This is a genomic window from Microbacterium aurum, assembly GCF_016907815.1.
Classification (GTDB): Bacteria; Actinomycetota; Actinomycetes; order Actinomycetales; family Microbacteriaceae; genus Microbacterium; species Microbacterium aurum.
The window spans coordinates 1,017,620-1,128,692 of record NZ_JAFBCQ010000001.1 but is presented as its reverse complement, the minus strand read 5'-3'; the positions used below and the strand labels follow the sequence as shown (position 1 = coordinate 1,128,692).

111 protein-coding genes, 2 tRNA genes, 6 pseudogenes and 1 other annotated feature (2 of these 120 cut by a window edge) are annotated in these 111,073 nt (G+C 67.5%); of the genes and pseudogenes, 46 read left to right on the top strand and 73 right to left on the bottom strand.

The window, feature by feature from the left end:
• The 4 genes and pseudogenes from JOD60_RS05630 to JOD60_RS05615 all read right to left on the bottom strand — a co-directional run.
• Window positions 1-139, bottom strand: the 5' end (the start) of a protein-coding gene (locus tag JOD60_RS05630) for a MarR family winged helix-turn-helix transcriptional regulator (protein ID WP_076689332.1). Its footprint begins 341 nt before the window's first position; 139 of the gene's 480 nt are visible here — the first part of the coding sequence; the start codon lies at window positions 137-139; the stop codon falls past the left edge of the window.
• A gap of 74 nt (window positions 140-213) precedes the next feature.
• Window positions 214-1,227: pseudogene (locus JOD60_RS05625) on the bottom strand (MMPL family transporter); the annotation flags it as partial.
• An 86-nt stretch (window positions 1,228-1,313) separates the two neighbouring features.
• A complete protein-coding gene (locus JOD60_RS05620; protein ID WP_076689330.1) occupies window positions 1,314-1,751 on the bottom strand; it encodes a type II toxin-antitoxin system VapC family toxin in 438 nt (145 codons plus the stop codon).
• On the bottom strand, window positions 1,748-1,996 hold the full coding sequence (locus tag JOD60_RS05615) for a hypothetical protein (RefSeq protein WP_076689328.1): 249 nt from the start codon (window positions 1,994-1,996) through the stop codon (window positions 1,748-1,750). The genes JOD60_RS05620 and JOD60_RS05615 overlap by 4 nt, the downstream gene beginning before the upstream one ends.
• 99 nt (window positions 1,997-2,095) lie before the next feature.
• On the opposite strand from JOD60_RS05615, the gene JOD60_RS05610 reads away from it, so the two are divergent.
• The 4 genes from JOD60_RS05610 (at window position 2,096) to JOD60_RS16660 (ending at window position 3,378) form a co-directional block, all read left to right on the top strand.
• Window positions 2,096-2,233, top strand: a complete 138-nt coding sequence (locus JOD60_RS05610; RefSeq protein WP_232321704.1) for a hypothetical protein — start codon at window positions 2,096-2,098, stop codon at window positions 2,231-2,233.
• A gap of 80 nt (window positions 2,234-2,313) precedes the next feature.
• Window positions 2,314-2,649, top strand: a complete 336-nt coding sequence (locus JOD60_RS05605) for a DUF7882 family protein (protein ID WP_076689326.1) — start codon at window positions 2,314-2,316, stop codon at window positions 2,647-2,649.
• Complete coding sequence (locus JOD60_RS05600) at window positions 2,646-2,783, top strand: hypothetical protein (protein ID WP_157127868.1); 138 nt, start codon at window positions 2,646-2,648, stop codon at window positions 2,781-2,783. Before JOD60_RS05605 ends, JOD60_RS05600 begins: the two co-directional genes overlap by 4 nt.
• Before the next feature lie 427 nt (window positions 2,784-3,210).
• The gene (locus tag JOD60_RS16660; RefSeq protein ID WP_232321703.1) at window positions 3,211-3,378 is read left to right on the top strand and encodes a hypothetical protein; all 168 of its coding nucleotides are present in this window, start codon (window positions 3,211-3,213) and stop codon (window positions 3,376-3,378) included.
• On the opposite strand, the gene JOD60_RS05590 is transcribed toward JOD60_RS16660, so the two are convergent.
• Window positions 3,371-3,673 carry a hypothetical protein gene (locus tag JOD60_RS05590; RefSeq protein ID WP_157127867.1) on the bottom strand — a complete coding sequence of 101 codons (303 nt, stop codon included), beginning with the start codon at window positions 3,671-3,673 and terminating at the stop codon, window positions 3,371-3,373. The genes JOD60_RS16660 and JOD60_RS05590 overlap by 8 nt on opposite strands.
• On the opposite strand from JOD60_RS05590, the gene JOD60_RS05585 reads away from it, so the two are divergent.
• From JOD60_RS05585 to JOD60_RS05575, 3 genes are all read left to right on the top strand, one after another.
• Window positions 3,672-3,899: an RNA-binding S4 domain-containing protein gene (locus JOD60_RS05585; RefSeq protein ID WP_076689322.1), complete on the top strand. Its 228-nt coding sequence runs from the start codon at window positions 3,672-3,674 to the stop codon at window positions 3,897-3,899. The genes JOD60_RS05590 and JOD60_RS05585 overlap by 2 nt on opposite strands.
• A 67-nt stretch (window positions 3,900-3,966) precedes the next feature.
• Window positions 3,967-4,533 carry a hypothetical protein gene (locus JOD60_RS05580; protein WP_157127866.1) on the top strand — a complete coding sequence of 189 codons (567 nt, stop codon included), beginning with the start codon at window positions 3,967-3,969 and terminating at the stop codon, window positions 4,531-4,533.
• Between the two features lie 47 nt (window positions 4,534-4,580).
• Window positions 4,581-4,970, top strand: coding sequence for an MmcQ/YjbR family DNA-binding protein (locus JOD60_RS05575; RefSeq protein WP_076689317.1), 390 nt, complete (start codon window positions 4,581-4,583; stop codon window positions 4,968-4,970).
• 152 nt (window positions 4,971-5,122) lie between these two features.
• Here the strand turns inward: JOD60_RS05575 and JOD60_RS05570 are convergent, their stop codons facing one another.
• Window positions 5,123-5,773: a DEAD/DEAH box helicase gene (locus tag JOD60_RS05570; RefSeq protein ID WP_076689315.1), complete on the bottom strand. Its 651-nt coding sequence runs from the start codon at window positions 5,771-5,773 to the stop codon at window positions 5,123-5,125.
• A gap of 457 nt (window positions 5,774-6,230) precedes the next feature.
• Between JOD60_RS05570 and JOD60_RS05565 the strand changes: the two genes are divergently transcribed.
• Window positions 6,231-6,542, top strand: a complete 312-nt coding sequence (locus JOD60_RS05565) for a type II toxin-antitoxin system RelE/ParE family toxin (RefSeq protein WP_076689313.1) — start codon at window positions 6,231-6,233, stop codon at window positions 6,540-6,542.
• Complete coding sequence (locus JOD60_RS05560; RefSeq protein WP_076689311.1) at window positions 6,526-6,825, top strand: addiction module antidote protein; 300 nt, start codon at window positions 6,526-6,528, stop codon at window positions 6,823-6,825. Before JOD60_RS05565 ends, JOD60_RS05560 begins: the two co-directional genes overlap by 17 nt.
• Before the next feature lie 365 nt (window positions 6,826-7,190).
• Here the strand turns inward: JOD60_RS05560 and JOD60_RS05555 are convergent, their stop codons facing one another.
• The 7 genes from JOD60_RS05555 to JOD60_RS05525 all read right to left on the bottom strand — a co-directional run bounded on the left by JOD60_RS05555 (window position 7,191) and on the right by JOD60_RS05525 (window position 15,606).
• Window positions 7,191-7,775, bottom strand: coding sequence for a PIN domain-containing protein (locus tag JOD60_RS05555; RefSeq protein ID WP_076689308.1), 585 nt, complete (start codon window positions 7,773-7,775; stop codon window positions 7,191-7,193).
• Window positions 7,776-7,800: 25 nt separating this feature from the next.
• On the bottom strand, window positions 7,801-8,325 hold the full coding sequence (locus JOD60_RS05550; protein ID WP_076692068.1) for a helix-turn-helix domain-containing protein: 525 nt from the start codon (window positions 8,323-8,325) through the stop codon (window positions 7,801-7,803).
• A gap of 115 nt (window positions 8,326-8,440) precedes the next feature.
• Window positions 8,441-9,562, bottom strand: a complete 1,122-nt coding sequence (locus tag JOD60_RS05545; protein ID WP_076689306.1) for a DUF3322 domain-containing protein — start codon at window positions 9,560-9,562, stop codon at window positions 8,441-8,443.
• Complete coding sequence (locus JOD60_RS05540) at window positions 9,559-12,912, bottom strand: ATP-binding protein (RefSeq protein ID WP_084201910.1); 3,354 nt, start codon at window positions 12,910-12,912, stop codon at window positions 9,559-9,561. Before JOD60_RS05540 ends, JOD60_RS05545 begins: the two co-directional genes overlap by 4 nt.
• Window positions 12,909-13,568, bottom strand: a complete 660-nt coding sequence (locus JOD60_RS05535; protein ID WP_076689304.1) for a DUF4194 domain-containing protein — start codon at window positions 13,566-13,568, stop codon at window positions 12,909-12,911. The genes JOD60_RS05540 and JOD60_RS05535 overlap by 4 nt, the downstream gene beginning before the upstream one ends.
• Complete coding sequence (locus JOD60_RS05530; RefSeq protein WP_076689301.1) at window positions 13,565-15,016, bottom strand: DUF3375 domain-containing protein; 1,452 nt, start codon at window positions 15,014-15,016, stop codon at window positions 13,565-13,567. The genes JOD60_RS05535 and JOD60_RS05530 overlap by 4 nt, the downstream gene beginning before the upstream one ends.
• Before the next feature lie 68 nt (window positions 15,017-15,084).
• Entirely contained in the window at window positions 15,085-15,606 is a 522-nt protein-coding gene (locus JOD60_RS05525; RefSeq protein WP_076689299.1) for a DUF1877 family protein, read from the bottom strand.
• Window positions 15,607-15,817: 211 nt separating this feature from the next.
• Between JOD60_RS05525 and JOD60_RS05520 the strand changes: the two genes are divergently transcribed.
• Both JOD60_RS05520 and JOD60_RS05515 read left to right on the top strand, forming a co-directional pair.
• A complete protein-coding gene (locus JOD60_RS05520; protein ID WP_157127865.1) occupies window positions 15,818-15,973 on the top strand; it encodes a hypothetical protein in 156 nt (51 codons plus the stop codon).
• A gap of 408 nt (window positions 15,974-16,381) precedes the next feature.
• Window positions 16,382-17,374, top strand: coding sequence for a Fic family protein (locus JOD60_RS05515; RefSeq protein WP_232321702.1), 993 nt, complete (start codon window positions 16,382-16,384; stop codon window positions 17,372-17,374).
• Between the two features lie 173 nt (window positions 17,375-17,547).
• Here JOD60_RS05515 and JOD60_RS05510 read toward each other — a convergent pair whose 3' ends face one another.
• The 3 genes from JOD60_RS05510 to JOD60_RS05500 all read right to left on the bottom strand — a co-directional run bounded on the left by JOD60_RS05510 (window position 17,548) and on the right by JOD60_RS05500 (window position 20,484).
• On the bottom strand, window positions 17,548-18,639 hold the full coding sequence (locus JOD60_RS05510; RefSeq protein WP_157127864.1) for a CU044_5270 family protein: 1,092 nt from the start codon (window positions 18,637-18,639) through the stop codon (window positions 17,548-17,550).
• A complete protein-coding gene (locus tag JOD60_RS05505; protein WP_232321701.1) occupies window positions 18,605-19,198 on the bottom strand; it encodes an RNA polymerase sigma factor in 594 nt (197 codons plus the stop codon). The genes JOD60_RS05510 and JOD60_RS05505 overlap by 35 nt, the downstream gene beginning before the upstream one ends.
• Before the next feature lie 653 nt (window positions 19,199-19,851).
• Window positions 19,852-20,484, bottom strand: coding sequence for a hypothetical protein (locus JOD60_RS05500; protein WP_157127863.1), 633 nt, complete (start codon window positions 20,482-20,484; stop codon window positions 19,852-19,854).
• Window positions 20,485-20,726: 242 nt separating this feature from the next.
• Between JOD60_RS05500 and JOD60_RS05495 the strand changes: the two genes are divergently transcribed.
• Together JOD60_RS05495 and JOD60_RS05490 are read left to right on the top strand one after the other, a co-directional pair.
• On the top strand, window positions 20,727-21,119 hold the full coding sequence (locus JOD60_RS05495; RefSeq protein ID WP_076689288.1) for a YciI family protein: 393 nt from the start codon (window positions 20,727-20,729) through the stop codon (window positions 21,117-21,119).
• A complete protein-coding gene (locus tag JOD60_RS05490; RefSeq protein ID WP_076689286.1) occupies window positions 21,116-22,372 on the top strand; it encodes an RNA polymerase sigma factor in 1,257 nt (418 codons plus the stop codon). The genes JOD60_RS05495 and JOD60_RS05490 overlap by 4 nt, the downstream gene beginning before the upstream one ends.
• Here JOD60_RS05490 and JOD60_RS05485 read toward each other — a convergent pair.
• The 3 genes from JOD60_RS05485 to JOD60_RS05475 are packed head-to-tail and all read right to left on the bottom strand — an operon-like array spanning window position 22,369 to window position 24,876.
• A complete protein-coding gene (locus JOD60_RS05485) occupies window positions 22,369-23,046 on the bottom strand; it encodes a response regulator (protein ID WP_076689284.1) in 678 nt (225 codons plus the stop codon). The two genes, JOD60_RS05490 and JOD60_RS05485, sit on opposite strands and share 4 nt — an antisense overlap.
• Window positions 23,043-24,158, bottom strand: coding sequence for a sensor histidine kinase (locus JOD60_RS05480; protein ID WP_076689282.1), 1,116 nt, complete (start codon window positions 24,156-24,158; stop codon window positions 23,043-23,045). Before JOD60_RS05480 ends, JOD60_RS05485 begins: the two co-directional genes overlap by 4 nt.
• Before the next feature lie 31 nt (window positions 24,159-24,189).
• Window positions 24,190-24,876 carry a DUF2306 domain-containing protein gene (locus JOD60_RS05475; RefSeq protein WP_076689280.1) on the bottom strand — a complete coding sequence of 229 codons (687 nt, stop codon included), beginning with the start codon at window positions 24,874-24,876 and terminating at the stop codon, window positions 24,190-24,192.
• Between the two features lie 133 nt (window positions 24,877-25,009).
• Between JOD60_RS05475 and JOD60_RS05470 the strand changes: the two genes are divergently transcribed.
• From JOD60_RS05470 to JOD60_RS05460, 3 genes are all read left to right on the top strand, one after another.
• A complete protein-coding gene (locus JOD60_RS05470) occupies window positions 25,010-26,002 on the top strand; it encodes an NAD(P)-dependent alcohol dehydrogenase (RefSeq protein WP_230403788.1) in 993 nt (330 codons plus the stop codon).
• A 67-nt stretch (window positions 26,003-26,069) separates the two neighbouring features.
• Window positions 26,070-26,540, top strand: coding sequence for a DUF6326 family protein (locus JOD60_RS05465; RefSeq protein ID WP_076689277.1), 471 nt, complete (start codon window positions 26,070-26,072; stop codon window positions 26,538-26,540).
• A 14-nt stretch (window positions 26,541-26,554) separates the two neighbouring features.
• Window positions 26,555-27,277, top strand: coding sequence for a head GIN domain-containing protein (locus tag JOD60_RS05460; protein WP_196382799.1), 723 nt, complete (start codon window positions 26,555-26,557; stop codon window positions 27,275-27,277).
• A gap of 177 nt (window positions 27,278-27,454) precedes the next feature.
• Here the strand turns inward: JOD60_RS05460 and JOD60_RS05455 are convergent, their stop codons facing one another.
• Window positions 27,455-28,096 (bottom strand): hypothetical protein, encoded by a 642-nt coding sequence (locus JOD60_RS05455; RefSeq protein ID WP_157127861.1) that lies wholly within the window; start codon window positions 28,094-28,096, stop codon window positions 27,455-27,457.
• A 563-nt stretch (window positions 28,097-28,659) separates the two neighbouring features.
• On the opposite strand from JOD60_RS05455, the gene JOD60_RS05450 reads away from it, so the two are divergent.
• Window positions 28,660-29,310 carry a hypothetical protein gene (locus JOD60_RS05450; RefSeq protein ID WP_157127860.1) on the top strand — a complete coding sequence of 217 codons (651 nt, stop codon included), beginning with the start codon at window positions 28,660-28,662 and terminating at the stop codon, window positions 29,308-29,310.
• A 20-nt stretch (window positions 29,311-29,330) separates the two neighbouring features.
• Here JOD60_RS05450 and JOD60_RS05445 read toward each other — a convergent pair whose 3' ends face one another.
• Window positions 29,331-30,641 (bottom strand): ISL3 family transposase, encoded by a 1,311-nt coding sequence (locus tag JOD60_RS05445; RefSeq protein ID WP_076689269.1) that lies wholly within the window; start codon window positions 30,639-30,641, stop codon window positions 29,331-29,333.
• A gap of 226 nt (window positions 30,642-30,867) precedes the next feature.
• On the opposite strand from JOD60_RS05445, the gene lgt reads away from it, so the two are divergent.
• Entirely contained in the window at window positions 30,868-31,815 is a 948-nt protein-coding gene (gene lgt / locus JOD60_RS05440; RefSeq protein ID WP_076692065.1) for a prolipoprotein diacylglyceryl transferase, read from the top strand.
• A gap of 17 nt (window positions 31,816-31,832) precedes the next feature.
• Here lgt and JOD60_RS05435 read toward each other — a convergent pair whose 3' ends face one another.
• The 9 genes from JOD60_RS05435 to JOD60_RS05400 all read right to left on the bottom strand — a co-directional run bounded on the left by JOD60_RS05435 (window position 31,833) and on the right by JOD60_RS05400 (window position 36,778).
• Entirely contained in the window at window positions 31,833-32,018 is a 186-nt protein-coding gene (locus JOD60_RS05435) for a DUF8730 family Cys-rich protein (RefSeq protein WP_076689267.1), read from the bottom strand.
• Between the two features lie 2 nt (window positions 32,019-32,020).
• Window positions 32,021-32,143: a DUF8730 family Cys-rich protein gene (locus tag JOD60_RS17370; RefSeq protein WP_504739192.1), complete on the bottom strand. Its 123-nt coding sequence runs from the start codon at window positions 32,141-32,143 to the stop codon at window positions 32,021-32,023.
• A 38-nt stretch (window positions 32,144-32,181) separates the two neighbouring features.
• The gene (locus JOD60_RS05430) at window positions 32,182-32,457 is read right to left on the bottom strand and encodes a metal-sensitive transcriptional regulator (protein WP_076689265.1); all 276 of its coding nucleotides are present in this window, start codon (window positions 32,455-32,457) and stop codon (window positions 32,182-32,184) included.
• Between the two features lie 26 nt (window positions 32,458-32,483).
• Complete coding sequence (locus JOD60_RS05425) at window positions 32,484-32,756, bottom strand: YgaP family membrane protein (RefSeq protein ID WP_157127859.1); 273 nt, start codon at window positions 32,754-32,756, stop codon at window positions 32,484-32,486.
• Complete coding sequence (locus tag JOD60_RS05420) at window positions 32,749-34,440, bottom strand: FAD-dependent oxidoreductase (RefSeq protein ID WP_076689261.1); 1,692 nt, start codon at window positions 34,438-34,440, stop codon at window positions 32,749-32,751. Before JOD60_RS05420 ends, JOD60_RS05425 begins: the two co-directional genes overlap by 8 nt.
• The gene (locus JOD60_RS05415) at window positions 34,437-34,823 is read right to left on the bottom strand and encodes a thioredoxin family protein (RefSeq protein ID WP_076689258.1); all 387 of its coding nucleotides are present in this window, start codon (window positions 34,821-34,823) and stop codon (window positions 34,437-34,439) included. Before JOD60_RS05415 ends, JOD60_RS05420 begins: the two co-directional genes overlap by 4 nt.
• 61 nt (window positions 34,824-34,884) lie before the next feature.
• The gene (locus JOD60_RS05410) at window positions 34,885-35,247 is read right to left on the bottom strand and encodes a rhodanese-like domain-containing protein (RefSeq protein WP_076689256.1); all 363 of its coding nucleotides are present in this window, start codon (window positions 35,245-35,247) and stop codon (window positions 34,885-34,887) included.
• A gap of 26 nt (window positions 35,248-35,273) precedes the next feature.
• Entirely contained in the window at window positions 35,274-35,498 is a 225-nt protein-coding gene (locus JOD60_RS05405; RefSeq protein ID WP_076689254.1) for a YgaP-like transmembrane domain, read from the bottom strand.
• Window positions 35,495-36,778 (bottom strand): MFS transporter, encoded by a 1,284-nt coding sequence (locus JOD60_RS05400; protein WP_157127858.1) that lies wholly within the window; start codon window positions 36,776-36,778, stop codon window positions 35,495-35,497. Before JOD60_RS05400 ends, JOD60_RS05405 begins: the two co-directional genes overlap by 4 nt.
• Window positions 36,779-36,883: 105 nt before the next feature.
• Here JOD60_RS05400 and JOD60_RS05395 point away from each other — a divergent pair, with 105 nt between their 5' ends.
• From JOD60_RS05395 to JOD60_RS05380, 4 genes are all read left to right on the top strand, one after another.
• Window positions 36,884-37,585 (top strand): hypothetical protein, encoded by a 702-nt coding sequence (locus JOD60_RS05395; protein ID WP_157127857.1) that lies wholly within the window; start codon window positions 36,884-36,886, stop codon window positions 37,583-37,585.
• A gap of 167 nt (window positions 37,586-37,752) precedes the next feature.
• On the top strand, window positions 37,753-38,358 hold the full coding sequence (locus JOD60_RS05390; protein ID WP_157127856.1) for a copper resistance CopC family protein: 606 nt from the start codon (window positions 37,753-37,755) through the stop codon (window positions 38,356-38,358).
• A 41-nt stretch (window positions 38,359-38,399) separates the two neighbouring features.
• Complete coding sequence (locus tag JOD60_RS05385) at window positions 38,400-38,936, top strand: copper chaperone PCu(A)C (RefSeq protein WP_076689247.1); 537 nt, start codon at window positions 38,400-38,402, stop codon at window positions 38,934-38,936.
• Window positions 38,936-40,165, top strand: coding sequence for a Dyp-type peroxidase (locus JOD60_RS05380; RefSeq protein ID WP_076689245.1), 1,230 nt, complete (start codon window positions 38,936-38,938; stop codon window positions 40,163-40,165). Before JOD60_RS05385 ends, JOD60_RS05380 begins: the two co-directional genes overlap by 1 nt.
• Window positions 40,166-40,365: 200 nt before the next feature.
• On the opposite strand, the gene JOD60_RS05375 is transcribed toward JOD60_RS05380, so the two are convergent.
• The gene (locus JOD60_RS05375) at window positions 40,366-41,076 is read right to left on the bottom strand and encodes a hypothetical protein (protein ID WP_076689242.1); all 711 of its coding nucleotides are present in this window, start codon (window positions 41,074-41,076) and stop codon (window positions 40,366-40,368) included.
• Window positions 41,077-41,183: 107 nt separating this feature from the next.
• Here JOD60_RS05375 and JOD60_RS05370 point away from each other — a divergent pair, with 107 nt between their 5' ends.
• Window positions 41,184-41,396: a helix-turn-helix transcriptional regulator gene (locus JOD60_RS05370; RefSeq protein WP_076689240.1), complete on the top strand. Its 213-nt coding sequence runs from the start codon at window positions 41,184-41,186 to the stop codon at window positions 41,394-41,396.
• Window positions 41,393-42,511, top strand: coding sequence for a tyrosine-type recombinase/integrase (locus tag JOD60_RS17170; protein ID WP_076689238.1), 1,119 nt, complete (start codon window positions 41,393-41,395; stop codon window positions 42,509-42,511). Before JOD60_RS05370 ends, JOD60_RS17170 begins: the two co-directional genes overlap by 4 nt.
• A 49-nt stretch (window positions 42,512-42,560) precedes the next feature.
• On the opposite strand, the gene JOD60_RS05360 is transcribed toward JOD60_RS17170, so the two are convergent.
• The 3 genes from JOD60_RS05360 to JOD60_RS05350 all read right to left on the bottom strand — a co-directional run bounded on the left by JOD60_RS05360 (window position 42,561) and on the right by JOD60_RS05350 (window position 43,383).
• Window positions 42,561-42,649: transfer RNA gene (locus JOD60_RS05360), tRNA-Ser, on the bottom strand.
• A gap of 177 nt (window positions 42,650-42,826) precedes the next feature.
• Entirely contained in the window at window positions 42,827-43,147 is a 321-nt protein-coding gene (locus JOD60_RS05355; RefSeq protein ID WP_076689235.1) for a hypothetical protein, read from the bottom strand.
• Complete coding sequence (locus JOD60_RS05350) at window positions 43,144-43,383, bottom strand: addiction module protein (protein WP_076689233.1); 240 nt, start codon at window positions 43,381-43,383, stop codon at window positions 43,144-43,146. The genes JOD60_RS05355 and JOD60_RS05350 overlap by 4 nt, the downstream gene beginning before the upstream one ends.
• A 105-nt stretch (window positions 43,384-43,488) precedes the next feature.
• Here JOD60_RS05350 and JOD60_RS17165 point away from each other — a divergent pair, with 105 nt between their 5' ends.
• The 4 genes from JOD60_RS17165 (at window position 43,489) to JOD60_RS05330 (ending at window position 46,717) form a co-directional block, all read left to right on the top strand.
• Entirely contained in the window at window positions 43,489-43,983 is a 495-nt protein-coding gene (locus JOD60_RS17165) for a PadR family transcriptional regulator (RefSeq protein ID WP_232321700.1), read from the top strand.
• 724 nt (window positions 43,984-44,707) lie between these two features.
• A complete protein-coding gene (locus JOD60_RS17160) occupies window positions 44,708-45,646 on the top strand; it encodes a DUF2599 domain-containing protein (protein WP_198159129.1) in 939 nt (312 codons plus the stop codon).
• A gap of 57 nt (window positions 45,647-45,703) precedes the next feature.
• A complete protein-coding gene (locus tag JOD60_RS05335; RefSeq protein ID WP_076689224.1) occupies window positions 45,704-46,015 on the top strand; it encodes a hypothetical protein in 312 nt (103 codons plus the stop codon).
• 78 nt (window positions 46,016-46,093) lie between these two features.
• On the top strand, window positions 46,094-46,717 hold the full coding sequence (locus tag JOD60_RS05330; RefSeq protein ID WP_076689222.1) for a hypothetical protein: 624 nt from the start codon (window positions 46,094-46,096) through the stop codon (window positions 46,715-46,717).
• A 32-nt stretch (window positions 46,718-46,749) separates the two neighbouring features.
• Here the strand turns inward: JOD60_RS05330 and JOD60_RS05325 are convergent, their stop codons facing one another.
• Both JOD60_RS05325 and mobF (JOD60_RS05320) read right to left on the bottom strand, forming a co-directional pair.
• A complete protein-coding gene (locus tag JOD60_RS05325) occupies window positions 46,750-47,238 on the bottom strand; it encodes a hypothetical protein (RefSeq protein WP_157127854.1) in 489 nt (162 codons plus the stop codon).
• A gap of 224 nt (window positions 47,239-47,462) precedes the next feature.
• Window positions 47,463-50,909: a MobF family relaxase gene (gene mobF, locus JOD60_RS05320; RefSeq protein WP_076689217.1), complete on the bottom strand. Its 3,447-nt coding sequence runs from the start codon at window positions 50,907-50,909 to the stop codon at window positions 47,463-47,465.
• Between the two features lie 209 nt (window positions 50,910-51,118).
• On the opposite strand from mobF (JOD60_RS05320), the gene JOD60_RS05315 reads away from it, so the two are divergent.
• On the top strand, window positions 51,119-51,505 hold the full coding sequence (locus JOD60_RS05315; RefSeq protein ID WP_076689215.1) for a hypothetical protein: 387 nt from the start codon (window positions 51,119-51,121) through the stop codon (window positions 51,503-51,505).
• Window positions 51,506-51,573: 68 nt separating this feature from the next.
• Here JOD60_RS05315 and secA2 read toward each other — a convergent pair whose 3' ends face one another.
• The 3 genes from secA2 to JOD60_RS05300 all read right to left on the bottom strand — a co-directional run bounded on the left by secA2 (window position 51,574) and on the right by JOD60_RS05300 (window position 55,202).
• Window positions 51,574-53,874 carry an accessory Sec system translocase SecA2 gene (gene secA2, locus JOD60_RS05310; RefSeq protein WP_198159128.1) on the bottom strand — a complete coding sequence of 767 codons (2,301 nt, stop codon included), beginning with the start codon at window positions 53,872-53,874 and terminating at the stop codon, window positions 51,574-51,576.
• A 20-nt stretch (window positions 53,875-53,894) separates the two neighbouring features.
• Window positions 53,895-54,422: an ArsR/SmtB family transcription factor gene (locus JOD60_RS05305; RefSeq protein ID WP_198159127.1), complete on the bottom strand. Its 528-nt coding sequence runs from the start codon at window positions 54,420-54,422 to the stop codon at window positions 53,895-53,897.
• 69 nt (window positions 54,423-54,491) lie between these two features.
• On the bottom strand, window positions 54,492-55,202 hold the full coding sequence (locus JOD60_RS05300; RefSeq protein ID WP_076689211.1) for a hypothetical protein: 711 nt from the start codon (window positions 55,200-55,202) through the stop codon (window positions 54,492-54,494).
• A gap of 106 nt (window positions 55,203-55,308) precedes the next feature.
• Here JOD60_RS05300 and JOD60_RS05295 point away from each other — a divergent pair, with 106 nt between their 5' ends.
• Together JOD60_RS05295 and JOD60_RS05290 are read left to right on the top strand one after the other, a co-directional pair.
• On the top strand, window positions 55,309-55,521 hold the full coding sequence (locus JOD60_RS05295) for a helix-turn-helix transcriptional regulator (RefSeq protein ID WP_076689209.1): 213 nt from the start codon (window positions 55,309-55,311) through the stop codon (window positions 55,519-55,521).
• Window positions 55,518-56,633: a tyrosine-type recombinase/integrase gene (locus JOD60_RS05290; RefSeq protein ID WP_076689207.1), complete on the top strand. Its 1,116-nt coding sequence runs from the start codon at window positions 55,518-55,520 to the stop codon at window positions 56,631-56,633. The genes JOD60_RS05295 and JOD60_RS05290 overlap by 4 nt, the downstream gene beginning before the upstream one ends.
• A gap of 52 nt (window positions 56,634-56,685) precedes the next feature.
• On the opposite strand, the gene JOD60_RS05285 is transcribed toward JOD60_RS05290, so the two are convergent.
• Window positions 56,686-56,792, bottom strand: a tRNA-OTHER gene (locus JOD60_RS05285).
• Between the two features lie 266 nt (window positions 56,793-57,058).
• Here JOD60_RS05285 and JOD60_RS05280 point away from each other — a divergent pair.
• On the top strand, window positions 57,059-57,499 hold the full coding sequence (locus tag JOD60_RS05280) for a carbohydrate ABC transporter permease (protein ID WP_198159126.1): 441 nt from the start codon (window positions 57,059-57,061) through the stop codon (window positions 57,497-57,499).
• Between the two features lie 226 nt (window positions 57,500-57,725).
• Here JOD60_RS05280 and JOD60_RS05275 read toward each other — a convergent pair whose 3' ends face one another.
• Genes JOD60_RS05275 through JOD60_RS05255 form a run of 5 tightly spaced genes read right to left on the bottom strand, consistent with a single transcriptional unit; the run spans window position 57,726 to window position 64,104 of the window.
• Entirely contained in the window at window positions 57,726-59,462 is a 1,737-nt protein-coding gene (locus JOD60_RS05275; RefSeq protein ID WP_076689205.1) for a glycoside hydrolase family 13 protein, read from the bottom strand.
• Entirely contained in the window at window positions 59,449-61,041 is a 1,593-nt protein-coding gene (locus JOD60_RS05270; RefSeq protein WP_076689203.1) for a glycoside hydrolase family 66 protein, read from the bottom strand. The genes JOD60_RS05275 and JOD60_RS05270 overlap by 14 nt, the downstream gene beginning before the upstream one ends.
• A gap of 2 nt (window positions 61,042-61,043) precedes the next feature.
• Window positions 61,044-61,886 carry a carbohydrate ABC transporter permease gene (locus JOD60_RS05265; RefSeq protein WP_076689200.1) on the bottom strand — a complete coding sequence of 281 codons (843 nt, stop codon included), beginning with the start codon at window positions 61,884-61,886 and terminating at the stop codon, window positions 61,044-61,046.
• Window positions 61,883-62,833 (bottom strand): carbohydrate ABC transporter permease, encoded by a 951-nt coding sequence (locus tag JOD60_RS05260; protein WP_157127853.1) that lies wholly within the window; start codon window positions 62,831-62,833, stop codon window positions 61,883-61,885. The genes JOD60_RS05265 and JOD60_RS05260 overlap by 4 nt, the downstream gene beginning before the upstream one ends.
• Window positions 62,833-64,104, bottom strand: a complete 1,272-nt coding sequence (locus JOD60_RS05255; RefSeq protein WP_076689196.1) for an extracellular solute-binding protein — start codon at window positions 64,102-64,104, stop codon at window positions 62,833-62,835. The genes JOD60_RS05260 and JOD60_RS05255 overlap by 1 nt, the downstream gene beginning before the upstream one ends.
• A 77-nt stretch (window positions 64,105-64,181) precedes the next feature.
• On the opposite strand from JOD60_RS05255, the gene JOD60_RS05250 reads away from it, so the two are divergent.
• Window positions 64,182-65,384: an ROK family transcriptional regulator gene (locus JOD60_RS05250; RefSeq protein ID WP_198159125.1), complete on the top strand. Its 1,203-nt coding sequence runs from the start codon at window positions 64,182-64,184 to the stop codon at window positions 65,382-65,384.
• A 541-nt stretch (window positions 65,385-65,925) separates the two neighbouring features.
• On the opposite strand, the gene JOD60_RS05245 is transcribed toward JOD60_RS05250, so the two are convergent.
• Window positions 65,926-68,493 carry a glycoside hydrolase family 97 N-terminal domain-containing protein gene (locus tag JOD60_RS05245; RefSeq protein ID WP_076689191.1) on the bottom strand — a complete coding sequence of 856 codons (2,568 nt, stop codon included), beginning with the start codon at window positions 68,491-68,493 and terminating at the stop codon, window positions 65,926-65,928.
• A gap of 269 nt (window positions 68,494-68,762) precedes the next feature.
• Between JOD60_RS05245 and JOD60_RS05240 the strand changes: the two genes are divergently transcribed.
• Window positions 68,763-69,653, top strand: a complete 891-nt coding sequence (locus tag JOD60_RS05240) for an AraC family transcriptional regulator (protein WP_076689189.1) — start codon at window positions 68,763-68,765, stop codon at window positions 69,651-69,653.
• Here the strand turns inward: JOD60_RS05240 and JOD60_RS05235 are convergent.
• The 6 genes from JOD60_RS05235 to JOD60_RS05210 are packed head-to-tail and all read right to left on the bottom strand — an operon-like array spanning window position 69,604 to window position 78,377.
• Window positions 69,604-70,548 carry an aldose epimerase family protein gene (locus JOD60_RS05235; protein ID WP_157127852.1) on the bottom strand — a complete coding sequence of 315 codons (945 nt, stop codon included), beginning with the start codon at window positions 70,546-70,548 and terminating at the stop codon, window positions 69,604-69,606. The genes JOD60_RS05240 and JOD60_RS05235 overlap by 50 nt on opposite strands.
• On the bottom strand, window positions 70,545-72,674 hold the full coding sequence (locus JOD60_RS05230) for an alpha-galactosidase (protein WP_076689187.1): 2,130 nt from the start codon (window positions 72,672-72,674) through the stop codon (window positions 70,545-70,547). Before JOD60_RS05230 ends, JOD60_RS05235 begins: the two co-directional genes overlap by 4 nt.
• Entirely contained in the window at window positions 72,671-73,540 is an 870-nt protein-coding gene (locus tag JOD60_RS05225; RefSeq protein ID WP_076689185.1) for a carbohydrate ABC transporter permease, read from the bottom strand. The genes JOD60_RS05230 and JOD60_RS05225 overlap by 4 nt, the downstream gene beginning before the upstream one ends.
• Window positions 73,533-74,483 carry a carbohydrate ABC transporter permease gene (locus JOD60_RS05220; RefSeq protein ID WP_084201903.1) on the bottom strand — a complete coding sequence of 317 codons (951 nt, stop codon included), beginning with the start codon at window positions 74,481-74,483 and terminating at the stop codon, window positions 73,533-73,535. Before JOD60_RS05220 ends, JOD60_RS05225 begins: the two co-directional genes overlap by 8 nt.
• Complete coding sequence (locus JOD60_RS05215; RefSeq protein ID WP_076689181.1) at window positions 74,483-75,748, bottom strand: ABC transporter substrate-binding protein; 1,266 nt, start codon at window positions 75,746-75,748, stop codon at window positions 74,483-74,485. Before JOD60_RS05215 ends, JOD60_RS05220 begins: the two co-directional genes overlap by 1 nt.
• A gap of 37 nt (window positions 75,749-75,785) precedes the next feature.
• A complete protein-coding gene (locus JOD60_RS05210; protein WP_084201902.1) occupies window positions 75,786-78,377 on the bottom strand; it encodes a glycoside hydrolase family 97 catalytic domain-containing protein in 2,592 nt (863 codons plus the stop codon).
• 169 nt (window positions 78,378-78,546) lie between these two features.
• Here JOD60_RS05210 and JOD60_RS05205 point away from each other — a divergent pair, with 169 nt between their 5' ends.
• From JOD60_RS05205 to JOD60_RS05195, 3 genes are all read left to right on the top strand, one after another.
• On the top strand, window positions 78,547-81,504 hold the full coding sequence (locus tag JOD60_RS05205) for a tetratricopeptide repeat protein (RefSeq protein ID WP_076689176.1): 2,958 nt from the start codon (window positions 78,547-78,549) through the stop codon (window positions 81,502-81,504).
• A 198-nt stretch (window positions 81,505-81,702) separates the two neighbouring features.
• Window positions 81,703-82,008, top strand: coding sequence for a transposase (locus JOD60_RS05200; RefSeq protein ID WP_076689174.1), 306 nt, complete (start codon window positions 81,703-81,705; stop codon window positions 82,006-82,008).
• Window positions 81,975-82,091, top strand: a sequence feature (AL1L pseudoknot). (Overlaps the previous gene by 34 nt.)
• Entirely contained in the window at window positions 82,014-82,313 is a 300-nt protein-coding gene (locus JOD60_RS05195) for a hypothetical protein (RefSeq protein ID WP_157127851.1), read from the top strand. It overlaps the preceding feature by 78 nt.
• Before the next feature lie 228 nt (window positions 82,314-82,541).
• Here JOD60_RS05195 and JOD60_RS17305 read toward each other — a convergent pair whose 3' ends face one another.
• Window positions 82,542-82,829, bottom strand: a complete 288-nt coding sequence (locus JOD60_RS17305; protein WP_076689170.1) for a hypothetical protein — start codon at window positions 82,827-82,829, stop codon at window positions 82,542-82,544.
• The gene (locus tag JOD60_RS17300; RefSeq protein ID WP_198159124.1) at window positions 82,826-83,194 is read right to left on the bottom strand and encodes a hypothetical protein; all 369 of its coding nucleotides are present in this window, start codon (window positions 83,192-83,194) and stop codon (window positions 82,826-82,828) included. Before JOD60_RS17300 ends, JOD60_RS17305 begins: the two co-directional genes overlap by 4 nt.
• A gap of 241 nt (window positions 83,195-83,435) precedes the next feature.
• On the opposite strand from JOD60_RS17300, the gene JOD60_RS05180 reads away from it, so the two are divergent.
• Entirely contained in the window at window positions 83,436-85,787 is a 2,352-nt protein-coding gene (locus tag JOD60_RS05180) for a carbohydrate-binding protein (protein WP_084201900.1), read from the top strand.
• A gap of 63 nt (window positions 85,788-85,850) precedes the next feature.
• Here the strand turns inward: JOD60_RS05180 and JOD60_RS05175 are convergent, their stop codons facing one another.
• The 7 genes from JOD60_RS05175 to JOD60_RS05145 all read right to left on the bottom strand — a co-directional run bounded on the left by JOD60_RS05175 (window position 85,851) and on the right by JOD60_RS05145 (window position 93,060).
• Window positions 85,851-86,798 (bottom strand): Gfo/Idh/MocA family oxidoreductase, encoded by a 948-nt coding sequence (locus tag JOD60_RS05175; RefSeq protein WP_076689163.1) that lies wholly within the window; start codon window positions 86,796-86,798, stop codon window positions 85,851-85,853.
• Complete coding sequence (locus JOD60_RS05170) at window positions 86,795-87,802, bottom strand: hydroxyacid dehydrogenase (RefSeq protein WP_232321699.1); 1,008 nt, start codon at window positions 87,800-87,802, stop codon at window positions 86,795-86,797. Before JOD60_RS05170 ends, JOD60_RS05175 begins: the two co-directional genes overlap by 4 nt.
• Window positions 87,799-88,860 carry a dihydrodipicolinate synthase family protein gene (locus tag JOD60_RS05165; protein WP_076689160.1) on the bottom strand — a complete coding sequence of 354 codons (1,062 nt, stop codon included), beginning with the start codon at window positions 88,858-88,860 and terminating at the stop codon, window positions 87,799-87,801. The genes JOD60_RS05170 and JOD60_RS05165 overlap by 4 nt, the downstream gene beginning before the upstream one ends.
• Entirely contained in the window at window positions 88,860-89,894 is a 1,035-nt protein-coding gene (locus tag JOD60_RS05160; RefSeq protein ID WP_076689158.1) for an NAD-dependent epimerase/dehydratase family protein, read from the bottom strand. Before JOD60_RS05160 ends, JOD60_RS05165 begins: the two co-directional genes overlap by 1 nt.
• Window positions 89,895-89,935: 41 nt before the next feature.
• The gene (locus JOD60_RS05155) at window positions 89,936-90,817 is read right to left on the bottom strand and encodes a carbohydrate ABC transporter permease (protein ID WP_076689156.1); all 882 of its coding nucleotides are present in this window, start codon (window positions 90,815-90,817) and stop codon (window positions 89,936-89,938) included.
• Complete coding sequence (locus JOD60_RS05150; protein ID WP_084201899.1) at window positions 90,814-91,728, bottom strand: carbohydrate ABC transporter permease; 915 nt, start codon at window positions 91,726-91,728, stop codon at window positions 90,814-90,816. The genes JOD60_RS05155 and JOD60_RS05150 overlap by 4 nt, the downstream gene beginning before the upstream one ends.
• 84 nt (window positions 91,729-91,812) lie before the next feature.
• The gene (locus JOD60_RS05145; protein ID WP_076689154.1) at window positions 91,813-93,060 is read right to left on the bottom strand and encodes an ABC transporter substrate-binding protein; all 1,248 of its coding nucleotides are present in this window, start codon (window positions 93,058-93,060) and stop codon (window positions 91,813-91,815) included.
• Window positions 93,061-93,240: 180 nt separating this feature from the next.
• Here JOD60_RS05145 and JOD60_RS05140 point away from each other — a divergent pair, with 180 nt between their 5' ends.
• From JOD60_RS05140 to JOD60_RS05125, 4 genes are read left to right on the top strand one after another with little or no spacing between them, the layout of a single operon-like run.
• Window positions 93,241-94,404, top strand: coding sequence for an ROK family transcriptional regulator (locus tag JOD60_RS05140; protein WP_076689152.1), 1,164 nt, complete (start codon window positions 93,241-93,243; stop codon window positions 94,402-94,404).
• Window positions 94,401-95,591 carry an aminotransferase class III-fold pyridoxal phosphate-dependent enzyme gene (locus JOD60_RS05135; protein WP_076689150.1) on the top strand — a complete coding sequence of 397 codons (1,191 nt, stop codon included), beginning with the start codon at window positions 94,401-94,403 and terminating at the stop codon, window positions 95,589-95,591. The genes JOD60_RS05140 and JOD60_RS05135 overlap by 4 nt, the downstream gene beginning before the upstream one ends.
• Entirely contained in the window at window positions 95,588-96,337 is a 750-nt protein-coding gene (locus tag JOD60_RS05130) for an amidohydrolase family protein (protein WP_076689148.1), read from the top strand. The genes JOD60_RS05135 and JOD60_RS05130 overlap by 4 nt, the downstream gene beginning before the upstream one ends.
• Complete coding sequence (locus JOD60_RS05125; RefSeq protein WP_076689146.1) at window positions 96,334-97,152, top strand: amidohydrolase family protein; 819 nt, start codon at window positions 96,334-96,336, stop codon at window positions 97,150-97,152. The genes JOD60_RS05130 and JOD60_RS05125 overlap by 4 nt, the downstream gene beginning before the upstream one ends.
• Window positions 97,153-97,213: 61 nt before the next feature.
• Here the strand turns inward: JOD60_RS05125 and JOD60_RS05120 are convergent, their stop codons facing one another.
• The 4 genes from JOD60_RS05120 to JOD60_RS05105 are packed head-to-tail and all read right to left on the bottom strand — an operon-like array spanning window position 97,214 to window position 100,876.
• Window positions 97,214-98,119: an N-acetylglucosamine kinase gene (locus tag JOD60_RS05120; RefSeq protein ID WP_076689144.1), complete on the bottom strand. Its 906-nt coding sequence runs from the start codon at window positions 98,117-98,119 to the stop codon at window positions 97,214-97,216.
• Window positions 98,116-99,897, bottom strand: a complete 1,782-nt coding sequence (locus tag JOD60_RS05115; RefSeq protein ID WP_076689141.1) for a class I mannose-6-phosphate isomerase — start codon at window positions 99,895-99,897, stop codon at window positions 98,116-98,118. Before JOD60_RS05115 ends, JOD60_RS05120 begins: the two co-directional genes overlap by 4 nt.
• On the bottom strand, window positions 99,894-100,289 hold the full coding sequence (locus JOD60_RS05110; protein WP_076689139.1) for a phosphomannose isomerase type II C-terminal cupin domain: 396 nt from the start codon (window positions 100,287-100,289) through the stop codon (window positions 99,894-99,896). The genes JOD60_RS05115 and JOD60_RS05110 overlap by 4 nt, the downstream gene beginning before the upstream one ends.
• 2 nt (window positions 100,290-100,291) lie before the next feature.
• Window positions 100,292-100,876 carry a glucose-6-phosphate isomerase family protein gene (locus JOD60_RS05105; protein WP_076689137.1) on the bottom strand — a complete coding sequence of 195 codons (585 nt, stop codon included), beginning with the start codon at window positions 100,874-100,876 and terminating at the stop codon, window positions 100,292-100,294.
• Window positions 100,877-100,965: 89 nt separating this feature from the next.
• On the opposite strand from JOD60_RS05105, the gene JOD60_RS05100 reads away from it, so the two are divergent.
• Window positions 100,966-101,736 (top strand): DeoR/GlpR family DNA-binding transcription regulator, encoded by a 771-nt coding sequence (locus JOD60_RS05100; protein ID WP_076689135.1) that lies wholly within the window; start codon window positions 100,966-100,968, stop codon window positions 101,734-101,736.
• A gap of 284 nt (window positions 101,737-102,020) precedes the next feature.
• On the opposite strand, the gene JOD60_RS17155 is transcribed toward JOD60_RS05100, so the two are convergent.
• Window positions 102,021-102,392 carry a DUF6596 domain-containing protein gene (locus tag JOD60_RS17155; protein WP_307823846.1) on the bottom strand — a complete coding sequence of 124 codons (372 nt, stop codon included), beginning with the start codon at window positions 102,390-102,392 and terminating at the stop codon, window positions 102,021-102,023.
• 461 nt (window positions 102,393-102,853) lie between these two features.
• Window positions 102,854-103,018, bottom strand: a pseudogene (locus JOD60_RS17150) (RNA polymerase subunit sigma-70); the annotation flags it as partial.
• Between JOD60_RS17150 and JOD60_RS16640 the strand changes: the two are divergent.
• Window positions 103,001-104,075: pseudogene (locus JOD60_RS16640) on the top strand (putative type IV secretion/conjugal transfer ATPase); the annotation flags it as partial. The pseudogenes JOD60_RS17150 and JOD60_RS16640 sit on opposite strands and share 18 nt — an antisense overlap.
• Here the strand turns inward: JOD60_RS16640 and mobF (JOD60_RS05085) are convergent.
• A pseudogene (gene mobF, locus JOD60_RS05085) lies at window positions 104,067-104,930 on the bottom strand (MobF family relaxase); the annotation flags it as partial. The pseudogenes JOD60_RS16640 and mobF (JOD60_RS05085) overlap by 9 nt on opposite strands.
• 262 nt (window positions 104,931-105,192) lie before the next feature.
• Here mobF (JOD60_RS05085) and JOD60_RS05080 point away from each other — a divergent pair.
• A complete protein-coding gene (locus JOD60_RS05080; protein WP_084201897.1) occupies window positions 105,193-105,777 on the top strand; it encodes a DNA cytosine methyltransferase in 585 nt (194 codons plus the stop codon).
• 272 nt (window positions 105,778-106,049) lie between these two features.
• Here JOD60_RS05080 and JOD60_RS05075 read toward each other — a convergent pair whose 3' ends face one another.
• From JOD60_RS05075 to JOD60_RS05065, 3 genes and pseudogenes are all read right to left on the bottom strand, one after another.
• Window positions 106,050-106,514 (bottom strand): DUF5946 family protein, encoded by a 465-nt coding sequence (locus tag JOD60_RS05075; protein WP_157127850.1) that lies wholly within the window; start codon window positions 106,512-106,514, stop codon window positions 106,050-106,052.
• Window positions 106,515-106,516: 2 nt separating this feature from the next.
• Window positions 106,517-106,798: pseudogene (locus JOD60_RS05070) on the bottom strand (GyrI-like domain-containing protein); the annotation flags it as partial.
• Window positions 106,799-107,320: 522 nt separating this feature from the next.
• Window positions 107,321-107,773, bottom strand: a complete 453-nt coding sequence (locus JOD60_RS05065; protein ID WP_076689129.1) for a hypothetical protein — start codon at window positions 107,771-107,773, stop codon at window positions 107,321-107,323.
• 534 nt (window positions 107,774-108,307) lie between these two features.
• Here JOD60_RS05065 and trpS point away from each other — a divergent pair.
• Window positions 108,308-109,357 (top strand): tryptophan--tRNA ligase, encoded by a 1,050-nt coding sequence (trpS, locus tag JOD60_RS05060; protein WP_076692059.1) that lies wholly within the window; start codon window positions 108,308-108,310, stop codon window positions 109,355-109,357.
• Window positions 109,358-109,379: 22 nt separating this feature from the next.
• On the opposite strand, the pseudogene istB reads toward trpS, so the two are convergent.
• A pseudogene (gene istB / locus JOD60_RS05055) lies at window positions 109,380-110,185 on the bottom strand (IS21-like element helper ATPase IstB).
• A protein-coding gene (istA, locus tag JOD60_RS05050) for an IS21 family transposase (RefSeq protein WP_076689127.1) crosses the window boundary here: on the bottom strand, window positions 110,182-111,073 show its 3' portion. The gene runs 803 nt beyond the window's last position; only the last 892 of its 1,695 coding nucleotides appear in the window; the start codon falls outside the window, past its right edge — the gene reads right to left on this strand; the stop codon is at window positions 110,182-110,184. The pseudogene istB and the gene istA overlap by 4 nt, the downstream one beginning before the upstream one ends.

Genomic DNA, 111,073 nt, shown 5'->3' with positions numbered 1-111,073 from the left:
GCAGCGACAGGAGCGCCTCGTACTGCGCCGTCGTCAGGTCGGCTTCGCGCTTGAGGGTCGCGACCAAGCGCAGCAGCATCGACCGCTGCCCGCGCAGCAGCCCGCGCCAGATCTCCAGTTCAGGCGACAGTCGCGGCACGGCGACCTCCCGGGGAACAGCGGCGATCTATCTGTAGTCCGACGCCCCGCCACACGCCGCGGCGAGCGTGACACTCAGTGCGGCAGCGGGTGGGTGCACTCGAGCGCGGCTCCCTCGACGTCGACATCGGGGATGATGCGGTCGAGCCACCGCGGCAGCCACCACGCCGCCGTCCCGAACAGGTGCATGAGCGCGGGCACGAGCACCATGCGGACGACGAACGCGTCGAACAGCACCCCGATCGCGAGACCGAAGCCGAGCGGGCGCACCATGCCGAGGTGGCTGAAGACGAAGCCGCCGAAGACGGATGCCATGATGATCGCCGCCGCGGTGACCACCGCGCGTCCGCCGCGGACGCCGGCCACGACGGCGGTGCGGGCCGGCAGCCCGTGCACGTACGCCTCACGCATGCCCGACACGAGGAACAGTTGGTAGTCCATCGCGAGGCCGAACAGCACGCCCATGATGATGATGGGCGCGAAGCTCAGCACGGGGCCGGGATCGTGCGCGCCGAAGACGGCCGACAGCCACCCCCACTGGTAGATCGCAGTAACCGCGCCGAGCGCGGCGAACAGCGACAGCACGTAGCCCGCCGTCGCGATGAGCGGAACGAGGAGCGACCGGAACACCACGATCATGATGATGAGCGACAGCCCGACGACCACCAGCAGGTAGATCGGCAGGGCATCGGCGAGCTTCTCGGAGACGTCGATGTTGCCCGATGCCTGGCCGGCGACCCCCAGCGAGACCTCGCCCTGCCCGTCGGTGTCGATCGGCGACAGATCCCGCAGCGTGTGCACGAGCTGCTCGGTCGACTCGCTTGCGGGACCGTCGTGCGGGATCACCTGGAACGCGAACACCGTGCCGTCGTCCGAGACGCCGACCGGCGCGACCGCGACGACGTCGCTCTGCTCCGCGAGGACGGCGGCGACCTCGACCTGCGTGCGCAGCTGGTCGGCTTCCGCGACGGCATCCGGGGTCTGCGCGACGACGAGCAGCGGCCCGTTCTGCCCCGCGCCGAACTGCTCGGCCACCGTCTGATACGCGCGGTACTGCGTACTGTCGACGTCCTCGCTCGGTCGAGACGGCCGCGCTCTGGCTCGAGAGTGTGCTGCTGACCCCCGCCCGGATGCTCACCGAGGAGTGAGCGAGGGCCACACCTCGCCGCGCGCGTTCAGCGGATGCCGAGCTCGGCGTCGAAGTCGCTCGACGCGGGATCGAGGTGACGGAGGCGCGCAACGTCGGCGAACGCGCGGTCGGCGGACACCAGCCCCGTGATGTGCTCGCGCCGCATCGCTGTTGCGGCGAGCACGGCATCGAACGCGCCGAGACTCTCGTGGCGGCGGAACACCTCCATGCCGCGTTCGAGGTCCTCCGCCTCGAGGGGAACGAGCGGGGCGAGCAGGGCTGCGAAGCGCTCCGTCAGCTCCGCAGCATCCTGACGGCCGCGCCGGCGCGCCCGCACGTGCGCGAACTCCTGCAGAACCTCGACCGTCGTGGTCGCGGACACCCGGCCGTCGCCGATCGCCGCGATGAGAGCGCGGCACCGCGATTGCAGCGGGTGGTCCGAGCCGACCGCGTAGACGAGGACGCTGGTGTCGAGCAGGATCACCGCCCGGCTCGCAGTGTGTCGAGCTCGGCACGAAGCTCCGCGGGTTCCGGCACATCCATCGGCGGAGCCTGCAGGATCGCGGCGGCCGCCGCGGCCCGCCGGGTCTGATCAGGGGGATAGACGACGTCGATCGCCGTCCGAACCAGGTGGGCGACTGAGACGCCCCGAGCGGCGGCGGTCGACTCGAGGCGCGCGCGCTGCACGCTGTCGATGAGCACCTGCAGCCGCTCGGTCTTCATGCTCATACATTAGCAGGAGCATATGGGCGCAGTAGGGGCGGATGCCGGGGCCTCACGCCCCGGCATCCGCCCCTCGCCCCCGCGATTCAGCCGAGCGTCTTCCATGTGCTCGACGTCATGCTGTCGGCGCAGGAATCGGCGTCCACCGGCCAGTACCTCGAGATCGGCAGCACCGTGGCGGACGTGCCGCTGATGCCCGAAGGGTTCGATCCCTTCGCTCAAGCGCTGAGCGGACGGCCGTAATGCTCAGCGTCCATTCCGGGTTCACCGCTTTGGCACCGAACGGACATCACGCTCATCCTGGTGGGAGGCGGAGGTGCACGGTGGGACGCTTGAGCTATGACGGGGTCGAGAAGCTGGAGATCGACGACCGGGCGCTCGCGCACCTGCAACTCGTCATCGGCAGCAAACTGCGCCGCGGCGAGTCGTTCCTGTTCACGTGGCGGCCCGACACCTCGCTCGGCGGCGGACGTGTGTCGGTCTGGATGCACCCCCACGCATCGCTGGTGTTCCGGTTCGCCGGCAGCCGGCCGCCGCGCATCAACCGGGCGTGGGCGGAGGCCATGATGAACGCCGCCAACTCGCCCGCCGGCCTGTCTCTCGTGCCCGAGCCGCCGGAGCCGACCCCGGGCGCGGATTCGGGAGAATCGTCGCTGTGAGCGATCGGGGCGCGGACGACGACGTACCGCTGCGGGAGGAGACCTTCCAGACCGACGACATCGCGACGGCAGAGGCGATCGTGCAGCGGTTCTATCCCGTCGCGAAGCTGCACGAGTCCCGGCGGCGGTTCTGATTCGAGCAGACGACTCGCGGGGCCGACGGGATCACGCTGGCCCGCTTCAAGATCACACCGGTATTCGAACGGGTCGAGGTGACCGGGAACTACGAGACCGCCGTACTCGAAAGGGAACGCCGGGTGAACAGCCGGTGCGGCGATGTCGGATGTCCGCCGTACGGTTCTCGTCGTGACGACGTGCGTGCTCTGCGGCATGGGTGAGCCGGTGGCGGGTGCCGCGGGCATCGGCATCCGTGCGTGTCCGGTGTGCGGCTGACTCGTCGGCGACGTTCCGGACGCCGACCTGCCGCGCCCGCGCGTCGACGTCGTCTACTACCTGCGGTGGGAGGGCCGGATCAAGATCGGCACGTCGGCGCAGCCGCGTCGGCGACTGGCTGCGATCCGGCATGAGGAGCTGCTCGCGTTCGAGCCGGGTGACCGGGTCGTGGAGCACTCCCGGCACGTGCAGTTCGCGCACCTGCGCGAGGGCGGCGAGTGGTTCCGCGCCGATGCCGCGCTCGTCAGCCACGCCGCCGCGCTCGCCGGCGCGACACCACCGTGGCACAGCCACGCCCGGTGGGTCGCCGATGCCCTGCGTCGGAACGTCAGCTGAGACGCTGCTCGAGGCGGGTGAGCGCGCGCTGCTGCTGCGGGTTCAGCAGCCCGTCGGCGTACTCCTCGACGATGTCGGCGGCCGGACCGAGGTCGATGCGGGAGTCGGATGCCGCGAGGTCGGCGACCACGGGAGCGAAGGTCGTCGCGAACGTCTCGACGAGCGTCGCGATGTCGTGCTCGGTGCTGTCCGGGCCTGGGGTCACGCCGGGGCTGACCCCGCGCACCGGCCGGGCGCTCGTCCGCTGGGCTATCGCCCGCTGGGCTATCGCTCGCTGAGCTACGATTTCCGGCATGACGAACTCCGCGCCGATCGACGACGTTCCGATCGGCAGCGAGGGCATCCGGCTGGGACAGTTCCTGAAGTTCGCAGGCGTGCTCGATTCGGGCGGCGACGTGAAGGAGGCCATCATCGACGGTCTCGTGACGGTCAACGGCGAGGTCGACCGCCGTCGTGGTCGGCAGCTGCAGATCGGCGATGTGGTCGGCTTCGACGGACGCCGCCTGCGCGTGCGCCCGTGACGCGGCCACGTCGCCACGCCGGTGGTGAAGCGGGCTGATCGCGGTGAGCCCCGGTTAGCGTGGGACCATGCGGTGGCGTTCAGGACTGGTGGCCGGCGTGGTGCTCCTCAGCCTCTCCGTGACCGGTTGCGCGACCACTGCCGCGGCGGGCGGCGAAGGTGCAACGGAGCCGAGCGGGAGTGCGAGCGCCCATCCCACCGGCGATGCGGCCGCACGCGCGCAGGCGCAGGCGTGGCTGGATGCCGCGGCGCTCCCGCCTGGAGCCGTCCCCGCCGACGCGGCGGTCGCCGCCTTCACCTCCTACACCGGATGGCCGTGCGGGCCGATCGAGGAACGGGAGGCGTTCTGGAGCATCCCCGGCGCGACGGTCACCGGGACCGCCAACTGGCTGCGGGAGAATCCGACCGCGGACCTGCTTTCCACGGCGGTTGCTGCGATTCCCGAGGACCCGGCGATCACGAGTGCGGCCGTCGGCTTCATCCCGGAGATGGATGCCCAGGAGGGTGTCGTCTACACCATCGTGAAGACCGACGACGGCGTCGCGGTGCGCGCCGAGATCGCCGCGCTCACCGCATCCGCCACGTGTCCGACGCCACCCGGCGGCGGCACGTGGGGCCCGCCCGGTCAGGGCTGATCCTCTCCGCGGCGGCTGGTGTCGGTGGTGCGGCATAGTCTTCGCTCGTGGCCAGCCTCGACGACGTGCGTGCGATCGCGGCCGGACTGCCCGGCAGCGAAGAGCGGGCGATGACCGGTGGCGCCGCGTGGTTCGTCCGCAGCAAGCTGTACGCGTGGGAGTGCCACCCGTGGCCCAGCATCCCCGAGGACATGCGCGAGGTCATCTCGTCCGAACTCGTCGTGGGAGTGAAGGTCGCCGAGCAGATCGATGCGCTCGCGCTCATCGAGATGGCGCCGGAGGTGTTCCTGCGGACCACGACACGGTGGGGCGAGCCGAAGGTCGCGTTCCGCATGGCGCTCATCGACGCGGATCATCTCGCCGAACTCGTGACCGAGGCGTGGCGCGTGCAGGCGCCGAAGTACCTGCGCCGCGAATTCGACGAGACGAGCGTGTGACCCGGCAGTGCCAGCCCATCGGATGTCTGTACGCACCGCGAGCGAAGCCGCGGGCAACCGACCACGCAGTATCAGAAACTCGTGCGTGTCGCCCCTTGGATTGAAGACGTCCCTCGGCGTGAGGTGGCTTCGGCGTGCGCCGCAATGCGCCGTCAGCCGCGTTCGGTTGAGATCGAGAAGCCTTCCTTGGCGACGACGCGGCGGCGCCGGTTGTGCATGCGTTCCAGCACGGGTACAGCGACATCACGGAAGTCGTGAACGGTCGGCAGATCCGGGGCGCCGCTCCCCCGTGTGACACGGCCTATCTGCTGGATGATCCGCCCCTTGAACGACACCGGCACAGCCAAGAACTGTGTGTTGAGGGAGGGGAGATCGATACCTTCTCCTGCGACCTTATCGATCGCGATCAAGACGAAGGGGTCGCGTGCAGCGTCCAACGAGCTCAGGCGTTCGCGTACTGCCCGTCGCTCGGGGCTCGGCAGGCGGCCGTGGAGGCGGACCACCGGAACCGTTGTGCGAGCTTCGGCAGCGGTCGCGAGTGCCGCGAGATGGTCGAGCCTGTTCGTAAGTACAAGTGAGCGTCGGCCTTGCGCTGCGGCGCGCTCGATCTCCGTGACCACTTGCTCGTTTCGCGCTTCGTCCGCGGCCAACTCCGAGTAGATCGCCTGCATGGAAGGGCCGCCTTCACCGGGTTCTGCGGTGGTGAACGCCGTCTCGTGTACGAGGAAGCGTCGTTCTTGCGCTTCACGGGGCACGATCCTGTCGCGGATGGGCCCGGCCTGCATGGTGATCAGTCCGTCCATCTGATCTGCCCGGTACGGAGTCGCGGTCAACCCGACCCAGTTGCGGACACTGACTTCGCGAATCGCCGCTTCGACTGCTGGGCCCGCGATCGCGTGACATTCGTCGACGATGAGCGATCACAGTCTTGCCCGCGCCCGGGGGCGCTACGAGCACCCCCGTCTCGTGCCGAAGCAGCTCTTCGACTGTGGCCGCCTGCTCGGGCCGCAACTCCCCCCGCGCTCCCGCGAAGAGCGGCCAACTCTTGCCGCGCTCCGGATAGATCCTGTTCCAGCGCGCGGATGCGCTCTTGCAACTCCTGGATCCGGTCGGGAACGCCCACACCTCGACCGTACCCGCGCCGGGCGCCCCGCTCTGCAAGATCCAGCACCGGCGCGCGCGAAGCTCACTCTCAAACCCCGGCGGGGAGGGCTGACCCCGACTCTAGCCAGCCCACCGATTGTGAACTACAGTTGACACATGGTCGATGTCGTCAAGAGCGCGGTCTTCGACCAATGGATACGAAAATTGAAGGACCGGAACGCGCGAGCCCGGGTGCTGATCAGGATCGACAGACTCGCCGCGGGCAACCCCGGCGACGTGAGACCGGTCGGCAACGGCATCTCGGAACTGAGAATCGACTACGGCCCCGGATACCGGGTCTACTACCTCCAGGAACGGTCTCGGTTCATCCTCCTGCTCTGCGGAGGCGACAAGTCCACCCAGCAGTCCGATATCACCCAGGCACACCGAATGGCACAGGAGTGGAAGAACCATGACCGAGACGACTGAACGCTTCAGCCGCTACGACACGGCCGACTACCTCACCGACCCCGCCGACGCTGCCGCCTACCTCGAGGCCGCCGTCGAAGACAGCACCGACCCGGCCGATGTCACGCGTGCACTCGGCACTATCGCCCGATCCGGGAACCTCAGCGAACTCGCCCGTCGCACCGGCATGAGCCGCGAGGGCCTCTACAAAGCGCTCTCAGCCGACGGCAACCCGAGCTTCGCCACCATCGTGAAAGTCGCGGACGCTCTCGGACTCAGACTCCACTTCGAATCCGTCGCCTGAGGCGACGTTATGCCTCCGCCGACCATCGCTGGCCGCAGGAGGATCTCGCGGCCTCGTCCGCGGTCTGGCGTTCTAGAGTGTCCGGGACACTGCGGGGTCGCCGACACCACCGCTGCGGCCCTCATGACCCTCACGTGAAAGAGCTAATACCCCGGGTGACCGCGGATTTGTTGGCGGAGACGGAGGGATTTGAAATCGCGCCGATGGCAACTGAAGCCGGCTGTAACCGCATGATTCCGCGGGTTCTGATGTCACGGAAGGCCGCTTCGATCAGGTCAGCGGGTTTCGATTCGTGGCAGAAACGTGGCGGGGCGCCCAGCGCGAATCTGGCAACCTCGCCTACACGGCAGGCGCGCGATCTGAGGCTACTCGCTCGCAGCTTCGACCATCATCTCGACGGCTTCGATCATGCCGTACCGGTCGCGCAACGTGTCCAGGATCTCCTCGACGGTGAGTGCTGCACCGTAGCGGCCGGAACGACTCGCGATCTCCTGCACCGAGGCGAGCGCATGCCTTGGGTTGAGTACGACGGTATTCTTCGCGAACTCCTTGGCGCTGAGCACTTGGATGCCCGACGGAATCTTGTCCGCGGGGAAGTCCTTGAGGTTCTCCGTGACGATCGCTCCTGCGCCCCCGATGACGGCCGCCGCGACCACATGCTCGTCATGCGGATCGGGAAGCCCGAACGTACCGTCCAGCGGCTCCCAACCTGCGACCTCCGCGTCGGCGAACTCTCGCCGCATCGCGGCGATGAGGGTCGCTGCACGGCCAGCAGCCTCGGTCACGGGTATCCCCCGCTTCACGAGCTTTGCCTCCTCGTGAAACTCGAGCTCGTCGAGGATCACCGAACTCCGGGTCGGTCGATACGCGCCCTCGATTGCGAGGGAAAGGAGGAAGTCACGTTGCAGGCTCGGCCACAGCACGCTGGTGTCGAGGGTTGCTGTGAACACGACCCCATCCTGTCAGCCTGCGAGGTCAGAGTCGTGCTGCCCGCCTCGCTGCAACCGCCTTCCTCGCCGCTTTCAGGTCCTCGAGCGTCTGCTCGATGTTGTCTTCGCCGACGGCGTCGCGCGTGGCGGCGAGCATGTCGTACTGACGCTCCCGCCGGCGCTCTCGATATTCGAGCAGATCCGCGAGGAGAACGCGTCGGTGCGTTCCAGCCTTCTCGAACGGGATCTCGCCCTCGTCGAGGAGCTTCACGATGGTCGGGCGGCTCACGTTCAGGAGATCCGCTGCCTGCTGAGTGGTGAGCCGTGTTGCCTGGGGTACAACTGACACGGCCAGCCCGCTCTGCATTGCGTCCACAATCTTGCGGAGGGCAAGGTAGACCTCTTCCGGAAGCTCGACCTGATCGCCTGGACGCGCCCCCGCAAGGAAGTACCGCGGCTCGGGAAGAGCCCGGCCAGCGGCCTCATGGGCCATGAGGAAGTCCAGAACAGGAGCAAGTTCGCCTCCCCTGCTGGGAAGGTACGTCTCTTCAACGACTGCAGCGCGAGACATGGGAATCACCTCAATACACGTAAACGCAGGAGGTTGCGTTTGTTGCGATTACGTTAGCATGTGTCACCGACAGATCGAAGGAGCATGCTGGGATCAGGGCCACTGCCGGCCGCGCTCACCGCATGTCGAGCTGCCCGAGCGCATAGCTCCACGGGATGCGCTCCTGCTCGAGGCGTATGTTGCCCTCCGCGCTCAGAGACTGGAGCGTCGCGCGTTCACCGGGAGTAAGTAGTTCGAGCACACCGACATTCGGATCCGGGTCGATCCCCCAGAGATCGCGGTGGTCGTACAGGGTGTCGCCGTCCATCAACGCGGAGGTAGCATCGACTCCCCGGGCTCGAAGTCGGTTGAGGATGGCGAATCCGTGCGAATCGAGGTCTCCCCAGTAGGTGACCGCCTGCGCCCAGGGAAGGCGAGCAACGAGGTCGACCCGGTGTCCGCCGCCATGTATCGCCACTGCCTGGGGCACGTTCGGCATTGCGAGCAGTGTGGCGAGGTTCTCGAACACGAACACGCGCTCAGGCCGGATCGCGTTCGCCGCCAGATCGCCGACGGGCGCCGTCACATCGGTGAGGCCCTGGAAGGAGAGCGACGGATCGAGGACACGGATTCGCATGAGCGGAGACGGCTCGCGGAGACCCAATCCGGGTGCGCCGGTTCCGGCGCGATGCAGCGCCTCGACGAGGCCGCGGCGGGCTTCGATCCACTTGGTGTGGATGCCGCGAATCGGCAGTTCCCGGATGAGTCGGCCCGATGTCGGGTTCTCACGCAACCAGGTCAGCACATCGACGAGCCTGTCGAAATCGGCCGCATCCAGGTCGGTGATCGCGCGGGCATGGGCGCGGAGCACACCGCCGGCATCGGACCCGACCAGACCCCTCAGCTCGCCGAGTCGCGTCACCAGACGCCGCCAACCGTCTGCCTCGCCGGCGACTCGAGCGATCGCCTCGGGCCCTCGGATCACCGCGCGAACGGGTACTTCCTGCGAGCCGACGCGCGACCAACTGCGGAGGACCCATTCGAGCTGGATGTCCGGCTCTGCGGTCACGTCGCGCCAGGAGTTGACCCACCCTCGAACACGATTCAGGTCACTCAGCGCCTCCCGCTCTGTCGGCGGCCGCAGGGGCACATCGAGCACGACACCGGCCTGCTGCTCGGCCGCCCACGTGCGCGCATCACGGTCGAAGAGCTTTTTCGCGCGCGCACGCAGGTCCGGCGGCGTGACGGGCGTCGTCACGCGCGCGACTCCGCATGCGGGGTGGAGGTGGCCTCCGGCTCACCGACCGCGAACACCACGTTCGCCAGTCGTGACGTGTTGCGGTCGGGGTTCGATACCGACGTAATCGCGCCCACGTACGGCTCGAGTGTCTGCAGCAGCTTCTGAGGTGTCGCGAGGATCATGTGGAACCCGAATTCCCGGAACACCTCCATCGCGTTGCGCGTGTATCGACTGTCGGCCTTGTCGAATGCCTCGTCGAGCACGATCGACCCGAACCTCGGGACCTCGTCCTCTTCCTCAGTGAGCTGGTAGCGCAACGCCGCGGCGAGGCAGAAGATGACGAGCTTCTGCCGCTGACCGCCCGACAACCCCTCGGCGGAGTCGTACACTCGCACGACCCGGCCGGTGAGGTCCTTCTCCCGTGCGAGGAAGCTCACGTGATGCCGTGTGTCGAGCACACGATTTCGCCAGTCGATGTCGATGCGGTCCTTGGAGCCGAGTCGACCGATGACGCGCTGCAGGACGCCGAAGCGCTGCTCCGCGCCGGCGGCGGACTCGTCAGCCCAGTTGCCTTCGACTATGCGGCGCAGGTCGGTGAGGAACTCGTCGACCTCCGGCGTCCGGGTCGTCTTCACATCGATCTCGAGGAAGCGATCCGTCCCCTCGAACGGGGACCGTCCGAGGGATGCGTTCACGGGAAGAATCCGTTCGCGGATGAGCCCCGGGGCGTCGCGGAGGTCGCTGAGCAAGTGGGCCACGACATCCTGCGAGCGCTCCCGCAACAGCTTGCGGAACTCGGCCTCCTTCTCGGGCAGGCCGCGGGCGAGGATCCCCTCCCGAAGTTCGCGATACCCGTAACGGTCACGGATATCGGCAGTGAGCTCGGCGGATGCTGCTGGCCACCCGAGTCGGAACTCCGCCGCACGTCCCGCGAAGCTGGCTTCAGCGTCGGCTGCACGGCCGGCCGCGGCGTCCTTCTCCCTCGAGAGCGCCGACTGAACCTTGCGTGCGACCTCGTCGACCGTCTCAAGGCTGACAGAGCGTCGCTCGGCGCGAAACCGTGCTTCCAGCGACTCGGCGATCGCTTCGTCGACCGGAGCGTGCGGAGTCGCCTCGAGTCCGGCGATGTGTGCCGCGATGCTCTCTACGTTCTTGCGGGCGACAGCATGGTCTCCGACCGCCCGTTCGTGACTCTCGTTCTTTTCGTTCAGCCGCTGGGTTGCTCGCTCCGCGGCCTCCTGTGCTTCACGGAGAGATCCGGACTCACTGGTGAGCACCCGGAGTTCGTCGCGCCGGGCGGCAGTGACCGTCTTCGCGGATGCGAGATCCACCTGGCTCCACGTGAACGTCGATACGCGGGTGAAGACGTCACGCCGAGTGACAGCGTCGTGATGAAGCGAGTCCGCGTCCGACTCGCGGGCAGCGGTCTTGTCCTTCGCGAGTTCCGCTTCGCGCCGACGGTCTAGCAGCGCTTCAAGTCGCGCTTGGGTGTCGCCGCCGAGCATCCAGCGGGTGGCGTCACCGACGTCGTGACGGTCGTCCTTCTCGTACCTACGTGAGTTGCGCTTGACGAGGCCGCCGATCGTGACGCCACGGTCGACGCCATCGAGCTCGTCGGGGTGTGAAACGCAGGCGTAGTCGAACTCGGTGGCGATGCGCTTGCGGACATAGGACGCGAAGGGTCCGGCGCTCACCACGAGGCGATGAACAAGCGAGCGGGAATCCTTGGGGCGACGCGGCTCGTCGACCGAGTGCGGGACCGCTTCGATGATGAGCCTGACACCCAGTGTCCGCGACTCGGCCGCCCGACGCGCAGCGACAAGGTGTTCGTCCCGGACGAGGAGCGTCGGCGCAAATGGGGCCATCACTCGCTCTACCGCGCCGCGCCATGCGGAGTGCTGCTCTGCCACCGAGATCAGCTCGCCTGCAAAAGGAAATGCCGATGCCGGCACACCGACAGTGTCGGCGAGGAATCGCCGGGCGCTCAGTAGCCTCTCATCGAGGTTGCTTCGGTGATCTCTCAGCGCCTGAATCTGCTTCGTTACTTCATCCAGCGCCTTGCGCGCCTGACTGGCGGCGTCACGCACCTCATACGACACCGCGGGGATATCGCGCGCCGCCTCGGTAACGGCCGCCGCAAGGAGCTCCGCGAACTGCTCGGGATCCTCGGGCACCGGCGCACCGATGCGCGCCAACTCGGCGGTCAGCTGGGCTCGATACTGCCCGGAGATGTCCTCGGCGCGCTGTGCACTCTCGATCCGCTCCTGCAGAAGCTCAACCCGCGCGCCACCCTCATCCCGAACACGCGCCTTCGCGCTCTCCAGCGCCTCGGACGCCAGCCGCTGCTCTCGCTCGGCGTCGCTCACCTCGCTCTCGGCGCGCGCCAGCACGGCGCGCGCGGGACCCGCGGCCTCCTTCGCAAGCCGAAGCTTGAGCCCCGAAGTGAAGGGCTCGACGGCATCGTGCAGATCAGAAATCGCCGCCATCTCGGCACCGGCCAGATCGAACGCGGTGATGGCCTCGTCGACCTTGCGGAGCGCATCAGCCTGCTTACGCAAGTCGACCACGTGCTTGTGGGCCGCATCGAGCTCCGTGAACTGCTCGACCGCAGTCTCCGCGCGTGCAAAGGTCCCCGGCTGATCGAGCATGAACCCGCGGAACAGCGCATCGAGCGTGCCGAGGTTCTTCGCCGACTGCGTCTTGTGGAGAAGCTGGAGCGTCGCGTCCCCGCGGAAGCCGAACTGGCGGATGACACGCTCATGGAAGCGTCCGTGCCGTCCACCGGTTGTGATGAGCGCATCGGGGAAGGCCTTCGACATTCGGCGCGCGTCGATTCCGCCTTCGACATGCGGCTTCACTTCGAGAAGCTCCACCTCGCCGCGCGCGAAGATCCGCGCATCCTTCAACACTGTCGGCTCGGTGCGTGTGCCGGGTGCGTGGAACACCCGCAGCAGGACGACCGGTTCGTCACGAAGACTCTCGTAGCGCAGCAGGATGCCGCTCCAGGTGGCCTTCGAGCGAAGGTACGTCGTGGTGGCCCGATCAGCGGTCTCGTCCGCTTCCTTGCTCCAGGCCCCGCGCACGTAGCTCATCAGCGTCCGATCGCTCTGTCGAGATGTGCCGTCCTGAGCTGCCGCGTTGAGTCGCAGCCACCGATCGGGGGTGAGAACCGCGGCGATCGCGTCCAAGAGGGATGACTTGCCCGATCCGGATGCCCCGGTGAACAGGTGACCGTCGCGCGCGACGTCCACGGCGACGTGGCCCGCGAACGTGCCCCAGTTGACGAGTTCGATCTGGGCGAGGCGCCACTGACCGGGCCTGGTCGGATCGACCGCCGGCTCGTCAGTGGGGAAGGTCAGCATCGTCATGCGCTCGTGTCCTCGGCATCCGTCGGCGCGGCAGCGACCTCATCCTCGCCCTCCAGGGCGATCCGCTGATACTCCGCGGTGATCGCGCGGATCTGGTCGGCGTCAACGAGCAGCCGGAGCACCGGAGAGATCTCGGCGCGGTCATCGCCGACGGCGTGCAGCACACGGAGCTTGTTCTGCATCTTGTTCCACGACGAATTGACTCGACTCGCGAAGTCCTTCTCGTCCCGATCGGGGGTGCGGAACACAGCGAGCTGCTCGAAGACCTCCGCCTGCCCGACGATCACGCGCCCACGGCCCTCCTCGCTCAGCAACGTCTGGCGCAGGACAAGCAGCATCGCCGTGTCGAGGAACGTCAAGGCCTCGGACCGCACCGCCTTCGGTGCTTCGTCGGAGGGAGCGTTGCGGACGAACGCGAACTCGTTGTCACGGTCGATGACCAGTTCGAGGAACAGCTCGGCGAGACGCGAGCGGATGACCGCCTCGTCGGTGAGCAGTACTGCCCACAATTGCGCCTCTCGTGCGCCTGAGAGGTACGGGCCGCGCACCAGACGGAGCAGGACCCGCCTGGTCCGATCCGGAAGCTCCCCTACGTCACCGCGCCAGAGGCCGGCGTGCTCCACGGGGGCGGCATCCGTTGGAATCACTTCGGTCATGTCACCGCTCCTGTGAATCGGTGCGCCGCGACGATTGCCGCACGCGGAACTCCGTCGGCGCCCTGCCACGTGAGCACCTCAGGTTCGTCGTCGACGCTTCCCTGCTCGGCCGCGATCGAGAGAAGTCCGATCACACTTCCGACCCCCTGCGTCGCGGGGTATCGAGCGAGGACGTCTGCGACCGTGCATGACTCCACCTCAGCGAGCAGGTCGTTGATGTTCCGGGTGAGCTCGTCGAAGTCGATCTCGGTCTCACGGGCGATCGCCCGCAACTCCTCGAGGCTCGCGAGGGATGCCGTATGCGTGACGATCTCCTCGGTGGCGGCGAATTCTGCGGGATCGTGGAGGTCGATCGCCCCGACACTCGACATGGCCACGGCGGAGAGATCCAAAGTGAGCGACGTCGGATGCCATGGACGCGTATGCGCGGATGCTTCCACACCCGCGTGCTGAGCCTCCCGCAGAAGAGTCCGCAGGACCCGGTCGCGCTGGTAGTCCTGCGACTGCACGTAGCGGCGGAGCGCCCGGGCGAACAGCGTGATGACATCGTGGATCTCCGCGCTTCGTCCCTTGAGCGTTGCGAGGAAGGCGCGCAGTGCCCGGCGCTCATCCGAGGTGAGATCACGAGCGAATCTGCGGTCGAGGATGCGACGGATGTCGGCCTCGAATGCGGCACCGAGTGCAGGGTCGAGCACGAGCTGGGAGAAGGCAGCGAAACTGCGGCCTGCATCCGAGTCGGAGATGTGGTCGATTCCGCGGAAGACTTCGTCGACGACTGACGCCTGAGAAACATCGGACTCGACGATCTTCGCCCTCAGCGACGCATTCAGCGTCTCGAACTCGGCACGCACCCGAGCAAAGTCGTCCGGCACGTCCGCCGCCTGCGCCAGCACGTCGCGAACGCGCTCGAGCGCCCGGTCTTCATCGATCGCGGACTCGTCACCGGAACGCAGGCTCTCGATCCGCCGCTCAATCGACTCGATCTCTTCCTCGAGTAGCGCGATGCGCGCTGACACGTCAGGATCGGTGTCGATCGCGAGGCGACGGACCTGCGCCGCAAGACTCGCAAGCCGAGACTCGGTCACACTCGAACGCGGGGCGGCACGCCCCTGCAAGAAGCGGATCCCGGCGATCGCATCCGGGGAAAGCTCGAGCGTCTCACCCCGCGCTTCCGATGACGGCCGACGCACCAGGAAGCCGGCCGATCGCCACTCCCCGCAGTACCCCTTCGCAGTCAGCGGCAAGATCAGCCCCTGCGCACGGAGCCGCTCGAGGTCGGCATCGATCCGCTCGTACAGCTCCTCAGCGTCGACTCGGCGCTCGTCTCCGCCCAGGTGGATCCCGAGAAGACCGGCGACCACGGGTGCGCTGTCGGCTCGAAGCAGCTTCCACGCCGCATCGCGCTCCGCAAGCTGGGCGAGCTCGAGAACCTGGGCAACGGCGGGCACGCGTCCATTCTGAAGGAACACACCGACATCCGTTGACGCGGCGACAGCCGCGGGTGGTTCGGACAGAGTCACCCGATCAGGTAGACCATTCCACGGCCGTCCGCTGCGAGCGACTCGACGAACTTCTGCGCCCGCCTGAGGTAGTCGAGGACGTAGCGAAGCTCGTCGGCATCGTCGGCTCCGTGCCGGCTGCGCCAAGTGCGCGCCCACAATCGCACCTCAGACTCGTCGGTCGCGCAGAGCTCGTCCCGAATCGAGGGCACCTCCTCCGGGAGGATCGTCCTCACCCACGGGTCCCAGCCCATGTCGTGCATCGTCACGTTTCCCTCGAACATGCGGTAGCACGAACCAGTGGCAGGGCTTCCCGTCCCCGAGCGCGTTAGGGACTGCAAAGCAGACCACGCCTTGTCGAGATAGAGCATGTCGCGCTTCGGCGAGACCTGCTCGAACGTCGTAGCGCTCATCGCCGCGTGGGGCTCCAGGCCCCACGCGTCAGCGAGCGGATCGCTGGAGAGGATGCTGTGCGGGTCATCGACCGCCTGCTGAACGAGGTCGGCGTCGAAGGCATATGCGTAGTAACGGATTCCCATGCGGCCAGCATCCCGATGGAGGCGCAGCCACGATCACCGCATCCGACGCCGTGGGGAGAACGCGCCCGAATCCGCCGCTGTGGAGGAACGGAGGCCTTCGCATGGCCCCGCCCCTGGAGACCGAGGGATATGCGCTCGCGGTCTCGCGGGCTGCGGCACTGAACCTTCGCCCGGTCCAGCCGCAACCGAGCAGGTTGATGAGCGGGAACTCATGATCGAGCTCAGATCGCCCAGAACGGAACGCTTCGCCGACGTGGCAGAATGGCGGATTTCGTGGCAGATGCGAAATAAACAGCCGTTGATCTGGGATTTTTCCGCGGAGACGGAGGGATTTGAAATCGCGCCGATGGCAATGGAGGTCAGCTGAAACCGCGTGATTCCGCGGGTTGTGACCCCGGCGGCGTCCGTTTCGATCAGGTCGATTCGGTTCGATTCGTGGCTGAAACGTGGCAGCGATTGAGGAGCGATCCCGCGGCCGCGCGCCGCATTCAGCACGCGATTTCAGCCTACGCCGATTCAGACTCGACGATCATTTCGAGGGCTTCGACCGCTCCGCGCCGCGTCTCAAAACGGTCGAGGATTCTGGGCGGAAGCTATCTCCTCACGAAGACCCGGTCCTGTGCATTCAGACGCCTGACGGACTTGAGTTTGTCGTTGTTGATTAATCAGTGGTCAGCGATGACAACATGCTAAGTTGTCGATGTTGATTTAGGGCGGAGCGGTGATGACAAATTCTACGAGTGGGCGGCCGGGACGCGGACGACCGAGCCGTGAAGTGATCTACAAGCGTTTCGCGACCGCAATCGATGAGCTGGCGAACTACGGCGGGCTGCCGAAGCCCTACGAAGCCAAGTCGCTGTGGGATCATCTGTGGCATCTTGAAGCTCACCACTCGACAGCGATCGAGGGAAACACTCTCGTCCTCCGCGAAGTCGAGACCCTGCTCGAACAGGGGCGCGCTGTGGGGGCGAAGGAGCTGAAGGACTACATGGAGGTCCTCGGATACGCCGAAGCCGCCCGGTGGGTATACCAGCAGGCCGTCGCCCCGGATGAGTGGTCGCACGACGGTCTGGTCACCGTCACCGAGGTTCGGCGCGTCCATGCTCTCGCCATGGCGAAGGTGTGGGAGGTGGCGCCACACCCGGATGCGCATGACACCGAAGGGCCAGGCAATTGGCGGCAGCATGAGATCCAGGGATTTGCGGGCGGCATGAAGCCCCCGACCTTCCCGCTCATCCCGTCCGAGATCACCGCGTGGGTCGATCGAGCAAATCACTTGCAAGAACAGATCACCGATGGATCACTCACCATCGCCGCGGTTCCGGAAGAGCTGGCCCGGCTGCATCGCGAGTTCGAGTGCGTCCACCCGTTCATCGATGGCAACGGACGCAGCGGAAGACTCCTGCTTAACCTTCTACTCATCCGGCTCGGGTGGCCGCCCGCGATCATCCTCAAGGAACAGCGACGGAAGTACCTCCGCGCACTCGAACGCTCGGATCAAGGGGATGACGGGCCTCTGGCAGAAGTGATCAGCCGCTCCGTCGTCGACAATCTCCATCGGCTCATCCCGAACATCGCCGGCCCTGCCAAGTACGTGCCTCTCGAGGCACTCGTCGACGACGACTTCAGCCTCGTCGCCTTAAAGCAAGCCGCATCGCGCGGGCGCCTCGAAGCCATCATCGGGAGCGACGGCCGGTACCGGTCGAGCAAGTCTGCTCTCGAGGAGTACAAGGCATCAAAGTACTCACGTGGCGAGAAGAAGCAATAGTCGGCACGCGCTTCACCACATCGATCCCCCTCACGAGTCGCGAGGGGGATCGATGTGGTGCAATCAGCGCTGGTCGCTCATCGCATGAGGTCGGTGCAGGTCGAGCGGAATCACAAGCGACTCCGTCGGAGGGAGGATGAGACTCGTCGGTTCGACTCCGACAGTTGTCCCGGTCAGCATTGCCCGGTCTCCGGGTCGACGGTCATCTTCCCGCACACCGATCCGCCCTCGGGCGCCTCGTCGACGACCGAGGAGGTGACGCTCGTCCAGCGCACCGCCGTGCCCGCCGGTACGCCGTCCTGGTCGCGGAGGAGGACCTCGCGATCGCCGATGAACGTGCCGGTATCGGGGTCGATGATGATGTCCACCCGGGTGCCCCACGCGTCCTCGACGCGGCCGATCGCGACCCCCGTGCGGCCGTCAAGGGTAGCTTGATCGCTGGTGAACGTGACGCCCGGGATCATGGCCGCAGCCTTGTACATCGCGGCGCGCAGGTCGGCGGGCACGTTCCCGACACGGAGACGGTCGGCCATGTACACGAGAGCCTCGGTGTCGGGCGAGGGACCGGAGCCGAGGGTGACACGGTAGATGTAGTTGAGCAGTCGATACGGGTCACGCGGAAGCTGGTCCAGATCGGCAAACCCCGCCCCGGCGTCACCCCCGTAGAACGCGCCCCCAGGTGCCCGGAGAAGATCCCCGGCCTCGAATGAACCTGACGAGGAGGACACGGCGTCCCACCACGCGTTCGCCACCTGCTCGGACTCCGGACCGAATGTCGCCGCGATGGATTGCGGACCGCGGACCCACACCCAGTCATCGGAGGGATCTGCGGGGCGGTAGAGAGTGTCATCGGACGCGTACTGGTACGACGCCACAACATCACCGATACCTCCGCTTGAGAGGTGTACGCCCCTGGTGTTGACCCTCAGATATTGGCCGGGCTGCACCACGGGATCGACTGAGGCGATCGCGGCGGCGCTCGCCTCGTCGAGCACGGCGGCGGCAGCGGCATCCGCCCCACCACGCCAGCCAGCGAGGCCGACCACGTCCGTCAGCACGAGCCCCGCCACCAGTGCCGCGGCGCCGACCGTACTGAGTCCGCCGATCGCAAAGCGTCGGGCGCGTCTCGGTCGGCGCGACGTGCTGATGTGCGGCTGGGCGGAGCCGGAGGCTGCGGCCAGGAGCGCCGCCCTGCCCCGGTGCAACGTCGACTCCGGCGGTTCGGTCTCGCTACGCGTGTTGCGCAGCAGCGTCAACTCGTCCATGTTCCTTCTCCAGTTCGGGATCGTTGGTGCCGGCCGCGGTCCGCAGGATGCGGCGGGCACGATTCAGGCGTGAGCGGACGGTGCCGATCGGCACGTCGAGAGCGCGTGCGATGCCCGCGTAGTCGAGGTCGCCCCAGGCGTACAGCAGCAGGGTGTCGCGGTCGGACGCGGGCAGGCCACGCAGCGCCGAAGCCAAGCGCCGCGTGAGCCGTGCCGCGTCCAACCGCGCGCCCGCCTGCTCGATCATGTCGGGCGAGAGCTGCGCCGCGAGATCCGCGACCATGCCCTTCCATGCCCGCGCTTCCAGCCGCACATGCTTATGCATCAAGCGGGTGGCGATCCCGAACAGCCAGGGGCGAGCATCGACGATCGCGAGGTCGTACGCTGCTCTCTTCTCGAAGGCGACGAGGAACGTCTCCGACATCACGTCCTCGGCGCTGCCCTCTCCCAGCCGCTGCGCCGCGTAGCGGTAGATCGCCGGCGCATGTCGATCGAAGAGCAACGCGAACGCACCCGGCTCATCCGCCGAACGTTCGATCACCTCGTTGTCTGCGCTCACGTCTGTATTGCTCATTCCTCCCGTTCGAGTTCACGATCCACCACCTCGACCCGATCTGATGACACGACGTGCCGGTGCGGACAACGCGACGATAGCCGCCGACGGCGCGAGCACAGCGAGCGGAAGCAAGCGCCCGAGCGGGCACGCCGAGTCGGGGAGGAGACGGAGGGATTCGCGCGCTCGGTCTCACCCTTGAGTAGCCGCAACCATGCGCCGAGCAACTCACAGTGAGCAGAACGCTCAGCAGAATCCCACAGAACCGCAAGATTGCTCAACGCCAACCACATCGAAAACGTGGCAGAAATGGCAGATTTCGTGGCAGAAGCGAAGAAAAATAGCCCTTGATCGGTGCTTTTTAGAGCGGAGACGGAGGGATTTGAACCCGGCCCTTCGAGCGCCTCATGCCGGCACAGACCCTCAGTTCCCGCTGTTCACCTGTACTTGCAGTCGTCGTGCTCGTCGCTGACGTGAGGACACCTTCGTTCGCCGGGACGCAAACGAGACGCACGCAGTAGCCTTGCGACCCCTGGCCGCGGTTGCGTGGGCAGCCTCCTATCCTCCCGCTAGCACCCCTCGGCTCCTCGCGGCACGCGCGAAGCGGATCCCTATCCGGGCATTGCACGCATGAGGAGCGTGGTGGGCGGCTCAGCGTCCTATCCCAAGACGGCGGTGACGGCGTCGGCTGCGATATTGACAGATGTCGTCGAGCTGACCATCGTTCCTTGGACGATCGCCCAAACGTTCTCATCGAGTGCGTAGCCGAGGTAAGTTCCTATACCTTCGGGGACCCCTTTCGAGAACATGGCGATGTCGCCGCGCGTGGTGTGTTCGTACTCATTGGACGCTTCAAGCGCAGACACAAGCTCCGATGCTGACGCCGCGTCGACTGCGAGAACGATCACGTAGAAGCCGCCGTCCGAATACGGGATGCCGTAGCTGCAACCGACCGCATCGGTCGCGGTTTCGAACGTATGACGCGCTGCCGGCCCCAGCACAGATGGCGCCTCGATCGCATCGAGGGGGTCGGGGCCCTCCACCCGGTCGTCGTTGAGAGTGACACGGACCTGCTCGAGACTAAGCAGCTCCGCGCAATTTGGCACCGCAACCGGCTCCGGCGAGTGTGTGGGATCAGGTGCCGGTGTCGTGCTCGGTGTCTCAGCGGCCAGCGACGCACCGTCTGTGTCGGGCGATGCTGACGAGACGGTGCCAGGCGGCTTTGCTGAACATCCGCAAAGCGCCACGAGCAGTGCTGTCAGAACTGCGATCCGGACACGGCGCGAGGGCATGCCTCGACCTTATCGACCGGTGCCACTGGCTACGGTGGTCAAGGATCCTCTTCCGGGCATCGCCCGTTCGACGTCCTCAGCGCTCGGTCCTGATGGTCCACGTCGGAGTCTGGATCGGCGGGATTCCTCGGAGTTAGTGTCGTATCCGACCGTCGCCGTTCGTAGAACAGGTGGATCGACCGATTCGGGTCGGTGTACCGAGGAGCCGACGACCGGCCCTCGTCCGATGAGAGGACACGACAGTGCCGAAGTATCTGATCGCATTCAACGACGAGTGGGTGCCCTTGCACACCCGCGAGCAGCTCGTCGCCAAAGGCGAGGCATCCAGAGCCGTGATCGACGACATGCAGGGGGCGGGTGTCTTCCTCTACGCGGACGGCGGGATCGATGCGTCCACCGCCATCTTCAGCGTCGTGAGCAAAGACGGCACCGCCGTGTTCACCGACGGACCCTTCGTCGAGACGAAGGAGCACCTGGGCGGCTTCACCGTCATCGAGGCGGCCGATGACGAGGCAGCGCGGTACTGGGCGGGACGTCTCGCAGTCGCCCTCGACTGGCCGCAAGAGGTGCACCGCTTCCCTTCGGGCATGGACGAGATCGTCGAGAAGCACGGCGCCGACGCACAGGAGTCGTGACGACCTCAGCCGTTGAGGACGCCCTCGCCCGCGCCCACCGCGACGAGTGGGCGCGGGTGGTGGCGGGCCTTGCCCGCCGGTTCGGCGACCTCGACGTCGCGGAGGATGCCGCCGCCGAGGCCTATGTCACCGCGCTCGAGCAATGGCCGCGCGATGGCGTTCCGCCCAACCCCGGGGCGTGGCTCACGACGACCGCGACGAGGAAAGCCATCGATCGACTGCGCCGCGAGTCGCGGCGAGCCGACAAGCATCTGGCGGCTCACATGCTGCGCGATCACAGCGCCCACGATCCGGTGGGACCCGTAGAGGATGACCGGCTCCGCCTGATCTTCGTCTGCTGTCACCCCACCCTCGCGGTGGAGTCCCGCATCGCCCTCACGCTCCGCCTCGTCGGCGGCCTGACCGTCGGCGAGATCGCCCGAGCCTTCCTGGTGCCCGAGACCACGATGGCGCAGCGGATCACCCGCGCGAAGGCGAAGATCAGAGCATCGGGGATCCCCTTCCGCGTGCCGTCGACGGCCGACCTGCACGAGCGGCTCGCCGGAGTGCTGGCAGTGGTCTACCTGATCTACAACGAGGGCTACCTCGGGTCCGGAGACGGCGACCCGGTGCGCACCGAGCTCACCGATGAGGCGGTCCGCCTCAGCCGCCTGCTTCGCGCGCACCTCCCCGATGAGGGCGAGGTCACCGGACTGCTCGCACTGATGCTCCTCACCGATGCCCGCCGCGCGGCTCGCGTGTCCGCCACGGGCGAGCTCGTGACGCTCGACGAACAGGACAGAGGCGCGTGGAACCGCGCCCTCATCGCTGAGGGGCACGGGCTGGTGCGCGAGAGGATCGCCAGCGGGAGCCCACCCGGCCGGTATCAGCTTCTGGCATCCATCAACGCCGTCCACACGTCGGCCGCGTCCGCGCGCGACACTGATTGGGCTCAGATCGTCGCCCTCTACGACCGCATGATGCAGGTGGACGCCTCCCCGATCACACGGCTCAATCGCGCGGTCGCCATTGCCGAATTGGACGGACCCGATGTCGCCCTGGCCGACATCGAGCGACTCGGGCACGCCCTCGACAGGTACCACGCCTTCCACGCGACGCGCGCCGACCTGCTGCGGCGGATCGGGCGCAGCGACGAGTCCCGCGCTGCATACGATCGTGCCCTCGAGCTCGCCGGAAATCCGGCCGAGCGGGCCTACCTCAGCCGGCGCCGCGGCCAGCTCGGCGGCGGACCGCTGAGCGGCACGGGAAGTTAGTTCCGCTCGCCGTCACTTCGCGCGCGGGTCCGCCCCGTCTGGTGCGCCCAGATGGCGATCTCGACGCGGTTGCGGGCGTCGAGCTTGGTCATGAGGCTCGCGACGTGCGTCTTCACCGTGCTCAGCGTGATGTAGAGCTCGCTCGCAATCTCGCTGTTGCTCAGCCCCCGCGCGACTGCCGCGAGCACCTGCTCCTCGCGTTCGGTGAGCGGTTCGACCGGTTGCGGCAGTGGGTCGGCGGGGCCGGTTCCGGCGAAGGCCTCGAGCAGCCGCACCGTGACGTTGGGGGCGATCAGGGCGTCGCCGCGGGCGGCGGCGCGGATCGCCTGGGCGAGCAGCTCCGCGCCGGCATCCTTGAGCAGGAATCCCTTGGCACCCGCCCGCAGCGCGGCGAAGACGTACTCGTCGAGGTCGAAGGTCGTGATGATGACGACCGCCATCGGGTCGTGGACGCCGTGGCCTGCGAGCATGCGCGTCGCCTCGATGCCGTCGAGGCCCGGCATCCGGATGTCGAACAGGCAGACGTCTGGTCGCAGGCTTCGCGCCAGGGCGACCGCTTCGTTGCCGTCGACCGCTTGTCCGATGACCTCGATGCCGGGCTGCGCCTGAAGGATCATGCTCAACCCCGTGCGCACGAGCTCCTGGTCGTCGGCGACGAGCACGCGGATGGTCATGGTGCCCATCCAACACGAGGAAGCACAGCGGTGACGGCCCAGCCGCCGCCCGGCGCCGGTCCTGCGTGGCAGGTGCCGCCGAGCAGCGCGGCGCGCTCCATCATCCCGATGATGCCGAAGCCTGGCGTGGGCGATGTGGGGATGTCTCCGTCGTTCGTGGCGCTCAGCCGCACGCCCTGCTCGTCGGCCTCGACGCGCACGGTGACGTCGGTGACCTGGCGCGCGTGACGGAGGGCGTTGGTCACCGACTCCTGCGCGATGCGGAACACCGCAGCGGCCACCGGCGGCGGGATGCTGCCGTCGTCGCCTTCGACCGTCACGGCGACCACCACGCCGCCTGGCCGTGTACCGGCGAGCTGCGCGATGTCGCCGAGGCTGGGGCTCGGCGCGAGATCGGCCGTCTCGCCGTGCCGCAGCACCCGCACCATCGACCGCAGTTCGCCCAGGGTCTTGGCGGCCTCGGACTCGATCACGCCGAGTGCGTCGCGTGCGGCGCTCGGGTCGTGCGCCGCCACCGCCAGGCCCGCCTGCGCGCGGATCGCGATGGCTGACACGTGGTGGGCGACGGTGTCGTGCAGGTCGCGCGCGAGGTGCTCGCGCTCTCGTGTGCGGATGCTGTCGAGCAGCCGCTCCCTCGACGCCGCCCGGCTGCGCAGCGCGACGCCCAGCAGCACCGCAGCGAGCAGCAGCGCGAACCCGCCGACCAGCTCGTCGATGCCGCCGCCCCGGCTGAACGTGAGGGCGAGGCTGACGAGCATCACGGCCGAGCCGATCATGAGGTCGCGTCCCGATCCCCACCGGAACAGGGCGTACACCATCACCACGACGAACAGGCTCGCGTACAGGGCCGAGTCGGGCAGCAGCAGATCGACCGGCACCATCACGATCACGAGCATGAGCAGCGGCCGGGTGCGCCGCCACAGCACCGTCGGCGCCACCGCGAGCAGCGCGATCGCCGCGGGCAGCGGGTGTGCGAGGTCGGTGCGGAAGAGTGCCTCGACCACCGCTGTGGACGTGATGAGGGCGAGCAGCAGCCAGTCCCGCCAGACCCGGCGCGGCGGTGACGGCACGGCGCCGGGCGCAGTCCACGCGGAACGCCAGAGCCCGGTCACCGGGTCAGGATACAAGCGCACGACCGGATGCTCACGGAGTCGCGTGGGCGGGCACGCAGGGCATCCGCCGGGCGGCCCGTCGCCGGATCAGCACCTCGGCCACGACGGCGTTGATCACGAACCCCGCCGCGACGACCCACGTCTCGCCGGCGGCAGCGGGCTCGCCGAACGGGATCGACCACACGATGGAGACGACCGCCTGGGTTCCGCCGGTGACGGCGAGCGCGTACGCGCGTGTCATCCAGGCTCCGTGCGCGGTGAAGTCTCGTCGCCGGATCGCGATGACCGCCTCCACGAGGAGTACCGCCATCGCCGCGGCGAAGACGAGACGGACCATCGCGGTCGCGAACTCATCGGGCGGCCCGCCGAAGAAGACCGCCAACCAGATCGCGGATGCCGCCGCGAGGAACCCGGAGGGGATCAGGGTGCGGCCGGCGGTGCGGTGCCAGCGGCGCCGGGTTCGCAGCGCGGGTGAGAACTGGAACGCGCCGAGCAGGCAGAACACCGTCATCGCCACGATGTGCGTGACGATCGCCACCGCCGCGACCCCGCTCGGGGCGCTCCCGGGGTCGGCGCTCACCTCTCCCAGGCGAAGCGCGCCGCCGATCACCGGGAGCACGCTCAGCAGCACCAGGCCCGCGATCACCGGCCATCCCGTCTTCGCGCGCGTTGTGCCGTGCGCGGCTGTCGGGCGGGTGGCATTCGTGGGATACGACATGCCTCGATGCTCGCCGGGGCGGCCGGCTCGGGGCATCCGTCGTCGGCACGGACTGCGAACCGTACTTTCGGCTGACGGGATGAGGGCCTCCCGGCCGATGACGCGGCGCCGGTGCGACGGCGATGCTCGAGCCATGACAACGAACACGACCCTGACGATGCGAGCCGCGGTGCAGCACCGCTACGGGCCGCCCTCGGTGCTCGAGATGAGCGATGTCGCCGTACCGGAGCCCGGGCGCGGTGAGGTGCTCGTGCGGGTGGGTGCCGCCTCAGTGCATCCGGGTGACTACTTCGTCATGACCGGCGAACCGTACATGGTGCGCCTGATGTTCGGGCTGCGGCGCCCGCGCCACGGCATCCCCGGCATGGACCTCGCCGGTGTCGTGACCGCGGTGGGCACCGATGTCACCGCACTGCACCCCGGCGACGAGGTGTTCGGATGGACCGGCTCGGGTGCGCTCGCCCAGTACGCGTGCGTGAGGGCCGAGAACCTCGTTCCCGTCCCCCCGGGCTTGTCGATCACAGAGGCGGCGGCGGTGCCCACGTCGGGCATGACCGCGCTGCAGGCTCTGCGCGATATCGCGAAGGTGCAGCCGGGCCAGACGGTGCTGGTCACCGGCGCGTCGGGCGGAGTCGGCTCGTTCGCGGTGCAGATCGCGAAGGCGCTCGGCGCCGAGGTGACCGGCGTGTGCCGCACCGCCAACCTCGAAATGGTCCGGATGCTCGGCGCCGACCACGTCATCGACTACACGGCGACCGACGTCACCCGCGCCGGGAGCCGGTACGACGTGATCTTCGACAACGTCGAGGCGCAGCCGCTGGCCGAGGTGCGCGCCGCGCTCGCGCCGACCGGCACCCTGATCCCCAACAGCGGGCGCGGTGGACGCTGGTTCGGGCCGCTGGGGCGCATCGCGAAGGCGCGCATCCTGTCGGGGTTCACCCGACAGCGGCTGAGGCCGTTCACATCCGTCGGCAGGCGCCAGGACCTGCTCGCCCTCGCCGACCTGCTCGCGACCGGAGAGGTCGCGCCCGCCATCGACCGCACCTACCCTCTCGAAGCCGCGGCCGAGGCCCTCGCCCACGTCGGCGCCGGCCACACCCGGGGGAAGGTCGTGGTCGCCGTCTGACGAGCGCGACTCGGGCGCACCGAACCTGCCGCCACTCCGGCGGATCACCTCAAGGAAAGAAGGACCGATGACCATTCCGAAGCTCCAGGCCCCGCTCGCCACCGTGGCGATGCCTGTGCAGGCGAAGCTCGCCGCCGCATGGGCGAGCCTCATGTTCCTCTACATCTACGTCGACTACTACCACCTGTACCGACCGGGAATCCTCGACGACATCCAGGCCGGGCTCGTGTTCGAGTTCGAGATCAGCCCGCCCCTGATGACCGCGTTCCTCGCGCTGCTCGCAGTCCCGTCGCTCATGATCACTCTCTCGGTGGTGCTCCCCGCTCAGGCGAACCGGATCGCGAACCTCCTGGTGGCCGCGCTGTACATCCCCGTCACCGCTTTCAACGCGGTCGGGGAGAGCTGGGAGTGGGCGCCCTTCTACGTCCTCTCGATCGGCGTCGAGCTGCTGCTGCTCGCGTTCATCCTGCGCGCGTCGTGGGCATGGCCGCGCATCCCGGCCGCGGCGCCGGTGCCGGTCGACGAGATCCGTCGCTGAGAGGCGCAGCGCGAATGGGCATCCGTCGTATGATCGGCCGCACGACCCTGGTGGTTGCAGCGCTCGCCGTCACCGCGCCGCTCGCAGCCTGCGGGCCGGTGCTTCTCGCCGGTCCGCGGGCGACCCAGGAGCGAGACATCGCCGGGGTGTCGGCACTCGATCTGCGCACGAGCGGCGACCTCACCGTCACAGTCGGTGAGACCGAGTCGCTCACGATCACCGCGGCGAGCAATGTGATCTCGTCGCTCACGGCCGAGGTGGACGACGGCACGCTCGTGCTCGACTCCGACCTCGGCGCGCTGGGGCCGACGCTCATCCGGTACGAGCTCACCGTCCGGAGCCTCGACCGAGTGCGGATCACGGGCTCGGGGAGCGTGTCAGGCGCCGGCGCATTCGGCCGGACGGGCACGATCGAGATCCGCGGCTCGGGCAGTGCGACGCTCACGGGAGTCGAGACCGACGACCTGACCGTGACGGTCGTGGGCTCGGGCGACGTCACCGTCGAAGGAGCGAGCGAGTCGCTGCAGCTGACCCTGGACGGGTCGGCCGACGTCGACGCCGGCGACCTGCGCACGAAGACCGCGAGCGCTTCGCTCAGGGGAAGCGCCGACGCCCGCGTGCACGTCAGCGAAGACCTCGACGCCACCGTGAGCGGCAGCAGCGAACTCGTCTACACGGGCGACCCCGCACAGATCACAAGAGGCACCAGCGGCAGCGGTGAGATCGCTGCCGGCTGAGCCGCGCTCCCATGCGCGGCTGGGTCGCGGCGATGCACACCGACGTGGTCGGGGAGCGCATGGGTGACGCGAAGCATAGGCAGCGGCCTCCCATTGGTCCCCTCGCCGTGGCGATCCCCTTCCGGGCAGTGCACGCAGAGGGCGCCGCTCCGCGCGGTGGGATCCGAGCGGGAAGTCCTACTGGCCGAGGTTCTCGCCCATCTCCCGGTACGACCCGGTGTCCAGCACCGCGCCCGTCGCGTCGTCGACGAATTCGACGATCACGTCGATGTCGTCGGGAGCGACGCCATTGAACTGCTGGTAGAGCGCGCCTTGGATGTAGAACCCGAGCGCGAGCAAGCTCTCCAGCGCACCGTACCTCGCAGCATCGACAGACACCTTGACCGACGTCATCGCGTCGTTGAACTCCACCCCAGTTACGGAGTTCGTGTCGTCAGCGATCAACTCATCGGCGGCGTCCTGCGCGGAAGAACGCATCTGCGCGAGCATCTCGTCACGCTGAGGCTTCGTCATCGTGTAGACGACCGTGTCGCCCTCAACGACCGCGGCGATGCCCTTCTCCTTTGCGCCGGCCACGATCTCTTCGTCGGAGAGCGACCCGCCCTGGTCCAGGAGCGACCGGGCAATCCGCACATCGACGGTGACCAGATCCTCCTCGACCTCAATCGCGGCAGGCGAGGCGGACGAACTGTCGGTCGCAACGTCTCCGCCGGCAGAGCACCCGCCCAGCACGAACATCGAACAAGCGATAAGCGAAACGATCGCACCACGAATCTTCACGAAGAACTCCCCAGGTCTGTCGTCGGACTTCCGACCCATCGATCCTATGGAAGCCAGCCGACACGCGATCCGGAAACGGGCACTGAACGTTAGCGGGGCGTGCGCGGGCAACTGTGCTTGGGCATAGGTCGTCAACAGCGCGTCGGGCTGCTGCGCGCACTGTTCGAGGATCCCGTCGAATCCCGTGTTCGAGACGCGTCCATCGCTCGAGCGCAAGACTCACAACGGCAACGTCGGTGACCGTCGATATGCTCCGAGCACGATCGGCTTGATTGGGGATAAAGGTGACATCAGTGACAGACCTCTTTGTAGGCGCTGGCGTTCCGTATGCAGGGGTAGCTCGGTGGCATAAGCCAGTCCTGCTTCACGCGCCCGGCGTCTACGTCATCTCAACCAGTGCCGATCCTGACCGCCAGGAGGGGCTGCGCAGTTGCCCCCTCGATCTGACGGCAGTCAGCACGCTTTTGAACGCGAGGCACGAGGCGACAGTTGACTCTGTCGCCGCAACTCCGGATCTCCTCACCAGCCGGCTGAGGGCAATGTGGCCGAAAGGAGAACCCGTCGTCTACATTGGCCTCGCCGGAAGCAGCACACAGCACCGAGTGGACCAGTTTTACAAGACCGCAATCGGCGCCAGAGCGCCGCACGCCGGAGGCTGGCCGGTCAAGATGCTCAACCCCGAGTTGCTGTGGGTCCACTACGGACCAACACAAGACCCGGCAACGGCGGAGGCGGCCATGATCGGCCACTTCGTCGCCAACATTTCGGATGACGTCGCGAGCACGATGATCGATCCCACAGCGCCACTCCCGTTCGCCAACCTCACCTTTCCCGCTGGGCGGCGCAAGGCCCACGGCCTTCACGGATTTAAAGCACCTCGCCAGCTATCCGACGGTGAGGGGCGCGCCACGCCGCACGCCCGCGAGCTAACTCAGAGGGCAGACCTGACCATCACCCAACCGCCGGAGTCGACCGGAATCACTCGCCCCACTCAGAACGTCACTGCGACAGACATCAGCAATGGCCAACTGCGCGTCCCGAGGTTATCCAAATCCATCTTCCCGGCGATCAGGGCCGAAATTGAAGTTGAGCTGCGCGGCGACATTTACGCCGCTTCCTGGGACCCGAGAACGGACGGCGACAAGGAGCGATCAGGAGTCATCCGCATCGGCAGAAGAATCCTCTCGAACTACATCCAAGCGGGCGTGCCACGGCAGATCGAGACCACGCGCACCGGGTACCGAATCGGCTGAACAGCGCCCACCAAACCGGCTCATCGCAAACGAGGGTGTAGGGCGGGTCTGAATCCGCCGGCTTCGAGGAGCGATCTGGCGACGTAGTGCGTGAGGTTCCGGAAGCCGAGGGCGGAACCGCGAAGGTGCTCGAGCCGGCCGTTGATGGCCTCCGTTGGGCCGTTGCTCGTTCCGGGGCGGTCGAAGAACGCGAGGATGTCCGCGGCGCGCTGCTTCAGCGTGCGGCCGAGGCGACGGACCTCTTTGAGCAGCGCGGGGACGCCGTTGCTGACGGCGTCGATCACCGCCCGCATCATCTCCTTCGCCTTGTTCTTGTCGGGTTCGCGGTAGGCGGCGACGATGCGCTGGTAGATGCCCCGGGTCGCTTCGACCTCGACGTGCTCCTCGGCGGCGAACACCGCGTCGAGCCGTGCGGTCTGCTTCTCGGTGAGGAAGCTCGCGCCGGTGTGGAGGGTGCGGCGGACGCCGTAGAGCGGGTCGCCGGCGTGACCGCGGTGCCCGAGGGTGTCTTGCTGGACGCGCTGCCGGGTCCGGTCGAGCGCGTCGCCGGCCAGGCGGACGACGTGGAACGGGTCCATCACCGGGACCGCGTCGGGGAGCTCTTCGGACGCGGCGGTCTTGAACCCACTGAACCCATCCATCGCGACCACTTCGATCTGCTTCGACCACTCCTTGGGCCGGGCGGCGAGCCACTGCTTGAACACCTGCTTCGAGCGGCCCTCGACCATGTCCAGCAGCCTGGCCGGGCCCGTCTTGTTCCTCGCGGGGGTGAGGTCGATGATCACGGTCACGTACTTCTCGCCAAACCGTGTGTGACGCCAGACGTGCCCGTCGACACCGATCGTGGTGACCCCGTCGAACCTCGCCGGGTCGTCGATCAGGCGACGCTTGCCTTCGGCGATGATCGCGGTGTTCGCGGTATGCCACGACACCCCGAGCCCTGCTGCGGCGCGGGAGACGGTGAGGTGGTCGACCACGATCGCCGTGAGTGCCCACCCGATCCCGCCGCGGGAGATCTTCGCCCTCGGCGCCGCCGCCTTCGACGTGTCCTGCCGCCAGGTCCGGCGGCAGTGCGTGCACCGGTAGCGGCGCACCCGGACCAGCAGCGTCGTCGGCCGATGCCCGAACGGCTCATGCGCCAGCGGCCGCGTCACCGTGTCACGCGGCACGCCCTCCGCGCCGCACTTCCGACACCACGGGTCGTCCTCGACGACGCGGCACTCCAGCACCGCCCGATCAGGCTCGAGCAGCTGCCCGACGGCTTGAAGGCCGAGCTCGTCGAGACGGCAGAACGTGGTCAGGTCAGGGGTCGCGAACGTAGGGTGGTGCAAGTCGAGGTCTTCCGGCGGATGGTGAGCGTGAGAACTTCCATCCTGGAAGACCTCGACGCCTATCCGCGAACCAGCCGGCGGTCCCGGGCTACACCCTCAACTGCGAAGAGCCAGTAAGGCTGCGCGAATAGAGAACAAGTGTCGAACTGAAGCGGTCTCGAGTCGGGCCGATCTTGGTCCCTCGCTAGACTGGCGACGGATCGATTGAAGGGCGGTGAGGCTTTCGATGCTCCCCGCGAGTATTCCGAGCCCGGATCCGTCGTGGGCGAGCTTCTCGGTCGGCCCGTTGACGATTCACACCTATGCGCTGTGCATCATCGTGGGGATCCTCGCGGCGGCGGCGATCACGGAGAGGCGGCTGCGGCGGCGCGGGGTGGCGCGGTGGGCGGTGGTGGACATCGCGATTTGGGTGGTCCCACTGGGAATCGTGGCGGCGCGGTTTTATCACGTCTTCACCCATGTCGGGGACTACTTCTATCCAGGCGCGAACCTGTGGAGTGTGTTCGCGATCTGGGATGGCGGGAACGCGATCTATGGCGCTCTGATCGGCGGCGCGATCGGGGCCGTCATCGCCTGCCGGCGGATGGGCTTGCGGTTCTGGGCGTTCGCGGACGCACTGGCGCCGGGGTTGCTGGTCGCCCAGGCGATCGGGCGGCTGGGAAACTGGTTCAATCAGGAGCTGTTCGGGCTGCCGACGACGTTGCCGTGGGGCTTGGAGATTTCGCCGTCGGCGGCGATGTTCCCGGACGGGCTGCCTGCGGGGACGCTGTTCCATCCGCTGTTCCTGTACGAGATGATCTGGAACCTGTGCGGGGCCGGAGTGATCCTGCTGCTGGAGCGGCGCTTCGCGCTCGGGTGGGGGCGCAGTCTCGCGGTCTACTTGATCTGGTACGGGCTGGGGCGGAGCGGCCTGGAGGCGATCCGGATCGATCCGACCAGCGACGCGCCGTTAGGCATCCCGGCGAACATCTGGGCGTCGTTCGCGGTCGTCGCCCTCGGCATCGCCATCATGGTTGTTCAGACGGTTCGGCACCACGAGCCGGAGCCGTCTCCGTACCTCCCGGGGCGTGAGCCGTCAGCTACCGCTGAAGCGAGCCCGATCGGATCGGCAGCCGAGGCGGTCGGCGGATCAGAGGGTGGCGCGGTGTCGTCTGGCACACCGTCTCGCGACTGAACTCGAAGCGGCTGGGGTCAGCGGCCGAGGAGTCGGGTGAGGAAGTTCCCGCGTTCCGCCTTCGCAGCCGCGATCTCCTCGGGGGTATGGCGTCCGTTGCACCACTGGTGCGCGGGCACGCCTCGTCGGACCTGGTTGATGTGCTGACCGCAGCCGGTCCAGGTGGTCTTTCCGCAGGTCTTGCAGGTAGTCGCTGAGCACATGGTCACACCTCCTGGCAGTGGCAGCGGTCGGCTTCGGGCACTCCGGCGAGTGCGGTCTCGATGTGCTGCCCGCAGCCGGTCCATGTCGGTCGGCCGCAGCGTGAGCAGGTGACTTGCTGGCACATAGACGTTCTCCTCGTTGTCTTGTCTGTGGGGTCCGAGGTCAGGCGAGCATCATGAAGAGCTTCTCGAGCTCTTCGGTGGTGATTCCGTCTTCGGCGAGGGCGGTGTCGGGGTCGGTGAGGCAGTCCTTCATCGCGGTGGACACGATCGCGAACCCAGCCCGGTCGAGGGCGCTGGAGACGGCGGCGAGCTGGGTGACGATGTCGCGGCAGGGCTTCTCCTGCTCGACGGCGTTGATGACGGCGTCGAGCTGGCCGCGAGCACGGCGGAGGCGGTGCAGGATGCGGCGCTGGACGTCGGGGTCGGTGGTGCTCATAGCGAGTCCTCTCGGTTCGGGAGCGGTCAGGTGATGTCGATGTGCTGGCGGGCGTCGGTGAAGCCGAGGGTGTTCTGTTCGACTGTCTCGGCCTGCGGGGTGCGGAGCAGGTCGGTGGGGCACCAGCCGGTGATGGCACCGATGGCGAGGAGGGTCGCGCAGATCCCTGCCGGTATCGCGCACCAGGGCTGGCCGGTCATGCTCAACGCGAACGCGCCGACGAGCACGGCCGCGATCGCCCGGACGACTCGACCCGCAGGGGACACGGCGCAGGAGCGGAGCGCACGGGGCTCAGGCATCCTGCATCGCCCCCTCGAAGCGCAGCAGCTCGGCGGCTCGGTCGCCGAGCGCGGCTCGGAGGGTGAGGATGCCGCCGGACAGGGAGGCGGAGTCGAATCCCGCCTGGGCGAGGACGCGGTGGGCGATGGCCGAGCGGACCCCGGAGGCGCACATCACTCGGACGGGCCTCCCGGCAGCTGCGGTGCGGACCTCGTCGAGGCGGTCGCGCAGCTCGGTGTGGGGGACGTTCAGCGCGCCGGGCAGGTGTCCGGTGGCGAACTCGGCGCGGCTGCGCGTGTCGAGCACGAACGCGTCCGCGAGCACGTGATCGACGTCCTGCGCGTACCAGAGCGCGAGGGTTCCGGTGCGGACGTTCTCCCCGATCATCCCGGCGAGGTTCACCGGGTCCTTGGCCTGCCCGTAGGGGGGCGAATAGGCGAGGTCCAGGTCGATCAGCTCGTCCACGACCATGCCGGCGCGGATCGCTGTGGCGAGCACGTCGATGCGCTTGTCGACGCCTTCCGCGCCGACCGCCTGCGCGCCGAGCAGCAGCCCGTCCGTCTCGCGGAGGTGGAGGATCAGGTGGAGCTGGGTCGCTCCGGGGAAGTATCCGGCGTGCTGGTTCGGGTGCAGGTGGATCGTCCGGTACCCGATGCCGGCCGCGTCCAGCGCACTGCGGTTCACGCCGGTCAGCGCCGCGGTCAGCGAGCCGATCCGGACGATCGCGGTCCCGACCGGGTGCGGGATCGGCCGGGAGGCACCAGGGCGGAGGATGTCGTCGGCGACCAGCCGGCCGGCCCGGTTCGCGGGCCCGGCGAGGGCGACCGGACGGCGGACGCCGGTGACCGCGTCGACGCTGACGGTCGCGTCGCCGACGGCCCAGACACCGGGGATCGAGGTGCGACCGTGCTCATCGACCACGATCGCGCCCCGCTCGCACGCCACCCCCGCCGCCTCGAACACGGCCGTGTCCGGTCGCACGCCCACGGACAGGACGATCAGCTCGGCGGGCAGCAGCGTTCCGTCGGAAAGGGCGACCAAGTCGTGCTCGGCGCCCTGCTGGATGCCCGCGGCGCCGATGCTCGTTCTCAGTTCGATTCCGAGCAGGCGCAGCTCGTCGGAAACGAGCGCGGCGAGCTCCGGCTCCAGCGGGGGCAGGACGTGCTCGGCGAGCTCGACCACGGACACGTCCAGTCCTTGGCGGGCGAGGGCTTCGGCGGCCTCGATGCCGATGAATCCGGCGCCGAGCACGACCGCGCGCCGCGCTCCGGCCTCGACCTGCTCGCGCAGAGCAAGGGCGTCATCGACGGTGCGCAGGGTGCGCACTCGCGGAGAGTCCAGACCCGGGATCGGGGGTCGCGCGGCCTGCGCACCCGGCGACAGCACGAGCGCGTCATACCCGATCCGCATCGTCCCGTCCGGGGTGTCCACGGTCACGACCCGCTGCTCGGGGTCGAGTCCGGTGACGTCGTGGCGGGTTCGCACGTCCAGGTTGAGAGCGGCGTGAAGAGACTGCGGGGTCTGCACGAGCAGCTTCGCGGGGTCGGAGATCTCCCCGCCGACGAAGTAGGGCAGTCCGCAGTTCGCGTAGGAGACGTGCTCGCCGCGTTCGAGCACGATGATCTCCGCGGTCTCGTCCAACCGCCGTGCGCGGGCGGCGCAGCTCATGCCGCCGGCGACGCCTCCGACGATGACGATCCTCATCGTGCCGTCTCCTGCTGGCTCTGCTGAGCCTGTGCGGCGACCTGGGCGCGGACCTCGTCCATGTCAAGGTCGCGCACGGCGGCGATCACCTGTTCCAGTTGCGGGGCCGCGAGGGCGCCGGGCTGGGCGAACACGAGGATGTTCTCGCGGAACGCCATCAGGGTCGGGATCGAGGTGATCCGGAACCCGGCGGCGAGTTGCTGCTGCGCCTCGGTGTCGACCTTCCCGAACACCACGTCCGGGTGGGTGGTCGAGGCGGTCTCAAATACGGGCGCGAACGCGCGGCACGGGCCGCACCACGCAGCCCAGAAGTCCAGGAGCACGATGTCGTTCCCCGTGATGGTGGGTTCGAGGTTGTCGAGGGTGATCTCTCGGGTAGCCATAACTTGAGTATACCCCCAGGGGTATTGTGATGCGACCATTCGTGGTCGCGCGGGCTGACGCTCACTCCGTGACGATGTCGATCCCGGTGGCCGTTGATGCATCGCTGAGAGCGCCGGCGTCGATGACGTGCTCGAATCCGTGGTCGCGCATGATCGAGGCGGCCTGTGCGGAGCGGTTGCCCGACCGGCAGTAGACGACATACTCGCCGTCTGCGGGGAGCTCGGCGATGGTGTCGGCGAATGCCGGGGAGGAGACGTCGATGTTCACCGCGCCGTCGAGGTGCCCTTCGGCGTACTCAGCCGGAGTTCGGACGTCGATGATGACGGCATCCTCACCCACGGTCACGGGGGCAGGGCTGGAGCAGCCGGCCAGGGTGAGGGTTGCGGCGAAGGCGAGCGAGAGCAGGGTGAGGAGCGTGCGCATGATGCGTGTCCGTTCGTTCGGGCCGGTCAGCGGCCAAGGGCGGCGCGGAAGTCCTTGCCGCGCAGGGGCTTTCCCGCGAGCGGCGCGATCAGGCACACGTCGAGTGCGCCGACGAGGACGAACAAGAGCCCGGGCGCGGCGAGCAGCCACCACCAGCCGCCGAGGATCGCGCCCAGCGCGATCAGGACGGCGCCGACGATGGCGCGGGTCCACCGTCCGGGAGTGGAGCTGAGGAAGGCGAGGATGCTCATGGGGTTCTCCGATTCGTTCGTGCGGTACAGGCCAGGACCGCGAGGGTGATGAGAATGACCACGGCGCTGGCAGCGCCGAGGCCGAGATAGCCGATCGCGGCGAGGGCGACCCCGGCGAGCAACCCGCCCACAGCACCGGCGAGGCTCATCAGCGTGTCCGACGCGCCCTGGGCGGCAACCCGCTCGGCGACGGGGGTGGCGGCGACGATCATCGCCGACCCAGCCACGGTCGCGGCCGACCAGCCCAGGCCGAGCAGGATCAACCCGATCACGGTCACCACGTGGGCGTCGCCGCTGAACCCGGCCAGCAGCACCGCGACCAGCAGCGTCACCATCCCGGCCGCGGCGACGATGCGCCCGCCGAGCCGATCGGTGAGCACGCCCATCACCGGGGCCAGCGCATACATGCCCGCGATGTGCAGGCTCACGGTGAGCCCGACGATGGTGATCGAGGCGCCGTGCCCGGTCAGGTGCACCGGCGTCATCGACATCACCGCGACCATCACCGCGTGCGCGGCGACGATGCCGATCAGCCCGGCTCGCGATCCGGGGTGGGACCACAACGCCCGGATGCCCTGCCGCAACCCCGGCCGCGGACCTCCCGGCACAGGCGCAGCCGTGACCGCTCCGTCGGCTCCGGCCAGCGGTTGCCGACCGATGAGGACGAGGTAGGGGTCGGGTCGGAGGCCGATCCAGATGACGGCCATGCCCACCAGCATTCCGGCCGTGGAGATCACGAACAGCCCGGACAACGCAGGAATGCCGAGTCCGGCTGCGAGTGTCCCGCCGGCGCCGATGAGGTTCGGGCCGGCGACCGCGCCGATCGTGCTCATCCAGACCACGAGCGACAGGTCGCGCCCTCGGTGCTCGGTCGCGCTCAGATCGGTCGCGGCGAATCGTGCCTGCAGGTTCACCGCGTTCCCGTATCCGATCAGCACCCCCGAGGCGACCAGCAGCCAGAAGGCCCCGCTGACGGCGGCGAGCACGACGCCGACAGCTCCCGCAGCGCCGATCAGCAGTCCGGTCGACAGGGCGATCCGACGACCCCGGGCCAGGGCCAGGCGCATCAGCAGCGCCGAGGCGACTGCCGCGCCGAGCGTCATCGTCGTGGTCACCGAACCAGCCCACGCCTCCGACCCCGACAGCTCGACGGCAAGCAAGGAGCCGGTCGACACCACCGCGCCGGTGCCGACGCCGCTGAACACCTGGGCGAGGGAGAGCAGCAGCAGCGTGCGCCGCTGCACCCGGCGACGCGCGGGCGTGATCGTGGGGGTCGACATGCTCCGAATATACCCCCCACCGTATAGTGTGGCCTAGTCGGAGGTGCTCCATGCGCCCGCCGCGGGCTCCTGGGAGGGGCTCGGCCGATCCTTAGGATGAGATTGATGAGACCTCGCACTGCAGAAGCAGCCCGAGACGGCGAGCCCGTCCCGGCGCGGCTGCGCGGGGCGCGTCTGTCTCGGCAGGCGCGCGCCGGGAAGGCGCTGCTCGTCGCGGTGTTCTCCACCTTGATCGCGCTGATATCGCATGTGCTCGCCGGAGGGTCCGTGCCGGAGATGCCGGGCATCCTGGTGCCGTTGGCGCTCTCGGTGTTCGTATGCCTCCCGCTGTCCGGGCGCGTCCTGTCTCTGCCGGGGCTGGTGCTCTCGGTACTGTCCAGCCAACTCCTGTTCCACTGGCTGTTCGTGCTCGGCACTACCGGCCCCGGAGTGCTCCTGATCGAAGACGCCCCCGCCGGCCACGCCGGGCATCATGCGCAGACGATCACGCTGCTGCACACCGGGACCGAGATGGCTCCCCACATGGATCACTCCGACGGCGGGATGTGGGTCGGGCACGGTATCGCAGCGGTGGTCACCATCCTGCTGATCCGACGCGGCGAAGCCGCCCTCGTCGGCCTGTGGCAGCTCACGGCAATGCTCGTGCGCACGCTGTTCCCGCGACTGCCTCGTCCGGCTGCCATCCGGGTCGCCCTGCCGCGGCTGGTGGGCGACTTCCTGAACCAGCGCCCCTTCGCGCATCTGCTGCTCGGGGCGTCGATCTCCCGCAGAGGGCCACCGCGCTCCACTCTGCTCGCGCTCTCCTGACGCACCGGGTCGCACGCGCCCCGGGAGCGTGCGGCTGGCGTCCGTTCCGACCCTTCGGGGCGTGAACCTCAACCAGCCGGCTCTTTCGCGGTCGACCGTCGCCGACGGTAACGATCTGGCTCTCACCCTGGTGCGGCGCTGCCGTGCCGATCAGCATTGGACGCACCATGTCACGACCCGTTTCCGGGTGGATACGCATCGTCACGGCCGCGCTCGCGGTCGCCGCAATGACCAGTGGCCTGCTCTGGATCGCGGAGCCTGCCCAGGCTCATGACCAGCTCGTCGCATCGACCCCGGCCGACGGCGAAGTGCTTCAGGCTCCACCGGAGGAGGTCGTGCTGCAGTTCTCCGGAGAGCTCATGGAGCTCGGTGGCATCATCATCGTGACCGACGCCGCCGAGCAGTCGTGGACCGAGGGCGACCTCGCCTACGACGACACCAGGGCGCGGATCGCACTGCAGGGCGGCATGCCCGACGGCTGGTATGAGATCCGATGGCAGGTCGTCTCTCGCGACGGGCATCCCATCAGCGGGATCATCCCGTTCGTCGTCGGAGACGCCGGCGAACGGCCGTCACCGGCCGCCACGGCGCCAGGAGCAGCGAACGGGCAGGACAGCGCAGACACCCGAGAGCCGGGAGTGCCGGGGGCGATACGGATCGTTCTCATCGGTCTTGCCGGCGCCGTCATCGCAGGCGGTGGCTACTGGATCGCCAGTCGCTTCCTCCGCCGACGCGTCACCCAACACGGCACGGACGAGCCCGGCTCTCCGTGAACACACCCAACCCTTTCTGAACGACGTAAGGAACCATTCTGATGAACACACTCACCGTCCGCCGTCCGGCGGTCGTCTTCGCGCTGGCCGCCGCTGCGCTCGCTCTCGCTGGATGCGCGACAACGACGCCCGACCAGGCCGCTGGCCCGACAACCGCCGGGCAGAGCGTCACGAGTATCGACGCCTGGGTCAAGGCCGCCGGCGAGGGCATGTCCGCCGCCTTCGGCGAGCTCGCCAACACCGGCGACGCCGACGTGACCCTGGTCTCGGCCACCAGCACCGCCTCGACCTCGATGCAGTTGCACGAGACCGTAGACAACGGCAGCGGCTCGATGGTCATGCGGGAGAAAGACGGCGGCTTCACCATCCCGGCCGGCGGCGCGCTCACGCTCGAGCCGGGCGGCAACCACCTCATGCTCATGGGCCTGACCGCCCCAATCGTCGCAGGCGACGAGATCGAGTTCACCCTGACGTTCTCGGACGGCTCCGACTACACCTTCACCGCCCCGGCGAAGGACTACTCCGGCGCCAACGAGACCTACACAGGTGACGACATGAACATGGGCGGGGACGACTGATGCCCCAAGCCCGGGACGCCGGTTCCGGGCGCGGCGTGAACCGGCGACAGCTCCTCCTCGGAGGGGCTGCCGCCGGCCTCGGCGCCGCCGCCGCGATCGGCGCAGACTTCGCCCTCGCCTCCCGCGATCGCGCCTCTTCGACATCGGCAGCCGACGCCGACGCGATCACCGGGAGCGACGCTGTCCCATTCCACGGACCCCATCAGGCCGGCGTCCCGACCGTTCCGCAGGCCCACACCGCGTTCATCGGGCTCGACCTCGCACCGAGCACGAGCCGAGACGGGCTGCGCCGGATGATGCGCATCCTCACCGACGACGCCGCGCGCCTCACCCAGGGGGTCGCCGCTCTCGCCGACTCCGAACCGGAGCTCGCGATCGCGCCCGCACGCCTGACCGTCACCTTCGGCTTCGGCCCCGGTCTCGTCGCCCGCGCGGGAGGAACCGCCCCAGGCTGGCTCGCCCCGCTGCCCGTGTTCTCGATCGACCAGCTCGAGGACGCCTGGAGCGGCGGGGACCTGCTCATCGAGATCGCCTCCGACGACCCGGTCACCGTCGCACACACCGCCCGGATGCTGCTCAAGGATGCTCGCCGCTTCGCGACCGTGCGCTGGCGCCAGGACGGCTTCCGCCGCGCCCGCGGCACCGAACGATCCGGCACGACCATGCGGAACCTGTTCGGACAGGTCGACGGCACCGTCAATCCCGTCCCCGGAACCGAGGACTTCGACTCCGTCGTCTGGGTCACCGACGGCTGGCTAGCCGGCGGCACCGGCCTCGTCATCCGTCGCATCCGGATGACCCTCGACACCTGGGACGAGCTCGACCGCGTGGGGCGCGAGGCATCGATCGGCCGAACCCTGTCGAACGGAGCACCGCTCACAGGGGCGAACGAGACTGACGAACCCGACTTCGCCGCCACCGGCACCGCAGGGTTTCCCGTCATCCCCGATTTCGCCCACATGCGGCGCGCCCGTGGCGACGGCACCGAGCGCATCTACCGACGCAGTTACAACTACGATCTCCCACCCAGCGGCGACGGCATCTCTGAGTCAGGGTTGATCTTCGCGTCCTACCAAGCCGATGTGACCGCTCAGTTCGTTCCCATCCAGCGCCGCCTGGACGAACTCGACCTCCTCAACCAATGGACCATCCCCATCGGCTCCGCCGTCTTCGCCATCCCACCTGGCTGCGAGAGCGGCGGATACATTGGCGAAGGACTCTTGAAATGATTGCTCCGCTGAAAACTGCCGCTCGGACGCTACTTCCTCGCTAGGGATTTCGCTGGCTCAGTCGTCCCTCGCACCCGGCTCCTGGCCCGAGCCGGTCCATGCTCTGCGCGAGGCCGAGTCGGAGACCGCAACGCCCGAGCACAGCGAGCGGACTGCGGCCTCCGACTCTTTCCGCGCTCTGGGAGAGCGGACGAGTCCGGCTATCCGGCGCGGCCCTGGCGTCCGGGTGGGAGCAGTCCGCGGGCACGGGCGCGGGTGACCCAGCCCTGCGCGGTGGAGAGCGCGACGCCGCTGATGTCGGCCATCGTCGCTGACGGGTTCGGGTCGCCCTTCGCGGCGAGCCGACCGTGCTGGAGGGCGACCAGCTCGTAGAAGTCCGGGGTCTGCTTCGGGTCGCCCAGCGGCTTGAGCAGATCGCGCTCGGACACCTTGCGGCCGGACGGGAGGACGATCTTGCCGCCGGTGATCGTCTCGGTGCGCGTCATGGCGAAAAGCCGCTTGTTGATCGCCGCCTCGATCCTGGCGGTCGGCAGCTCGCGCAAGAGCTGGCTAGTGATCGGGTCGCCCGGTCGCCACGGCAGGTAGATGACGCCGGTAATCCGCACCTCCTCCGGGACAGCGAAGGTCTGCCGCTGGAGGCGGATCAGCACGCGGGTCGCCGTGGCCGTGTGCTCGATGTAGCGCCAGCGGCCGTCGATCGTCTCGTTCGCCTCCGAGTCGAGCTGCGCCTGGCGGTCGGCGTCGGTGGTCGCCTGGTCGTTGTAGCCGAGGACCGCGTCGATCTGCTCGCTCGCGTCATCGTCCCGCTCGCCGGGAAACCGGGACGCGAGGTGCCAGCCGTCGGGAAGGTCAGCCTGGACGATCAGGCCGTCGTAGGACTGATCGCCGGGGCGACGCGGGGATGCGGGCATGTCACGAGTCTAGCGAACCTGGGAGTTATCTCATGTAGTTGCGGTTATCTTCGTGGCGGTATAGTCTCAAATATCCGCAACTATCTGATGTTCGAAAGGAGGCCAGGATGGGCGAGAGTGCGGAGGGCGTCGTGCAGACCGGGCCGGCGCCGCTGTTCTACTCCGAGGAAGAGACGGCGGCACTGCTCGGCATCCATCGCACGACCCTGCGCGCCCTCGCCGTGTCCGGCCAGGCTCCGGTAGAGCCGATTCGGCTCACCCCGCACAAGCGCGTCTACCGGCGCATCGACGTGGAGCGCCTGGCGGGGGTGGTCGAGTGAGCATCGAGGCGCGCAAGACCAGGAGGGGCAAGACCCGCTACCTCGCGCGCGTCCGCTCCGGCACGCAGCTCGTCGCGTCCCGCACCTTCGACCGCAAGAGCGACGCCGAGGCGTGGGAGCGGGAGCAGAAGCACCTGCTGGACACCGGCCGCCCGCTGCCGCCGAAGCGCAAGTTCACGATGCAGGAACTGGTCGAGAGGTTCCTCGCGGCGCGTGAAGGCGGGAACCCGCACACGGTGGACACCGACCGGAACAACCTCGCCGCGCTCCCCGCTACCCTGCTGAAGCGGTCGCTCGCCACCGTGCAGGCCGGGGACATCCGGGAGCACCTACTCGCCGAGTTGCGCAGCGGGAAGGCACCGGCGACGGTCGCGCGAGCCAAGACGACCCTGAGCGCCCTGTTCACCTACGCCGACGAGCAGGGCTACCTGCACCAGCCGCACCCGGTGCGGACCATGAAGAAGATTCCCGAGTTGAGCACGGTCGCCCAGCGGGCGGTGAGCCCGAACGAGATTCCCTCCCCGCGCCGCGTCGCCGGAGTGCTCGCCGCCTTGCGGCAGCGGCGCAGCGACATCGCGGACGTGTTCGAGTTCATGTCGCTGACCGGCGTGCGCTGGGGCGAGCTGCGCGCGATCCGCGTGAACTGGCTCTCCGAAGTACCCCTCGCGCAGCTCAACGTCGAGCGTTCCCACTCCGACCGATACGAGGAGAAGAACCCGAAGTCCTGGCGCGGTACCCGTCCCGTGCCACTGTCGCCGCGGGCGCTGGCGATCTTCCGTCAGTACGCCGTGGGAAAGCAGCCCGACGACTACCTGTTCACCAACCAGCAGGGCGGGCAGCTCTCGGTCGGCGTCGTCCGCAAGTTCCCCCTCGGCTTCCGCCGCCACGCGCTCCGCCACTACGCGGCGTCCACCTGGCTGCGGCTCGGCACGCCCGTGCACGAGGTCGCGGACTACCTGGGCGACGAAGCACGCACCGTCCTCGCGGTCTACGCGCACGTCCTCGGGGAAGGCCAACGCCGCGACCACGTGCGGCGTCTCGCCGCCGCCGAGGAGTTCGGCCAGAAGTCGGGACACTCGCGGGACACTCGGCGCGATCCAAGCCTCGGACGCTGACCTCAACGCCTCCCGGCGATCGCAGAAACCTTTTCTGACCAGGGCTTTTTGGCGGAGACGGAGGGATTTGAACCCTCGGTCCCCGTAAGGGGACTCCACCTTAGCAGGGTGGTGCGGGAGCCAGACCGCCGCCGCTCCACCTGGCCGTCCGAGGCCTGAGAACGCCGCGATCCCTTGTGGTTGTTGGGAAGCCGCGGCGCCTTGCCAAGCGCACGTCTCGCACTTATCACGCGCCAGAATCGACCTGAAACGGCATCCTCGGGAGGCTCGGGGTCACCTGGGGGTCACCCAGCACACGTTCCTGAGAGCGGCCGATCAACCGTTCAGACGGTGCACCCAGTAGCCGGGCCGACGCGCCTCGGGAGCGTAGGCGAGCACGAACACCTCACCCTCGCGGACTACGTAGATGAGATTGTATGGGAACTTGCCGAGATGCCAGGTGCGGATCATCGGATCGCGTCGCCGGCCGCGGTACGGCGGCGGCGCGTCCGGCCACTGGAGGATCAACTCGGCGGCGGACTCGGCTACGTCAGCGAACTCGTCACCGAGCCTGCCGTCCTCGATCCCCAGGTAGCGGTCGTGGGCGTGGAGGAACTCTTCACGAGCCTCGGGGTGCTCGTTCCAGTCGAGCGTCACTTGCGCCGCGCGGCCGACCGTGCCCGCGCGATTGCGATCGTCTCCCGGCCGCTGACCGGCGGGACCTTGCCGCTCACCAGTTCGTCAAGGCGCCGGTCGATCGTCTCGTCCCAGGCGGCGTCGATTTCGGCCTGCTCTGCCTCATCGACGTGCTGGAGTGCGAGCGAGGCGATTTCGCGCTCGTCTGCATCGAGGGCCTTGCCCGCCTCGATGTAGTCCGCCAGCTTCGGAGTCATGCGTTTAGTGTACGGCGACCGCAGTGACATCGGCCAGAACCGAGGCACCGCGTGGACGACTGAGCCCACGCTTACCGCATCCGATCGTCACGCGTCCAGTGTCAGGTGGCGAAATCGATCGTCAGATACGGGAGCACGTCCCGGTCGAGGACGGCGGCAGGCGACGTTGATCGTTTCCGCCTCCTGATTGAAGACCGTGCGGGTCTGCTGATCCTTGCGACACCGATCGATGTGGGTTTCGCTGGATTGTCCGGCGTATTATCTCGACATATGGAGCGATTGTCTCGACTGACGCCGGCCACGATTGACGTGTTGAAGATGCTCGTCGCGGCTGAAGGGCCTGTGTGGGGGCTTCAGCTCGTCAAGACGACGGGTCGACCGAGTGGCAGTGTTTATCCGATCCTCGATCGCCTCGAATCTTCGGGCTGGATCTCCAGCGCGTGGGAGGACGACACGTCCCGGCAGGGCCCGAGGCGTCGCTACTACCAGCTTCAGCAGGAAGCGCGAGAGATAGCCCTCGCGGCGATCACCACTGTCGAGAACAGGCAGGCGGCTGAGCGCTCACCACGAGTCCGGCCCGCCGGACTGGCGGGAGCGTAGGCGCATGCACGCGGGGCGGTGTGCGGCGCGTGCCACGGTGAGCATCGCTGCGGCGTTCCTTCCCCGCCCCGAGAGCCGGATCATGGCCGAGGTGTGGGCGGCCGACCTGGACCATGCTGACGAACTCAGCGTGGACTGCGGCGACATCGCTCGCGGCGCGGTTGCCTTCGTGGTCCGCCGGGGCCCCTCCGCATGGTGTCGAAGGCGATGGGTGAGAGCCACGTTCCTAACCGCCGGGCTCCTGGTGTCCGCGATCTTCATCCCCCCGTGGTTCCTCATGCCTGTCGTGGCTCTGGGGTTGCTCGTGTGGCTGATCGCCGCGCCCACGGACGAGTCGCGAAAAGCTCCGAGAACCTCTCGCCACTTGCTTTAGCTAGATATGTAGAGATAGCCTCGATCCGAATCCCGGATCGATTGGCGGACGATATGCGCGAGACGCGACAGTGGCAACGGTGGGTTCCACTGATCTTTGCCTCGATCGCCCTGATTGCCCTGACGCTGCTCCCGGCATGGGCCACGGTTCCCGCTGTCGCCGGGTTGGCTGTGCTCTATCTCATACTCTCGCCGGTGAGAGTGGTGCCGCCGAGCCGACCGTGACACTTCCCGTCCTGTTTGCTTGCTATCCCTACATATGTAGGTCTAGCCTGCGACTACGCCTCGCCTTCGAGGCTCAGGGACCACAGACGGGAGAACGAACGTGAAAAACAGACGAGTAGCCGTACTCGTGGCAGCAGTGCTGGGAGTGCTGGCGATATCGCCGGCAACGGCCGCGAACGCGGAGGACAGCGAAAGCCTCGATGCCCTGCTGGCGCGGGTGGCCCCCGAGGTGCGCGAGAACCTGTATGACGGCGCATCTGCGGCGCGCGGCGCGCAAGCTGTCACGCCGGCAACGGTTCCGACGACGGGAGCGGAGCCGGTCACCACTCACGGTGAGGACGTGAGTGTGTCGATTTGGCTTCCCGCGACGGCGGCCGTTGCGGAGGACTCCGTGGCCGGCGAAGGCGTGCGGCTGTTCGAGCACGGCAACGGTGCGACCAGTGTTCCGCTGGTGAAGGACGACGGATCGGTGCAGATCCTCACCCTCATCGACGATGTCGCCGCGCCGGAGAGCTACAGCTACAGCATCGACGTCGCGGAGGGCGCGACACTCGCCGTCGACGAGGATGGCGCGGTGCATATCACCAGCGCGGACGGTGAGTTCGTCGGTGGCGTCGCTCCCGCGTGGGCGGTCGATGCCAACGGCGCACTTGTCCCCACCAGCTACCAGGTGAACGGGACAACGCTGACGCAGCGGATCGATCACGACGGCGGGCAGTACGCCTATCCGATCGTCGCGGACCCGTGGCTCGGCCAGGACCTCTACTACCAGCCGACTGTCACGTTCCCCTCCGGCGGCTACAAGATCAACGTCACGCCGCGGGCGTGGGGGCAGACCTGGGCCGGCCCGGCAACCTGGTTCGCACACGTCGATGAGGTGAAATCCAAGCTCGGCGGCAACGCGTGGCGATGGACGAACACCATCCAGGAGCAGTTCTATTGCCACATCGCAGGGCTCCCAGCCTCGCTTCCCCAGTACAACCTCGAGTCCTGGCGGCCGCTAGTGGGCTGGGCGCAGTCGCTCGCCCAGTATCACTGCAATCCCTACGACGGCGCCTGGTCGTAACCACCAGTGCGGGGTCGGTCCCGGACCGGCCCCGCACGGACACCTAAGGAGAAGCCCATGACGACTCAGCTAGCAACGGCACAGACCGCCCGCATCCGGGCCCTCATCGTCGTGGGGGTGGCTCTCGTCACCGCGGGGCTCTACTCGATCGTGACCCTTCTCTATTCCGTCTTCGCCCGCTACATGTATGTCGAAGACCTCGATCTCGGGCTCGACGAAAACACGGTGTTCGTTCTCACCCGCATCACGCCTACCGACCGCGGCATCCTCATCCTCGGCGGCATCCTCGCCCTACTCGGAGTCGCGGCGCTCATTGCTGCCGCCATTCGCGGTCGTTACCGCCGCCGCTCGGGCTTCGTCCCGGCATAAGAGCGAGGGGGCCGTCGATCCAGACATATTCATTCCGACACCTAGCAGCACTCATCAACGCACGCAAGGAGTTATGTGATGTCAACACTTCGCCGGTCCACCAGGACCATCGCGGCCACGATCGCCGCATTCGCGATGGTCGTGGGACTCGCCATCGGCGGTCCTGCCCACGCTACCGAGGTAGCGCCCACACCCGTAGATGATTCGTCCCTGACTGACCCCGCCCCACCCATCGACACATCGCTACCCGGTGTCGCAGAGCGGATTGCTGAGATCGAAGCGAACGGCGGCGAAATCCTCGGCGGCTCCTCCGTCCAATACGTCGAGGAGGGAACAAGCGACGACGGCGTGGTCGCACGTGCGTTCCCGTCCGGTTGTGGCTTGACAGTTCTGATCTACAAGCAGACGACACAGATCGTCTCCGACAACCTCACGAGCTGCCTCGCCCCGTTTGTGAGCGCAGCGATGTCCTCCACGATCGGTTTCCTCGCCTGGGGCCACTACAACAACTTCGTGGCCAGCCGATCAGCGCAACGCACAGGCGGTTCGAGCCTCGCACTGGAGTACGCGTACAACTGCTACGACAACGTCGATCGGACCATCTTCCGCACCGTGACCAACGGCACACTCGTCAGAGGCGGCACCACATACACCGCGGCCGCATACGACATCGTCGACACCCCCAACTGCGGAACCTCGTAACACAACACCGCAGCACTACAGGGTGGGCCTGGTTACGACCGGGCCCACCCCTCGATCATGTCCAGGCACTTTCGGTACGTGGCGTCATCGGAGTCCATGAGCAGATCGAGAAGATGAAGAACCTCATACTGATGCTGCTCGGTCCCAGCGCTCGGGAACTCGTCGCCATACCTGACCCATGACGCATCGGGGCGAAGACCTACGAGGACGTTTCCCAAAAACACAGCCGCGGCATCCTCGATTCCATCGGCCCGAATCGCGTCACTCTGGGCCCGCACAACATCACCAAAACGTTCGACACTGGAAGCTAGATGGCTTGAGGCCCCTCCAAGTCCAAACCAGAACTCCGTGAACGGCTCGTACCCGAGCAAGTGACGGACCACGACAGAACCGCTCTCAGCATCAGCCCGATACACGGCACGCCCACGCGGGACCACCCGAACGCTAGACACCGGATGACCGGGGTCGGAGAACACTTGTTCGTCGTTCATGACCTTCCTTCCCTGGACGAGCCGCGTCATCAATTCCATGGTGTCACACACCGTGAGCATCTGCCCCGCTTCCTGCCGCTTGGCAGCCGGCCCCGCGACTCCGGCTGCACCACAGCCAAGCCGTCGGCTCGCGATTCCAAGAAAAGATCACCCTTGATCTTTGGGCGTCAGCGAAGCGAAAGCCCTTCTCACCCGCCCTCTTCTGAGTGTAAGCACTCTGCCGCGGCCTGCCTGCGACAGAGCCCCGAGCCCGGCTACAGGCTCGGCCCGACGTCCCGCTCCGGCCCGGTGCGGCGGTGGTCGCTGGACGGCGAGGCGAATCGGGCGAGCTTCGCTGCCCGCGCCGCCGCGACCGCCTTCGCCTGCTCCGCGGTGATCCGCTCCCACTCGGCTTGCGCCCCGCGGTCGCGGACGAGCCGCGCGGCCTCACCGATCGGCAGGGCCTCGATCCGGGCGAGGTCGTCGCGGGCCTGCTGCGCGCGGGTCCGCCAGCCGGCAGCGCGCTGCACAGGATCGACGGGGCGCTGGTCGCCGAAGATGCGCCGTCGCAGGCCCGCCCGCGCGTCCATGTGCACCCTCGTGAGCAGCTGCTGTGCGCGGTGGGCGTGCTCGGCATCCTGCCGCGCCTCGACCACCTGCGGGTCGGCGTCGGCCAGCTTGACGGCGGCCTCAGCCCAAGCGGGAATCCTCGCGTCCGTCTGCGGCACGCCTCCCCAGCGCCGCCGCGCCGCGTCCTCGGTCGCGCGCAACGCACGGTCCGCGTCCTGCACGGTGCGGGCCGCCGCCCGGCGGCGGAACGGCCCTGCCCGATCCCGGTCGCGGCGGGCCTCCCACGCCCGGTCACGGGCGTTCAGGTAGGCGGTGGCATCGGCGACGGCCTGCTCGATCAGCGGGGCGGCGACGTCGGCGCGGACCTCAGCCGCGTGCGCGTCCGCGGCGGCGACGATCTGCTCCTGGCGTTCGCGCTCGGCCTGCTGCTGGGCGGCTTGGCGGGTGAGCGCGGCCACGGCCCGCTCCCACTTGCCTGCCTGCGCCTCGGCCCGTTCGATCCGCTCGGCCAGCCGGGTCCGCTCGGCGTTCACCAACGCCACAGGGCCGTCCGGGACCAGTCCGGTGGCGGCTTCGCGCGCCGCCTGCGTTGCGGCGACCAGGCCCCGGTCGGCGCGGTCCCGCTCGAGCGCGGCCGTGAACTGCTCCCGCGCGTCGTCCGGGTCCACGGCGACGATGTGCAGCTGGTTCGTCTCCTGCCCGCGGGTCATGCCGACGTAGACGCCGGAGGCGTCCAGCGTGTCGGAGAGGATCGTGTGCGATCCGGGCACGGTCGCGCCTTGGACGCCGTAGGCGGTGGAGGCGTAGGCGAGGTGGGTGTGCTCGGTCACGTACTCCGCTGGCAGGCGCACGGTGCGCTGCCGCTTCCTTCCGTTGCTGTTCTCGGTCGCCCACACTGTCCCGTCCTCGGCGACGGCCTGGACGGTCCAGGTCTGCCGGTTCGCCACCTGCACATCGGCGTCGTTCTGCCGGGTCTGGATCACATCGCCCCGACCGATGCTCAGCCCGTCGCTGCCGCTCGTCGTGCGAGCGTCGTCGACCACGCCTGCGCGTACGCGCTCGTCTCCGATGCGCTCGTTCAGCTCCCGCGTCTCGTCGTTGGTCGCCACGGTGATCGCGTCGCCGTCGCGCGCATCGCGGGCGATCGCCTCCTGCATCGCCTCGGTGCTCTCGTGCAGCACCACGAGGCCGAGGGCGTGCAGTCGGTCGAACAGCAGCGCCGGTTGCTCGCCCCGGCGCATCTGCACAGTGAGGTCCGCGTACTCGGGATCGGCGAAGCGATGCACCGTGGTCATGTCGTAGGTGCGCGGCGAGAGCTGCGCCGCCATGTCCAGCAGCCCGCCCCGGCCGACGGCGGGGAGCTGCGCCCGGTCGCCGATCAGGGAGAGGGTCGCGCCGTGCTCGTCCGCAACGGTCAGCAGGGCGAGGGCGGTGTCCTGGTCGAGCATCCCTGCCTCGTCCACCACGATCCGCTCCCCGCGGGTCAGCCGTGCGGGAGCGGTCGGGCCGGTGTAGGTGCTGCCGCTCTCAGGGTCGGTGTCGCCCGGCGCGAGCCGGGTCCACTCGCCGTCCTGGTTCCATCGCCAGCCGTGCTCGTGGACGAGCTTCGCCACGCTGTCCGTGCTCACGCCGAGCTCCTGCGCGGCCACGTCCGCGGCCTTCTTCGTCGGCGTCACGATCCGGGTGAGCCGGCCCTGGTCGGCGGCGGCTTCGATTGCCGCGCCGAGCATGGTGGTCTTGCCCGCGCCGGCCGCGCCCTCGACCACCACGAGCGGGTCGGTGCTGGCGACCGCGGCGGCGGCCTGCGCCTGCTCCGCGTCCAGCCCGCGCCGCTGCGCCAGCCGCGTCACCTCCGGCACCCGGCTCGCACCGGCCGTTGCACGCGCCTGGAGCTTGTCGCGCAGGTGCGTCTCGACGGCGACCACGTGCAGCGAGGTGAGGTGCGCCACATGGTCGGGCTGCACCACGTCCGGCGGCAGCACCGACAGGCAATCCTCCACCGCCAGCGCCGTCGTGATCGCAACCATGTCGCGCAACACTTCCGGGGTGGCGCGCACCCCGGTCTCCGTGATGACGCGCGTGACGTGCTCCTGCACGGTATGGCGCGTCCACGTCGACGCGCCAGCCGCGCAACGGTCCAGCGCGCGCGATGCGACCTGTTGCACGCTGAGGTCGTCCAGCGACACAGCTGCGCGCCGACGGACGCGCGGCGGGTCCGGCCGGTAGCCGACCTGCTCCAGCTCCACGCGCCAGGCCGCCTCATCCGCAAGCGTGGCCGGCTTCTTCGACGGCCGCTCGTGATCCCAAGCCATCGCCTCCAGCCGCCCCCGGACCACCGGGCCGGGCTCCTCGCCTGGATGCGCCGCACGCCAGCCCTTCTCGAACCGCGCGAGGTTGCGCTGCACCTGTGCGCTACGCTTCGACATGAGCGCGTTATAGGACTCCAGCTCCGCAACCTCCCCGGTCACCGGGTCGAGGGTCAGGCCGTGCTTGTCGAGTACGGCCGCGAGCTGGGGGTGCGCGGCGATGACGGCGGTGCCGAGGGCGCGGATCGCGCCCTGCTGCCGGAACAACGCCGCGGTGTCCAGGCCGCGCCAACTGCCGGCCGCCCACACCCGCGTCCCGATCTGGAAGTGGATATGCCGGTGCGGGTCGCCAGCGCGGGAGGTGTGATGCACGACCGAGACGGTTTCGAGCTGTTCGACCGGCACCACCTCCTGCTTCCCGCGAGGGCCGATCCGGGTGACGCTGTGTTGCCCGAGCCAGCGCCGGATCTCGGCCACCGCATCCGCCTGCGCCGCATCCAGGGCCTCCGATACCTCCGGGTGCAGCGCGGCCGCAACCGACAGGGACTTCGGAGCGTTCACGACCATCTCCGCGAACCGCGGGGAACCCTGCTTGGCCTCGCCAGCGAGCCGGGGTTTTCCCATCGACTCCCCGTCGAGCGGGTTGATCCAGTTCACCCACGAGGCGTACTGCTCCGGGGCCAGCCGGACCTCGCCGACCACCTCCCCGGCGGCGTTCACGGCCGAGAACTCCGCGATCGCGGTCCCGGCCTCCAGGTAGTAGTCGTCGGCCAGGGAACGGTCGGACTCCAGATAGCGGCGGGCCTCCGCACCGGAGCCACGGAATAGGATCACACCGCCCTTCATGCTCGCCTCCTACTCACTCATGTTCTTGCAACTACCTACGGTAGCATTCGTGCATTGGCTCTTGGGCGGGAGAGTCCTGTGAGGCTGGAAGGGTAGTCGGGGACGGTTGAGAGGGACGGTCGGGGCCGTAGGGTCGTGAGGGAGAAGCGGGATCGGATGGTGAGGGCGAGATGAGGATGACGGGGAGAAGGCAGGCAGGACTCGTAGCGGTGGCCGTGCTGGTGACCATGACGGGGCTGACCGGATGCGCCCCGTTCGCGTGCCCGGCGATCGGCTGGTCGAACACGCTCACCGTCCAGCTCGTCGGGGACACCTCCGCGGTCGATCAGGTGCAGCTCTGCACCGACGCCGGGTGCGCTCCCGCAGCCGACGTGGACCCTTCGGGACCGCTGGGGTGGATCACGGTCGAGAGCAACGACGGCGACTCGTGGACGTTCTCGGTGGGCATGACGAGCATGGAACAGGTCACGGTGCGCACGCTCGCCGCCGACGGCACGGTGCTCTCCGACACCGAGGCCACCCCGGAGTGGGTGCGCGTCGGCGGCAGCGCGCAGTGCGGCGGTCCCAGCGAGGCAACGGTCGCCGTACAGGCCTGAGCCCTGATTGCTCGACCATGTGACCCGGCGGAGTGAATCGAGTCTCCGGCTCGGCGCTGGTAGGGGCTCTATTCGAGTTTGAGGATGTCTGACCGGATGAGTTTGACGGCTCTGCCCATGAAGCGGCCGGCGGCGCTGCCGAAGGGGTTGTCGGTGGCCATGTAGGACCAGGTCGCGGATGGGCGGCGGAGTCCGAGGTCTTCGGGGTCGCGGCCGATGTCGTCGGGGGTGAGGGTTTCGATGAGGTCGGCGGTGTCGCGGTAGACGGCGTCGAAGAAGCCGTGGAACTCGCGCAGGGCGATGCGATGGAACTCCTCGGTCGGTTTCTGTCCGGCGAGTGCGCGGAGGTGGATACCGTCGCGCACCTCCTGGAGCAGCGCGAGATGCGCAATCCACTGTTCATCGAAGTAGTGCAGCGCGACCGCCCGTATGGTGACCGCGACGGCGACCTGTCCGCGCGCGTTCTCCAGGGAAGCGACCTTGGTCGGTATCAGCTCGCGCAATCGTTCGACGGCGAACTTGCCGTCGATGATTCGCTGACGGTGGTCGAGGACGGTCTCGCGTTGCGCGGCGATCGCGCGACTGTAGGTCCAGGTGAGCCGGTGCTGAAGGGTGCGGGCTCGTTCCGCGGCGGCTTGGCAGGCGTCGACCATTCGGCGCCGCTCCGTCTGCGGGAGGGATTCGCCCTGGCGGGCGATCTTGGCGCGCATCCTCGGCGTCAGATGTATTTGCAGGAGGTCGTCTTCGACGCCGACGATGGTGTGGCTGGTTCCGGGGTCGCCCTGTCTGCCCGCCCGCCCGCGGAGTTGGGCGTCCAGCCGGCCGGAAGGATAGCGGGCCGTGGAGATGACGGCCAGCCCTCCGGCGGCGACAACGCGGTTCCGGTCGTGTTCGTCGGCCCCTCCGAGGCGGATGTCGGTGCCGCGGCCGGACATCTGCGTCGAGATCGTCACGGCCGCGTACTCACCGGCGCGGGCGACGATTGCTGCTTCTTCGGCGTCGTTCTTCGCGTTCAGTACGCGAGCCTCGATCCCGGCCTCGCGTAGCCGCGCGTCGAGTTCTTCGGATTCGGCCACGCTCTGCGTCCCCACGAGCACGGGCTGTCCCCTGTGATGCCGGGCCGCTATCTCATCCAGGATCGTGCGGGTCTTCTCGGGGTCGGTCAGGAGCACGGTGTCGGGCTTATCGACGCGCCTGTTCGGTTCGTGCCGCTCGACGCGGCCGCTGGGCAGCTCGTAGAACTCGATGAGTTCTTCCGCGACGGCGACGACGGTTCCGCTCATGCCGGAGCGCAGCTGGTAGCGCAGCAGCAGGTCTTGGATCGTGATCGTGTCGAGGATCACGCCGGGGGCCGAGACCTCCAGGTGCTCTTTCGCTTCGAGGGCCGCGTGCAATCCGTCCGGCCAGCGTTGCAGATGCGCGATGCGGCCGCGAGTGGTGTTGACGAGCTTGATCGCCCCGTCGCTGACGAGATAGTCGACGTCACGGTGCAGTAGCACTCGGGCGTGCAGCGCGAGGTTGATGCGCGTGAGCGAGGCGATGTGCTCGGCGTCGTAGAGGTTGATTCCGCCCAGGCGCGCCTCGATGCTGTCCAGCCCCGCGTCGGTGAGCGTGACGGTCGCCTGGTCCGCGTCGACGGTGAAGTCGCGTTCCGGTGTGAGCTGTTCCACCAGCGCGGTCGCCTCTCCGAACTCGTCCGCCTGGTCGTCGGACGTTCCGGCGAGGACGAGGGGGACCATCGCCTCGTCGATCATCACGGCATCCGCTTCGTCCACGATCGCGACGTCGAAGACCGGATCGACTCGCTCCGCGGGGGTGACCGCGAACCGATCGCGCAGCACATCGAAGCCGATCTCGCTCACGGGCGCGTAGACGACATCGCAGCGGTACGCGCGACGCCGCTCCTCAGCGGAGGTGTGCTGTCCGATCCAGGCCACGCTCACTCCGAGCGCGGCGAAGAACGTAGCCGTCCAGGTCGCATCCCGCTCCGCGAGATAGTCGTTGACCGAGAGCACATGCACCCGCCGGCCCCCAGCCGCGTGACCGGCGGCGGCCAACGCCCCCACCAGCGTCTTGCCCTCCCCGGTGTCCATCTCCACGCCATACCCGGCCAGCAGGGCGCAGCACGCGATCAGTTGCTCTTCGAAGGCCCGCAGGCCAACCGTGCGCGACGCCGCCTCCCGGAGGAGGGCCAACAATCGTCCCGTCGCCGCATGTGCCGGGGACCCGCGTACCGCGATCCGGAGCTGATCGCGAAGCGTCTCCGCGTCGAGCGTCCGCACTTCTTCGGCGAGCAGTCCCGCAGCGCGCACGACGGGATCGAAGCGGCGGAAGGACGCTGCGCCGGGCAGGCCGAGTGTCCGGGACACCCAAACCGGAATCGGGATGCTCATCCCGGTGTGCCCGCCGCGACGAGGATCGCCAGTAGGGGGACGATCCGAGCAGCCGGCACCTCGTAGACGCCGCGTTTGCTCGATGCCAGCCAGCCGGCCGCGGTGAGCTCTTTCAGGTGGTGATACACCTGACCGCTCGTGCCGCTCTCCAGCGCCTCCACCAGCGCGGCGACCGTCACCGTTCCATGCAGCACGGCATGCAGAATCTGCAACCTCACCGGATGGCCCAACGCGGCCAGCACGACCGTCTGCTCGGCCCAATCCTGCTCGAACACATCAGAAGTGGCCCGCCCGTACTGCCACTGCACCGTCCCGCCGTCGGGCAGATTAACGACCCCGGTGTAGAGCACAGCGCCACCCTCCGGCGCACGAGCCCGCAAACCCTCCAGCGCCCACAGCGCCTCCTGGGCAGAGACGCCCGGACGCGCGACAGGCGAACCGGGTTCCCCCTCCCGGCTCATCAGGGCCGTAACAGCCTGCTCCACCGCCGACAACCGTGCCTCGAAATCACCATCCCCGCTCACAATCACGAGTCTACGTTAGAACGTAACTATAGATATCGGACACTGGGGAAGCCGACAGCCGGCTGCCCCCTATCCGGCGCGGCCCTGGCGTCCGGGCGGGAGCAGCCCACGAGCGCGGGCGCGCGTGACCCAGCCCTGCGCGGTGGACAGTGCGACGCCGCTGATCTCGGCCATCGTCGCGGACGGGTTCGGGTCGCCCTGGCCGGCGAGCCGGCCGTGCTGGAGAGCGACCAGCTCGTAGAAGTCCGGGGTCTTCTTCGGATCGCCCAGCGGCTTGAGCAGGTCGCGCTCGGACACCTTGCGGCCGGAGGGCAAAACGATCTTGCCGCCGGTGATCGTCTCGGTGCGCGTCATGGCGAACAGGCGCTTGTTGATCGACGCCTCGATCCGAGCGGTCGGCAGCTCGCGCAAGAGCTGGCTGGTGATCGGGTCGCCCGGTCGCCACGGCAGGTAGATGACGCCGGTGATCCGCACTTCCTCCGGGACGGCGAAGGTCTGCCGCTGGAGACGGATAAGCACGCGGGTCGCCGTCGCTGAGTGCTCGATGTAGCGCCAGCGCCCGTCGACCGTCTCGTCCGCCTCGGAGTCGAGCTGCGCCTGCCGGTCGGCGTCCGTCATTGCCTGGTCGTTGTAGCCCAGGATCGCATCGATCTGCTCGCTCGCGTCGTCGTCCCGCTCGCCGGGGAACCGGGACGCCAGGTGCCACCCGTCGGGCAGATCGGCCGAGATGATCAGGCCGTCATAGGACTGATCGCCGGGGCGGCGCGGAGATGCGGGCATGAGGCGAGTCTAGCGAACCTGGGAGTTGTCTCATGTAGTTGCGGTTACCTGCGTGGCGCGCTACTCTCAAATATCCGCAACTATCTGACGTAGGAAGGAGGCCGCGATGGGCGAGGGCGCCGAGAGCGTCGTGCAGACCGGGCCTGCGCCGCTGTTCTACTCCGAGGAGGAGACGGCGGCGCTGCTCGGCATCCACCGCACGACCCTGCGCGCCCTCGCCGTGTCCGGCCAAGCTCCGGTGGAGCCGATTCGGCTCACCCAGCACAAGCGCGTCTACCGGCGCATCGACGTGGAGCGCCTGGCGGGGGTGGCCGAATGATCGAACCACGCACAACGAAAGCTGGCAAGACCTACTACCTCGTGCGGGTGAAGTCCGGGCGCACCCTCGTCGCGTCCAAGTCATTCGACACCAAGCGCGAGGCCGAGACGTGGGAGCGCAAGCAGAAGCACCTCATCGAGACGGGTCGGCCCCTGGCCCCCAAGCGCTCGTTCACGCTGCAAGAGCTGGTGACGATGTTCCTCGCCGCACGACAGGGCGGCAATCCACACACGGTGGACACCGACCGCAACAACCTCGACGCTCTCCCTGCGAAGATGCTCACCCGGCCGCTCGCGTCGATCCAAGCGGACGACATCCGCTCCCACCTGCTCGCGGAGCTGCGCGGCGGCAAGGCCGCCTCGACCGTCGCCCGCGCCAAGACGACTCTGAGCGCGCTGTTCACCTACGCCGACGAGCAAGGGTTGCTTCATCAGCCACACCCGGTGCGCACGATGAAGAAGATTCCCGAGCTGGGCACAGTCGCGCTGCGCGCGGTGAACCCGAACGAGATTCCCTCCCCTGGCCGCGTCGCCGCCGTGCTCGCGACATTGCGGCAGCGGCGCAGCGACATCGCCGACGTGTTCGAGTTCATGGCGCTGACCGGGGTGCGCTGGGGCGAGCTGCGTGCGATCCGCGTCCACTGGCTCTCCGAAGTTCCCCTCCCCCAGCTCAACGTCGAGCGATCACACTCCGACCGCTACGAGGAGAAGGCGCCGAAGTCCTGGCGCGGCACCCGCCCCGTCCCGCTCTCGCCGCGAGCCCTGGCGATCTTCCGGCACTACGCGACGGGCAAAGCCGCCGACGACTACCTGTTCACCAACCAACAGAGCGGTCAGCTCTCCGTCGGTGTCGCCCGCAAGTTCCCGCTCGGCTTCCGCCGCCACGCGCTCCGGCACTTCGCCGCCTCGACTTGGCTGCGCCTCGGCACACCCGTGCACGAGGTCGCGGAGTACCTGGGCGACGATGCCCGCACCGTCCTCGCGGTCTACGCGCACGTCCTCGGCGAAGGGCAACGCCGCGACCATGTGCGCCGCCTCGCGGCCGCCGAGGAGTTCGGCCGCAGCGGGGGTCACCTGGGGGTCACCTCGAAGGGTCCGAGCCTCGGACTCTGATCGCCAACACCCAGCAGTCGAGCCGTAGAAATGGCTCCTGATCTGGGGAAAATGGCGGAGACGGAGGGATTTGAACCCTCGGTCCCCGTAAGGGGACTCCACCTTAGCAGGGTGGAAATGCCAATCTTCGGCTGTTGAGCTACCGATGACCCAACCTCCGCGACATTGCGCGCAAATCCATCCTGATCTCGGCTTTCCCCCCTCGGCGCGCTCGTCTCATCACGCACTCAACACACTTACAACTCGCCCGCATCGCCTCTCTCGGGCCACTCGGGACACTTTCGGGACACTGTCGCACAACTACTTGCGATGGGCCGCGCGGCATCGGGAACTTCAGCTTCCCAAGCTGATAGCGCGGGTTCGATTCCCGTCATCCCCTCCACTTTTCCGCATGATTTCGCGGGTCGGTCGCCACAGGACCTCACGTGCTGGGGATATTCGGCACCTACTGGGCGCTCATCCTCCCGTACATCGCCGTCACGATCCCGTTCAACATCCTCCTCATGACCGGTTTCCTGCGCGAGTTCCCCACCGAGATCGAAGAAGCCGCAATCATCGACGGTGTCGGGCTGTGGAAGCTCTGCTGGACCGTTGTACTCCCCCTCATGCGGCCGGTGATCGCAACGATCTTGATCTTCAACGTCGTGTACGTGTTCAACGAGTTCCCGTTTGCGTCGATCCTCATCAACGACCCCGACATGGTCACAGTCTCCCTCGCCGTCTCACGATTCCAGGGACAGTACACCGTCGACTACGGCGGGATGATGGCAGCTGCGACCCTCGTGCTCGTGCCCCAATTGATCGTCTACGCGCTCTTCCAACGTCAGGTCATCGCAGGTATGACCGTCGGGGCCGTGAAGGGCTGACGGCGGGACACCCCGGTGCTATCTGTGCAGTCGACGGCACTGGCCTTGGTGGGTTCCCACGTGTTGGCGCTCACCGCCAACAACGATCCGAGCATCGATGCTCGTGACCCCCTGAACGCAACTCACGCGCGGAGCGCTCGAACTGTCGCGGAAGACGCGACTGACCGCTTACGGCGAACCGGCGAGCCGGCGAACCGCGCTGAGGCTACCGCCCGAGACCCCCTGGCTATCGCAAGTAGACCCTGGCTTCCCAGGGCGCTAGAGCGGCGTCGGGGTCACTACCGCCTCCGAGGTTGACGAGGATCGGCTCGGCGCCGCGCCATCGCGTCCGTTCCCTCGCAGGAATACCTGGCGAGGCCGGCTCCGACGAAAGGTTGACTAGCACGAGGAGGTGCTCGTCCCCGAGGTTCCGCTCGAACGCGAACACTGCGGGGTCCGCCGTGTCGAGCCGCACGAAGTCACCGTCGGCGACCACGGGGAGCCGATGTCGCAGGTCGATCAGCGCTCGGTAGTGCTCGAAGACCGACGAGCCGTCGCCGTACTGCCGTTCGGCGTTGACGGTGGCGTGGTTCGGGTTCACTCCGATCCAGGGGGATCCCCCCGTGAACCCGGCGTTCTCGGTCCCGTCCCACTGCACCGGCGTGCGGGCATGATCGCGGCTCATCGCCTGAAGCCCTTCGATGACCTCTTCCGGCCGCTCGCCCCGTGCCATGGCGTACGCGTAGTAATTGAGGGACTCGACATCGCGATAGTCACGGATGTCGCGGAACGGCGCGTTCGTCATCCCGAGCTCCTCACCCTGGTAAATGTAGGGCGTGCCGCGCTGCATATGCAGTGCGGTCGCCAGCGCCGTCGCGGATTCGCGCCACCAGCGCCCTGCGTCGCCGAAGCGGGTCACCGGCCGCGGCTGGTCGTGGTTGGACAGGTAGAGGCTGTTCCAGCCGACGGTGGCGAGCGCTTCCTGCCATTCGGCGAAGGAGTCGGCGAGCTCGCCGGGCTCGAGCCGGCGCGAGCGGAACTTGCCGTCGACGTGGTCGAGGCTGACGTGTTCGAACTGGAACACCATGTCGAGTTCGCGCCGGCTCGGATCGGAGAAGAGGGCTGCTTCTGCCTTCGTGACCCCTGGCGTCTCTCCCACGGTGAGGAGGGCGCCGCGGCCGTCGAAGACCTCGCGGCGCATCTCCCGCAGGTACTCGTGCAGTCGGGGCCCTGCCGAGAAGTGCGGGAAGCCGTCGCCGTGGGTCTTCCCCTCCGGAACCAGGCCGTCGGGCAGATCGGGATGCTTGGAGATGAGGTTGATGACATCCATCCGGAACCCATCGACTCCTCGGTCGAGCCACCAGCGCATCATCGTGTACACCGCTTCGCGGACGTCAGGATTGTCCCAGTTCAGGTCGGGCTGCTTGCTCGCGAACAGGTGCAGATAGTACTCACCGGAGGTCTCGTCGAGGGTCCACGTCGGACCGGAGAAGAACGACTCCCAGTTCGTGGGCTCACTGCCGGGTTCGCCCGGCACGCACCCCTCTCGAGGGGGCCGCCAGATGTACCAGTCTCGTTTGGGACTGTCCCGGCCGGCGCGCGATTGGAGGAACCAGGGGTGCTCATCGGAGGTGTGGTTGACGACGAGGTCCATCACGAGTTTCATTCCGCGCGCGTGCACGGCGGCCAGTAGCTCGTCGAAGTCGTCGAGCGTGCCGAAGACGGAGTCGATCTGCTGGTAGTCGCTGATGTCGTAACCGTTGTCGGCCTGCGGCGACCGGTAGATCGGTGACAGCCAGATCACGTCCACTCCGAGGCGCCGCAGGTGGTCGAGGCGGCCGAGGATGCCACGGAGGTCGCCGACACCGTCGCCGTCCGAGTCCTGGAAGCTGCGCGGATAGATCTGGTAGACGACCGCGCTCTTCCACCACTCCGGCGTCGCCGCGGGATCGGCGTCGGTCACGAGGATCTCAGAGTGCGACATGGACGACCTGCCAGATGTGGAGCGGCGGGAGGGTTGCCACGGCATGATTGCCGTCGATGCGCACCGGCACCTCAACGAGCCTGGCACTGCCGTCAGGGTCGGCGACGCGCACACGCGGTCTCCGCCCGCGGACGAAGCGGAACCTCAGCTCGCCGTCGCCGACGGCGGCCGGCGCGAGTCGCGGCGCGTCCCACAGTGTGTCCTGCTGGCCGACCAGGTTGATCAGATGCACCACGAGGGAATCGTCGGCGCGGACCACGCGGCGCCAGACCGACCCGGCAACGGCCGTCTCACTGACCACGGCGTCCTGGTAGGCCACGTCCAGGTCGTCGTTGTAGTCGCCGACGTAGGACGCGGTGACGTCGACGACACCGGGGGCGAGCAGGAGCTCGTCGTGCTCCACGGCGAAGTCGTACCACCGCGCGAGGAACTCGAGCGTGTCTGGCTCCGCCTCGTGGTTGCGCACATAGTACGGGTCGACAAGCAGCCGGCCGTGTTCGCCCACGAGCAGCTGCGTCGTGCCGTGCGAGAGGAGTGTCGCCATCGTGAGAGCGGTCGCACGATCTGCTGCCTCAGCGGGAGAGTGATCGTAGACGTGCTGGTAGGCGGCCAGAACGACGGGCTTTCCTCCAGCCACCGAGCGCGCGCGCTGGGCGACGTCGGCGAGCGCGTCGAGGGTGAGGACCGGCTTCCATGGCTCGATGTAGACCGCGTTCTGCGGCGCCGAGCCGGTATCCCAGGTCGGGAAGTCGTTGACGTTGTTGAAGATCAAGCGGCTCTCCGGGAGCCGGCCGCGCACGGCCTCGACCAGACGGACGAACGAGTCGGCGACATCGAGCACGGCACCGTCGGGGGTGGCGGCGTGCTTCGGGTAGCCGTACTGATCCAGGTGGAAGCCGTCGAAGCCCACCCGCTCCACCGAGGCGCGCAGGTCCTCGGTGAAGTGCTCGAGCCACGCCGGGGCGGCCGGATCGAGGATGAAGAGGAAGTCGCCGAGCGCGTACGGTTCCCCGTCTGGCCGCAGCAGCGCATGCTGCCGCCATTGCGGCCACTCCTCGGGACCGACCGCGTAGACCGCGGCGTACCCGTAGGAGGCGGCGCCCGCCCCCCGGAGCGCGCGGACCAGCTCGCGGACCGTGTCGAGCGTGATCCGTTGACCGAGGGCGTCGTCGTACTGCTCCCCGCCGCCGAGCAGGTCGGCGTGCCGGTAGGCCCAGTCGTAGAACTGGATGCCGTTGAGGTGCAGCCTGCGCGCGAGGTCGACGACCGACTGCACGTCCTTGCCTGGCTCGTAGCTGGCGACGAATCCGTACCTCAGCCGGGAGCAAGGGTCGGCGGTGACTTCAACGGCAGTGCGGACAGTGCCGCCAGCGTGCTCGAGCTCGATGCCGTAACACCCGCTCGCGAGCTCGGGCAGGAGCTGTACGTCACCAGGGTGCAGGTGCTGGCTGTGCACGAGCTCGCCGAGCCGCCATACCGACACGGTGCCCTCTGCGGGCACCTCGCCCCGGATCTCGATCCCGAGGGACTGGCCGGGTCGGAAGCTGGCTTGGATGGGAAGGAGTGTGAGGTCGGTCACGGTCATCCTTTGACTGCCCCGGAGGTGAGGCCTTGAACGAAGTGGCGTTGGAAGATCAGGTACACGACGATCACCGGGATGACCGCGATCACCGAGGCGGCGAAGACGAGTCCCCACTGGGTCGCGTTCTGCCCCTGAAAGAGTTGGATCGCGATCGGCAGGGTGCGATTCTGCGGGCTGTTGATGATCGTCAGCGCCCATGCGAACTCGTCCCAACTCGCGAGGAAGGTGAAGATCGTCGCCGTCGCGAGGGCGGGCCTGGCCAGCGGAATCGCGAGACGCCAATAGCGAGTCCACGCGTTGGCCCCGTCCATCTGCATCGCCTGGTCGAGCTCACCCGGGATTGCGGCGAAGAACCCACGCAACAAGAACACGTTCAGAGCCAGCGAGCCTGCCACGTAGAACACGATGAGACCGGGGAGCGAGTCCAGCAGCCCGAAGTACTTGGCCAGCACGAACTGCGGGATGATCAGCATCATGGCCGGCACCATCAGGCCGATCAGCAGGATGCGGAAGATCACCTCGCGGCCCCGGAACTCGAAGCGGGCGAACCCGTACGCCATCATCGAGCTGATCAGCACCGACAGCGCGGTGGAGACCACCGCGACGATCACCGAGTTCAGCGCATACCGGGAGAAGTCCTGACTCGTCCACGCCTGCACGTAGTTCTCCCACGTGAACGGATCGGGGATGAACTGGGGCGGTGTCGTGAGCACGTACGCCTGTGGCTTGAACGAGGTCGACAGCATGTAGAGAAAGGGCGTCACCATGACGATCGCCCCGACGATGAGGGCGACCAGCCTCAGCCCGGTCAGCGCTGTGCGCTGCGTTCGCGTGCGCTTCATCGGGACTCCTCGTCAGTACGGTCTCGGAAGACGCGGAGCTGCACGACCGAGAAGATGAACACGATGACCGTGAGCAGCACCGCGATCGCCGCGCCGTAGCCGAAGTCGAGGTTCGAGAAGGCCTGCTGGTACATGAACGTCAGCACGACCTCCGTCTGCCCGCCGGGGCCGCCCGCCGTCATCAAGAGCACCGAGGTGAAGACGTTGAACCCGCCGATGACCAGCATGACGACCACGAAGAGCATCGCCGGCCAGATCGCCGGAATCGTCACCACCCGGAACCGTTGCCACCAATTGGCCCCATCCAGGGCGGCGGCCTCCTCGAGCGACTGGGGGACGCCCTGGAGTGCGGCGAGGAAGATCATCATGGACCATCCGATCCCCTTCCACACTCCGAGGGCACAGATGGCGATCATCGCGGTCCACCGGTTCGACAACCAGGAGGTCGTGCCGTCCGTGAGCGGAAGTATGTCGCTGAGTGCCCAGTTCACGAGGCCCTGATCGGCGAACAGGTACTTGAACAGCAGTGAGACGACGACCCAGCTGGTGACGACGGGGAGGTAGTAGAGCACACGGAACAGCGGCTGCACGGGGGCTTTGGACCGCAGCAGCATCGCAACCGCCAGTCCGAACACGATCTGGGGCGGCACGGTGAAGAGCATGTAGATGCCGCTGTTCGCAAGGCTCAACCAGAAGCGGTCGTCTTGGACCGCGCGCGCATAGTTGTCGAGTCCGATGAAGTCGCTCGCCGCACCGCGAAGGATGTTCCAGTCGTAGAGGCTCATCTGGAGGGCCTGAACGATCGGGTACAGGATGAACAACCCGAACAGGATAAGTCCCGGCGCGATGAACAGCCACGGCGTCAGGTTGGCCCTGCGCCGGCGAGGAAGCAGGAGTTCGCGTGGGGTGGCCGCGGCCACCCCACGCGAGCCGGTACTGAGGGTCATCAGTTGTCGGCGGCCAGGAGCTCGTCGATCTTCGCGGCAGCGGCCGTGAGGGCATCCTCGACGGTGACGTCGCCCTCGAAAGCGGGAACCAGTTCGTCGTTGAGGATCGTGTCCACCTCGCCCGCCTGCGGGATCGGCAGGCGCGCGCGGGCAGTCTCCAGCTGGTCGGCGAAGGTCGCGAAGTAGGGAACGAGATCAGCCTGCTTCTGTGCGAATTCCGGCTTGACGCTCATCTGTCCCGCCTTCGCCATCCCGAGCTGATAGGTCTCACTCTGGCTGAACTCGAGGAACTTGTAGGCGGCCTCGGCGTGCGCTGTCGACTCTGTCACCACGAGACTCTCGCCGCCGACCACACTGATCGATCCTCCGGAGCCGGCCGGCACGGCGGAGTAGACCGGTTCGAAGTCGGGATACTGACCAGCCCAGATGTCCTGCATCCACGGCCCGTCAAGGATCGAGGCGTACTGTCCGCTCGGCAGACCGTCGCTGGTGCCGGTCGCTCCCGAGTTTCCGGTGATGAGGTTGGGCACCTGTCCCTCCTTGTAGAGGTCTACCAGCAACTGGATGCCCGCCACGCTCTCCGGGCTGTTGAGGTATCCGGTGGAAGTCGACAGGTCCGCGTCGGCGATGTCGCCACCTGCCGACCAGATCCACGGCATGACGTTCCAGGCGCTCAGCCCGCTGTCCGCGAAGGCGTAGGTATCGGTGCCGCTGAGCCCCGCGGCCAGTTGCTTCATCTCATCGAACGTCGCTGGCGGTGCGCTCAGGCCGGCCGCCTCCAGCGCGGCGGAGTTGGTCACGAGTACCCGCGTGTTCGTGTTCAGCGGGATGCCGTAGTAGTGGCCGTTCCACGACGTCGTCTCGAGGGTGCCGGGGTAGACGGCATCGGCCAGTTCCTCGAAGCCCGACATCGTGCCATCGAGCTGCTTGAAGACGCCCAGTTCTGCGAACTGCGCGACCCAGCCGATGTCAGAGCGAATGAGATCGGGCAGCTCACCGCCGGCCGCCGACGTCGTGAGCTTCTGCTTCAGCCCGTCGTAGGGCATGTCGACATACTCGACCTGGATGCCCGGATTCTCTTTCTCGAACGCCGGGATCAGCTCGTTTTCGAGCACATCGGTCTGCGCGCTGTTGCCCCCGTTGCCGTACGTGCCCCAGAACGTGAGGGTGATCTGGTCATTCGAGTCGTCTCCGGACGCGGCGCAGCCGCTCAGAACCAAACCGCCAACCAGCGCGATAGCGCCGGCAGCGGCGAAACGTGTGTGCCTCATTGCAGGTGTCTCCAAGGTCGGGACGGCCATCGTCAACCGTCTCCGTTATTTCACCACACAAAAAAACAAGTAGTCAAGTGCGCCTGATCTGCCGCCTGGATGAGGTAAGTTCTTTCATGTTGGAAGAAAGGGTCGCAATGGCGTGGCAACCCGCGGACGAGCTCGCGCAGGCTGTAGCGCTCGAAGTGCTCCTGCACGGCCCCCTAGGCCGTTCGGAGCTCGCGCGCCGGCTCTCGCTCGCCCCGGCGACCCTGACCCGCATCAGCACTGAACTGATCCGGGCGGGTCTCTTGGTCGAAGCGCCGCATGCCGCGACACGGGGGACGGGTCGACCATCGATTCCGCTCGACGTCATCCCAGAGGCACACTACTTCCTGGGGATAAAGCTCTCCGGGGATGCCCTCATGAGCACGATCACCAATCTGCGTGCTGACGTTCTCAGTTACCGCGAGATTCCTCTGTCCTCGCGCGACGCCGACTACATCGTCGCTCAGATCGCCGTGTTGGTCCAGGAGGCACGAGCCGAACACGCCATCGACGCCGTGGGCATCTGCCTGGGAGGCGTCGTCACCGAGGATGGCACCGTCAATAGTGCGCCGTTTCTCGACTGGCGTGATGTCCCCCTCGCGCGCCTTGTCGAGGAGCGATCCGGACTTCCGGTCTTCGCCTCCAACGACCTGGCGGCGTTCACCGAGGCTCAGCACTGGTTCGGTCTGGGGACGGGGCACGCGAACTTCGCGACTCTGACGCTCGGTGTCGGCGTGGGCTTCGGCTGCGTCGCGAACGGTCGACTGCTCGCAAACTCGGACTCGGGAGTGGGCCTCGTCGGCCACTGGCCGTTGGATCCCCTCGGACCGCCCTGCAGCCGCGGACACCGGGGCTGCGCCGAGGCGATGCTCACCATCCCCGCGATCGAACGCGACGTGTCGACGGCGATAGGCCGGCCTGCTCGATGGTCCGAGATCATCGAGCTCGCCACCCTCGGGGACCCTGCTGCAAGCAGAATCCTCGCTTCATCGGGCCGTGCGCTCGGGCGACTCATCGCGGCTGTCGCCAATCTCACCGCGCCGGAACTCGTCGTGCTGGGGGGCGAGGGTGTCGACATTGCCTGGACCGCCGTCGACGCGGTCCAGGAAGGGATCGAAGAGCAACGGGACCCGCGCGCATCGAAAGTCCGCGTCGAGCTCGCCTCCGGCGGCAACGAGACCTGGTGCCGCGGCGCCGCTGTCGTCGCGATCCAGGGCTATGTACTCGCTGCCAAGCAACGCTCTGTCAACTGACCTACGAGATGAATCAGTCCGCATGACATTCCCGCACAACGGGGCGGGGGCCGCGCGCAAGGGGATCCATCGCGGCAGACACAACGCCCCCTACCTCATCGAGTCGCCGAACCCGGGGTGCTGGTCGCGCCCTTTCCGCATTGATCCCGGGTGTATATTTCTGCAACGCGCGTGCGTAGGCCGCCGCGAGTTGGTCACGCGTTTCGCGGTCACCTGTCGCGTCGCGCCGCGTCGCGCGCGCATGACTGCGCGCGTTGTCGGTCGCGATTCGTGCGTCCATGCACAGTAGCTCGCTGTGCGCGCGACCCACCTTCCGTCTGACTGGGCGTCGCGGCACGGGTTCGTATTCCGGCTGATCGAGTGCGCCTCGCTCATCTGCATCGTATCGAGGCCACCAACGCCCGATCGGGAAGGCCTGGTCCCTGGAGTTCGTCCGCCTGCAGCGCGCTCGTGCGGTGTCGCAACACGCGTGCGAGGACTGGTCCGTACACCGTCAAGGCCCCCCAGCTATTCGCCGAGGGGCCTTGACGGGTACTTATGGTCAGCGAACGACGCTGAGCTTGTCGATCGCGACCGCAGCGGAAGAGGCTCCGCTGAGCTGGATGGTGTTGGTTCCCGCGGACAGCTGAAGGCCAAGGGTCTTCGTCGCGGTGGCCGTTGCGGAGCCCGTTGTGGGCAGCGTCACCGTCTTCGGGCTACCACCATTTACCGACACCTGGACTGTCTGAGCTGAGGCGCTCGCGTAATCCAGACGCACGGTGTGGTTGCCCGATGCGGCGACCGACTGGGAAGTGAACACAAGCGTCCCGGTCGAGTTCAGCCCGCTCACGGCGGACCCCCCGGAGCATCCGGAGCAGCTCGTGACGGCCGCGGTCCCGCTTCGCGTGTTACCCGTCGCTTCCGCCTCCGTGACTCGTTCCAGTGTGAACGCGTCCAAGTCCGGCGCCCAGCCAGTGGGGTTGTCGAACTTGATCGTATTGTTTCCCGCAGTCAACGGAACATCGATGTCGAACGAACGAAGCGTGTCCCAAGTGCCTGACTGCATCAATGCACCGGTGTTGAACGTCGTACCGTTGACGGTGATTCGGAACGCCCGAGCGGGGTCGTTGGCCGGGCTGCCGGAGGAGTAGGTGAAGTTCAACCGGTAAGTCCCGGCTGTTCCGACGGAAACGTTGTTGAACTGCACACCGCCTCCGTTGCCGAGACCGTTGGCGCGTGCTGCGTTCGAACAGCCCTGACAGTAGGTTGTCGATGCCGTGCCCATGAAGGTGTTCGCTCCGTTCTCCGCCTGCCAGCGCGCATCTCCACTGCCGATCTGCGCGAGTGGGGTCTGCGAGATGTGCACCGCCACTCCGCCTGTCGCGATCTGCGGCAAGGACAGCGTCGTAGAGCTGGTCACGGTCTGCGTACTCACCTGAGTCTGGCCCGCAGCGCTGTCCGAGAAGATTGTCGCGGTGTAGGACCCGCTTCCAAGGAAGCTCAGCGGGACCGACGCCGTGCGAGCGGGACTAGTCATCCCGGCCACGAACCAGTCATTCCCGCTCCGGCGTGCCATCGTGACGTGGTCGCCGGGGAACCCCTCGACGATCTTCGTCTCATCCCACTGCGTGGGGATGACGCGCATCAGGTGCCGTCCTGACCACTGACGATATGCAGCAGCCGAATCGGCGTAGTTGATCATCCCGGTGTTGTAGACGATCGCCTGCGCGAGGGTGTGGGTCTGAGTAAGGACGGCGTCATTCCGCGAGATCATCGCGGGCGTGTAGTCCATGCCTCCGAGGGGACCACGCGTGAACGGATACGTGACGTCAGCGCGCGCGGTGGTGGGCGGCGGGAAGATGTAGTGCTCGGTTGCGGCTACTGCCTCCGAGGTCAGCTGCCAGGGCCAGGTTCGCGCTTCCCCGCTCGGCTTGGTGCTTCCATGAATGTTGAGCATCATCTGCCCGGCGCCGGCGGCGTCGCCGATCGATTGGTAAGTCTGCTGGGTCTGCTGCGAGTCGCTCAGGAAGAAGTCGACTTTGAGGCCGTCGACCCCGTACGCCTTGTGGTCGTTCACCAGTTTCGTTGCCGCTGCAGGTGTTGTTCCGGCGTCGGCGGTCACCCACGCGAATACTTTCACGCCTCGCTGTTTGGCGTAGGCAGAGATGGCGGGAAGGTCCACGCTCGGCGTGTAGCAGCAGTCGACGGTGACGTACTCGAAACCCATCTCCGCGGCGAAATCGATCGTCTCCTTCTGGTTGGCGAGCGTGCGGGGACCGTCGGGGTCGACGAACCAGTTCCACGCCGCGCGTCCAGGCTTGACCCAGGTCGGAGTCGAAGCTGCTGGCGGGTTGAGGTTCTGCACGAGGTCGCTGTTATAGAGCTTGTCGAGGTTCGAGGTCACGATCGCCGTTCGCCAGGGCGTCTGGAATGGGTACGGGCTCGAGATCGGGAATCCTTGATCGGGGGTCCGGCTGACCTTCAGGAGCCCGTTGCCTGCGCCGTCTCCCTTCAGGAGTGCGGGGGCGAACGACGCGTTTGAGTTGTTCACGTTAGCTTCGGTGATGAGGGCGTAGTACGCATTGTTATTCACCGAGATCAGCGCTGGCATCGTGAGATCAGAGCCCGAGTTCAGCGACGAGGGCGTCCTGTACATGTAGTCCTGCTCGTAGTTGGCGTTCCATGGCGCCGCCCACCCGCCATCGGCCGTGTTGAGGCGGAATCCGGTGGTCTCGTTCGTGATGGTTGCAGTGCCGCTGCCGGGAAGCCGGTAGCGGAATGCGATTCCATCGTCGTACGCACGTGCGATGAGCTGCATCGTGGCGCCGCTCTTCGTGTAGGTCAGCGTCATCTCGCGACCGTTGTTCGTGTAGCTCGGCTTGCTACCCGCGGGGAGGGAGTAGGTCTCGTTGATGACTGCGCGCGTCTCGCCGGTGTAGCTCAGACCTGATGTGAAGTCAGTGGAACTCGTCGTGATTCCCAGTGGCGAAGACCGGAAGACGGTCTGCGTTCCGGCGGTCACGCTGTAGGTCAACGAGCCATTTGCTTCGTCGGTGACTGTGAGATTGACCGAGCCGTTGGGGGAGGTGATGGTGTGCGTAGTCAGCGCAAGCGCTGGGGTGGCAGTCATCACCGACAGTCCCAGCGCTACTGCTGCGCCAAGAGCGAGACTTCTTCGACTCAGACTGCGCCGTCTAGTACGAGTGTGCATGCTTCGCCTTTCGCGATGTGCGACGGCAGGGGGCCATCGCTTACGCCAGACGCTAGGAACCCTTTCATGAGTCGGGAATGGCCGTTTAGCGTGTCGGGCATGGACGTTCCGATCCGCTTCGACAGTGAGAGCGCTCACGAAAGCAGACGTTATGGACAAACCGTGCACCTAGCGTCCAGTCTGATCTCGTGCCAATCGAGGACGGATTCCGCGGTCAACGACTGATTGTTCTCCCGCGGCCCGTCGTCTTGGAAGCGTTGTCCAGACCCGTCACGCGACGCATCCTGGTAACGGATGTTGGCTTCTACCCAGAGGCTCTGGACCACCAGATGGCGAGGCCGAGAGGGATAGACCAGACCGTTGTGATCGTGTGCACGGCTGGCACAGGGTGGGCTCGTATCGGAGAGACGACGCATCGGATCGGTGCGCAGCAAGCGCTACTGTTGCCGAGGGGCGTCCCACACGCCTACGGCGCCGATGCCAATCATCCCTGGACGATCTGGTGGGCTCACCTCACGGGAAGCGACGTGCCGGAGCTGATCAAGGGCCTCGACGTTTCTGAGACTCGACCGACGGTGGCCATGAAGTCACCGGAGAAGGCAGTGGCGCTCTTCGACGAGATCGTCTCCGGTCTAGAGCGGGATCAAACGCCGGCCCGGCTCATCGCCTCGGCAGGTGCCGCCTTCAAACTGCTCACTCAACTAACAGTGGACCGCCTCCTTCCCTCACCCGAGGACCCGCTACACCGGGCGATGAGCTATTTGAGGGAGCGGCTGGACGGGGCGGTGCGGGTCGCGGACGTCGCCCGGCTCGTGGGGGTCTCTCCTCCCCACCTGGCGGCCCTGTTTCGCAAGGCGACCGGGGGCGGTGTCCTCGCGCATCACACGGCTCTTCGCATGGCTCGTGCCCGACAGCTCCTGGACGCTACAGATGCCACCGTGGCAGAGATAGCGCGGGACGTGGGGTACGACGACCCCTTCTACTTCTCACGCCACTTCCGTCGTCATCACGGCGTGAGCCCCACCGGGTTTAGGGCGCGGAATCTCCAATTCCCGACAGAGTCCTCAGGCCCCAGCTGACGCTCCAGGACTCATCTGGGTCGAGCCATCGCAGGCCCTCGCCGGTGCGGAGCGCGTTAGGCGGAGCGGTCATCGGCTCCACAGCTACCGCCTCGTGAGTGCCTGCCGCTGCCGGGAAGGACGGCGACACGTACAGCTGTGTCCAGCGAAAGTCGGGGTCGGCCCACAGCTCAACTCCGCGCCCACTCGGAGTGCGCAGTGAATGGGTGAGGGTGCGACCGGTGTCGGCGCGCATATAGGTCATGTGTCGAGGTGCGCGCGGGACCGGCGTTTCATCCCTCAGGTCCTCCGGCGAGCCGGAAAGGTGAAACGATTCGCGTGGGATGTTCCGCTCATCGAGGTGGTATCCGTGCGTGGCGTCGATTCGGAGGGAGAGCGAATCCGTTCTCGAATCCCCGACACGTAAATAGGGGTGTGCTCCGACCGCGACGGGAGCACGTTCTCGCCCGACGTTCGTGAGCGTTGTGTTCACCGTCAGGCCGCGCGCGTCGACGCGGTACGAGATCAGCGCGTTCAGATCGAACGGGTAGCCCTTCGCATGACGGATCGTTGCCGCCATATCCACCCGTCGAGATTCGCGGTGGACGATGTCGAACACGTGGTCGGCGAGCAGCCCATGATTCGCGTTGTTCAGCTCGGGCTCGTTGACTTCTAGCTGATACTCCGTGGTCCCCTGACGCCAGCGTGCATCCTCGACACGGTTAGGCCACGGCAGCAGCATCGCACCTGACATGTGTACGAGCGCCGTCGAATCGACCGTAGGTTCGACGGCGTCCATCCCATCGATGACCAGCATCCGGAGGGATGCTGCCAGCGGCGAAACCACTGCGAGAACCCGCCCACTGCTGTCGCTGATCCACTCCCTTGTCGGGCTTTGCGTTTCGGTCCAGGTCACGTGGCGACCAGATGAACGAGAACACTTCGGTCCGGGTCCAATAAGGGCGGCTGCAGACCATGCACCGCGAGAGCACGGCCGGTCATGCGAAGGGGAGCATTCATCCAGTCGGGCCTCTGACCGGCAGGAACGGGATCCCCAGGTGCGAGCTCCTGGACTTCATAGAGCGCGTCAGGTTTCAGTCCCGGGAATCTCCACCTAGCCGGCGGCCACGTCGCAGGCATGTCGTCGAGGGCGTAAGAGAAGATCGCTTCGGAGCCGTCGTTCGCGACCACTCCTTCGACACGGACCGTGGGGTCGACGTCGGTGCGAACAAGCCGTCCGGTGTGGAGGAGCGACCTGAACCGCTTGTGAGCCGCCACCCAGGCTTTCACTCGATCGAAGGTCGCCGCGCCGATGGTGGTCAGGTCCAGCTCAACCCCCAGGTTCCCCCAAAAGGCGGTCGCCGCTCGCTGGTCGATGTTGGCCACGCGGTGAGTGATGTGTGCTGTTTCAGCCCCCAGATGGGTTCCCTGCAGCTCGAGCGGTACGAGAATGCTCGTCCACCGCTGGATCGGACCGCGTTCATGAGGGTCGTTGTTGTCCGAGGGCCACACCCTGTCGGTTCGCGCGAGGACACCGAAGTCGATGCGACCACCGCCGCTCGCACAGGATTCGATCTCGAGATCAGGATGGCGTCTGCGCAGCTCGTCCATCATCCGGTAGACAGCGACCGTATGGTCGCGCGCGCCTGCGCGACCGGTGCTGGGGTGACCCGCGTCAAGGAGGTAGCGGTTGTGATCCCATTTGATGAAGTCGACTCCTATCTCCGCGACCCGCTCAGAAACGAGTTCGAGGATGTGCGAGTAGGCCTCTGGTAATCCAAGGTCCAACACGTGCTGGTAACGCGACGCAAGCCCTGGGCCGTGTCCCGCGTCGAACACCCATTCCGGGTGTGAGCGAGCGAGCATCGAGTCGAGGTTGATCATCTCTGGTTCGAACCAGAGGCCGAACTGCATGCCCAGACTGCGCACGTAGTCCGCGAACTGCGACAACCCCGCCGGCCAGCGGGCCCCGTCAACTTCCCAGTCACCAAGGGAAGTCTGATCGTCGTTTCGTCCCTCGAACCAACCGTCGTCTAGTACGAACCGTTCGGCACCGAGCTCGGAAGCCCGGCGTGCGAATTCGCGGAGCTTCCCCTCGTCATGGTCGAAGTACACCGCCTCCCAGGTGTTCACGAGGACCGGCCGTTCTGTGTGAGGATGCGTCGTCCGCGCGCGGAGCATTCGGTGAGCGCGGTCCGACAGAGCATTCAGCCCATCGCCCCACATTCCGTACGTCGTCGGGGCCTCGTGTGTCTGGCCGGGAAGGATGACCAGTTCGTCTGGGTGGAAGAGCTCGCCCGCGCGGAGGAGCTTCGAGCCGGCGGGCATACGCTCCGCCGCGAGTGCCTGGTTCCCACTCCAACCCAGATGGATCGCCCAAACCTGGCCTCGCTCGAACCCGAAGTGTTCCTCACCTGCAGAGAAAAGAGTCGAGTGCTCCAAACCCGGCTTCCCACCGCGGCTCTCGCGTACCCACGCTCCCACCGGGAGCGGGTGGCGTTGCGGGCTTCTCTCCCGCGCCCAGCGGCCCGTGAGGTCCAGCAGTTCGACTGCCGATTCGGGGAGGGGAAGTGCGACCTCGAGAGCATGGAGGACGTACGGGGTCTCGCCATCGTTTGTCAGTGAGACGTCAACGCTCAGCACGCCCTGATCAGACAGGACGATGTCTAGGCTGACGGTCAGCCGTGAGCTTTCGTCGATAGCTTTGCATCGGACTGCGTCGTCGTGGATTGTGACGTCGGACGTTATGAAAAGGGGTGCGAAATCTGCGCCGCTCCGACTGCCAGCGAGACCGGGCCGACCGAGCCATCCCTCTGCGAGCAGGGGCAGTACTGGGATCGGCTGCGGGTAGGTCACCATGCTGTCGCCAATGGTTGGCTGGCTGGCTCGCCGGACCGACTCCAGAGCCTGACCGTCAAGCACGCCGAGATCGTCGCCCCAGTGCAAGATCCGGGGGAGCCTTCCATCGGACAGGTCGACCACAACGCTTACCCCACCCCGTCGCAGGTGTGCGACCTGAGGCTCTTGTTCCGTCACGGTCATCCTTTCAATCCGCTGCTAGCGATCCCGGCGAAGAACTGCCGTTGCAGAACGACGAACACGATCACTAGGGGCAACGTGCAGATCAGCGCTCCCGCCATCAGTGCGGGGTAATTGGTCCCGAACTGGCCCTGCATGCTGGCCAGCCCAACTGTGAGAGGTCGATTGTCCCCGGCGGGGGTCACGATCAGGGGCCAGAGGAGGTCGTTCCACGAGTAAAGGGAGGTAAGGACCGCCAGCGCCGCCAGCATCGGACGAGCCATCGGAAGCATCACACTCCAGAAGACACGGAGAGTCCCCGCGCCGTCGAGGCGGGCCGCCTCCTCGTAGTCCTTGGGCATGGTCGAGAACGCTTGTCTCATCAGGAATGTGCCGAATGCAGAGAACATGCCCGGTATGGCGAGAGCGGGAACGGTGTTGAGAAGACCCAACCCTTTGATGACGTCAAACTGGCCGAGCAGGAACAGTTGACTGGGAACCATCAACATCAGAATGAACAAGGCGAACAGGAAGTTGCGCCCTGGGAACCGGAGCCGCGCGAATGCGTACCCCGCGAGAGCGGCCACCAGAACCTGTCCAGCTACCCGCAAGATCAGCGACATTGCGGAGACAGAGAACTGAAGCCAGAACGGCGAGCCCTCAAAGAACGTCTCATATCCCGCGATGGAGGGGGTGGACGGGAAGATCGTTGGCGGTAGCGACGCCACCTCATTGGTGGTTTTGAAGGAGGTCAGGATCTGCCACACGAACGGCACGATCATGAGTGCTACTGCGACGCCAAGAAGCACGTGCAGCTTCCACTGGCCCCGGGCAGCCAACCGTCGCCGCGTTGACGCGACGACCTGGGGCTTGAGCAGTGAGTCAGTCATACGTCACCCACCTCTTCTGCAAACGGAACTGAATGATCGTGGCGATCATGATGAGGAGCAAGAGAACGATCGCGATCGCGGCGCCGTAACCCTGCTTGAACTGGACAAACGCTGCTTCGTAGAAGAGGTAGACGATCGTTTTCGAACCGTCGATCGCAGTGTTGTTCACGCTGCCGAGCATCACGAAGACCAGGTCGAACATCTGCAGCGCCGAGATAGTTGTGAGCACCGTGACGAAGAAGATGCTCGGGCTCAACATCGGAAGGGTGATTGCGAAGAATTGGCGTACGCGCCCAGCGCCGTCGAGAGAGGACGCCTCGTAGAGGTCCAGCGGGATGCTCTGCAGTCCCGCCCCGAGAATGATGAGGTTCACTCCCAGGCCCATCCAGATGCCGACGACCGCGAACGCGTAAATGGTGAACCGGTCGTCAGCGACCCAGTACTCTCCTGGGATGCCGACGAGGGACAGCAGGTAGTTCAGGATCCCGTAATCACCGTTGAGGATGAACCGCCAGACCATACCGACTGCCACAGGCAGCGTGACGACCGGCAGGAAGAACAGGATGCGATAGAGGGTGCGTCCTTTTGCCACTTGTTCGATGAGAGCGGCAACAACGACAGCGATCGGTATCCCCAACAGGACAAGAGCGGTGTACACCGCAGAGTTGCGCAGGGCTAGCCAGAAATCACCGTCGGCCAGTAGCGAGGCGTAGTTGTCCAATCCTGTGAACTCGCCGGGGCCAAAGACAGGCACGTTCATGAAGCTCTTGAAGAAGGTCGACAAGAACGGCCAGAGGTAGAGGACGGCGAGTCCGACGAACGCTGGTGCGATCATTGCAAAGGCCCACCAGTCGACTCCTCCGCGTCGCCTTCGGTGGCCGGGGCTGATAGCCGTGCCGGGGCGGCTTGTGAGCCGCCCCGGCCGGTTGAGGGTGTCCGTCATCAGCCGTTGGCCAGAACCTTATCGATCGCCTCTGCGTAGGCTTTCGTCGCGTCTTCGACGCTCGTAGTTCCGTTCCAGGCGTCCGTGAGGTACTTCGTCTGCTCGCCCTGCCATTCCGCGGCGTTGCCCTGGACGGGCAGCGGGACGGAATACTCCTTAGCGTCAATGAAGACCTGCAGGTTCTTGAACTCAGGCATCGCTGCCATCCACTTCTCCTCTCCGCCTTCGTAAGCGGGCAGCACGGCTCCGGTCTCGGCCTGGATGTCTGCGGCCTCGGGGCCGCTGGCGAACACCAGGAACTTCTTGACCGCCTCCGGATGCTTCGTGCCTGCGTACCCGACGTTGGCGATGCCGCTGGTCACCGTGGCCTTCTGCTTACCGGTCGGGAGTGGAGCGACATCAATGTTCGACGCGATCGCCTCGTTGCTGTACAGCTGGAGCGCCCAGTACGCCCCGGACATGTACATCCCGATCTTCCCCTGCTCGAACATCGTTACCGCTTCGGTATCGGACAACTGCTGGAGCGTCGGGGACGAGCCGTCCGCTTGAAGGTCTGTCCAGAATTTGATGCCTGCTTGCGCCTCCGGCGAGTCGATTTCAGCGCTCTGCCCGTCGTCGGAGATTACCTTGCCGCCGGCCTGGAAGATTGTGTTGTAGTAGCCGCCCTGGTAGTCGATCGGTGCAGCTACACCCCACACGCCTGCGGATGTGTCGGTCAGTTCTTTGGCCGTCTGTCGGAAGTCCTCCCACGTCCAGTCGGCTGACGGGTACTCGACCCCGGCCGCGTCGAAGATTGCCTTGTTGTACCAAACAGCATTGGTATCGAAATCCTTCGGCAGTCCGTAGGTTTTCCCGTCGCCCTGGTCGTACAGGTCGAGCACTGCCTGTGGGTACTTGGTGAGGTCCACGCCTTCCGCTTCGATCTCATCTGAGATGTCCAGCAGCTGGCCCCCGGACGCGTACGGACGGATGTTTTGCGCGAGCATCCAGAAGGCGTCGGGTGCCGTTCCTCCGGCCGCGCCGGTCTGCAGGGTCGACCAGTATTCGGGCCAGGGTCGCTCTTCGACCTTGACTGTGATGTTGGGATTCTTCTCATGGAACGCGTCGGCGATCTTCTGCATCGCAGGGGTCTGTGTTCCGGCCCAGACGCCGTAGGTGATCTCAACCTGTTCGGCGCTCGGGTTCTCGCTGGTGGCGCCTCCAGAGCACGCCGTGAGTGCAGCAGCGCTCACGACAGCGGGAAGCAAGAGCCATCTCTTGTTCATGTTTTCTCCTTGGGTGCGATCGGTCGTCTGTGATCGATCAGGTTCGGGTCTCGTACAACACGGGGGAGAGCCAGTCGACGTGTGCGGGGTCTTCTCCGATTGCGAGGGTTCGCAGGGTCAGGACTTTTGCGCCGTCGAGGTCTGCTGTGAAAGGCACGGGGGGTTCGCCTGCCCGGATTTCCGCTCTGAAGAGTTCACGTCCGTCGGCTTCGACAATGGCGACCGCGCTGGTGTTCGGCGTCTCGTTGTCAACCCCGACCTCCCCAGACAAATGTGAGGCATGACCCCCGAGATGGAAGCTGGCGTGTCCGGGTGACGACATGCCCAGTCCCGTCCCTGCTTGCACGTCGCCCACCCGCAAGCGCTGCCCGTCCCCGGGGTTGCCGCCGCCGTTGCTCATGTCTCGCTCGACGGGACCGGACTCGTTGCGAAACTCGATCATGGTCAAGTTCGACAGCTGAGCCTCGCCGGTGAAGGGACGGAAAACGCGCACCGGCGAGAAGAGTGGAACCGCTCCACCATCGTTGACTTCGACCATCACGACTCCGGCGCACCCCGGACGGAGGTCATCCGGGTGATGGACTTCCCATCTGCCTTGCCCGAGCGACTTCGCAGACCATCGCGGCGGCACCCGCAGAGTCGCCACTTCATCGACGTGCACCTCCGCACGCCCGGATTCGTCCGCCTCCACGATCGGTGCCGCAGTCCAGGGCAGGCCGCGTCGCTGATTCGGCTCAGCACGGAACAACTCGGCCGCTTCAGCGACGAGAATGGCCGCAAAGCCCCCGTCGTTCGCGATGTCCACCTCGAGAGTCTTCTCGACACTCACCACGGACTCTTCGAACCCACCGTCGCCTGCGTCCGTGACTACCCACGCTCTGAAGGTCCCATCGTTGCCGAGCCGGTCGAGCGGGACACTGAGATGGCGGGAAGGTCCCGTCGCGAGTGCTCCGACGAACCAACGGTCGCCACTGCGCCGAGCCAACACAGCCTCAGTATCGGGTGACCCGGCGAGGAGCCTCGTCTCATCCCACTTCGACGGGAGCTCCTGGAGAAGGCGCGAGACCGCCGGCTCCGCGGCGTAGACGTCGACGTCGTCCGCAAAATGGGTGATTCCGCTCTCAAAAACCACAGCCATCGCGAGCTCGTGAGCAGCGCTGGTCGTTCTCCCGGGTGCTTTGAGAGCGACGGGCGTGTAGTCCATGGCTCCGACAACGTTTCGGGTGAATGGCTGGATGACGTTGTGGCTCGATGTGAGGGGGGTGTCTTGGTAGAAGACGTAGTATTCAGATCCCCTGATTGCTTCGTAGCTGACAACCTGCGGCCAGGTTCTCGCCCAGCCTCGGGGGATGACCGAACCATGGAAATTCACCATGAGTCGAAGTCGGGCGCTCTCCTGGAGGATCGAGTCGTACCAGCGGTACCTGTCTTTAGACTCTGACTCCATGAAATCGACCTTGATTCCAGCTACGCCCCACGATTTCCACAGAGCGAGCTTCGAGATCTTTTCGGGCCCATCCAGGTCGTGCCACACGCACCACAGGTGAACCTGTATGCCGGCGCTACTGGCGTAGGCGACGATTTCCGGTACCCATGTCTCCTCCCAGCCGCAGTCGATGAGGAGGTGCTCCCAACCCATCTCAGCTGCAACGTCCACGAAATGCTTCTGGTGCTCGATCTGGGCACCCGAGTAGAAGTCCGACCACCACGACCATGCAGCCCGGCCGGGCCGGACCCAGGAGGCATCTGTCATCGACGCGTGGCGTCCGGGCGCGACCTCGTCGACGAGGTTCGTTTCCACGATCGCCGTCAAGTCACCGAAGACGAAGACGCGCCACGGGGTCACGGTTCCGCGCGCAATCTCGGTCGACACGTCGGCGGTTTCGAATGTGAGTTCCTGACGCCCCTGGTCGACCACGCCGTGCGCTCCGCTGTAACGTCCGTCGATCGCCGCTTCGGAAATGAGGAGATATCCTCCCGCCGCGTTCTCTAGCAGTGCCGGAAAGCCGTAGCTTCCAGGTGCGAGCTCCTTGACTGCGGATCCGAAACGCGGCGTTTCATACCAGGTCTGGTAATCCAACATCCACGCCCGCTCCCACGTCGAAAGCTGGACTGCAGTGTGCTCCGCATCGAGCGTGCTTACGCCCCAGAGATCGGGGATGTCGTAGCGGAGAGCGAGTCCGTCCTCGGCGAGGCGAAGCACAACCGACCACTCGAATCCGTCGCGTTCCACGAAGGAGATCGTCGCTTCATCGTGGTTTCGTAGCGTCGGCAGCGTAGTTTTCCCCGACACCGGCTCGATTCGTTCTGCTACCTGACGTTCCGACGAGCGGAATACTTCTGTGCCGTTCGCGAGTCGTCTCCCGCCCACCGTGAGCCCGAGACGAACCCTGAGGAACTCTTGGCTCTGCGTGCGAACGGCCGCGTAGAGGCCGGACTCCTCCGCTGTGACATCGACCCGATGCAGCCCTCTGTTGAGGCTGATGAGGGGTGTGACAGCAGTGACCACTTCGTCTCCTGATTCCTTGGCGATCTCTTCGCCTGGGGAGACACTATGCGCTTCCAGCGGCACGCCGTATAGTGATTCGGCGGTGTCTGCCTGGACATTCGGATGAATCGAAACGTCCATGCCGACGCGCCATTTGCCACTGTCCCGGGCCTACCGGTCAGGTTTTGCTGTGAGGGTGTCAGAGACGCCCCGCATACAGCTCCCGTCCGCTCCACCGCATCTTGCCGCCGAACTCGCAGCCGGCGGCAGTGTTGCGTGGTCCCAGCCGATCACGGTCCACACCTATGAGGTGGGTGACCCCGACCCGTACCCCCTCTTCGTCGACCGTCGGGTGTATCAGGGGTCTAGTGGACGCGTGTACCCAATCCCGTTCATCGACAGGGTGGATACGGAGGGCGCGCCACGGCAGTGGCAGGCCATCCACCTCGAGAATCGCTGGATCAGGCTGGTCGTACTGCCCGAACTAGGAGGGCGGATCCATATCGGCTACGACAAGACGGCCGAGTACGACTTCTTCTACCGGAACAACGTGATCAAGCCGGCGCTCGTAGGCCTCGCTGGCCCGTGGGTATCTGGGGGAGTGGAATTCAACTGGCCGCAGCATCACAGGCCGGCGACCTACCTCCCCGTCTCAACTCACATCGAACAGGCGCCAGATGGAACAGTCACCGTGTGGTGTTCTGACCACGACCCGTTCGCGCGAATGAAGGGGATGCACGGGATCCGGCTGCACCCGGATAGGGCCGCTGTCGAACTCGTCGTCAAGCTGCACAACAGGACGAGCGAGTCGCAAACATTTCTCTGGTGGGCGAACGTGGCCGCGCGAGTTCACGACAACTACCAATCGTTTTTCCCGAGCGATGTGCACTTCGTCGCGGACCACGCGCGCAGGGCCATCACGGCGTTCCCACACGCGGACCGCCCCTACTACGGCGTCGACTACCCTGCGATGGCGAAGGATGGGGGTGATCGCTTGGACTGGTACAAGAACATCCCAGTCCCCACCTCGTACATGGTCACAGCGACCAAGGAAGACTTCTTCGGCGGGTACGACCACGACGCGGAGGCAGGGTTCGTCCACGTCGCCGACCGACACATCGCTCCCGGGAAGAAGCAGTGGACGTGGGGGAACTCCCCATTCGGACACGCCTGGGACCGCCTCTTGACCGATGGCGACGGACCCTACGTGGAGCTCATGGCTGGCGTGTACACAGACAACCAGCCGGACTTCGCTTGGCTGGAGCCAGGTGAGACGAAACAGTTCACCCAGACATGGTTCCCAATTCAGAGAATCGGCCCGGTCGACTACGCCTCCCCGGAAGGTGCCATCAGCATCAAAATCCTGAGCGCGGACCGGGTAGCGATCGGAGTTGCCGTGACTTTTGCGCGCCCCGGCTCGCGCATCGAGATCATTGCCAGCGACGAAGAGATTCTGGGAGTGGAATCAGACCTCGTCCCCGGAGACGCATGGACCTGGACAGGATCTCTGCCAGCCGGGACTGAGGCAGCCGACCTCGAAGTGCGCGTTACTCAGGGCGCGGACATCGTCCTCCAGCGTCGGCCTCGGGTGGAGGGCCCCGCGACGGAACCGCGGACAGCATCGGCACCTCCGCTCCCGGGTGACATCCAGAGCAACGACGAGTTGTTCTGGACCGGCATGCACCTCCATCAGTACCGGCATCCAACCCGCTCTCCGCTGCCGTACTGGGAAGAAGCGATCCGGCGCGATCCCGGCGACGCCAGGTGCAGAGTGGCTCTGGCCGACGTGGCATATCGCCGCGGTGAGTATCTGGTAGCTGAAACGCACCTTCGTGTAGGCCTGGAGCGAGCTACCGCGCTGAACGGAAACCCGCGTGACGGTGAGGCTTCTTACCTACTCGGGATGGTTCTCGCTCGCACTGGTCGTCACGATGAGGCCGTCGATGCGCTGGCGAAGGCAGCGTGGGACGGGCGATGGGCAGCTCCCGCAGGGGTTGAGATCGCACGACTCGCGCTTCAACGGGGTGACCGCTCTGTCGCAATTGAGAAAATCGATCAGGTGCTTGCGAGTAATCCTGCAGACGCACGAGCAGTTGTCATCCGCGCTATAACTCTGCGAAAGTCCGGGCGGACGGACGATGCGACCAGGTTGGTGGATCACCTGCTGGCCGCCGACCCTCTCGATCACGTCGCTCGTGTTCTGCGTGACGGGGAAGAGGCCGCCGGCTCACTCGACGGCCGAACGATCATGGACGTGGCAACCGATCTCAGCGCTGCCGGTGAAACCGAACTCGCGCTGAGACTGCTCGAGATCGCAGGCCGCGCGGACGTAACCCCGGCTGGCGAAGTCCGACCGATCGCCCATTATCGTCGTGCGCAGCTACTGGAGCTTCTGGGCGACTCGCACGGCGCCGCTGCTGCAAGAGAGGCTGCCCATCTCGTTCCAGATGCGCTTTGCTTCCCTGCGGGACTCGACGATCACGACGCGCTACAGGCCGCGCTTCGCGCCGACCCTGATGACGAAAGGGCCCAAGATCTGCTGGCGATGCTCCTTTTCGACCGCGGGCGCCAAGCGGAAGCGTTGAAGCTGTGGCGCGAGGTGATCGCCCGTCCGACAGCGTCGACGCGAGCGCTGCGGAATGCTGCCTTAGCCGTGTATGCGGTCGAAGGTGACCTCGACGCTGCGAGCGGTCTCTACAACCGTGCGATCGAAGCGAAACCCGACGGTCGACTGCTGTTCGAGAGGGATCAGCTGCTCGAACGGATGGCCGTGTCTGCCGAAGATAGGCTCAGCCTGTTGGAGCCGCACCGCGACATAGCCTTCTCGCGCGATGACCTCACCGTCGAGTACACAGACCTTCTGGTTGACGTGGGTCGATGGGAAGAGGCACTGCAAGTTCTTCAAACGCGCCCCTTCGCGCCCTGGGAAGGAGGGGAGGGGAAAGTGCTGGGCGTTTGGGAGCGGATCGGCCTCGTTCGTGCCGAGGAAGCGGAAAGGTCCGGCGACCTCACAGGGGCACTCAACGCGATTGCGACAGCGGTGGCTGTGCCCCCTAACATCGGCGAGGATCGGCATCCGCTCGCCGACACGACGACGCTCTTCGGACGATGGGCTGATCTCCTAGAACGCACGGGAGATCTTCAGCAGGCGGACGAAGTGCGGAAGCGAATCCGCGCGTCGACAGAAGTGCGGCCGATAGGTGAGGACGGGACCATCGACTACTTCGCGACCTCGCTTCCGGACCTGCTGCTATTCCCGCCCAAATGAGTTGACGTGGGCCTGGAGGGAGACCTCCAGGCCCACGTCAACCGACCTGGCGACCCTGAGATTTGGCGGAGGCCTTCCATTACGGGCATGTCCTGTCGCTTGACGGTCGGTCAAGGCTCCGTCCGAGTCGCAAGGATGAACTCGACGATATGAATCGGCCTGACTTTCGTTCCGTTCTTCTAGCAAGGATGGAACTCGATGAACAGGAAGTATTCGCCGGAGATGCGTGAGCGGGCGTTGCGGATGCTCGCGGAGACGCGACCGTCGCACCCGACGATGATGAGCGCCGTGCGGCATGTCGCCGGGCTGCTCGGGATGAGCCCCGAGACGCTGCGACTCTGGCAGCGCCGATACGAGGTCGACGCGGGCGTGAAGCCTGGGCTGACCACCGATGCGGCGGCGGAGATCAAGCGGCTGCGGAAGGAGAACGCCGAGCTGCGCAAGGCCAACGAGATCCTCAAGGCTGCGAGCGTGTTTTTCGCGAAGGAGCTCGACCGCCCCTGACCGAGATGATCCGGTTCATCAACGAGCACCGGGATCGTTTCGGGGTCGAGCTCATCTGCCGGGTCCTCCGACCGGCGGTCCAGGGCTTCCTCACCGCACGCGGCAACCGCGCCGCTGTCGGCCGTGCGCCGTCGGCCAGGCAACTGAAGGACGATCTCCTCGTCCCGGAGGTCGTGCGGCTGCATGCGGAGAACTACGGCGTCTACGGGCGCCGGAAGATGCACGGTGAACGGCTACTACAAGGCCGAACTCGTCCGCGGACCCGCTCGATCCGGGCCATGGAAGACAGTCAACAATCCCAATGATGCGCCGGTGCTCACTCTGCAAGTTCTTGAGCTGCTTCCGTTGCGCCTTCGGCAGCAGCAAGCCAAGCAGCTTGAACGCTGCGATCTGCTGCTCCATCTCCTTGACGGACGGAAGATCGCGCGCCGAGCCGTAGGGGCTCACTTTGTGCGTGTCGCTCATGTCTTGACCGTATCCGCGAGCACCGACACTCACGGCATGTTGTAGCTCGGTCCGTGCAACTCCGCTCGTCACAGGCTCCGAGCGGGCCGAGCCGCCGCGGTCTGTCGTACCTGCTGCGCCGACTGCTCGTCGTTGGTGATGGCGTGGGCGCGGTTGAGGGCGGCGCGGGCGCGGATGGCGTCGATCTTCTGGCTGGTGCTCTCCGGTGCCGCGCCGAGCGGGGTCCGGTCGTCGGTGATGCCGTAGCGGTCGCGGTAGGCCGCGATGGTGCAGGCGGCGCGCCACCACGCCGCCTTCTCCTTTTCGCCCCTCGGTGCCGTGCCGAGGTCTGCCGTCCACGGTTCCTCATCGGTCAAGGAGCCACGGAGCACGGCCCGGCGCGAGCCTCGATCAGCTCGCGGCGCTCGTCCAGGGCTTGCCGCACGTCGTCGGTCATCTGTCCGCCGGCGTGCGGGATCAGGCCGACGATAAGCATCGGGCGCTTGCGGGTTCGGCCTGATCCGGCGGGCCGGGCGGTGGCGCGTGCCACGCGGGTGTGGAGGACAGAGGCGATGTCGTCGGCATCGTCCAGACTCCGCGCCGCCACCAGACGCGGGAGCAGCGCATCAAGGTCATGGTGGTTGGCTTCGGCGTGACGCAGCTCGGCCGACAGTGCGCCGTAGGCGTCGGAGCTGAGCACGTCTTCGACCTGCTCGACGGTGAGCCCGGACGCGGTGAGCAAGGTCGCCCAGCGGTCTGACTCGCGGGGCGGAAGGTGCTCCCCGCGCCACGGCATCTCAGAGGCCTCCACCGTGCGCTCACGGCGTACGTTGACGAACACCTCATGTAGGTCTTGCGATTATCACACATATCTGTGATATTGGACCCCACCACGGCGCATAGGTATCAGGGAAGCATGTACGAGTTTTCTCTGCGCCCTGTGCTAATTCAGTCCATCTCGGAAGCAAGGTCGAAGGATACTCATGGGTACTCGCAGGATGGTGGCCGCGACCATCGCGGCCGCAGTCATCGGCTCGACGCTGATGCTCGGCTCACCCGCTCTCGCCGCCCCGGAGGACGCGCCGGCACCGGAGACGACCGCCCGCGCCGGCGCCGAGGAGGACCTCGGATATCCGATCGACGGGAAGGTGCTCTCCCCGGAGTCATCGCTCGGCACCGATGCCGACGGCACGCCGCTCGCCTTCTGGGTGACGAACGGCAACGCCGAGGTCCCCGCCATGTTCCAGGTGACCGAGGTGCTGCCCGACACCGCCGGCGGCACCGGCAACAAGGTGATCTTCAAGCAGCGGGTGCCCGCGGGCGTCAACAGCTGGGCGAACACCTTCAACGCCGTCGACGGGACGGTCTACTTCGGCATGACCGAGGGCCAGCTCTACAGCTGGAAGCCGGGGGATCAGGAGATCACCGACCACGGCACGCCGTTCCCCGGACAGCAGATCTGGCGACTGGCGACCGCGCCGGACGGCATGGTCTACGGCGGGACCTACCCCGGCGGACGGCTGTTCTCACTCGATCCGACGACCGGCCAGACAGCGGACCTCGGTCAGGTGAACGCCGGGGAGACCTACCTGCGCTCGCTGGCGATCGACGACGACTACGTCTACGCCGGGAGCCAGCCGAACGCGAAGCTCGCGCGCTACGACCGCCACACGGGCGAGGTGACCGACATCCCGATCCCGATCGCCGGACAGGGGACGACCTACGACATGACGCTCGCCGGCGGATACCTCTTCGTCAGAGTGGAGCCGATCAACACGCTGATCGTCTACGACACCTCCGATCTGTCGGTCGTGAACACGGTGCCGAAGGTCACCGGACGGGTGATCTCGCAGGCGGATCCGTCCGGGAAGTCGGTGTGGTTCCGCCTCAACAACGGCGTCGATCCCGTGGGCATCTACCGGTACGACCTCGAGACGCACACCTACTCGCCGCTCGGCTTCAATCCGAACGCCTTCCCCGGCGCGTGGATGTGGTACGAGGATCCCGACCAGGAGACCTGGCCCGGCATGACCGCGATCATGACCTACTACAACGGCCGGATCTACACCTGGAACGAGACCAAGCGCAAGGGTCTCTACTTCGGCGAGGCCGACCTGGAGAGCACGCCGAACCCGATCCAGACCATCGGCGCCGGGCCGGACGGCGGCCTCTACATCAGCGGCTTCCTCTCCCCTCCCGGGATGTCGCGGTTCGACCCTGCGACCGATCAGTACACGCTGCTGCCCGGAGCGGGGCAGATCGAGGGCATCGGCACGTTCGGCGACAGCCTGGTGCTCGGCCGCTACCCCAAGGCCGACCTGCTCCGCTACGACACCACGCAGCCGTGGGCGAACGGCACCAACCCCGGCGCGCCGGTGAGCATCGGGGACGAGCAGGATCGTCCGCACTCCCTGGTCCGCGTCGGCGACCGGATGGCGGTGTCCACGGTTCCGGTCTCCGGTCGCCTCGGTGGGGCGATCACCCTGTGGGATCCGGCCACCGGCGACACCGAGGTGCATCGCAACCTGGTGCCCGATCAGGGCGTGGTCTCGCTCGCCGAACGCGACGGACTGATCTACGCCGGCACGACGATCAACGGCGGGTACGGCACCGAGCCCACGGCCGCGGAGGCCGAGCTGTTCGCCTTCGATCCGGAGAGCGGAGACGTGGTGTACCGCACGGTGCCGGTGCCGGGCGCGGTGTCGGTGAACGCGCTGACCTTCGACGAGGACGGCGTGCTGTGGGGCATCGCCGACGGGTACCTGTTCAATGTCGACCCCGTCGATGGCTCGGTGATCCGCTCCGAGCAGGTCTTCCCGCACCGCACCAGCATGTACGCGGCCGACCGCTCGATCGTGTTCCGTGACGACGGCTACCTGTACGCGACGGCCAGCGGTTCGCTGTGGCGCGTGGATCCGGCCTCCTTCACCGCGGAGCTGCTCGCCGCCGACGGCGCGGGGCACCTCACGGAGGGCTCCGACGGCAACCTGTACTACGCCAGGGTCGCGACCCTGTACCGCTGGAACTTCGCGCTGGGCGACGTCCTGCCCGCGCCGTGGGACAGCGGCGCCGTCTACGACACGGGCGACGAGGTGCGTCGCGCCGGAAGCACCTGGCGTGCCACGTGGTGGACGCAGAACCAGGAGCCGGGCGATCCGTCGGGCCCGTGGCAGGAGATCGCAGAGACCGAGGACGGCACCGCCCTGTGGACGCCGTCGCGCATCTTCGTCGCCGGCGAGACCGCCGTGCATGAGAGCGTGGTCTACACCGCGAAGTGGTGGACCAGGAACCAGATGCCCGGCGATCCCTGGGGCCCCTGGCAGCCCGCCGGCTGATCCGGGCGTCGTCGGAGGCCGGCCCTTCGGGTGGGCCGGCCTCCGACGGCTCGAGCGCGGGGGCTATGAGGCGCCCGTGCCCCTGGCGATCTCGGCCGCCCGGATTGTGTTGGCGACCACCGTCCGGGACTGCGCGCCGTCCACGGGCAGCCGCCCCTCTCGCGCGGCGGCGGCGAGCTCGCGGATCAGTCCGGCGAAGCCCATGGCCTCGTCCGCGTCGGCGTCGCGGCCGATGTCGGCGGCGGCGACCCCGTCGGCCGTGAGGGCCTCGATCGCATAGCGGTCCGGGCCGGGTACGCCGGTCACCCATGCCTCGACCGGCACCGCGCCCCCGCCGGGCAGGCTCAGCGTTCCCGACACCGCTGCGGCGTCTTCGGAGCGTGTCGGTGAACCCGCCCGCCGTCGCACCCATCCCGTCGAGCCGGTGAGCACGGCGCCGGGCAGCAGCACGTCGACCATCTCCCAGGCGTGCACCCCGACGGTGACGAGCGTGCCGCCGCCGACGGTGGGATCGTCCTGCCATTCCCGGCCTGCGGAGCGGAACAGGGCGTTGTCGTGCTGCGCGATCACGCGGATGCCGAGGATCTCCGCATCCGCCGTCGCTCGACGCAGCTCCTGCACGGCGGGAGCGAACCGCAGCACCGAGCTCGTCCCGATCAGCGACGACGGGACCCCGTCGACCGCCTCGTCCCACGCCTCCAGCTGCCGCCGATTCGCCGCGATGACCTTGTTGAAGAACACCGGCGCGCCGGACGCGGCGAGCAGCGCCGCAGTGCGGGGCACGTCGTCGAGATGCGGCGTCGCGATGATCAGGTCGGGGCGCCGGGCGCAGAGCGCGGCGAGCGAGTCGCGCTGGGGGCAGCCGAACCGGTGGGCGAACTCGGCGCGGCGGCGGGGGTCGGGGTCCGCCACACCGACGATCTCCGCGCCGACGGCGAGCGCGTTCTCGGCATCGGAGTACGGATGCGAGTGCGCCAGGCCCGCGAACCCGATCTGCAGCGGCCGGCTCATGCCAGGACGGCGAGCGGCTCTCGGCTCACGGTGTGCCGCAGCGGCACGCGCCGCGCGAAGGCCTCGATCTCATCCGCCACGATCCGCCCCTGCCGGAGCCGTCCCTCCCACGTGCCGGCCGCTCGATGCGGCGTGAGCAGCACGTTGGGAAGCCGCCGAAGCGGGCTCCCGGCGGGCAGCGGCTCCTCGTCGAACACGTCGATCGCGGCGTCGATCCTTCCCGTCTCCAGTTCGCGCAGCAGCGCGCGCTCATCGACCAGCCAGGAGCGGGCGGTGTTCACCAGCCCCGCGCCGTCGGGCATCAGCGCGAGCTCCCTCGCGCCGAGCATCCGGTGCGTGACGGGCAGCGATGGCGCATGCAGGGCGACGATGCGCGCCCTCGTGAGCGCCTCGTCCAGCCCCACGAGCTCCGCGCCCAGCGCCGCCGCCTCCTGCGCCCCGAGCGTCGGATCGACCAGCAGCGGTTCGGCGCCGAGCGCCCCGATCAGCTCGAGGTAGGCGCGTCCGGTGCGGGAGGCGCCGACGACGGCGATCGGGGCGCCGAGGATCTCGTGCTGCACGCCGGCGGACTCCGGCCGGTGCCAGGCGGCCGATCCGTCGCGCAGCGCGTTGTGCATCCGCGGCACGCGATGCAGCAGCGCGAGGGTGAACGCCAGCGACACCTCGGCGACCGACCGCGCCATCCCTGTCCCCGCCTGCGTGACCAGCACGTCCCGATCGAACACCTCGTCGGTCACCAGCGCTCGGACGGATGCGCCGGTGTGGGCGACGAGCCCGAGGGCGGGAAGGGCGTCCAGGAGCTCCGCCGTGAACGGCGCGGCGCCCCAGCTGGTCACGACCACCCGCGCCCGGGAGGTGTCGGGGACGTCGGCGAGCGCGTCCACGCGCAGGAACGAGCCGCCCAGCAGCTCGGCGGCGGCCTCGAGCCGCGCCCTGTCGTCCGGAGCGAAGAACTCGGTCATGAGGCCTTCGGAGACGGCCGCGACGAGGCTCGGCGGGGTCACGCCAGCCAGTCCCGGATGTGCGAGGCGACGAAGGCGTCGTCGGTGAGGGCGGGATACGCGCTGCGCACCCGGGAGATCTCCTCGGCCTGCCCCGGTGAGAGCCCCTCGTCCGGATCCAGGCACCAGGTGCCGGCGAGCAGCCCCTGCTGCCGCAGCATCTCGTGAACGCCCGCGATCACGCCGTGGAAGTCGTTGCCGGGGTCGAAGACGGCCTGGTTGAGGTCGAGCACGTCCGCGGAGAGCCGGCCGAGCTCGCGATACGCCGCCTCGTCGCCCGCGGCGGCGCGGTGCGCCTTCTGCAGCAGCCCCACCGCCGCACGCGTGCCGACCGCCCACTGACCGAGCAGACCGCCGACGAAGCGCATGGTCCGCGGGCCCTGCGGGGTGTCCACGTGGAACTCCGCGAGGAGATCGGAGACGATCGTGTCGTCGTTGCCGGTGTACAGCGCGATCTCGTCGGCGCGGCCGGAGGCGGCGACCCCGCGCACGAGCTCCAGCGTGCGGTAGCGGTCGAACGGCGCCGCCTTCACGGCCACGACCGAGGGGATGCGCGCGAAGGCGCACCAGAAGTCGCGGTCCAGCACGGGACCGCCGATCGCGGCCTGCAGGTAGAAGCCGATCACGGGCAGCACCTCGGCGACGGCGGCCGCCCGCTGCAGGAGCGCCTGCTCGTCGGCGCCCGCGACCCGGGGGCTGACCAGCACGGCGTCGTAGCCGAGCGACCGGGCCAGCTCCGCCTCGGCCACGGCCTGCTCGATGTCGCCGGCGACGCCGGCGACCCGGATGACGTCGGGACGTCCGCCGCGGTCCAGCTCCTCCGCGGCGAGGGCGAGCACGGGCTCGAAGAGCGCGTGCTCCTCGTCGCGGATCTCGAACTGCGTCGTGTGCACGCCGATGGCGATGCCTCCGGCCCCCGCATCGAGGTAGTACCGGGTGAGGGCACGCTGGCGCCTCTCGTCCAGCGTCCGCTCGGCGGTGAGGGCGAGCGGGTGCGCGGGGATCACGACGCCCTCGGCGAGAGCCCGCGCGGCCTCGGCGCGCAGTGCGGGCGCCGCCATCAGAACTTCCCGTCCCGCACGGCCCACTTCGTGGGCTTTGCGGTCATCGGCAGCCCGTCGCGCAGCCAGGCGGCCTGCCAGCGGATGAGCGCGTCCGCCGGCACCTGCGGATAACCGAACTCCGCCATGCAGCGCCGGGCGTCGCTCAGCAGCGCGGTGGGCTGCGGCTCTCCGTCGAAGACGACCTCGCGCTCGAGCAGCTCGCCGAACTCCCGCGCGACGGACTCGACGCTCAGCAGCTCCGGCCCGGTGAGATTGATCGTGAACACGTCGGAGGAGGCGCGACCGAGACTGCGCAGCACGACCTCGTTCGCGTATCCCTGCCAGACGACGTTGACGTTCGCCGTCGCCAGCGAGACCGGCTCCCCCGCGAGCACCGCGCTTCCGATGTCGGCGAGGACGCCGTAGCGGAGGTCGACGGCGTAGTTGAGCCGGATGACGGCGACCCGCGTGCCACGCTCCTGCGCGCCGAACTCGAACACGCGCTCCCGACCGAGGCAGGACTGCGCGTACTCGCCGATCGGCGCCGGAGCGACGTGCTCGGAGGCGCCGCCGGACGAGGCGGGCACGAACGGGTAGACGTTGCCCGTAGACAGCACGGAGATCGCGCTGGACCGATAGCGGCGGGCGACGCGGTCGGGCAGGGCGGCGTTGACCTCCCAGGCCCAGGAGGCGTTGGTCGCCGCCCCGAACTTCGCGCCGACCATGAACACCACGTTCTCGGCGTCCGGAAGCGGGGAGAGATCGTCGTTCTCGATGAGGTCGAAGGGGATCGCCTGGACCCCCGCCGACTGCAGACACTCCCGCACCGCGGCGTCGCCGAACCGCGACACGGCGTACACCGTGTCGCCCGAGCGCCCCGCGGCGTCCAGCCCGCGGCGGGCCAGCACCGCGAGCGTGGGTCCCATCTTCCCGCCCGCGCCGAGGATCACCAGATCTCCGCTTCCGCGGGCCAGGTCCTCGATCAGTCCCGGGTCGGGCGCGGTGAGCGCCTCCTCCAGCTCCGCCTCGGAGGCGAATCGTCGCTCTGTCACGTCGTGTGGTCCCTTTCGTCGTCGGGCGTCTTGCCTGTCGGTCATCCCTTGATCCCCGTTCCGGTGACGCCCTCCTGGACGTACCGCTGGGCGATGAGGTACGCGAAGAAGATCGGGACGAGGGCGACGACCGAGCCGGCCAGCATCACGCTCAAGGGCACGTTCTGCTGCTGCAGCGACGCGATGCCGACGGTGAGGGTCCACATGCTGCTCGACTTCGCGACGATCAGCGGCCAGAGGAAGTCGTTCCAGTGCCACAGGAACACGAAGACGCCCAGTGTGGCCAGGATGGGCTTGCACAGCGGCAGCACGAGCCCGAGGAACATCCGCAGCTCTCCGGCGCCGTCGATCCGCGCCGCCTCGAACAGCTCGTCCGGCAGGCCCTGGATGAACTGGCGCATCAGGAACACCGCCTGCGCGTTGGCGAGCGTGGGGAGGATGAGGCCCCAATAGGTGTTCACCGCGCCGAGATTGGCCATGAGGATGAACGTCGGGATGAGGGTGACGTGGAAGGGCACCATGACCATCGCCAGGAACGACCAGAACATCACCTCCTTGCCGGCGAAGCGCTTCTTGGCGAACGCGTAGCCCGCGAGCGCGGAGAAGAACAGCACGGCGACCACCGACACCACGGCGTAGACCATCGTGTTCAGCAGCCACATCAGCAGGTTCTGTCCGGACAGCACCTGCGCGTACGAGTCGAACGACAGGTTCCACGGCAGCAGCGAGCCGGGCAGCTCGACGACGGCCCCCGGCTTCAGGCTGAGGACCACCATCGCGTAGAACGGGAAGAAGGACAGGACGGCCGCCAGCCCGAGCCACAGCCAGCGCAGCACCACGCCGAAGCCCGTCGGCTCGAGCGCGTGGAACGAGCGCCGCCGGCCGGCCTTGCCGGGCAGGACGATGCTGGTCGTGGTGGTCATCGCTGCCTTCCGATCACGAGACGCTGGATGAGCGCCACGACCAGGGTCATCACGAAGAGCGCGACGCCGACGGCGGCGGCGTACCCGTAGTTGGTGTATTTGAAGCCCTGGTCGTATAGCAGATAGACGAGGGAATAGCTCGCGTTCGCCGGTCCGCCGCCGGTGGTGACGTAGATGAGCTCGAAGACCTGGAACGCGAACGTGGTCTCGATGACGGCGAGGAAGAAGATCGTGGGCCGCGTCTGAGGGAGGATGATCGCCCGGAACCGCTGCCAGGCGTTCGCGCCGTCCATCAGCGCCGCCTCCTCGAGCTCGCGCGGCACGTCCTGGAGCGCGGCGACGAAGATCATCATCCCGTAGCCGAACCGAGACCAGACGCCGATGATGACCAGCGCCGGGAGCACGAGGACGGGGTCGGCCAGCCAGCTCCGCCCCAGTCCGAGCGGCTCCATGAGCGCCGCCCACGGACCGTCGGCGGAGAAGATCCACGAGAAGATCGAGCCGGCCAGCACGAGCGAGGTGATCACCGGAAGGAAGAAGATCGAGCGGAAGAAGCGCGATCCGCGGAAGGCCCGGCGCACGCCGAGCGCCATGGCCATGGCCAGGGCGATCGCGATCGGAACCGAGAATGCGGTGTACAGCACAGTGGTCGTCAGCGCCCGCCAGAACAGCGGATCGACGAACAGCCGCTGGAAATGGTCGAGCCCCCGCCACCCGATCTCGCCGACGATGCTGTAGTCGAAGAAGCTCAGCGCGACGCCGACGATCGCCGGGCCGAACCGGAAGACCAGGAACAGCAGGAATGCCGGCAGCACGAACAGCAGGGCGATGCGGGCCTCACGGCGGGCGAGCACGCGCATCGCGCGGGTCCTCACCGGCCGCCGCGGCGATGCCATGGTCGTGGTCGTCATCGAGGTCCTCCTCGGCTCGTCGTGACTCGGTCGAAAGAAGCGGGTGCGCCGGACCGGCGGCCGGCCCGGCGCACCCGCGTCACGCTACTTCGCCAGCAGCGGCTCTGCCGCGGCGGCGGCCGCGTCCAGCGCCTCCTGTGCGGACTTCTGCCCCAGCAGCGCGGCCTGGATCTCCGGGACCAGCACACCCATGAGCTCGCGCGAGCTGGTGTTCAGCTCGCCGACCGTCGTGCTCGGGATGGTCGCCTCGACGGCCGAGAGAACCGGGTCGTCCGCGTACAGCTCGCCGGTCGACTTCAGCGCCGAGAAGAAGCCCGCCTGCGTGAGGTACGGCACGACGACGTCCTCGCCGGTGGCGTACTCGGCGAAGGCGGCGGCGGCCTCCTTGTCCTGCGCGCCCGTGAGCATCGCCAGCGAGCCGACGGTGCCGTAGGCCACGGACTCCTTGTCCTTCAGCGGCGCCACCACGTGGATGTCGTCCCAGAACGGCTGCACCTCGGCGACCGAGTGGTTCCACGTGCAGGCGACCTTGTGCTGCGCGATCGCGGTCTGCTCCATCGGCACGTTGGTCGTCAGCGCATCGGGGACGAGCGCGTCCTGCTCGGCCAGCTCGGTGAGGAAGCTCAGGGCCTCGACGCCGGGCTCCTCGTTGAAGCCGACCGACGAGCCGTCCTCCGAGTAGATGCTCCCGCCGGCCTGCCAGAGCAGCGGGTAGAACGACTGGTTGAGGGTCATCTCCGGGTAAGCCGAGTACGAGATGGTGTAGAGGCCCTGCTCGCTGAGCTGCGGGGCGATCTCGAGCACGTCGTCCCAGGTCTCGGGGTACTCCGTGAGACCGGCGGCCTCGAAGACCTGGCCGTCGCAGAGCAGCGGCAGCGCGGAGGTGAGCATGGGCGCGCCCATCAGCTCGCCGTCGAGGGTGACCGACTCCATGACGTTGTCGAGCAGGTCGCTCTTGCGCTCATCGCTGAGGTACGGCCCGATCGGCTCGATCGCGTCCTGATAGGCCGCGAGCTGATCGGGGATGAGGTAGACCAGATCCGGCCCGGTCTTGGCGGCGATCGCGGTCTGCAGCGCCTCATCGCGATTCGCCCACGGGAAGATCTCGTAGTCCACGGTGATCTCGGGATGGTCGGCCGTGAAGTCCTCCACGACCTGATCCCAGTGAGCCTTGTGGGCGGCTTCGTCGGCCAGGATGGGGTAGAGCCAGAGGGTGACATGCTGATCCTGGGAGCCGTCTCCGTCGCCGGAGCCGCCTCCCCCGGAACAGCCGGCCACCAGCAGAGCGGCGGCGAGACCGGCGGTGATGCCGAGAACCTTCTTGGTGCGCATGGTGCTCCTTACTAAACCGTTCGGGGTATCCGCATTATGGCATCACACTGGGATAATTAGTCAAGCCTTCGTTTTCGCTGATTTCTCCAGCGTTCGAGATCACGTCCTCGAACATCATGGTGGTTTCGTCACCAGCGCGTGCTATTTTGATCGCGACCCGTCCCTTCCGTGAGGAGCGCCATGGCACCGCAGCAACCGCTCTCGATCGCGGTGCGGTGCGCCGTCCAGCTCCGCGACACGGGGCCGGCGACGGTCAACGACATCTCCTGCACCCTGGAGCTGTCCCGGACCTCGGTCGAGAACGCCATGACCACCCTCGCCGACATCGGCCTCGTCGTCGAAGGTCCCGCCCTCAGCGGCCGCGGCGCCGGGAGGCCCGCTCGCCGGTATCACTTCCATGCCGCAGCCGGCGTGGTCATCGGCGTGGACATCGGCATCGCCAGCGTCCGGGTGATCGCGGCCGATCTCGCCGGAGACGTCCTCGACCAGCGGGACTTCCCCGGCATCGCCGATCACGACGGCGGCCCCGCGAAGCTCGCCGCCGTGATCGGCGACATCCGCGCGGCCCTCGCCGGCCTGGGAGTGCCGGCGTCACGGGTGCGCGCGATCGGCGTGGCGCTGCCGGGGATCGTCGACGGCGCGGGGCACGTGATCACCTCGGTGATCATCCCGGAGTGGTCCGGCATCGACATCGGCGGACAGCTGAGGCAGACGTTCGGATGCCCGGTCGCCATCGACAACGGCGTGCGGCTGGCGGCCGTCGCCGAGCACCACGTCGGCGTCGCCCAGCTCGTCGACGACGTGCTCTACCTCTCTGTCGGGCACCGCATCGCGATGGGTCTTATCCTCGGCGGACGGCCACGGCGCGGCGCGCACAACGTCGCAGGCGACATCGGCCGGCTGGCCTTCCGCGGCCTCGGCAGCGAGACCGGCCAGATCACGTGGCGCAGCGCCCCGACGGCGATCGAGGTCTTCGAGCGCGCCCGCCGCGGCGACACCGGCGCGCAGCAGGAGATCTACGAGTTCGTCGACGAGCTGGCGCACGGCATCGCGACACTCGTGATGACCGTGGATCCTGCGATGGTGGTCATCGGCGGCGGGCTCTCCGCGGCGCACGAGCAGTTCCTCGACCCGCTGCGCGCCGCCCTCCCCCGGCACATCCGGCTCTCCTTCGAGATGCCCGTCGTCGAGGCGCGGCTCGGTGCGGATGCCGCGGCGCACGGCGCCCTGGTGCACGCCTTCGGGCGCCACGCGGAGGCCATCTACGGGCTGGCCCAGATGCCGGTCCCCGCCATGACGCTGCGCCCCGACGAACGCGGGCTGTCCGTCCTGGAGGCGCTGTGACCTGGCGGGAGCGCGCTCTGGCGGTGATGCCGGTCGGCTCCAGCACGAACTCCAAGGCGCCGACGCTGCTGCCGGACGAGCCGGAGGTCATCGTCCGCGGGAGCGGGTGCCGGGTCTGGGACGACCGGGGGCGTGAGTTCATCGACTACCGCTGCGCGCTGGGCGCCGTGAGCCTCGGCTACCGCCACCCCGCCGTGGACGCCGCAATCGCGGCGCAGCTGACGGACGGCATCCTGTTCGGTCATCCGCACCCGCTGGAGACGACCACCGCCGAGCTGTTCTGCTCGCTCGTGCCCGGCGCGGAGGCGGCGCGATTCCTCAAGACGGGCGGCGAGGCGCTGGCGGCGGCGATCCGGATCGCCCGTGCCTACACCGGCCGCGACCACGTCGTGCAGCTGGGCTACAACGGATGGCTGAACACGCTCGCGCCCGGCGCCCGGGTCCTGCCCGGACAGGTCGCCGCCGAGCTCCCCGGCGTGCCGACGGCTCTGTCCGCCCTGCATCACGCCGTCGAATGGGACGACCGCGACCGGCTCGAGGAGCTCTTCTCCCGGCATCCGGTCGCCCTCGTGCTCGTCGCCGCCGACTATCCCTCCATCCCCGAGGCGAGCGGCTTCTACCGCTTCCTGCGCGAGCTCGTCGACCGCCACGGGAGCCTCCTCGCGTACGACGAGATGGTCACCGGCTTCCGGGTCGCGCTCGGCGGGATGGCCGAGTACACGGGAGTCGTGCCCGACCTCGCCGTGCACGGCAAGGGCGTCGCCAACGGGATGCCGCTGTCGGTGTACAGCGGCCGTCGCGAGGTGATGTCGGTGCTCGACCGCGGCGAGGTGGTGGTGTCCTCGACGCACGGCGGCGAGACGCTGTCGTTGGCCGCGGCGACGGCGACCATGACCACGCTGCGCGACGAGACCGTGATCCCGCGACTCCGCGAGGCCGGCGAGCGGTTCCGCGACGGTGTGAACGGCCTGTTCGCCCGCCGCGGCTCGCCGGTCCGGATGACGGGGGCGGGACCCTGCCCCCAGCTGACCGGGGATCCCGGCGCGATCGACGACCTCCTCCGAGCGGCGTACCGGCACGGGGTGTCGATGTACCGGGTCTGCTACGTCACCGCCGCGCACACCGACGCCGACATCGACGAATCGCTCCGCCGCCTCGAGGCGGCATGGCTCGAGCCGGTGACATGACCGGCGTCGACATGCACACCCACCTGCGGGAGGACCGGTTCGATCCCGCGGCGTTCGAGGTGGGCGACCGGCTCGGCATCGAGCTGTTCGTGTGCAGCAACATCGGCGACTTCCGGCCGCACCCGAGCCTGGACGACGTCCGCGAGATGAACCGCGTCCTCGCGGGCGAGCTGCGGCGATACCCCGAGCGGCTGCGCGGGTACTGCTACGTCAACCCCCGCTACGGCAGGGCGACGATGGACGACCTGCGCCACAACGTCGAGGAGCGGGGCATGGTCGGCGTCAAGATGTGGATCGCCACGCTGGCCGACGACGAGACCTCCGATCCGATCCTGGAGTACGCCGCCGAGCACCGACTCGTCGTCCTGACGCACGCCTGGCGGAAGACGGTCGGCGGGTTCCCCTACGAGTCGACCGCGGCGAACATCGCGCGCGCCGCCCGGCGGCATCCGCAGACGCGCTTCCTGATGGCGCACCTCGGCGGCCAGGCCGAGTCGGCGGTCAACGCGGTGCGCGAGCTGCCCAACGTCGCCGTGGACACCTCGGGCACCCTCATCTCCACGGGCGAGGTCGCGCTCGCCGTGCGGCGCCTGGGCGCGGATCGCGTGCTGTTCGGATCGGACCTCCCCCACGTCGACCTCGTCGCGAACGTCGGCAAGGTCCTCGCCGCGTCGCTGACACCCCCGGACGAGGAACGCGTGTTCGGCGGGACGGCGCGCCGCTGGCTCGCGGAGGTGGCGGCATGACGCGCGCAGCCCGCGATCTGCTCGACGGCTTCTCCCGGTTCGGCGCGGTGGACACCGCCTGCTTCCTCGGTCAGTGGCCCTACCGGCTGCACGCCGCCGCGGACGCCGACGACCTGCGCGGCCATGCCGCCCGTCACGGCCTGACCGGGGTGTGGGTCTCGCACCTGGCCGCTCTGTTCGGCTTCGACACCCGCACCGGCAACGAGGTGTGCTGGGGGGCCTGCGCCGGGGACGCCGTGCTGCACCCGTTCGCGGTGCTGGACCCGCGAGACGGCGCATGGCGCGAGGAGCTGGCGTGGGCCGCGGACACCGGCTTCGCCGGCATCCGGGTCGCGCCCGGCTTCCACGGATGCCGCGCGGTCGACGCGGGCGCGCTGATCGACGCCTGCGCCGCCGCCGGATTGCCGCTGCAGCTGATCGTGCGGCTGGACGACGCCCGCAGCAGGCATCCGATGTCGTCGTCGCGCGAGCTCGAGCTGCGTGACATCGCCGATCTCATCCGGAGCGCGCCGCCGCATCCGCTGGTGATCAGCGGGCTCAACCGGGCGGAGTACGGCGAGGTGGCGCGCCACCTCGCCGACGACGTGCCTGCGTGGGTGCGCTTCGACCTCTGGCATGTGAACGGCCCGCTGGGCGTCGCTAAGCTGCTGGGCGAGGATCCGGGGCGCTGGGTCTTCGGCAGCGGGTTCCCGGTGCAGGAGCCGGTCCCGACGGCGCTGCAGCTGGCCGCCTCGGGACTCGATGACGCGGCCCTGGCGGCGATCACCCGCGGCAATGCGGAGCAGATGCCGCTTCGCCGCGGGCCGACGCGCTGAGCGCGACGGTCGCATCGAGATCCACGCGACGAGCCGGAGTGCGCGCCGGCGCGTGACGGGCTCAGCCCAGGTCGCCCGCCAGCAGCGCGGCTCCGACCGCCGGAGGCCGCTCCGCGTCGACCAGCCTCGCCCCGGGCACCAGCGAGGCCACGGCGTGCTCCAGCGGATCGCGCAGGATCGCGCCGGCGGCGAACAGCCCGCCCACCAGGGCGACCTCCACCTGCTCCAGCTCGAGGCGCGCGGCGACGGCCCGCACACAGCCGGCGAGCTCTCGGGCGGCGGCCGCGAGCAGCCCCGCGGCCGCCTCGTCACCCTCGCGGGCGGCGGCGATCACGGACGGTGCGAGTGCGGCGATCTCGGCGCGGGTGGCGCCCTCCACGTGCAGCCGCCCGAGCAGCTCGTCGAAGCCGGTCAGACCGAGATGGGCGAGAACCGGCTCCTCCAGCGTCGACCGCGGGCCACGGCCATCGGCCGACCGCACCGCCGCGCGCAACGCACCGACGCCGAGCCAGTACGAGCCGCCCTCGTCGCCGGCGAGGGCTCCCCAGCCGCCGGCGCGCCAGTCCCGACCGCCGGCGGTGCGCCCGTAGCAGGACGATCCGGTGCCGGCGATGAGCACGATGCCTGGCCGGCCGGACAGCCCCCCGGCCAGGGCGATCCGGCAGTCGTGGTCGACCTCGATGCGTCGTGCCAGGCCGGCCGCGGCTGACCGCACGAGCGCGCGGTCGTCCTCGGAGATCACGCCCGCCACCCCGAGGAAGGCCGTCTCGAGGTCGGCGCGGACGCCCGCGGCCGAGCGCGCCGCCTCCGTCGCGGCGCGCAGCGCGGCGGCCATTCCGTCGGCGCCGACGTCGTCGGGGTTCGCCGCGCCGGCTCGTCCTTCGCCGACCACCCGGCCGGCCCCATCGGCGATCACCGCGACGGTGCTGGTGCCGCCGGCGTCGATGCCGAGGGCGTACCCGCTCACTCCGGCCCTCGGCCCTTCTTGATGAACGCCGTGAGCACCTTCGCGGGCTGCGCGGCGTGCAACGTGAAGCTGCCGGCCGCGGCCGGCACCACGAACGTCTCGGCGTAGCGGACGGTGCGGCTCATGCCGCCGGCTTCCACCACGACCTCGTCGCCCTCCACCAGGCTCAGCACCTGGCAGCTGTCGTCGGTGGGCAGTTCGACGGAGCCCGCGCCGGTGAACTCGAGGCGATGGACGTCGTAGAAGTGCTCCTCGTGGGTGGGCAGGTGCAGCAGACGCCAGCTCTCCCCCGAGGCGATCTCGCGCGGCCGGGAGATGAACTCGCGGCGGATCCGCTCTCCTCGCCGGTCGGTCTCCAGGTTCTCGAACGCCCGGTCGATGTTCAGGGGGCGCGGGCGGCCCTCCAGGTCGAGGCGCATCCAGTCGTACAGCTTGAACGTGAAGATGTACGGCGTCGCGCTGATCTCCAGCACGAGGTTGCCCCGCGCGGAGCTGTGCACGGTGCCGCTGGGGATGAGGAACAGGTCGTGCCGCGACGCCGGATGCCGCTGCACGAAGCGGTCGATGTCGGCGGGCGCGGCCTCGGCGACGCTGCGCTCCAGCTCGGCACGGAACGCCGCCGGGTCGGCGTCCTCGGTGAGTCCGAGATACACCTCGGCGCCGGGCTCGCAGTCGAGGATGTAGTAGGTCTCGTCCTGCGTGAACGCCTCACCGAAGCCGCGCCGGATGTACTCCGGGCGGGGGTGCACCTGGATGGACAGGTTGCCGCCGTCGACCGTGTCGAGGAAGTCGAATCGGATGGGGAACGCGTGCCCGAACCGGTCCGCGCTCTCGCCGAGCACCGCACGGTGGCCGACGGCCATCAGCGTGTCGAAGGAGACCTCCAGCACCGCACCGTCGCTCTCCAGCAGCAGGCCGTTCTCCGGCGAGATGAACTCGAACGACCAGGCGTAGTTGGGGACGTCCTGTGGAAGCTGGGCGAACCGCCGCTTCATCCACTGTCCGCCCCAGGGGCCGGGCTCGAACCACGGGCGGGGCCGGAACACGCCGTGCGCGAGCCGGTCGAGCGCCTCGCGCACGTCGGCGCCCGCGGCGTGGGCGGGTTCCTCCGGCCGCTGCTCGTCCACGATCACGTCGATCCTGCCGAGCAGGCTCGCGCGGTGGGCCGTGAGCGCCGGCCAGTCGACGAAGTAGCAGCGCCTGTACGTCGAGCGGTGATCGGTCGCGACCGCCGCTCCGAGGTTGCGCACGGCGCCGGCGCGCGCGCGGAACTGGATCTCGTTCTTCGGCACATCGAGGTAGACGATCGGCGCGTCCCACGCCGCCAGCGCCGCGCCGGTGCCGTACACGATGGACAGGTCCGCCGTCGGATCGGGCCGGATGCCGGCCAGCGCCGCCGGGTCGAAGAAGTCGGCGAGGGTTCCCGTGAACCGGGTGCCGAACAGCGGGTCGTCGCCGCCGAGGAAGGGCTCGACGATCGCGTCGACGTCCGCGGCGGGACGGAGTGCCGCCGACACGTCGTGCCAGGCGACCGTGCGGCCGCGGTCGGTCAGCGCCGCATCGAGCCGTCCCCGGAACTCCTCCCAGAGCACGCCCCCGAAGCCGTCGATCACGACGCGGGAGACACCGGCCAGGCGAGCGGCCAGCGCGTCGTGTCCGATCGCGATCGCGCCCGCGCGCATGGGATGAGTGGGGTAGACGTCGTAGCCATCCACCGGCTCGGGCCGGGCCGGCAGCAGGTTCTGGGTGGTGCGTCGGAACGCCTCGGCGACGGTCATGCCTCGCCCTCCTTCGGGCGGTCGTAGTCGTCGGCGTACCGGACGATGTCGTCCTGCTGCCAGTTGCCGAACGCGACCTCGAGCACGCGCACGCGTGCGCCGGCGCTGCCGAGGCGGTGACGGCCGTTCGCCGGGATCCAGATCTCCTCGCCCGCCTCGGCCTCCCACTGCTCGTCGTCGACCTGCACGATGGCGCCGGCGTCGAGCACGATCCACAGCTCGCCGCGTCCGGGATGGGACTGCAGGCTGAGACGCCGACCCGGCTCCACCGTCATCAGGCTGACCGTGACGGGACGGTTGTGCGCGTACTGGCGGAACGACCCCCACGGGCGGTCGGTCTGCGTCACCGGCGGCACGCCGTCGGGGATCTCTCCGATGATCTGCTCGGACATCGTCAGCTCCTCTCCTCGTCGAGCTCGCGGCGCTCGCGCAGCACAGGCCCGTCCGGCCCGGCGAGCACGACGTGCCGGAAGTTGCTCTCGGCCAGCGCGCCGTAGTCGTGGCCCGCTCTGGCCGGGTACACGCCGAGGTACACCAGCGGCTCGTCGCCGGTGTTCACGGTACGGTGGGCGGTGTCGCCGGGGACGTAGACGATCTCTCCTGCGCCGAACGGGACCAGCCGGCTGCCGCCGCCGTCCTCGTCCTGCAGCAGCATCGCACCGCTTCCTCGCAGCCCGATGTAGACCTCGGCGGCCGGACGCCAGGCGTGCAGGTGCCCCTTGGTGAGGTGGTATTCGTCGCCGACCCGCCCGGGCTGCAGCACGCCGAGGCCGTAGCCGAGGTCGCCTTCTCCGTCGCCGCCGGCGGCGCTCGTCACGGTGTACACGATGCGGTCGTTTGCGGCGGCGGCGTCTCGGAGGGCGTCGTCATCGGCGAACGTGCCGCCCAGATCGCTGAGGCGCCGTTCGACGACGTCGCCGTCGGCGAGCGAGCCGGCGATTCCGAAATCGTGGACGAGTTTATCGACTGCGAGATCCATGCGTTGACTCTAACAGACTTCTTGTTCGAACGAACATCCTTGCCGGGCGATCGCTCGGCTATCCTTCATTCAGCGACGAAGGGATCATCGTGCGGAACGCCGAGCGCCGAGCGGACATCCTCCGCCACCTCGAGGACCGCGGTCAGGCGACGGTCGTGGACCTCAGCGGCCGCTACGGCGTCTCGGACATGACGATCCGCCGAGACCTCGACGCGCTGCAGGCCGGCGGCCGGGTGCAGCGCAGTCACGGGGCGGTGTCGCTCGCGCGCACGATCGGAGCCGAGCCGCGGTATGCGGCCAAACAGCAGGTCAATGCTCCACTCAAAGCCCGCATCGCCCGCTATGCCGCCGAGAATCTCGTGGACGACGGAGACGTCCTACTGCTCGAAGGCGGCACGACCGTCACCGCGATGATCCAACACCTCCGCGACCGCCGGAACCTGACCGTCGTGACCAACGGGCTCTACACGGCCAACGAGCTCAGCTTCCTCGTTCCCCAGGTCACGGTGCTCTCCAGCGGCGGCATCCTCCGGGACATGTCGTTCACCTACGTCGGTCCCCAGGCGGAGGCGTTCTTCGACGGCTTCCACGGCAATACGGCCTTCGTGTCGGCCACCGGGCTGACCCTAGATCGCGGCTTCACCGACCCCAATCCGCTCGAGGCGGCCGTGCGGAAGAAGATGGTGGCCGCGGCCGACCGGGTGATCGCCCTTCTGGATTCCAGCAAGTTCGGCGAGGCGTCGCTGGTGCCGGTCGCCGCCGCGACCGGCGTGGACGTCCTGGTCACGGATGCCGGCGCCCCGGCCGCCGACATTCGCGCCCTGCGTCGCGGCGGCGTCGACGTGCGCGTGGTCGACTGATGTGCGCGGATTGGTTACCGCATGACCCTTTTCGGCGAGAGCATTCCGGCTTGCCTGAAGTCGAGCGTGGCCCTGGGAGACTGCTCACAGGCGAACCACCGGTCCACTCTTCACGCTGCATGCCTTCCGTCGCGCGCGGAGGCGAGCAGTCTGGGAGGGCCAGTCATCACGGGCACGGACCAGCACAGTCGGCCAGTTCGCAGGCGAGGGCGGTGTTGGCGACGGGGCTACCTCCGCGGTGAGCAGAGGAGTCCTGTCGCCTGCGCCGTCCTGAACGACTTCCTTCATCGGAACCCGTTCTCCACGGCCCGAAGCGCCGCAAGCGCGCCCCGAGTGGGGTGGACGGTGACGAGCCCGCGATAGAGCTTGCGTAGCGAGGCCTGGTCCACGGTGCCTGTTCGCGCACGATCGCAGTGAACCGATTGGATGGCCGCTTCGAGTTGGAACCGACCGAGCGGCGCACCCAGAGCGGACGCTCGACGGAGGAGCCGCTCGCCCTCCCGGATCAGTGCGCGATCCCAGAGCGTTGTCTCTTGCTCGTCAAGCGGGGCCCACCCCCGCTGCGCTCTGACCGGGGCGCGCGACTGCGCGAAGGTGAGCAGGACGGCGAGTCCCCACGCCTCGGGCTCGGTGTCCAGCAGCGTGGCGGTGAGCACCGCGAGCCAACGTGCCTCGTCGGCGACCGAGTCGGCATACGGTCCCCCTGGTCGAGCCAGTCGATCGAGTACGCGCCGTAGATCGCCTCCAGCACCGCGGTCACGCGCATCGGCATCTCGTCACGAGTTGGGATGCGGAACCGGATGCCGGCGTCGCGGATGCGGCGTTTCGCGCGGACGAGCCGCTGCGCCATCGCCGCGGGTTCGATCGCGAAGACCGTCGCGATCCGTCGCGCGTCGAAGCCGAGCACCACCTGGAGCATGAGCGGCGCGCGGACGGCGGGATCGATGGCCGGGTGGGCGCAGGCGAGGAGCAGCTCAAGCCGCCGATCCGGAATGGCCTGGGGATCGGCGTCGTCCACGGCGATGACGAGGTGTTCTGGGAGATCGGTGCGTCGCGTCGCGGCAGAACGGAAGAGATCCCGGAGCCGGTTGCGCGCGACTGTCATCAGCCATCCCTCGGGGTTGGCGGGGACACCGGTCGACGGCCAGGTGCGCAGTGCGCGCTCGAAGGCGTCGCTGAGCGCGTCCTCGGCGAGGGCGAGGTCGCTCGTGCCGGCCGCGAGGAGCGCGACGAGCCGGCCGTAAGAGGCGCGCGCTGCGCGTTCGGCGCCGAGCAGCGTCACGTCGAGAAGGAAGCGGCCCAGGCCAAGGCCGCCGCCGAACGGGCCGAGCGCCGCGCCACGGTCTACCTGTCCGCCGCCGGCGAGCCCGGCCCGGCGGCGCTGAGGACACCGGGCCGCTTCCGAGTGCCCCGGCATCAGGACACCAGCGCCGTGCTCGCTGGGCAGTACCCGTTCCTGGCCGAAGCCGGGCTCGGAGCCGCGGGAATCTTCATCGGCCAAGACCTCTACAGCGGCTCATCGTTCGTGTACGACCCGTGGGAGTTGTACCGCAGGGGCATCATCACCGCGCCGAACCTGATCCTGGCCGGGATCGTCGGCTCCGGGAAATCGTCGCTCGCCAAGAGCCTCTACACCCGCGGTCTGCCCTTCGGGTACCGCGTCTACGTTCCCGGCGACCCCAAAGGCGAGCACTCCGGCGTCGCGGAAGCAGTCGGCGGAAAAGCGATCATCCTCGGGCACGGGATGGGCAACAGGCTCAACCCATTGGATGAGGGCTACCGGCCCGGCGGCCTGTCCGACCAGGAGTGGGCCACCACCCTCGCCGCGCGACGCCGCGCTCTGCTCGGAGCCTTGACGGAGACGGTGCTAGATCGGCGGTTGGCGCCGTTGGAGCACACCGCGATCGACACCGCCCTGGCCGGCGCGGTGCGCGACGCGGACGTGCCGATCCTGCCGATGGTGGTCGACCGGCTGCTGCGCCCCGACCACGCCGACGACCCGGACGGCCGACTCACCGAGGACGGCCGCCAGGTCGGCCACGCGCTGCGCCGCCTCGTCGCCGGGGACCTGGCGGGCCTGTTCGACGGGCCGAGCACCGTCAGGTTCGACCCGTCGCTGCCGATGGTCAGTCTCGATCTGTCGCGCGTCACCGAGAAACAGCACGCCGATTTCGGTGCTGATGACCTGCTCATCCGCATGGATGGAAGCCGCCCTGCTCGACCCCAACGGGGGCCGCAGATGGGTCGTCTACGACGAGGCATGGCGACTCATGTCCCACCCGGCGCTCCTGCGCAGAATGGACGCGCACTGGCGGCTCGCGAGGCACTACGGGGTTTCGATCCCTGCCCTTCTCTCGGGCCTCCCACTCCACGCCGAACATCCGGGTCAGATGATCGGCGAACACCGCCTCGTGCAGCTCCGACAGGGCCACGGTCGCGGCGTGCATCGGCCGTCCGTCGAGGGAGCGCCACTTGCCGTCGAGGACGGTCTGCACCCTGTTCGAGATGACGACGTGCGTGTGCAGGTGCGGGTCGCCCGAGCGTGAGTCGTAGTGGTCGAACGCGGTAGCGATCAGCCCGGTCACATCGACCTGTGCAACCGCACCGTTGCGGGAGGTTGCACCCGTGAGGGTCGCTGCAACCTCCCGCTCCATGAACGCAACCACCTCCGCAACCGCCGCGTGATGCGCCTGCGCGATGAGAGCCTGCGTGCCGGCGTCGGCGACAGCCCACAGCACCGAGGCGGACTTGGGGATAGAGAAGGTGAAGTCGTATCCGGCAACCGCTCGCCGCCTGCCACGCTCGCCCTCCTCGGCCTCGATAGCTGCGACGGCTTCGGCACGGGAGACCGGCCCCAGGGCGGGATCGAGGGCCGCGACCCGTTCAACGATCCGTTCCGCAACGGCCTGGTACTCGGGATAGGCGCGGCCCAAAGGCTTGCCGGTGATGGGGTCGCGGCCCATGCCGACGAGGAGCTGGAGCTGGGCTTCGGAGACCTGATCACCCTCGATGATCTGCCCGCCTCCGAGCGCGGCCACGCCAGCGCCGAGCCACCGGCCCGGAGGTGTCCCCTCGGCGTTGTAGTACCTCGTCAGCGGGGTCGAGAGCGACCTGTCCCCGTCTGCTGCGGCGACCGTGCGGAGCAGGTACTTGTAGCCGTCGCCCGCCGACATCACGCGCATCGAAACTGTCATGCCGGACAGGTACTCCCTGTGGTAGCTGTCGTCAAAAGCTTGTGACTTCTGTCATCGGGTGTCAACGAAAGTTGACACCCCCTCGATCTGCAAGAGGCGTGGTGACTCTGAGGACGGGTCGAGACGACGACGTGATGGACGGCTGACGCGGGTGCGAGCTGCGACGGGCATGGGAGCCGGCGCGAGCACCTGACAGGTGACCAGCCCGGCGTCAGGTTCACGAGCGGACGACGACCGGGATCACCGATCAGGCGGAGTCCTCATGTCAGAAACCGACGATGCGCGCACCGACCGTCGCCTACGGGTCGGGTCGCTGTTCTCCGGCTACGGCGGGCTCGACCTCGCCGTCGAGGAGGTCTTCGACGCCCGCACTGTCTGGTTCTCCGAGATCAACGAGCCCGTCGCCCGCGTCTTCGCCCACCACTGGCCCGACACCCCGAACCTCGGAGACATCACCACAATCGACTGGAGCAGCGTTGAGCCGGTGGACATTCTCTGCGTCGGCTTTCCCTGCCAGGACGTATCCACGGTCGGGAAGATGGCGGGCCTCGCCCCAGTCATACGCTCCGGTCTCTGGGCGCACATGGCGATAGCAATCGACGCACTGCAACCTCAATGGGTCGTCATCGAGAACGTGCGAGGACTGCTCTCCGCAACCGCAACCCACTCCATCCCGGAAGGAGACGACGATGAACGACGCAACCCCGCAACCGTAACCCTCCGCGCAGCAGCCGTTCGCAATCTGGAACCCGACCCGTGGGGTCTGGGAGACGAGTCAGCTCGACCTCTACGGGCAACCATCGTGCCGATCAGGATGCTGGTCGGCATAAACGACCGCAGGAAGTAGTGGATGCGGGAACTCAGAGCCCACAGCAGTCGGAACATGATCGAACCTCTCATCAGACGTACTTCTCCGTCGAGGAGGCAGATGATGAGTGGCTCAAAAGGGACGATCCCGAAGAACATTCCAGAGTTTAGAAACGCTGCCTCCTATTCAGGATAGAAGTTCGCGGCGATAGTTGTAAGACTGCGAGGATCGAAGGTGCGCCGCCCGAGCCGCGAGTCACGGCATCGGGTCGACGTACGCCACACTGGCGCGAAGGTTCGGTGCGCGCCCCCTCATTTGCACCAGGCGTCGATGGTGGCCATCGCGATCTCTACCATCCGGCGATCGTATGCGTCATAGCCATCACTGAGAAAGCCACCGTCGTCGGAGCGTAGGTGGTGCAGGCTCAATGCGAAGGGCAGCGGCAGATCAGCATCGCTGACGCCCGGATAGGCAGCGAGTTCTGACATATCGAGTGTTGGCCGTGTGCCCTTGTTGCGTGCGCGTTGGTGGCGGGCGACGGCGTTGACGGCGCCGATTCCTTTCTCGACAAGCAGTTGAAGGAACTGCACTTGGCCGTCGGCGAACTCCAGTTTGAACATAGAAGGGTGCTGGAGAACGAAAACGCACACCAGCGGGTTGTGCCACTGACCCATGAGCGCGTCGAGACGCTCTTCGGCGAGGGCCTCGTACCAGACGGGGTGGCAATCGCTGTCAGCGCCGCACTCGCAAGGAGCAGTGAGCATTGCATTGGACATGATTACAAAGCGCGCTCGATCGGCATCCAGAGCTCGGTGGTCGCGGTGCTGAAATCCTCGGCGCGATCAAGGACGGCGACGATCGAGGGGCCGGGGCGGAGTCTCCACGGGTTCGAGGGGAACCACTCGGAGGCTGATGCCGCGTATGTTTCCTGCAACGCCGCTGGATAGGGTCCGCTGGTGCGGAACACCGCCCACGAGCCGGCCGGAACCTCGATCACGTCGAGGTCTTCGGGCGCAGCCGTCGCGGCGTCGAGCGCGACACCGTGCAAGTAGGTGAGCCGGCGGGCGGCCTCGGATGTTGCGATCTCCTGTGCCATGTCAAAGACCTTCTGCTAGACGAATATTTATAGCATGTCGGAACCTCAGCCGCCGGGGATCGACATGACGCTCACAGAATTTGAGCCTGAGTCCCCGGCGCCGGAGCGGGGCCATCGCATCGCACGGCTGCTTCTGAGCGTCAGGAAATGGCGTCATGGCGTCATGGCGTCATGGCGTCATGGCGTCATGGCGTCATGGCGTCATCCTAGGCATTAGCGATTGCGCCCTAACATGACCGCGGGGCTTCTTCGTGTCCTTCTTGCCCGTCATTGTCGTCACGACGATCATCGTCACGCTCGTCCTCGACGGTCTCCTCGGACCCCATGGCCTCCTCGACGTCGGTGTCGGTGTCGGCGTTGGCGTTGGCGTTGGCGTCAGCAATCGCATAGATCCGCTTGGCGCCATATTCCGCCCCAAGAAGGGATCCGTAAACGGGCGGCGAGCAGACGATGCCCCGCCACCGGGCAAGGAACCCAATCCGTCTTCTATGCGGTCTCCTCCGCCGGCGGCGCTGAAGTTTCCTCGAGCACCCGTCGGACTCCGCCGCTGAGCCGCACCATCTCCAAGCACGCTGAAGCGGCGGGTACCACCAAGAGAACCGCGACAAGGAATGGAACAAAGGCCAAGTCGTATACGAAGGGGACAGGTATGGATTGCATACCCAACCCCGTCAACGCGAGGATGATCGCCGACACAATGAGGCCGACAACCCGCATCGCACCCTCGCGATAGCGTGCCGCAAAGAGATCTGGCGTGACTGCCATCAATTTGACCTGAGCAGCCAGCTCGGCATCCGCCTTCTCGCGTTCGATCTGCTTTTTCGTTCGTCGATCCTCGAGCCGTCGCTCGAGGCCCGGTTGCACGAAGATGGTGAACAGCGCACCCAGCACGAAGAAGAGGGCCCCACCGATGAGCACCTCAGCCCAGTTGACTTCCATGTCGCACAGTCTGGCGGATTCGTGCGGCTAGACGCGCGCATGCAGCCCGCGCCCTGCCCCTCTTGGCGACCGTGTCTCCTCGCACGACGGACCGCATTCGACGCTGACCGGGACCTCGATGGGTGCTCGCGTCTCACTGGGCTTCGACCAACCTGCGCCCTCTTCAGACGCGTGTCGCCGTGGCGACCCCGCGCGATGCGTGCCTTGATGTGATCCGCAGTGGTCCCCCTGGCGATGCGCTCGATCTCGCTAGTCCTGCGCTCTGATCTCAACGGCCAGACGTTCAGCGATGGTGCTGAGAGTCGTGCTCATCGGTGCCTCCTACAGGCGCCAGTCGTGCGCTCGCCCCTACGGCGAGGTCACCAAGCTACAGCCTGCGGCGAGTGAACCGGTAGTGTCGGGATATGCGTTCGCTTCGTTCTTCGTGGTGGTGGCTGCCCTAGCAGCCTTTGACGTGTGTCTCGTGGGTTGCATGGCAGCCCGCGAATCTGTGACGTGGTGACTGTCGCGCAACCCTCAATGTGGAGGGTGATGATGGATTCTTTTGCGACGACGACGCTCCGGATGCCGGAGTTGGAAGCTCGGGTCGCTGCTGAACCGGGCCGGTTCCGTGTTCTGACCGGGGAACGGCCGACGGGCCGGCTGCACTTGGGGCACTACTTCGGGACTGTGCGCGAGCGTGTCCGCTTGCAGGGCCTCGGTGTTGAAACCGTGCTGGTATTGGCGGACTACCAGGTGATCACGGACCGCGACACCGCCGACAACGTGGCGGTGAACGTGCGGGACGCAATCTTGGACTACCTCGCTGCTGGCATGGACCCTGCGTCGACGACGATCTTCACGCACTCGTCGGTGCCCGCGTTGAATCAGCTCCTGTTGCCGTTCTTGAGTCTCGTGACGGAGGCGGAACTGCACCGCAATCCGACTGTGAAGGCAGAGCTTGCGGCGTCGGGTCGGAGTCTGAGCGGCCTGATGCTGACCTATCCCGTGCATCAAGCTGCGGACATTCTCTTCTGCAAGGGCAACCTAGTGCCGGTCGGGAAAGACAACCTGCCACATGTGGAACTGACCCGGACGATCGCGCGACGGTTCAACGAACGGTTCGGGCCGGTGTTTCCTGAGCCGGAGCCGCTGATCACCGCGACACCGGAAGTACCGGGCCTTGATGGTCGGAAGATGTCGAAGAGCTATGGGAACGCGATAGCGCTGTCCATGACTGCGGACGAGACTGCAGCGGTGATCAGGAAGTCGCCAACCGACAGCGATCGGGTGATCACGTTTGATCCGGTCACACGTCCTGGAGTGTCCGCGCTGCTCACGACGGCGGCTCTGTGCGCTGGCGTCCAGCCAGAGGAGGTCGCGGGACACATTGGTGCAGCCGGAAGCGGGGCGCTGAAGGACTACACGATCGACGCGGTGAACACCCGCTTCGCCGACCACCGCCAACGGCGGAACGAGTTCGCAGCCGACCCGGCGTTCGTCACGGAAGTGCTCCTCGCCGGAAACAATCGCGCCAACGAGATGGCCGAAACAACGCTGGGTGAGGTGCGTGCAGCCATGGGAATGCTCTATCGAGTGCTGTGAACGACGAGTCGAGCCGTGTTCGTCAGAGATGGCTGGTGCGGGTGTGTCCGAGTGGGTAGCTGGTGGTGCCGGTTTCGAGGATGGTGCCGTTGAACGTGAGCCGGTCGACGATCGCGGCGCAGAGACGTGGGTCGGTGAAGGTCTTCGTCCAACCGCTGAAGGACTCGTTCGACGCGATCGCGACGGAGGCTTTCTCTTCCCGCTCGGTGAGGACTTGGAAGAGCAGTTCGGCGCCGCGGCGGTCGAGTTCCATGTAGCCGAGCTCGTCGATGAGGAGCAGGTCGACGCGGCCGTAGCGGGCGATGGTGCGCGCGAGTTGTTTATCGTCGGCGGCTTCGACGAGTTCGTTGACGAGCTTCGTCGCGAGGGTGAACTTCACCCGGTAGCCCTGCTCCGCTGCGGCGGTGCCGAGCCCGATCAGCAGATGGCTCTTCCCGGTGCCGGAGTCCCCGATGAGGCAGAGGGGTCGCCGCGGCGGATCCAGTCGCCTTGTGCAAGGGTGTGGATCGTCGCTGCGGAGACGTTGGGGTTGGCGTCGAAGTCGAAGTTCCCGAGCCACTTCTGGCGAGGGAACCCGGCGCCATTGACTCGACGGATCGTTGAGCGACGGTCCCGGTCATCGCACTCGGCGAGGAGGAGTTCGGCGAGGAAGCCTTGGTAGGACCTCTGCCCCCGGTTCGCCGCATCGACGGCTTCATCCATAACCGCGCGGACCGTGGGCAGGCGCAGCCGGCGGCAGGCTTGGTCAACGGCGGCTTACGCAGCTTCCTCGGTCATCCCGCGTTGCCGACGCAAGGTGGTGGTGATGGAGGTGGCGCTGGGACTCATGCGGTGCTTCCTTCCAATGACCCAGCGACGTCGACGCCGCTGGGTGGGGTGGTCTTGGTGCGCCGCTGCAGTAGTTCGTCGTAAGCCGCGACGGAAGGCAGTGGACGTGCGTCCGCAGGCAGGCCCGCGATGACCGCGGCCGGGTCGGTGAGCCGGCGCTGGGTGAGACTGACAACCCGCTTGCCGTCGTCGTCGTTCTGTCGAGCGAGATGACGGTCCGAGCTGGACCCACCCGCGAGGACCGTCCCGGAGGCGTGCAGGCGCGCTTCGACCGCGACGACATCGGCAGTGACCGCGCCGACCGTCAGCGCGGCCCGGATTCCCGCGATTACATCTGCGGCGCGCATGCTGCGGTGCAGCAGGAGCACGTCGATCAGTTCCCGGGTGCCGCGGCTTTCACCGTTGACTTTCCTCGACTCCTGCCAGAACGCTTCATGCGTGGCAGTGAACGTGCCCGATGTGCGGGCGGCCGCCAGCGCGGTCGACCCAGGCAACGCGCCGGGTTTGTGCTGCAGCACCTCGAGGTAATGGTCCAAGACGATCGACTCCCCGAACCGTTCAACGACCCGGGGATGCCGGGCGACCTGCTGGCGGCCGTCAAACACGACCAGCTCCGATGCGCGCAACGAGACACGAACCTGCCGGCCGATCAGCCGGGCGGGGACGGAGTATTTCGCTTGCCAGACCGTGACCAGCGCGGACCGGTCAACCCGGGGATGCAGCACCAGGCCGGGATCGAACCGTTCCGCCGGCAACGACTGCAGCAGCGGCTGCTCGAGCGTGAAGTCCTCCCCGACACTCGACCGGCGGCCGGTGATGCGCCTCGCATCGTCGCGGGCGTCCCACTCGGCGATCATCGCGTTGAGTTGGTCAAGACTGTCAACGACC

Bases quoted from the DNA above. Each gene is read 5' to 3' on its own strand.
- JOD60_RS05615 (WP_076689328.1), bottom strand. From the start codon at position 1,996: ATGAGCATGAAGACCGAGCGGCTGCAGGTGCTCATCGACAGCGTGCAG.
- JOD60_RS05585 (WP_076689322.1), top strand. From the start codon at position 3,672: ATGACGAACTCCGCGCCGATCGACGACGTTCCGATCGGCAGCGAGGGC.
- JOD60_RS05590 (WP_157127867.1), bottom strand. From the start codon at position 3,673: ATGCCGGAAATCGTAGCTCAGCGAGCGATAGCCCAGCGGGCGATAGCC.
- JOD60_RS05580 (WP_157127866.1), top strand. From the start codon at position 3,967: ATGCGGTGGCGTTCAGGACTGGTGGCCGGCGTGGTGCTCCTCAGCCTC.
- JOD60_RS05570 (WP_076689315.1), bottom strand. From the start codon at position 5,773: ATGGACGGACTGATCACCATGCAGGCCGGGCCCATCCGCGACAGGATC.
- JOD60_RS05565 (WP_076689313.1), top strand. From the start codon at position 6,231: ATGGTCGATGTCGTCAAGAGCGCGGTCTTCGACCAATGGATACGAAAA.
- JOD60_RS05560 (WP_076689311.1), top strand. From the start codon at position 6,526: ATGACCGAGACGACTGAACGCTTCAGCCGCTACGACACGGCCGACTAC.
- JOD60_RS05550 (WP_076692068.1), bottom strand. From the start codon at position 8,325: ATGTCTCGCGCTGCAGTCGTTGAAGAGACGTACCTTCCCAGCAGGGGA.
- JOD60_RS05540 (WP_084201910.1), bottom strand. From the start codon at position 12,912: ATGACGATGCTGACCTTCCCCACTGACGAGCCGGCGGTCGATCCGACC.
- JOD60_RS05535 (WP_076689304.1), bottom strand. From the start codon at position 13,568: ATGACCGAAGTGATTCCAACGGATGCCGCCCCCGTGGAGCACGCCGGC.
- JOD60_RS05525 (WP_076689299.1), bottom strand. From the start codon at position 15,606: ATGGGAATCCGTTACTACGCATATGCCTTCGACGCCGACCTCGTTCAG.
- JOD60_RS05520 (WP_157127865.1), top strand. From the start codon at position 15,818: ATGATCGAGCTCAGATCGCCCAGAACGGAACGCTTCGCCGACGTGGCA.
- JOD60_RS05510 (WP_157127864.1), bottom strand. From the start codon at position 18,639: ATGGACGAGTTGACGCTGCTGCGCAACACGCGTAGCGAGACCGAACCG.
- JOD60_RS05500 (WP_157127863.1), bottom strand. From the start codon at position 20,484: ATGCCCTCGCGCCGTGTCCGGATCGCAGTTCTGACAGCACTGCTCGTG.
- JOD60_RS05485 (WP_076689284.1), bottom strand. From the start codon at position 23,046: ATGACCATCCGCGTGCTCGTCGCCGACGACCAGGAGCTCGTGCGCACG.
- JOD60_RS05475 (WP_076689280.1), bottom strand. From the start codon at position 24,876: ATGTCGTATCCCACGAATGCCACCCGCCCGACAGCCGCGCACGGCACA.
- JOD60_RS05470 (WP_230403788.1), top strand. From the start codon at position 25,010: ATGACAACGAACACGACCCTGACGATGCGAGCCGCGGTGCAGCACCGC.
- JOD60_RS05465 (WP_076689277.1), top strand. From the start codon at position 26,070: ATGACCATTCCGAAGCTCCAGGCCCCGCTCGCCACCGTGGCGATGCCT.
- JOD60_RS05460 (WP_196382799.1), top strand. From the start codon at position 26,555: ATGGGCATCCGTCGTATGATCGGCCGCACGACCCTGGTGGTTGCAGCG.
- JOD60_RS05455 (WP_157127861.1), bottom strand. From the start codon at position 28,096: ATGGGTCGGAAGTCCGACGACAGACCTGGGGAGTTCTTCGTGAAGATT.
- lgt (WP_076692065.1), top strand. From the start codon at position 30,868: ATGCTCCCCGCGAGTATTCCGAGCCCGGATCCGTCGTGGGCGAGCTTC.
- JOD60_RS05435 (WP_076689267.1), bottom strand. From the start codon at position 32,018: ATGTGCTCAGCGACTACCTGCAAGACCTGCGGAAAGACCACCTGGACC.
- JOD60_RS17370 (WP_504739192.1), bottom strand. From the start codon at position 32,143: ATGTGCCAGCAAGTCACCTGCTCACGCTGCGGCCGACCGACATGGACC.
- JOD60_RS05430 (WP_076689265.1), bottom strand. From the start codon at position 32,457: ATGAGCACCACCGACCCCGACGTCCAGCGCCGCATCCTGCACCGCCTC.
- JOD60_RS05425 (WP_157127859.1), bottom strand. From the start codon at position 32,756: ATGCCTGAGCCCCGTGCGCTCCGCTCCTGCGCCGTGTCCCCTGCGGGT.
- JOD60_RS05420 (WP_076689261.1), bottom strand. From the start codon at position 34,440: ATGAGGATCGTCATCGTCGGAGGCGTCGCCGGCGGCATGAGCTGCGCC.
- JOD60_RS05415 (WP_076689258.1), bottom strand. From the start codon at position 34,823: ATGGCTACCCGAGAGATCACCCTCGACAACCTCGAACCCACCATCACG.
- JOD60_RS05410 (WP_076689256.1), bottom strand. From the start codon at position 35,247: ATGCGCACGCTCCTCACCCTGCTCTCGCTCGCCTTCGCCGCAACCCTC.
- JOD60_RS05405 (WP_076689254.1), bottom strand. From the start codon at position 35,498: ATGAGCATCCTCGCCTTCCTCAGCTCCACTCCCGGACGGTGGACCCGC.
- JOD60_RS05400 (WP_157127858.1), bottom strand. From the start codon at position 36,778: ATGTCGACCCCCACGATCACGCCCGCGCGTCGCCGGGTGCAGCGGCGC.
- JOD60_RS05395 (WP_157127857.1), top strand. From the start codon at position 36,884: ATGAGACCTCGCACTGCAGAAGCAGCCCGAGACGGCGAGCCCGTCCCG.
- JOD60_RS05390 (WP_157127856.1), top strand. From the start codon at position 37,753: ATGTCACGACCCGTTTCCGGGTGGATACGCATCGTCACGGCCGCGCTC.
- JOD60_RS05385 (WP_076689247.1), top strand. From the start codon at position 38,400: ATGAACACACTCACCGTCCGCCGTCCGGCGGTCGTCTTCGCGCTGGCC.
- JOD60_RS05380 (WP_076689245.1), top strand. From the start codon at position 38,936: ATGCCCCAAGCCCGGGACGCCGGTTCCGGGCGCGGCGTGAACCGGCGA.
- JOD60_RS05375 (WP_076689242.1), bottom strand. From the start codon at position 41,076: ATGCCCGCATCCCCGCGTCGCCCCGGCGATCAGTCCTACGACGGCCTG.
- JOD60_RS05370 (WP_076689240.1), top strand. From the start codon at position 41,184: ATGGGCGAGAGTGCGGAGGGCGTCGTGCAGACCGGGCCGGCGCCGCTG.
- JOD60_RS05350 (WP_076689233.1), bottom strand. From the start codon at position 43,383: ATGACTCCGAAGCTGGCGGACTACATCGAGGCGGGCAAGGCCCTCGAT.
- JOD60_RS05335 (WP_076689224.1), top strand. From the start codon at position 45,704: ATGACGACTCAGCTAGCAACGGCACAGACCGCCCGCATCCGGGCCCTC.
- JOD60_RS05330 (WP_076689222.1), top strand. From the start codon at position 46,094: ATGTCAACACTTCGCCGGTCCACCAGGACCATCGCGGCCACGATCGCC.
- JOD60_RS05325 (WP_157127854.1), bottom strand. From the start codon at position 47,238: ATGACGCGGCTCGTCCAGGGAAGGAAGGTCATGAACGACGAACAAGTG.
- mobF (WP_076689217.1), bottom strand. From the start codon at position 50,909: ATGAAGGGCGGTGTGATCCTATTCCGTGGCTCCGGTGCGGAGGCCCGC.
- JOD60_RS05300 (WP_076689211.1), bottom strand. From the start codon at position 55,202: ATGCCCGCATCTCCGCGCCGCCCCGGCGATCAGTCCTATGACGGCCTG.
- JOD60_RS05295 (WP_076689209.1), top strand. From the start codon at position 55,309: ATGGGCGAGGGCGCCGAGAGCGTCGTGCAGACCGGGCCTGCGCCGCTG.
- JOD60_RS05290 (WP_076689207.1), top strand. From the start codon at position 55,518: ATGATCGAACCACGCACAACGAAAGCTGGCAAGACCTACTACCTCGTG.
- JOD60_RS05275 (WP_076689205.1), bottom strand. From the start codon at position 59,462: ATGTCGCACTCTGAGATCCTCGTGACCGACGCCGATCCCGCGGCGACG.
- JOD60_RS05265 (WP_076689200.1), bottom strand. From the start codon at position 61,886: ATGAAGCGCACGCGAACGCAGCGCACAGCGCTGACCGGGCTGAGGCTG.
- JOD60_RS05260 (WP_157127853.1), bottom strand. From the start codon at position 62,833: ATGACCCTCAGTACCGGCTCGCGTGGGGTGGCCGCGGCCACCCCACGC.
- JOD60_RS05255 (WP_076689196.1), bottom strand. From the start codon at position 64,104: ATGAGGCACACACGTTTCGCCGCTGCCGGCGCTATCGCGCTGGTTGGC.
- JOD60_RS05245 (WP_076689191.1), bottom strand. From the start codon at position 68,493: ATGACTGCCACCCCAGCGCTTGCGCTGACTACGCACACCATCACCTCC.
- JOD60_RS05230 (WP_076689187.1), bottom strand. From the start codon at position 72,674: ATGACCGTGACGGAACAAGAGCCTCAGGTCGCACACCTGCGACGGGGT.
- JOD60_RS05225 (WP_076689185.1), bottom strand. From the start codon at position 73,540: ATGACTGACTCACTGCTCAAGCCCCAGGTCGTCGCGTCAACGCGGCGA.
- JOD60_RS05220 (WP_084201903.1), bottom strand. From the start codon at position 74,483: ATGACGGACACCCTCAACCGGCCGGGGCGGCTCACAAGCCGCCCCGGC.
- JOD60_RS05215 (WP_076689181.1), bottom strand. From the start codon at position 75,748: ATGAACAAGAGATGGCTCTTGCTTCCCGCTGTCGTGAGCGCTGCTGCA.
- JOD60_RS05210 (WP_084201902.1), bottom strand. From the start codon at position 78,377: ATGGACGTTTCGATTCATCCGAATGTCCAGGCAGACACCGCCGAATCA.
- JOD60_RS05200 (WP_076689174.1), top strand. From the start codon at position 81,703: ATGAACAGGAAGTATTCGCCGGAGATGCGTGAGCGGGCGTTGCGGATG.
- JOD60_RS05195 (WP_157127851.1), top strand. From the start codon at position 82,014: ATGATCCGGTTCATCAACGAGCACCGGGATCGTTTCGGGGTCGAGCTC.
- JOD60_RS05180 (WP_084201900.1), top strand. From the start codon at position 83,436: ATGGGTACTCGCAGGATGGTGGCCGCGACCATCGCGGCCGCAGTCATC.
- JOD60_RS05175 (WP_076689163.1), bottom strand. From the start codon at position 86,798: ATGAGCCGGCCGCTGCAGATCGGGTTCGCGGGCCTGGCGCACTCGCAT.
- JOD60_RS05165 (WP_076689160.1), bottom strand. From the start codon at position 88,860: ATGGCGGCGCCCGCACTGCGCGCCGAGGCCGCGCGGGCTCTCGCCGAG.
- JOD60_RS05155 (WP_076689156.1), bottom strand. From the start codon at position 90,817: ATGACCACCACGACCAGCATCGTCCTGCCCGGCAAGGCCGGCCGGCGG.
- JOD60_RS05150 (WP_084201899.1), bottom strand. From the start codon at position 91,728: ATGACGACCACGACCATGGCATCGCCGCGGCGGCCGGTGAGGACCCGC.
- JOD60_RS05145 (WP_076689154.1), bottom strand. From the start codon at position 93,060: ATGCGCACCAAGAAGGTTCTCGGCATCACCGCCGGTCTCGCCGCCGCT.
- JOD60_RS05140 (WP_076689152.1), top strand. From the start codon at position 93,241: ATGGCACCGCAGCAACCGCTCTCGATCGCGGTGCGGTGCGCCGTCCAG.
- JOD60_RS05130 (WP_076689148.1), top strand. From the start codon at position 95,588: ATGACCGGCGTCGACATGCACACCCACCTGCGGGAGGACCGGTTCGAT.
- JOD60_RS05125 (WP_076689146.1), top strand. From the start codon at position 96,334: ATGACGCGCGCAGCCCGCGATCTGCTCGACGGCTTCTCCCGGTTCGGC.
- JOD60_RS05115 (WP_076689141.1), bottom strand. From the start codon at position 99,897: ATGACCGTCGCCGAGGCGTTCCGACGCACCACCCAGAACCTGCTGCCG.
- JOD60_RS05110 (WP_076689139.1), bottom strand. From the start codon at position 100,289: ATGTCCGAGCAGATCATCGGAGAGATCCCCGACGGCGTGCCGCCGGTG.
- JOD60_RS05105 (WP_076689137.1), bottom strand. From the start codon at position 100,876: ATGGATCTCGCAGTCGATAAACTCGTCCACGATTTCGGAATCGCCGGC.
- JOD60_RS05080 (WP_084201897.1), top strand. From the start codon at position 105,193: ATGTCAGAAACCGACGATGCGCGCACCGACCGTCGCCTACGGGTCGGG.
- JOD60_RS05075 (WP_157127850.1), bottom strand. From the start codon at position 106,514: ATGTCCAATGCAATGCTCACTGCTCCTTGCGAGTGCGGCGCTGACAGC.
- JOD60_RS05065 (WP_076689129.1), bottom strand. From the start codon at position 107,773: ATGGAAGTCAACTGGGCTGAGGTGCTCATCGGTGGGGCCCTCTTCTTC.
- trpS (WP_076692059.1), top strand. From the start codon at position 108,308: ATGGATTCTTTTGCGACGACGACGCTCCGGATGCCGGAGTTGGAAGCT.